Annotated in this window: 107 protein-coding genes, 1 tRNA gene and 1 pseudogene (2 of these 109 running past the window's edge); 55 read left to right on the top strand and 54 right to left on the bottom strand. The window is 73.3% G+C overall.

Annotated features, from left to right (window positions below; all coding sequences use genetic code 11):
- Nucleotides 1–342 carry the 5' portion of an NADH-quinone oxidoreductase subunit A gene (locus tag ACFY0O_RS30110; RefSeq protein WP_045946775.1) on the bottom strand. Its footprint begins 18 nt before the window's first position, so only the first 342 of its 360 coding nucleotides appear in the window; the start codon lies at nucleotides 340–342; the stop codon falls past the left edge of the window.
- 737 nt (nucleotides 343–1079) lie between these two features.
- Between ACFY0O_RS30110 and ACFY0O_RS30105 the strand changes: the two genes are divergently transcribed.
- Entirely contained in the window at nucleotides 1080–1940 is an 861-nt protein-coding gene (locus tag ACFY0O_RS30105) for a C40 family peptidase (RefSeq protein WP_388952385.1), read from the top strand.
- A 65-nt stretch (nucleotides 1941–2005) separates the two neighbouring features.
- Here the strand turns inward: ACFY0O_RS30105 and ACFY0O_RS30100 are convergent, their stop codons facing one another.
- Entirely contained in the window at nucleotides 2006–2971 is a 966-nt protein-coding gene (locus tag ACFY0O_RS30100) for a hypothetical protein (protein ID WP_388952382.1), read from the bottom strand.
- A 26-nt stretch (nucleotides 2972–2997) separates the two neighbouring features.
- Nucleotides 2998–3408 (bottom strand): hypothetical protein, encoded by a 411-nt coding sequence (locus tag ACFY0O_RS30095; protein WP_388952379.1) that lies wholly within the window; start codon nucleotides 3406–3408, stop codon nucleotides 2998–3000.
- A gap of 176 nt (nucleotides 3409–3584) precedes the next feature.
- Between ACFY0O_RS30095 and ACFY0O_RS30090 the strand changes: the two genes are divergently transcribed.
- The 5 genes from ACFY0O_RS30090 (at nucleotide 3585) to ACFY0O_RS30070 (ending at nucleotide 7912) form a co-directional block, all read left to right on the top strand.
- Entirely contained in the window at nucleotides 3585–4076 is a 492-nt protein-coding gene (locus ACFY0O_RS30090) for a hypothetical protein (RefSeq protein ID WP_388952377.1), read from the top strand.
- An 83-nt stretch (nucleotides 4077–4159) separates the two neighbouring features.
- Nucleotides 4160–5644, top strand: coding sequence for a peptidoglycan-binding protein (locus ACFY0O_RS30085; protein WP_388952374.1), 1485 nt, complete (start codon nucleotides 4160–4162; stop codon nucleotides 5642–5644).
- 2 nt (nucleotides 5645–5646) lie between these two features.
- Complete coding sequence (locus ACFY0O_RS30080; protein ID WP_388952450.1) at nucleotides 5647–6378, top strand: ABC transporter ATP-binding protein; 732 nt, start codon at nucleotides 5647–5649, stop codon at nucleotides 6376–6378.
- Complete coding sequence (locus ACFY0O_RS30075; RefSeq protein WP_388952371.1) at nucleotides 6375–7607, top strand: ABC transporter permease; 1233 nt, start codon at nucleotides 6375–6377, stop codon at nucleotides 7605–7607. The genes ACFY0O_RS30080 and ACFY0O_RS30075 overlap by 4 nt, the downstream gene beginning before the upstream one ends.
- A gap of 44 nt (nucleotides 7608–7651) precedes the next feature.
- The gene (locus ACFY0O_RS30070; protein ID WP_388952368.1) at nucleotides 7652–7912 is read left to right on the top strand and encodes a hypothetical protein; all 261 of its coding nucleotides are present in this window, start codon (nucleotides 7652–7654) and stop codon (nucleotides 7910–7912) included.
- A 60-nt stretch (nucleotides 7913–7972) separates the two neighbouring features.
- On the opposite strand, the gene ACFY0O_RS30065 is transcribed toward ACFY0O_RS30070, so the two are convergent.
- Entirely contained in the window at nucleotides 7973–9265 is a 1293-nt protein-coding gene (locus ACFY0O_RS30065; protein WP_358899192.1) for a geranylgeranyl reductase family protein, read from the bottom strand.
- A 98-nt stretch (nucleotides 9266–9363) separates the two neighbouring features.
- Between ACFY0O_RS30065 and ACFY0O_RS30060 the strand changes: the two genes are divergently transcribed.
- Nucleotides 9364–9909: a GNAT family N-acetyltransferase gene (locus ACFY0O_RS30060; RefSeq protein WP_388952365.1), complete on the top strand. Its 546-nt coding sequence runs from the start codon at nucleotides 9364–9366 to the stop codon at nucleotides 9907–9909.
- A 257-nt stretch (nucleotides 9910–10166) separates the two neighbouring features.
- On the opposite strand, the gene ACFY0O_RS30055 is transcribed toward ACFY0O_RS30060, so the two are convergent.
- From ACFY0O_RS30055 to ACFY0O_RS30045, 3 genes are all read right to left on the bottom strand, one after another.
- Nucleotides 10167–11078, bottom strand: a complete 912-nt coding sequence (locus ACFY0O_RS30055) for a glutaminase (RefSeq protein WP_388952447.1) — start codon at nucleotides 11076–11078, stop codon at nucleotides 10167–10169.
- Between the two features lie 24 nt (nucleotides 11079–11102).
- A complete protein-coding gene (locus ACFY0O_RS30050; RefSeq protein WP_388952362.1) occupies nucleotides 11103–11798 on the bottom strand; it encodes a demethylmenaquinone methyltransferase in 696 nt (231 codons plus the stop codon).
- Between the two features lie 287 nt (nucleotides 11799–12085).
- A complete protein-coding gene (locus ACFY0O_RS30045) occupies nucleotides 12086–12259 on the bottom strand; it encodes a hypothetical protein (RefSeq protein ID WP_388952451.1) in 174 nt (57 codons plus the stop codon).
- 28 nt (nucleotides 12260–12287) lie between these two features.
- Between ACFY0O_RS30045 and ACFY0O_RS30040 the strand changes: the two are divergent.
- Nucleotides 12288–12800: pseudogene (locus ACFY0O_RS30040) on the top strand (DUF3152 domain-containing protein); the annotation flags it as partial.
- Between the two features lie 5 nt (nucleotides 12801–12805).
- Here the strand turns inward: ACFY0O_RS30040 and ACFY0O_RS30035 are convergent.
- From ACFY0O_RS30035 to ACFY0O_RS30015, 5 genes are all read right to left on the bottom strand, one after another.
- Entirely contained in the window at nucleotides 12806–13450 is a 645-nt protein-coding gene (locus ACFY0O_RS30035) for a hypothetical protein (RefSeq protein WP_388952359.1), read from the bottom strand.
- Between the two features lie 16 nt (nucleotides 13451–13466).
- Nucleotides 13467–14666 (bottom strand): cyclic dehypoxanthinyl futalosine synthase, encoded by a 1200-nt coding sequence (gene mqnC / locus ACFY0O_RS30030; RefSeq protein ID WP_388952356.1) that lies wholly within the window; start codon nucleotides 14664–14666, stop codon nucleotides 13467–13469.
- A 75-nt stretch (nucleotides 14667–14741) separates the two neighbouring features.
- Nucleotides 14742–16490 (bottom strand): serine/threonine-protein kinase, encoded by a 1749-nt coding sequence (locus ACFY0O_RS30025; protein WP_388952354.1) that lies wholly within the window; start codon nucleotides 16488–16490, stop codon nucleotides 14742–14744.
- 106 nt (nucleotides 16491–16596) lie between these two features.
- Nucleotides 16597–17313 (bottom strand): hypothetical protein, encoded by a 717-nt coding sequence (locus ACFY0O_RS30020; RefSeq protein WP_388952351.1) that lies wholly within the window; start codon nucleotides 17311–17313, stop codon nucleotides 16597–16599.
- Nucleotides 17314–17473: 160 nt separating this feature from the next.
- A complete protein-coding gene (locus tag ACFY0O_RS30015; RefSeq protein WP_388952349.1) occupies nucleotides 17474–18337 on the bottom strand; it encodes a menaquinone biosynthetic enzyme MqnA/MqnD family protein in 864 nt (287 codons plus the stop codon).
- 236 nt (nucleotides 18338–18573) lie between these two features.
- On the opposite strand from ACFY0O_RS30015, the gene ACFY0O_RS30010 reads away from it, so the two are divergent.
- Together ACFY0O_RS30010 and ACFY0O_RS30005 are read left to right on the top strand one after the other, a co-directional pair.
- Nucleotides 18574–18777 (top strand): cold-shock protein, encoded by a 204-nt coding sequence (locus ACFY0O_RS30010; RefSeq protein ID WP_007265804.1) that lies wholly within the window; start codon nucleotides 18574–18576, stop codon nucleotides 18775–18777.
- A gap of 251 nt (nucleotides 18778–19028) precedes the next feature.
- Nucleotides 19029–19607, top strand: a complete 579-nt coding sequence (locus ACFY0O_RS30005; protein ID WP_388952346.1) for a hypothetical protein — start codon at nucleotides 19029–19031, stop codon at nucleotides 19605–19607.
- 88 nt (nucleotides 19608–19695) lie between these two features.
- On the opposite strand, the gene ACFY0O_RS30000 is transcribed toward ACFY0O_RS30005, so the two are convergent.
- Nucleotides 19696–21387, bottom strand: a complete 1692-nt coding sequence (locus tag ACFY0O_RS30000) for a lytic transglycosylase domain-containing protein (protein ID WP_388952343.1) — start codon at nucleotides 21385–21387, stop codon at nucleotides 19696–19698.
- A 270-nt stretch (nucleotides 21388–21657) separates the two neighbouring features.
- Between ACFY0O_RS30000 and ACFY0O_RS29995 the strand changes: the two genes are divergently transcribed.
- The 4 genes from ACFY0O_RS29995 to ACFY0O_RS29980 all read left to right on the top strand — a co-directional run bounded on the left by ACFY0O_RS29995 (nucleotide 21658) and on the right by ACFY0O_RS29980 (nucleotide 26796).
- Nucleotides 21658–22464: a thioredoxin domain-containing protein gene (locus ACFY0O_RS29995; protein ID WP_388952341.1), complete on the top strand. Its 807-nt coding sequence runs from the start codon at nucleotides 21658–21660 to the stop codon at nucleotides 22462–22464.
- Nucleotides 22465–22672: 208 nt separating this feature from the next.
- Complete coding sequence (locus tag ACFY0O_RS29990; RefSeq protein WP_388952338.1) at nucleotides 22673–23287, top strand: hypothetical protein; 615 nt, start codon at nucleotides 22673–22675, stop codon at nucleotides 23285–23287.
- A 91-nt stretch (nucleotides 23288–23378) separates the two neighbouring features.
- Nucleotides 23379–24164, top strand: a complete 786-nt coding sequence (locus ACFY0O_RS29985) for an SDR family oxidoreductase (protein ID WP_388952335.1) — start codon at nucleotides 23379–23381, stop codon at nucleotides 24162–24164.
- Nucleotides 24165–24204: 40 nt separating this feature from the next.
- The gene (locus ACFY0O_RS29980; RefSeq protein WP_388952331.1) at nucleotides 24205–26796 is read left to right on the top strand and encodes a bifunctional FO biosynthesis protein CofGH; all 2592 of its coding nucleotides are present in this window, start codon (nucleotides 24205–24207) and stop codon (nucleotides 26794–26796) included.
- Between the two features lie 24 nt (nucleotides 26797–26820).
- Here the strand turns inward: ACFY0O_RS29980 and ACFY0O_RS29975 are convergent, their stop codons facing one another.
- Nucleotides 26821–27900 (bottom strand): tyrosine-protein phosphatase, encoded by a 1080-nt coding sequence (locus ACFY0O_RS29975; RefSeq protein ID WP_388952328.1) that lies wholly within the window; start codon nucleotides 27898–27900, stop codon nucleotides 26821–26823.
- A gap of 368 nt (nucleotides 27901–28268) precedes the next feature.
- Here ACFY0O_RS29975 and ACFY0O_RS29970 point away from each other — a divergent pair, with 368 nt between their 5' ends.
- The 3 genes from ACFY0O_RS29970 to ACFY0O_RS29960 all read left to right on the top strand — a co-directional run bounded on the left by ACFY0O_RS29970 (nucleotide 28269) and on the right by ACFY0O_RS29960 (nucleotide 31076).
- Nucleotides 28269–29357: an ADP-ribosylglycohydrolase family protein gene (locus ACFY0O_RS29970; protein WP_388952444.1), complete on the top strand. Its 1089-nt coding sequence runs from the start codon at nucleotides 28269–28271 to the stop codon at nucleotides 29355–29357.
- Nucleotides 29358–29581: 224 nt separating this feature from the next.
- Nucleotides 29582–30442 (top strand): TIGR03619 family F420-dependent LLM class oxidoreductase, encoded by an 861-nt coding sequence (locus tag ACFY0O_RS29965; protein ID WP_388952325.1) that lies wholly within the window; start codon nucleotides 29582–29584, stop codon nucleotides 30440–30442.
- Nucleotides 30443–30590: 148 nt separating this feature from the next.
- A complete protein-coding gene (locus tag ACFY0O_RS29960) occupies nucleotides 30591–31076 on the top strand; it encodes a hypothetical protein (RefSeq protein ID WP_388952322.1) in 486 nt (161 codons plus the stop codon).
- A 190-nt stretch (nucleotides 31077–31266) separates the two neighbouring features.
- Here ACFY0O_RS29960 and ACFY0O_RS29955 read toward each other — a convergent pair whose 3' ends face one another.
- The gene (locus ACFY0O_RS29955; protein WP_388952320.1) at nucleotides 31267–32823 is read right to left on the bottom strand and encodes a helix-turn-helix domain-containing protein; all 1557 of its coding nucleotides are present in this window, start codon (nucleotides 32821–32823) and stop codon (nucleotides 31267–31269) included.
- A gap of 90 nt (nucleotides 32824–32913) precedes the next feature.
- Here ACFY0O_RS29955 and ACFY0O_RS29950 point away from each other — a divergent pair, with 90 nt between their 5' ends.
- Complete coding sequence (locus tag ACFY0O_RS29950; protein ID WP_388952317.1) at nucleotides 32914–33156, top strand: hypothetical protein; 243 nt, start codon at nucleotides 32914–32916, stop codon at nucleotides 33154–33156.
- On the opposite strand, the gene ACFY0O_RS29945 is transcribed toward ACFY0O_RS29950, so the two are convergent.
- Nucleotides 33131–33586 (bottom strand): ATP-binding protein, encoded by a 456-nt coding sequence (locus tag ACFY0O_RS29945; protein WP_388952315.1) that lies wholly within the window; start codon nucleotides 33584–33586, stop codon nucleotides 33131–33133. The two genes, ACFY0O_RS29950 and ACFY0O_RS29945, sit on opposite strands and share 26 nt — an antisense overlap.
- A gap of 104 nt (nucleotides 33587–33690) precedes the next feature.
- Between ACFY0O_RS29945 and ACFY0O_RS29940 the strand changes: the two genes are divergently transcribed.
- On the top strand, nucleotides 33691–34554 hold the full coding sequence (locus ACFY0O_RS29940) for a Scr1 family TA system antitoxin-like transcriptional regulator (RefSeq protein ID WP_388952443.1): 864 nt from the start codon (nucleotides 33691–33693) through the stop codon (nucleotides 34552–34554).
- Nucleotides 34551–34793, top strand: coding sequence for a DUF397 domain-containing protein (locus ACFY0O_RS29935; RefSeq protein WP_388952312.1), 243 nt, complete (start codon nucleotides 34551–34553; stop codon nucleotides 34791–34793). Before ACFY0O_RS29940 ends, ACFY0O_RS29935 begins: the two co-directional genes overlap by 4 nt.
- Here the strand turns inward: ACFY0O_RS29935 and ACFY0O_RS29930 are convergent.
- Nucleotides 34790–35128: a hypothetical protein gene (locus ACFY0O_RS29930; RefSeq protein ID WP_388952309.1), complete on the bottom strand. Its 339-nt coding sequence runs from the start codon at nucleotides 35126–35128 to the stop codon at nucleotides 34790–34792. The genes ACFY0O_RS29935 and ACFY0O_RS29930 overlap by 4 nt on opposite strands.
- A 47-nt stretch (nucleotides 35129–35175) precedes the next feature.
- On the bottom strand, nucleotides 35176–35841 hold the full coding sequence (locus ACFY0O_RS29925) for a DUF4097 family beta strand repeat-containing protein (RefSeq protein ID WP_388952306.1): 666 nt from the start codon (nucleotides 35839–35841) through the stop codon (nucleotides 35176–35178).
- Nucleotides 35842–36084: 243 nt separating this feature from the next.
- Between ACFY0O_RS29925 and ACFY0O_RS29920 the strand changes: the two genes are divergently transcribed.
- Both ACFY0O_RS29920 and ACFY0O_RS29915 read left to right on the top strand, forming a co-directional pair.
- On the top strand, nucleotides 36085–36456 hold the full coding sequence (locus tag ACFY0O_RS29920) for a VOC family protein (protein WP_388952304.1): 372 nt from the start codon (nucleotides 36085–36087) through the stop codon (nucleotides 36454–36456).
- A 297-nt stretch (nucleotides 36457–36753) separates the two neighbouring features.
- The gene (locus tag ACFY0O_RS29915; protein WP_388952300.1) at nucleotides 36754–37152 is read left to right on the top strand and encodes a VOC family protein; all 399 of its coding nucleotides are present in this window, start codon (nucleotides 36754–36756) and stop codon (nucleotides 37150–37152) included.
- A 36-nt stretch (nucleotides 37153–37188) separates the two neighbouring features.
- Here the strand turns inward: ACFY0O_RS29915 and ACFY0O_RS29910 are convergent, their stop codons facing one another.
- The 7 genes from ACFY0O_RS29910 to ACFY0O_RS29880 form a co-directional block, all read right to left on the bottom strand.
- Nucleotides 37189–37479, bottom strand: coding sequence for a hypothetical protein (locus tag ACFY0O_RS29910; RefSeq protein WP_358895194.1), 291 nt, complete (start codon nucleotides 37477–37479; stop codon nucleotides 37189–37191).
- A gap of 58 nt (nucleotides 37480–37537) precedes the next feature.
- Entirely contained in the window at nucleotides 37538–39109 is a 1572-nt protein-coding gene (locus ACFY0O_RS29905; protein ID WP_388952297.1) for an APC family permease, read from the bottom strand.
- Between the two features lie 257 nt (nucleotides 39110–39366).
- Nucleotides 39367–40851, bottom strand: a complete 1485-nt coding sequence (locus ACFY0O_RS29900) for an aldehyde dehydrogenase family protein (RefSeq protein WP_388952295.1) — start codon at nucleotides 40849–40851, stop codon at nucleotides 39367–39369.
- On the bottom strand, nucleotides 40848–42590 hold the full coding sequence (locus ACFY0O_RS29895; protein ID WP_388952293.1) for an amidohydrolase family protein: 1743 nt from the start codon (nucleotides 42588–42590) through the stop codon (nucleotides 40848–40850). The genes ACFY0O_RS29900 and ACFY0O_RS29895 overlap by 4 nt, the downstream gene beginning before the upstream one ends.
- Before the next feature lie 147 nt (nucleotides 42591–42737).
- The gene (locus tag ACFY0O_RS29890) at nucleotides 42738–43859 is read right to left on the bottom strand and encodes an LLM class flavin-dependent oxidoreductase (RefSeq protein ID WP_388952441.1); all 1122 of its coding nucleotides are present in this window, start codon (nucleotides 43857–43859) and stop codon (nucleotides 42738–42740) included.
- A gap of 109 nt (nucleotides 43860–43968) precedes the next feature.
- Nucleotides 43969–44763 carry an SDR family NAD(P)-dependent oxidoreductase gene (locus tag ACFY0O_RS29885; protein WP_388952290.1) on the bottom strand — a complete coding sequence of 265 codons (795 nt, stop codon included), beginning with the start codon at nucleotides 44761–44763 and terminating at the stop codon, nucleotides 43969–43971.
- Between the two features lie 26 nt (nucleotides 44764–44789).
- Nucleotides 44790–45737, bottom strand: coding sequence for a TIGR03619 family F420-dependent LLM class oxidoreductase (locus tag ACFY0O_RS29880; RefSeq protein WP_388952287.1), 948 nt, complete (start codon nucleotides 45735–45737; stop codon nucleotides 44790–44792).
- A gap of 169 nt (nucleotides 45738–45906) precedes the next feature.
- On the opposite strand from ACFY0O_RS29880, the gene ACFY0O_RS29875 reads away from it, so the two are divergent.
- Entirely contained in the window at nucleotides 45907–46539 is a 633-nt protein-coding gene (locus tag ACFY0O_RS29875; protein WP_388952285.1) for a hypothetical protein, read from the top strand.
- Here the strand turns inward: ACFY0O_RS29875 and ACFY0O_RS29870 are convergent.
- Nucleotides 46528–47409: a L,D-transpeptidase family protein gene (locus tag ACFY0O_RS29870; RefSeq protein ID WP_388952283.1), complete on the bottom strand. Its 882-nt coding sequence runs from the start codon at nucleotides 47407–47409 to the stop codon at nucleotides 46528–46530. The genes ACFY0O_RS29875 and ACFY0O_RS29870 overlap by 12 nt on opposite strands.
- Nucleotides 47410–47628: 219 nt before the next feature.
- Nucleotides 47629–48048, bottom strand: a complete 420-nt coding sequence (locus ACFY0O_RS29865; RefSeq protein WP_388952280.1) for a MerR family transcriptional regulator — start codon at nucleotides 48046–48048, stop codon at nucleotides 47629–47631.
- Between the two features lie 95 nt (nucleotides 48049–48143).
- On the opposite strand from ACFY0O_RS29865, the gene ACFY0O_RS29860 reads away from it, so the two are divergent.
- Entirely contained in the window at nucleotides 48144–48971 is an 828-nt protein-coding gene (locus ACFY0O_RS29860) for an oxidoreductase (protein WP_388952278.1), read from the top strand.
- Nucleotides 48972–49015: 44 nt separating this feature from the next.
- On the opposite strand, the gene ACFY0O_RS29855 is transcribed toward ACFY0O_RS29860, so the two are convergent.
- Nucleotides 49016–49085 (bottom strand) — tRNA-Gly (locus ACFY0O_RS29855).
- 261 nt (nucleotides 49086–49346) lie between these two features.
- Between ACFY0O_RS29855 and ACFY0O_RS29850 the strand changes: the two genes are divergently transcribed.
- The gene (locus tag ACFY0O_RS29850) at nucleotides 49347–49787 is read left to right on the top strand and encodes an NUDIX hydrolase (RefSeq protein WP_388952275.1); all 441 of its coding nucleotides are present in this window, start codon (nucleotides 49347–49349) and stop codon (nucleotides 49785–49787) included.
- A gap of 64 nt (nucleotides 49788–49851) precedes the next feature.
- On the opposite strand, the gene ACFY0O_RS29845 is transcribed toward ACFY0O_RS29850, so the two are convergent.
- Both ACFY0O_RS29845 and ACFY0O_RS29840 read right to left on the bottom strand, forming a co-directional pair.
- Entirely contained in the window at nucleotides 49852–51471 is a 1620-nt protein-coding gene (locus ACFY0O_RS29845; RefSeq protein ID WP_388952273.1) for an ATP-binding cassette domain-containing protein, read from the bottom strand.
- Between the two features lie 46 nt (nucleotides 51472–51517).
- Nucleotides 51518–52108 (bottom strand): DUF6434 domain-containing protein, encoded by a 591-nt coding sequence (locus ACFY0O_RS29840; RefSeq protein ID WP_388952271.1) that lies wholly within the window; start codon nucleotides 52106–52108, stop codon nucleotides 51518–51520.
- 203 nt (nucleotides 52109–52311) lie between these two features.
- Between ACFY0O_RS29840 and ACFY0O_RS29835 the strand changes: the two genes are divergently transcribed.
- On the top strand, nucleotides 52312–53217 hold the full coding sequence (locus ACFY0O_RS29835) for a hypothetical protein (protein ID WP_388952268.1): 906 nt from the start codon (nucleotides 52312–52314) through the stop codon (nucleotides 53215–53217).
- Here ACFY0O_RS29835 and ACFY0O_RS29830 read toward each other — a convergent pair.
- Nucleotides 53198–53443 (bottom strand): hypothetical protein, encoded by a 246-nt coding sequence (locus ACFY0O_RS29830; protein ID WP_388952266.1) that lies wholly within the window; start codon nucleotides 53441–53443, stop codon nucleotides 53198–53200. The genes ACFY0O_RS29835 and ACFY0O_RS29830 overlap by 20 nt on opposite strands.
- Nucleotides 53444–53587: 144 nt before the next feature.
- A complete protein-coding gene (locus ACFY0O_RS29825) occupies nucleotides 53588–54445 on the bottom strand; it encodes a trypsin-like serine peptidase (RefSeq protein WP_388952264.1) in 858 nt (285 codons plus the stop codon).
- Between the two features lie 198 nt (nucleotides 54446–54643).
- Here ACFY0O_RS29825 and ACFY0O_RS29820 point away from each other — a divergent pair, with 198 nt between their 5' ends.
- Nucleotides 54644–55786 carry an alpha/beta fold hydrolase gene (locus ACFY0O_RS29820; protein WP_388952262.1) on the top strand — a complete coding sequence of 381 codons (1143 nt, stop codon included), beginning with the start codon at nucleotides 54644–54646 and terminating at the stop codon, nucleotides 55784–55786.
- 72 nt (nucleotides 55787–55858) lie between these two features.
- Here the strand turns inward: ACFY0O_RS29820 and ACFY0O_RS29815 are convergent, their stop codons facing one another.
- Entirely contained in the window at nucleotides 55859–57079 is a 1221-nt protein-coding gene (locus ACFY0O_RS29815) for an amidohydrolase family protein (protein ID WP_388952259.1), read from the bottom strand.
- Between the two features lie 153 nt (nucleotides 57080–57232).
- Here ACFY0O_RS29815 and ACFY0O_RS29810 point away from each other — a divergent pair, with 153 nt between their 5' ends.
- The 3 genes from ACFY0O_RS29810 (at nucleotide 57233) to ACFY0O_RS29800 (ending at nucleotide 61762) form a co-directional block, all read left to right on the top strand.
- A complete protein-coding gene (locus tag ACFY0O_RS29810; RefSeq protein WP_388952258.1) occupies nucleotides 57233–60268 on the top strand; it encodes a BTAD domain-containing putative transcriptional regulator in 3036 nt (1011 codons plus the stop codon).
- 198 nt (nucleotides 60269–60466) lie between these two features.
- Complete coding sequence (locus tag ACFY0O_RS29805; protein ID WP_388952255.1) at nucleotides 60467–60673, top strand: hypothetical protein; 207 nt, start codon at nucleotides 60467–60469, stop codon at nucleotides 60671–60673.
- Between the two features lie 363 nt (nucleotides 60674–61036).
- Nucleotides 61037–61762, top strand: a complete 726-nt coding sequence (locus tag ACFY0O_RS29800; RefSeq protein WP_388952252.1) for a methyltransferase domain-containing protein — start codon at nucleotides 61037–61039, stop codon at nucleotides 61760–61762.
- Here the strand turns inward: ACFY0O_RS29800 and ACFY0O_RS29795 are convergent, their stop codons facing one another.
- Entirely contained in the window at nucleotides 61763–63721 is a 1959-nt protein-coding gene (locus tag ACFY0O_RS29795) for an exo-alpha-sialidase (protein WP_388952249.1), read from the bottom strand. It abuts the gene before it with no gap.
- A 119-nt stretch (nucleotides 63722–63840) separates the two neighbouring features.
- Here ACFY0O_RS29795 and ACFY0O_RS29790 point away from each other — a divergent pair, with 119 nt between their 5' ends.
- On the top strand, nucleotides 63841–64584 hold the full coding sequence (locus ACFY0O_RS29790; RefSeq protein WP_388952247.1) for a hypothetical protein: 744 nt from the start codon (nucleotides 63841–63843) through the stop codon (nucleotides 64582–64584).
- Between the two features lie 6 nt (nucleotides 64585–64590).
- Here the strand turns inward: ACFY0O_RS29790 and ACFY0O_RS29785 are convergent, their stop codons facing one another.
- A complete protein-coding gene (locus ACFY0O_RS29785) occupies nucleotides 64591–66438 on the bottom strand; it encodes a FadD3 family acyl-CoA ligase (RefSeq protein ID WP_388952244.1) in 1848 nt (615 codons plus the stop codon).
- A 96-nt stretch (nucleotides 66439–66534) separates the two neighbouring features.
- On the opposite strand from ACFY0O_RS29785, the gene ACFY0O_RS29780 reads away from it, so the two are divergent.
- Genes ACFY0O_RS29780 through ACFY0O_RS29770 form a run of 3 tightly spaced genes read left to right on the top strand, consistent with a single transcriptional unit; the run spans nucleotide 66535 to nucleotide 68948 of the window.
- The gene (locus ACFY0O_RS29780) at nucleotides 66535–67686 is read left to right on the top strand and encodes a lipid-transfer protein (protein WP_388952242.1); all 1152 of its coding nucleotides are present in this window, start codon (nucleotides 66535–66537) and stop codon (nucleotides 67684–67686) included.
- A gap of 30 nt (nucleotides 67687–67716) precedes the next feature.
- Entirely contained in the window at nucleotides 67717–68175 is a 459-nt protein-coding gene (locus ACFY0O_RS29775; protein ID WP_388952240.1) for a Zn-ribbon domain-containing OB-fold protein, read from the top strand.
- A complete protein-coding gene (locus ACFY0O_RS29770; protein ID WP_388952238.1) occupies nucleotides 68172–68948 on the top strand; it encodes an enoyl-CoA hydratase/isomerase family protein in 777 nt (258 codons plus the stop codon). Before ACFY0O_RS29775 ends, ACFY0O_RS29770 begins: the two co-directional genes overlap by 4 nt.
- Here the strand turns inward: ACFY0O_RS29770 and ACFY0O_RS29765 are convergent, their stop codons facing one another.
- Nucleotides 68949–69509: a hypothetical protein gene (locus ACFY0O_RS29765; RefSeq protein WP_388952237.1), complete on the bottom strand. Its 561-nt coding sequence runs from the start codon at nucleotides 69507–69509 to the stop codon at nucleotides 68949–68951.
- Nucleotides 69510–69775: 266 nt separating this feature from the next.
- Here ACFY0O_RS29765 and ACFY0O_RS29760 point away from each other — a divergent pair, with 266 nt between their 5' ends.
- On the top strand, nucleotides 69776–70222 hold the full coding sequence (locus ACFY0O_RS29760; protein ID WP_388952234.1) for an SRPBCC family protein: 447 nt from the start codon (nucleotides 69776–69778) through the stop codon (nucleotides 70220–70222).
- A 111-nt stretch (nucleotides 70223–70333) separates the two neighbouring features.
- Complete coding sequence (locus ACFY0O_RS29755; protein WP_388952232.1) at nucleotides 70334–70843, top strand: hypothetical protein; 510 nt, start codon at nucleotides 70334–70336, stop codon at nucleotides 70841–70843.
- Between the two features lie 83 nt (nucleotides 70844–70926).
- On the opposite strand, the gene ACFY0O_RS29750 is transcribed toward ACFY0O_RS29755, so the two are convergent.
- From ACFY0O_RS29750 to ACFY0O_RS29740, 3 genes are all read right to left on the bottom strand, one after another.
- Nucleotides 70927–71421 (bottom strand): peptidylprolyl isomerase, encoded by a 495-nt coding sequence (locus ACFY0O_RS29750; protein WP_388952229.1) that lies wholly within the window; start codon nucleotides 71419–71421, stop codon nucleotides 70927–70929.
- A 146-nt stretch (nucleotides 71422–71567) separates the two neighbouring features.
- A complete protein-coding gene (locus ACFY0O_RS29745; RefSeq protein ID WP_388952226.1) occupies nucleotides 71568–74063 on the bottom strand; it encodes a PQQ-binding-like beta-propeller repeat protein in 2496 nt (831 codons plus the stop codon).
- A gap of 133 nt (nucleotides 74064–74196) precedes the next feature.
- A complete protein-coding gene (locus ACFY0O_RS29740; RefSeq protein WP_388952223.1) occupies nucleotides 74197–74997 on the bottom strand; it encodes a VOC family protein in 801 nt (266 codons plus the stop codon).
- Nucleotides 74998–75272: 275 nt separating this feature from the next.
- On the opposite strand from ACFY0O_RS29740, the gene ACFY0O_RS29735 reads away from it, so the two are divergent.
- Complete coding sequence (locus ACFY0O_RS29735) at nucleotides 75273–75920, top strand: TetR family transcriptional regulator (RefSeq protein ID WP_358895160.1); 648 nt, start codon at nucleotides 75273–75275, stop codon at nucleotides 75918–75920.
- 63 nt (nucleotides 75921–75983) lie between these two features.
- Here ACFY0O_RS29735 and ACFY0O_RS29730 read toward each other — a convergent pair whose 3' ends face one another.
- Nucleotides 75984–76469 (bottom strand): nitroreductase family deazaflavin-dependent oxidoreductase, encoded by a 486-nt coding sequence (locus ACFY0O_RS29730; protein WP_388952220.1) that lies wholly within the window; start codon nucleotides 76467–76469, stop codon nucleotides 75984–75986.
- Nucleotides 76469–77704, bottom strand: a complete 1236-nt coding sequence (locus tag ACFY0O_RS29725) for an acyl-CoA dehydrogenase family protein (RefSeq protein WP_388952218.1) — start codon at nucleotides 77702–77704, stop codon at nucleotides 76469–76471. The genes ACFY0O_RS29730 and ACFY0O_RS29725 overlap by 1 nt, the downstream gene beginning before the upstream one ends.
- Before the next feature lie 226 nt (nucleotides 77705–77930).
- Between ACFY0O_RS29725 and ACFY0O_RS29720 the strand changes: the two genes are divergently transcribed.
- Nucleotides 77931–79154 carry an acetyl-CoA acetyltransferase gene (locus ACFY0O_RS29720; RefSeq protein ID WP_388952215.1) on the top strand — a complete coding sequence of 408 codons (1224 nt, stop codon included), beginning with the start codon at nucleotides 77931–77933 and terminating at the stop codon, nucleotides 79152–79154.
- Between the two features lie 527 nt (nucleotides 79155–79681).
- On the opposite strand, the gene ACFY0O_RS29715 is transcribed toward ACFY0O_RS29720, so the two are convergent.
- A complete protein-coding gene (locus ACFY0O_RS29715; RefSeq protein ID WP_388952213.1) occupies nucleotides 79682–80884 on the bottom strand; it encodes a M4 family metallopeptidase in 1203 nt (400 codons plus the stop codon).
- A 337-nt stretch (nucleotides 80885–81221) separates the two neighbouring features.
- Here ACFY0O_RS29715 and ACFY0O_RS29710 point away from each other — a divergent pair, with 337 nt between their 5' ends.
- The 5 genes from ACFY0O_RS29710 (at nucleotide 81222) to ACFY0O_RS29690 (ending at nucleotide 87179) form a co-directional block, all read left to right on the top strand.
- Entirely contained in the window at nucleotides 81222–84167 is a 2946-nt protein-coding gene (locus tag ACFY0O_RS29710; protein WP_388952210.1) for an alpha/beta fold hydrolase, read from the top strand.
- Nucleotides 84168–84298: 131 nt separating this feature from the next.
- The gene (locus tag ACFY0O_RS29705; protein ID WP_358895151.1) at nucleotides 84299–84490 is read left to right on the top strand and encodes a hypothetical protein; all 192 of its coding nucleotides are present in this window, start codon (nucleotides 84299–84301) and stop codon (nucleotides 84488–84490) included.
- 83 nt (nucleotides 84491–84573) lie between these two features.
- Nucleotides 84574–85383 (top strand): proline hydroxylase, encoded by an 810-nt coding sequence (locus ACFY0O_RS29700; protein WP_358895218.1) that lies wholly within the window; start codon nucleotides 84574–84576, stop codon nucleotides 85381–85383.
- A 78-nt stretch (nucleotides 85384–85461) separates the two neighbouring features.
- Nucleotides 85462–86301: a PhzF family phenazine biosynthesis protein gene (locus tag ACFY0O_RS29695; RefSeq protein WP_388952206.1), complete on the top strand. Its 840-nt coding sequence runs from the start codon at nucleotides 85462–85464 to the stop codon at nucleotides 86299–86301.
- Nucleotides 86302–86513: 212 nt separating this feature from the next.
- Nucleotides 86514–87179 carry a pyridoxal 5'-phosphate synthase gene (locus tag ACFY0O_RS29690; protein ID WP_388952203.1) on the top strand — a complete coding sequence of 222 codons (666 nt, stop codon included), beginning with the start codon at nucleotides 86514–86516 and terminating at the stop codon, nucleotides 87177–87179.
- 42 nt (nucleotides 87180–87221) lie between these two features.
- On the opposite strand, the gene ACFY0O_RS29685 is transcribed toward ACFY0O_RS29690, so the two are convergent.
- The 3 genes from ACFY0O_RS29685 to ACFY0O_RS29675 form a co-directional block, all read right to left on the bottom strand.
- Nucleotides 87222–87632 (bottom strand): Zn-ribbon domain-containing OB-fold protein, encoded by a 411-nt coding sequence (locus ACFY0O_RS29685; protein WP_388952200.1) that lies wholly within the window; start codon nucleotides 87630–87632, stop codon nucleotides 87222–87224.
- Complete coding sequence (locus ACFY0O_RS29680) at nucleotides 87629–88081, bottom strand: DoxX family membrane protein (RefSeq protein WP_388952197.1); 453 nt, start codon at nucleotides 88079–88081, stop codon at nucleotides 87629–87631. Before ACFY0O_RS29680 ends, ACFY0O_RS29685 begins: the two co-directional genes overlap by 4 nt.
- Before the next feature lie 68 nt (nucleotides 88082–88149).
- Complete coding sequence (locus ACFY0O_RS29675) at nucleotides 88150–88923, bottom strand: maleate cis-trans isomerase (protein WP_388952194.1); 774 nt, start codon at nucleotides 88921–88923, stop codon at nucleotides 88150–88152.
- A 171-nt stretch (nucleotides 88924–89094) separates the two neighbouring features.
- Here ACFY0O_RS29675 and ACFY0O_RS29670 point away from each other — a divergent pair, with 171 nt between their 5' ends.
- The 3 genes from ACFY0O_RS29670 (at nucleotide 89095) to ACFY0O_RS29660 (ending at nucleotide 93536) form a co-directional block, all read left to right on the top strand.
- Complete coding sequence (locus ACFY0O_RS29670) at nucleotides 89095–90252, top strand: flavin-containing monooxygenase (protein ID WP_388952192.1); 1158 nt, start codon at nucleotides 89095–89097, stop codon at nucleotides 90250–90252.
- Nucleotides 90253–90434: 182 nt separating this feature from the next.
- Nucleotides 90435–92669: an acetate--CoA ligase family protein gene (locus ACFY0O_RS29665; protein WP_388952189.1), complete on the top strand. Its 2235-nt coding sequence runs from the start codon at nucleotides 90435–90437 to the stop codon at nucleotides 92667–92669.
- A 57-nt stretch (nucleotides 92670–92726) separates the two neighbouring features.
- The gene (locus ACFY0O_RS29660; protein WP_388952186.1) at nucleotides 92727–93536 is read left to right on the top strand and encodes an enoyl-CoA hydratase/isomerase family protein; all 810 of its coding nucleotides are present in this window, start codon (nucleotides 92727–92729) and stop codon (nucleotides 93534–93536) included.
- Nucleotides 93537–93552: 16 nt separating this feature from the next.
- On the opposite strand, the gene ACFY0O_RS29655 is transcribed toward ACFY0O_RS29660, so the two are convergent.
- Nucleotides 93553–94347: a VOC family protein gene (locus ACFY0O_RS29655; RefSeq protein ID WP_388952182.1), complete on the bottom strand. Its 795-nt coding sequence runs from the start codon at nucleotides 94345–94347 to the stop codon at nucleotides 93553–93555.
- Between the two features lie 168 nt (nucleotides 94348–94515).
- On the opposite strand from ACFY0O_RS29655, the gene ACFY0O_RS29650 reads away from it, so the two are divergent.
- Both ACFY0O_RS29650 and ACFY0O_RS29645 read left to right on the top strand, forming a co-directional pair.
- On the top strand, nucleotides 94516–95133 hold the full coding sequence (locus tag ACFY0O_RS29650) for a flavin reductase family protein (protein ID WP_388952439.1): 618 nt from the start codon (nucleotides 94516–94518) through the stop codon (nucleotides 95131–95133).
- Nucleotides 95134–95197: 64 nt separating this feature from the next.
- On the top strand, nucleotides 95198–96100 hold the full coding sequence (locus ACFY0O_RS29645; protein WP_388952179.1) for a DUF3592 domain-containing protein: 903 nt from the start codon (nucleotides 95198–95200) through the stop codon (nucleotides 96098–96100).
- A gap of 25 nt (nucleotides 96101–96125) precedes the next feature.
- Here ACFY0O_RS29645 and ACFY0O_RS29640 read toward each other — a convergent pair whose 3' ends face one another.
- The 3 genes from ACFY0O_RS29640 to ACFY0O_RS29630 are packed head-to-tail and all read right to left on the bottom strand — an operon-like array spanning nucleotide 96126 to nucleotide 99335.
- Nucleotides 96126–97202, bottom strand: a complete 1077-nt coding sequence (locus ACFY0O_RS29640; protein WP_388952176.1) for a Zn-dependent alcohol dehydrogenase — start codon at nucleotides 97200–97202, stop codon at nucleotides 96126–96128.
- Nucleotides 97199–98392 carry an acyl-CoA dehydrogenase family protein gene (locus ACFY0O_RS29635; RefSeq protein ID WP_388952173.1) on the bottom strand — a complete coding sequence of 398 codons (1194 nt, stop codon included), beginning with the start codon at nucleotides 98390–98392 and terminating at the stop codon, nucleotides 97199–97201. The genes ACFY0O_RS29640 and ACFY0O_RS29635 overlap by 4 nt, the downstream gene beginning before the upstream one ends.
- Nucleotides 98393–98423: 31 nt before the next feature.
- Nucleotides 98424–99335, bottom strand: coding sequence for an SDR family oxidoreductase (locus ACFY0O_RS29630; protein WP_388952170.1), 912 nt, complete (start codon nucleotides 99333–99335; stop codon nucleotides 98424–98426).
- Between the two features lie 100 nt (nucleotides 99336–99435).
- Between ACFY0O_RS29630 and ACFY0O_RS29625 the strand changes: the two genes are divergently transcribed.
- On the top strand, nucleotides 99436–100362 hold the full coding sequence (locus tag ACFY0O_RS29625) for a cyclase family protein (RefSeq protein WP_388952167.1): 927 nt from the start codon (nucleotides 99436–99438) through the stop codon (nucleotides 100360–100362).
- A gap of 3 nt (nucleotides 100363–100365) precedes the next feature.
- Here the strand turns inward: ACFY0O_RS29625 and ACFY0O_RS29620 are convergent, their stop codons facing one another.
- Nucleotides 100366–100545, bottom strand: a complete 180-nt coding sequence (locus ACFY0O_RS29620) for a hypothetical protein (protein ID WP_388952164.1) — start codon at nucleotides 100543–100545, stop codon at nucleotides 100366–100368.
- Nucleotides 100546–100692: 147 nt separating this feature from the next.
- A complete protein-coding gene (locus ACFY0O_RS29615; protein ID WP_388952161.1) occupies nucleotides 100693–101133 on the bottom strand; it encodes an ATP-binding protein in 441 nt (146 codons plus the stop codon).
- 244 nt (nucleotides 101134–101377) lie between these two features.
- Here ACFY0O_RS29615 and ACFY0O_RS29610 point away from each other — a divergent pair, with 244 nt between their 5' ends.
- The 4 genes from ACFY0O_RS29610 (at nucleotide 101378) to ACFY0O_RS29595 (ending at nucleotide 103411) form a co-directional block, all read left to right on the top strand.
- Entirely contained in the window at nucleotides 101378–102226 is an 849-nt protein-coding gene (locus ACFY0O_RS29610) for a helix-turn-helix domain-containing protein (RefSeq protein WP_388952159.1), read from the top strand.
- A 10-nt stretch (nucleotides 102227–102236) separates the two neighbouring features.
- A complete protein-coding gene (locus ACFY0O_RS29605; protein ID WP_388952156.1) occupies nucleotides 102237–102437 on the top strand; it encodes a DUF397 domain-containing protein in 201 nt (66 codons plus the stop codon).
- Between the two features lie 271 nt (nucleotides 102438–102708).
- Complete coding sequence (locus ACFY0O_RS29600; RefSeq protein ID WP_388952153.1) at nucleotides 102709–103122, top strand: hypothetical protein; 414 nt, start codon at nucleotides 102709–102711, stop codon at nucleotides 103120–103122.
- An 88-nt stretch (nucleotides 103123–103210) separates the two neighbouring features.
- Entirely contained in the window at nucleotides 103211–103411 is a 201-nt protein-coding gene (locus ACFY0O_RS29595) for a DUF397 domain-containing protein (RefSeq protein WP_388952150.1), read from the top strand.
- A 14-nt stretch (nucleotides 103412–103425) separates the two neighbouring features.
- On the opposite strand, the gene ACFY0O_RS29590 is transcribed toward ACFY0O_RS29595, so the two are convergent.
- The 3 genes from ACFY0O_RS29590 to ACFY0O_RS29580 form a co-directional block, all read right to left on the bottom strand.
- Entirely contained in the window at nucleotides 103426–104046 is a 621-nt protein-coding gene (locus ACFY0O_RS29590; protein WP_388952148.1) for a hypothetical protein, read from the bottom strand.
- 9 nt (nucleotides 104047–104055) lie between these two features.
- Entirely contained in the window at nucleotides 104056–104952 is an 897-nt protein-coding gene (locus tag ACFY0O_RS29585; RefSeq protein WP_388952146.1) for an FkbM family methyltransferase, read from the bottom strand.
- Nucleotides 104953–105032: 80 nt separating this feature from the next.
- Nucleotides 105033–106061: an FUSC family protein gene (locus ACFY0O_RS29580; protein WP_388952144.1), complete on the bottom strand. Its 1029-nt coding sequence runs from the start codon at nucleotides 106059–106061 to the stop codon at nucleotides 105033–105035.
- Nucleotides 106062–106224: 163 nt separating this feature from the next.
- Between ACFY0O_RS29580 and ACFY0O_RS29575 the strand changes: the two genes are divergently transcribed.
- Together ACFY0O_RS29575 and ACFY0O_RS29570 are read left to right on the top strand one after the other, a co-directional pair.
- Nucleotides 106225–106878 carry a dihydrofolate reductase family protein gene (locus ACFY0O_RS29575; protein ID WP_388952142.1) on the top strand — a complete coding sequence of 218 codons (654 nt, stop codon included), beginning with the start codon at nucleotides 106225–106227 and terminating at the stop codon, nucleotides 106876–106878.
- Between the two features lie 96 nt (nucleotides 106879–106974).
- Nucleotides 106975–109173, top strand: the 5' portion of a protein-coding gene (locus ACFY0O_RS29570) for a hypothetical protein (RefSeq protein ID WP_388952139.1). 195 nt of this gene lie beyond the right edge of the window; 2199 of the gene's 2394 nt are visible here — the first part of the coding sequence; its start codon is at nucleotides 106975–106977; the stop codon falls past the right edge of the window.

Raw genomic sequence — 109173 nt, 5'->3', positions numbered from 1 at the left:
GCCGCGGCGCCAGACGTATGCGTAGGCGACGAAGACGGTGAGCACGAAGAGCAGCATCTCGACGAGCCCGAAGATCCCCAGGGAGTCGAAGGTGACGGCCCAGGGGTAGAGGAAGACGATCTCGATGTCGAAGACGATGAAGAGCATCGCCGTGAGGTAGTACTTGATGGGGAAGCGACCGCCGCCGGCGGGCATGGGGGTGGGCTCGATGCCGCACTCGTACGCTTCAAGCTTCGCCCGGTTGTACCGTTTTGGGCCGATCAGCGTGGCCATGACCACGGAGAAGATCGCAAACCCTGCGCCGATGGCGCCGAGCACGAGGATGGGTGCGTAGGCATTCACGCTCCTCGCTCCTTCCAGTCGTCCTTGACCGTTGGTCGCATGTGAGGCAGTTCACAAGCCAGACTGCTGCGCATCTTATGCCTGCCGGTCTGTGATCTGCGACACGGGTAACAACACCGAGTTTGTGATCTCCACCACCTGACGAACGATCATGAAGCCCGATGAGTGGTGATCTTCGTACGCAAGGCATCCACATGATCACCAAACGTGACAACCGACCTCGTTACCGCAGGTAGAGGCGGCCTTGCACTATCAAACAGTGAGCGCTACAGGCAAATTGGCGGCAGGGCGATCCGAGTGGTAGTGGAATCCACTTCCCCCGCCCGGGGGGTCCGGCGATACGGAAGTGGACGGCGGGCCGGCGCCGCGGCGGCGCGCAGAGGATGTGCATCCGTTCACGAGCGGCCGCGCGGCCCACGAACCGCACGACAAGTTCACGGTCGGATCACAGGCCGGCCACAGCGCCCTCACGGCGACAGGTAACTGTGACCTGCATCACATGGATCATGACCCGCAAAAAGGAGGCTTGGCCATCTGTGCGGGTGGATGGTAGGCGGTGGATCAATTCGGACTTATTACTGAAACGCCATGATCACAGCCTTGTGAAGCCGTGTCCGATACGCCCGTTACGGCGTCAATAAGAGGCGCGGCGCGCCCGGTTGCCGGGCTTTTCCCGCAACTGTGGCGCAGACCACGTTTCTTGAAGGTGACCCTGCACCCCTGATAGCGGTTGTCCCATGTCCCACACCGCTCACATACCCAGCCACCGGAAGCCCCGCCGCAGCGCCTCGAAGCTCGCGGTCCGCGCCGGAGTTGCCGGTGGCGTCCTCAGCACCCTGGCCATGGCCGGCACCGCGAGCGCGTCCCCGTCTACCGAGCCCGTGGCCGAGACGACGCTGGAGATGCCGGTCCTCAGCCTGGACCTCGGCACCGAGGTCTCCAACGCCGTCAACACGGCCGCCGAGAACACCCGCGTCGCCGCCGTCGAGGCCGCCATCACCGGCGAGCTGAACGCCCAGGAGGAGAGCGCCCGTACGGGTGCCGCCACCGAGGCGAAGCAGGCGAAGGAAGACGCCCAGAAGGCCGCCGAGCAGAAGGCGAAGCAGGAGGCCGACCGCAAGGCCGAGGCCGAGCGCGCGGGCCGCAGCTCCGGCCGCTCCTCCCTGACCAACGCCTCCGCCTCCGACGACGGCAGCGGTGCCACCGTCAAGGGCGGCTCCAGCAGCGGCCGCTCCTCCGCCACCGGCTCCGCCGCGGCCATCATCGACTTCGCCTACGCCCAGGTCGGCAAGGCGTACGTGATGGGCGCCACCGGCCCCTCCGCGTACGACTGCTCCGGCCTCGTGCAGGCCGCCTACCGCCAGGCCGGCATCTCCCTGGACCGCACCTCGCAGGACCAGTCCCTGGCCGGCACCTCGGTGTCGCTGAGCAACCTCCAGCCGGGCGACATCCTGTACTGGGGCCCCAAGGGCAGCGCGTACCACGTCGCCATCTACGTCGGCGGCGGCAAGTTCGTCGGCGCGCAGAACCCCAGCACCGGCATCGTCGAGCGCCCGCTCAGCTACGACATGCCGACCGGCGCCGTCCGCGTCCTCTGACCCACCCGGTCTCCGCGAGGCCCGGTACTCCCCCTCGGGCGGAGCACCGGGCCTCCGGCATGCCCTCAGACCAGGCTCGCGGCCATCCTGAGCCGGGCCTCGCGCTGCCTCTTGTAGAGCGCGAGGGTCTCCGCGTTCTCCTCCACGAGGCGCTCCTGGTACGCCCTCTCGACCGCCGCCCAGACACCGACGAGGTTCACCTCGCGCTTGCAGGCGACGTCGGCGGTCGCGGCGGCGACGGCCTTGGGACCGGCCGGATCGCCCCCCAGCCCCAGCTTCTCGACCACCTCGTACGGCGTGGCGACTCCGCCGTAGCCGGCCTGGTCCATGCAGGCGGACCACTTCTGCAGCACGGCGGTCACCCTGGAGTCCTTCTGCGAGCGGGTGTGCGCGTCGGAGGCGAGGCCGAAGGCGAAGAGCAGGTCGACGCTGTCCTTGGTGGGCGCGTACAGCTTGCGGTAGCCCTCACGGAGACAGCCGCCCACCGGAACCCGCTGACCGCCGACCGCGATCCCGCTGTCGGCGGCCTCGGCCTCCTCCTGGCTCCTCGGGTCCGGGCCGGAGGGGGAGTTGCCGCCCGGCCCCTTCCCGAACAGCACCGCCGCCGCGCTGTCGCCGAGTTGCGGCGGAGCCGGTTTCGCCGGAGCCGCCTCCCCGGAGGCCCGGCCGTAGCCGCGTGACGCGGCCTGCGCGGGATCCGTCACCCCGAACAGGTCCCGGTGCCGCTCCTGGCTCGTCCCGTCCCCGGCCGGCCGCGCCGGGGCCTCGTAGACGAACCCGTACCGAGCCATGCACTGGGCGGTCAGCCGGTCCTGTGCTCCATCCATCCGCCGGGTCTCGGCGTCCGAGTCCGTGTAGGCGTCCAGGGGGAGGGAGATCTCGGAGGCTGCGGGGTTGGCGGCGACGGGTCCGAGCGCCGGCTCGGGCCCGCCCTTCCCCGCCCCGGCGCCACCGCAGCCCGCCCCCAGGAGGGCGACCGCCCCGGTCAGCAGGACGGTCGCGAGGGCCTGGCGGTATCGGGCGGGGTGCATGGGCGTCCTCCGGGAGTGCGGGCGGCTTACTGGTACCAGCGGAGCGAACTGATCGAATTCCGGTAGTTCGAGCTGGCGTTCCCGATGTAGCCCGCCGGAATGGAGCCGCGGATTCCGCCGTAGTTGACGTCCGTATACACGTATCGGCCGTAGATGTCGCTGTTGTTGTAGGAAGTGGTGTTGTCGTTCACTCCCTTCCCGCGCCCGCCGCAGCCTGCCGGACCGGTGAATGTGTCGTCGGTCAGGTGGTCGTCGTCGTTGTTGCTGTCGAAGACGCATCCCCTGCTGTTGTCGTCCCAGTAGAGGCCGAACTCGAACCGCTCCAGATATCCGTCATGGACCCACGCCGAAGCGGGGGAAGTCGCCGTGATCAAAAAGGCGGCCGCGACGGCCATCGGAGCGGCCGCAAGGCGTAGCGCGCGCAGGTTCTTGTTCATTCGCACATTCCTCACCGTAGAAAGAGACAGGGGTCTGTGGATGTCAACAGCCTTACACCGAGCGGGAGTTAAGTGCAGCCGTGCCGCAATGCGCAAGGGGCCAACCGGATCGCGGACAGCGGGAACTGGCCGGAACTCCCGCTTGTTCCATCCGGAATTCATGAGAAACTCCCCCCATGCGCAAGCACATTCCCGTTCTGCTTCTCGCCATGTCTCTCGCGCTCACCGCGTGTTCGGGAGACGAGAAACCCTCGGCGAGCGACAGCCCTTCGCCGGACCGGGCAGAAATCGCCTACTACGACTGTCTCCGAGAGCAGGGGCTTCCGATCACGCACACCGACTCCGGGGCTCCCCGCGTCGACAAATCGAAGCCCCACACCGACGAGAAGGTGGCCGCCGCCCAGGCGGCGTGCGAGCGCCTTTCCCCGCCGAGACCCTCCGCCGGGAAGGCCTCCCCGGAACAGCTGGCCGCCGCCCGTGAAGAGGCCCGTTGCCTGCGGGCCGAGGGCATCTCCTGGTACCCGGATCCCGACCCGGTGACGGGCACGTACGACGACCGGGCCGTGACACCGGAGCAGGTGGTCGAGCTGCGGACCACGCACTCCGCCGCCGTCCTCAAGTGCCGACGCGACCGGGAGTCCGCGGGGAACGGCTCGCACGGCGGGTGACCGGGCCGGAGCACGTCCTCGTGGGCGGAGCCGGGAAGGGGCCGGTGCGGGAGGGCGGGGGGCTGCGGCGGGGGCGCCGCGTCGTGGGGGGCGTTGTCGTCGGGGCCGCGCTCGTGGCCGTCGGCGGGCTGCTGGCCGGCGTGCTGGTGAAGTCCCCCGCGCAGATCGCCGCCGAGACCGGGCCGCCCCCGCAGGGGCCGCTCACCGCCGAGGTCGAGCGGCGGGTGCTCGCGCAGACCGTCGTCATGCGCGGGACCGTCGTCGCCGACCAGAGCGTGGACGTGGCCCCGCAGCCCCGCGGCGCCGAGGGTGCCGGCGCGCCCGTCGTGACCAAGCTGCCGCTCAGGGCCGGGGACCCCGTCGCGGCCGGACAGCTGCTGGCGGAGGTGTCCGGGCGGCCCGTGTTGGCCCTCAAGGGCACCCTGCCGGTCTACCGCGACCTCAAGCCGGGCGCCGCCGGCGACGACGTCGCCCAGCTCCAGCAGGCTCTGCGCGAGCTCGGCCACGGCACCGGCGCCGACGCCAAGGGCGTCTTCGGCCCCGGCACCAAGGCCGCGCTCGCCGCCCGCTACCGGGCCGTGGGCTACGACCCGCTGCCCGCTCTGGCCGACCGCGGCGAGGGCCTCAAGGCCGCGCGGGAAGCCGTACGGTCCGCCGAGTGGGCCCTGGAGGACGCCTCGGGCGGCGGCGGGGGCGGGGCCGGGGCGGCCGGTGCAGGCGCCGGGAGCGGGGCCGGTGTGGCGGGCAAGGGGGGCCGGGTCGGCGTGGAGCCGCGGCCGGCCTCCCCCGCGCCGGGCGCCGCCGTACCCTCCGCGGGCGGTACCGGCGACGGCGGGCGGAGCCTCGACCGCGCCCGGCAGGCGCTGGCCGACGCCCGGGCCCGGCTCGCCGCCGCCGAGGCCGCCGACGGGCCGATGCTTCCCGCCGCCGAGGCCGTGTTCCTCGGCGCCTTCCCCGCCCGCGTCAGCGCGGTCGGCGGACGCGTCGGCGGGCCGGTCTCCGGGGCCGTGCTCACGCTGTCCGCCGGGGAGCTCGTCGTCGAGGCCTACCTCAAGGACGACCGGAGACAGCTGCTGCGCCCCGGCATGGCGGTGACCGTCTCCTCCGAGGCCGCCGGCACCGACGTCCGGGGCCGCGTGGCCTCGGTCGCCGCCGAGCGCACGGCCGGCCGGGCCGCCACCGCGAGCCAGCCCGACCAAGGAGGCCAGGGCGGCCAGGGCGGCACCCAGGGCAAGGGCGGCGGCGGGGAGCAGGGCTACCGGATGGTGGTCCGCGCCGACCAACCGCTGCCCGCCGCCTTCGCCGGCCAGGACGTACGGCTGACCATCGAGTCCGCCGCGACCGACGGCCCCGCCCTCGTGGTGCCCGTCACCGCCGTCTCCGCGAGCGCGGACGGCCGTACGGTCGTCACCGCCGTGGCCGCCGACGGCGCCCAGCGGCGCGTGGAGGTCCGGGCGGGCACCAGCGGCGACGGCTACGTGGCCGTGACCCCCGTCCAGGCGGCCGACCTCGCCCCCGGCACCCGGGTCGTCGTCGGGGCCGGGCCGAAGCCGGCGGGGGGCCGGTGAGGCTGCCCCGCCGGCGCCGTCCGGAACCCGCCCCCGCGCACCCCCGCCACCCCGACGCCCCCGTCATCGAGTTCCGCCAGGTCGCGCTCACCTACCCCGGACCGCCGCCCGTGGAGGCGCTCAGACCCTGCGACCTCACCGTCCGGCGCGGCGAGTTCGTCACCGTCGTCGGCCCCTCCGGCTCGGGGAAGTCCACCTTCCTCAACGTCGCGGGACTGCTCGACTCCCCCACCGCCGGCCACTACCTCCTCGACGGCATCGACACCGGGCGGCTGCCCGACCACGCCCGCACCGCACTGCGCGGACGCCGCATCGGGTTCGTGTTCCAGTCCTTCCACCTCCTGTCCCACCGCAGCGCCCTGGAGAACGTCGCCCTCGCCATGCTCTACGCCTCGGTACCCCGTACGGAGCGCCTCCACCGGGCGCGGGCGGCCCTGGAGCAGGTCGGCCTCGGACACCGGACCGGTGCCGTGCCCGGCCGCCTCTCCGGCGGCGAGCGCCAGCGCGTCGCCATCGCCCGCGCCCTCGTCGGACGGCCCTCCCTGCTGCTGTGCGACGAGCCGACCGGCAACCTGGACTCCGCGAACGCCGCCTCCGTACTGGCCCTGCTGGACGAGCTCCACACCGCCGGCATGACCGTCCTGGTGATCACCCACGACGCCGGGGTTGCCGCCCACGGCCACCGGACCCTCACCGTCCACGACGGCGTGCTGCGCGAGCGGGTGACCGCGTGAGATCCGGCCCCGAACCCACCCGGCTGACCGTCCGCGACGCCCTGTCCGAGGCCGTCGCCGGCATGCTGCGCCGCCCGGGGCGGGCCGTGCTCACCGCACTCGGGACCGTACTGGGCGTCGGCAGCTTCGTGGCCGTCCTCGGCCTGACCGCCACCATCTCCTCCCAGATCGACGGCCGGTTCAACGTCCTCACCGCCACCGAGGTGACCGTCGAGGACATCGCGGTCCGGCAGGACGAGTTCGCCGGACCCGGCTTCCCCGCCGACGCCGAACAGCGGCTGCGCGCGGTCGCGGGCGTCCGCAGCGCCGGGGTCCTGTGGACCGTACGGCTGGACCCGTCCACCCCCGTGAGCGCCCTGCCCCCGGCCGGCGCCGGCGGCTCCCGCACCGGAACCGGCACCACCGTCGTCGCCGCCTCCCCCGGGGCCGTGGCCGCCCTCGTCCCCACCCTCCGCGAAGGGCGCCTCTACGACGAGTTCGCCGAGCGGAGCCGCCAGCGCGTCGTCCTCATCGGCAGCGGCGTCGCCGAACGCCTCGGCATCACCACCCTGGCCACCCGGCCCGCCCTGTACATCGGTGCCGAACCCTTCACCGTCGCGGGCATCCTCGCGGACGTGGAACGCAAGCCGGAGAACCTGCTGTCCGTCCTCGTGCCCCGGGCCACCGCCCAGGAGCTGTGGGGCCCGCCCGAACCCGGCGGCGCGGCCGTGCTGATCGCCACCGAGCTCGGCGCCGCCCGCCAGGTCGCCGACCTCGCCCCGCTCGCCCTGCGCCCCGACCACCCCGAGTACCTCAAGGCCGTCCCGCCTCCCGACCCCCGGACGCTGCGCTCGGGCGTCACCTCCGACCTGAGCGCGCTGTTCCTGCTGCTCGCCGGGATCTGCCTGGTCATCGGCGCGGTCGGCATCGCCAACACCACGCTCGTGGCGGTCCTGGAACGCACCGCCGAGATCGGTCTGCGCCGCGCCCTCGGAGCGCGGGGGCGACACGTGTCCGCCCAATTCCTCACCGAATCCGCACTGCTGGGCGCGCTCGGCGGGCTGGTGGGCGCCTCGCTGGGCGAGTTGACGGTGGTCGGGGTCTGCCTGGTCCGCGACTGGACCCCGGTGATCCACCCCGGCACGGTCGCCGCGGCCCCGCTCGCCGGGCTGGGCACCGGCGTGCTCGCCGGGCTGTATCCCGCCTGGCGGGCGGCCCGGGTGGAACCGGCCGAGGCCCTGCGAAGATAGGCGGGTACCCGTGTGCCCCAGCGACCCCCGGAGGTGGCGAGCCCGTGAGCGGAACCTCGTGCGAGCAGCACGGCGACGGCAACGACACCGCCCTGCCCGCCGCGCTCGGGCTCGGCCTGCTGGCTGTCGGCGGCTGGGTGTTGACCACCGCGCGCCCCTGGCAGAAGCCCGGCAGCCCGCTGACGCTCGGCCTGGGGTGGACCGTCTCCGGCGCCCTGCTGCTCGCGGGCCTGGGCCTGCTGACCCGCTGCGTCCGCACCGTCCACGCAGCCCCGGACGGCCCGCGGGAGCCCGCGGACGGCTGAGCCGCCCGCCGGCGGACCCGGGGGCGGCTCAGGGGGTTCCACGGGGCGTACCGACCCGGCTCAGGCCTTCGGGGCCACCTTCGAGAGGCCGTTGATGATGCGGTCCATCGCGTCGCCGCCCGTCGGGTCCGTCAGGTTCGCCAGCATCTTCAGCGTGAAGCGCATCAGCACCGGGTGCGTCAGACCGCGCTGGGCGGCGATCTTCATGACCGTCGGGTTGCCGATCAGCTTCACGAAGGCGCGGCCCAGCGTGTAGTAGCCGCCGTAGGTCTCCTTGAGCACCTTCGGGTAGCTGTGCAGCGCCAGCTCGCGCTGGGCCGGGGTGGCGCGGGCGTGGGCCTGGACGATGACGTCCGCCGCGATCTGGCCGGACTCCATCGCGTAGGCGATGCCCTCGCCGTTGAACGGGTTGACGAGCCCGCCCGCGTCACCGACCAGCAGCAGGCCCTTGGTGTAGTGCGGCTGCCGGTTGAAGGCCATCGGCAGGGCCGCGCCGCGGATCGGCTGCGTCATGTTCTCGGGGGTGTATCCCCAGTCCTCCGGCATGGACGCGCACCAGGCCTTGAGGACCTCGCGCCAGTCCAGCTCCTTGAACGCGGAGGAGGAGTTGAGGATGCCGAGGCCGACGTTGGAGGTGCCGTCACCCATGCCGAAGATCCAGCCGTAGCCGGGCAGCAGCCGGTCCTGCGGGCCGCGCCGGTCCCACAGCTCCAGCCAGGACTCCAGGTAGTCGTCGTCGTGCCGGGGCGAGGTGAAGTACGTGCGCACGGCGACGCCCATCGGGCGGTCCTCGCGCCGGTGCAGGCCCATCGCCAGGGACAGGCGCGAGGAGTTGCCGTCGGCGGCGACGACGAGCGGGGCGTGGAAGGTGACCGGGGTCTTCTCCTCGCCGAGCTTCGCCTGCACACCGGTGATGTGCCCGGTGCGCGGGTCGCGGACGGGCTCGCCGACGTTGCAGCGCTCGTACAGGCGGGCGCCGGCCTTCTGCGCCTGGCGGGCCAGGGTCTCGTCGAAGTCGTCGCGCTTGCGGACGAGTCCGTAGTCCGGGTAGGAGGCGAGTTCCGGCCAGTCCAGCTGGAGCCGCTGCCCGCCGCCGATGATGCGCAGGCCCTTGTTGCGCAGCCAGCCGGCCTCTTCGGAGATGTCGATGCCCATCGCGACCAGCTGCTTGGTGGCGCGCGGGGTCAGACCGTCACCGCAGACCTTCTCGCGCGGGAACGCCGTCTTCTCCAGGAGCAGGACGTCGAGTCCGGCCTTCGCGAGGTAGTAGGCGGTCGTCGAGCCGGCGGGCCCGGCCCCGACGACGATCACGTCCGCGCGGTGTTCGGAGAGGGGCTCGGTGGGCTCGGTCACTGCGGGGTCTCCCGAAGGCTCGATAAGGGGTGCCCAACGGCACAGGACATGACGCAGTCTATGCAGCGAGAGTGATCGCGATCCGAAGGGCTGCCCCGATGACTACCTCGCCGACGACCTCGCCGACGACCCGGCCGCCGCTGCCGGCGGTCCGGCTCCGCGTACCGATCGACGAGGACGCGCACACCTGGTACCGCCTCTTCGACGACGCGGACGTGATGGAGTTCCTCGGGGGGCCCGCGGAGCTGTCCGTGTACGAGGAGATCACCGCCCGGCAGCGGATGCACGACGCCCAGCTGGGGCACTGCCTGTGGACCCTGCTCGACGAGGAGGGCGAGGTCCTCGGCTTCACGGGCGCGCAGCCATGGCCCGCGACGAAGGCGTGGGGGCCGGTGGGGCGGATCGAGATCGGGTGGCGGCTGGGGCGCGCCGCGTGGGGGAAGGGGTACGCGTACGCCGCCGCGCTGGCCACGCTGGAGCGGTTGCGGGAGGTCGGGGTGGGGCGGGTCTGCGCGGTGGTCGACGTGCGGAACGTGCGGTCGGTGGCGGTGGCGGAGCGGCTGGGCATGGCGCCGGGGGAGGAAGTCGCCGCCCCGGGTGGGCGGCGGGCCCGGCTGTACGAGCTGGACCTCGCGGGGGCGTAGGGGCCGCCTGCGGCTGCGGCTCCCGCTGCGCGGGGTCTGCTCCCCGCCCCGCCCTTCCTCCGTTCCTCCCCCAGCTACCGCTGGGAGGGGCCCCCAGGCGGGGCTGGATTCCCGCGCGGCGGCAGCGGTCCGCAGAGGGCCGCCGGCCCCGGCCAGGGGCAGCGGCCCCGCCCAGCCTCCGGCGGACGGAGTTCGCCGCAGCGGTGCGAAGCCGGGGAGGCCGGCCACGGCCGAGCCGCGCGAGCGGCGCGGGAAGATCAGAACACGCTCAGGCCCGTCAGGGTTGTGAAGCGGTCCAGGGCCGCCGCGCCCGCTACCGAGTTGCCCCGGGCGTCCAGGCCCGGGCTCCACACCGCGAGGGTGCAGCGGCCCGGGACGACCGCGATGATGCCGCCGCCGACCCCGCTCTTGCCCGGGAGCCCCACCCGGTAGGCGAACTCCCCCGCCGCGTCGTACGTCCCGCAGGTCAGCATCACCGCGTTGATCTGCTTGGCCTCGCTGCGGGTGAGGAGGCGGGACCCGTCCGCCCGGAGCCCGTGCCGGGCCAGGAAGCGGCCGGCCAGGGCCAGGTCCGCGCAGGTCATCTCGATCGAGCACTGCCAGAAGTAGTGGTCCAGCAGCGCCGGCACGGGGTTGTCGATGTTGCCGTAGGAGGCCATGAAGTGCGCCACGGCCGCGTTCCGGTCGCCGTGTTCGTGCTCGGACGCGGCCACCTCCGCGTCGAAGCCGACGTCCGGGTTCCCGCTCTCCTGCCGCAGGAACTCCAGGAGTTCGCTGCTCGCGTCACCCGTCAGGGTCTGCAGCCGGTCGGTGACGACGAGCGCGCCCGCGTTGATGAAAGGATTCCGCGGGATGCCGTTCTCGTACTCCAGCTGCACCAGGGAGTTGAACGGGTTGCCGGACGGCTCCCGGCCCACCCGCTCCCAGAGGCTGTCCCCGCCCTCCGCGAGGGCGAGGGCCAGCGCGAAGACCTTGGTGATCGACTGGGTGGAGAAGGGGACCCGCCAGTCCCCGGTGCCGAAGACGTTCCCGTCGAGGTCGGCGATCGCCATCCCGAACCGGCGGGGGTCGACCCCCGCCAGCGCCGGGATGTACTCGGCCGGGGTACCGCTGCCGATCAGCGGGGCGACGTCCGCCGCGATCCGTTCGAGGATGTGCTGGTAGTCCACTGGTGCCACACGTGCCGTCGGGTGCTACTGGACCTTGACGCCGCGGTGCAGGGCCACGATGCCGCCGCTCAGGTCGCGCCAGGCCACCTTGCCCCAGCCGGCCTTCTGCAGCAGCCCGGCCAGCGCCGGCTGGTCCGGCCACTCGCGGATGGACTCGGCGAGGTACACGTACGCGTCGGGGTTGGAGGACACCGCGCGGGCCACCGGCGGCAGGGCGCGCATCAGGTACTCGGTGTAGACCGTCCGGAACGGCGCCCACGTCGGCTGCGAGAACTCGCTGATGACGACCTGCCCGCCCGGCTTGGTCACCCGGTACATCTCGCGCAGCGCGGCGTCAGTGTCCTGGACGTTGCGCAGCCCGAAGGAGATCGTGACCGTGTCGAAGACGTCGTCCCGGAAGGGGAGGCGGGTCGCGTCGCCCGCCGTCAGCGGGAGCCACGGGTTGCGCTTCTTGCCCTCCCGCAGCATGCCGAGGGAGAAGTCGCAGGGGACGACGTACGCGCCGGTCGCGGCGTACGGCAGGGAGGAGGTCGCGGTGCCGGCGGCCAGGTCGAGCACCTTGTGGCCGGGGCGGGCGGCGACCGCCTTGGCGGCCTCCCTGCGCCACAGGCGGGCCTGCCCGAGGGAGAGGACGTCGTTGGTGAGGTCGTACTTCTCCGCGACGCCGTCGAACATGGAGGCGACTTCGTGCGGCTGCTTGTCCAGGGAAGCCCTTGTCACTGGCGGTGGCCCCTCGATGCTCGGTGTGTCTGCGGCGGACAGGTCGTACCCCGTCATCCTCTCAGGCCGCCACCGTGTCGGCCGCCCCGGCCCGCTCTGACCCGCACCCATGGAAATTCCGGCAGATCAGGACCGGAAACGGGCAGACTGGGCAGGCGATCCGACACAAAGGGACCACTCATGGCGACACGCCGATCAGTCACCGCACGAAGGGCCGAACGGCGGCGCAGACGACTGCGCCGTACGGTCCTGGGCTCGACGGCGTTAGCCGTGCTCTCCCTCGCCGCCTACTGGCTCGGGCTGGAGCGGGGCGCCGCCACCGCCGCCCGGGGCGGCCCGCCGCCGGCGGCCGGGCGGACGGCCCCGGCCGCGAGCCAGAGCCCGAGTCCGAGTCCGAGTCCGAGTCCGAGTCCGAGTCCGAGCCCGAGTCCGAGCCCGACGGCGGCCCCGGGCGCGTTCACCGCTTCCTCCAGCACCGGCCAGGCCCAGGGCCAGGGGCGTCCGCTGCGCTGGCGGGTGGAGACGGAGAACGCCAGCGGCGTCGACCCGGACTCCGCCGCCCGGAACATCGAGGCGATACTCGGCGACCGCCGCGGGTGGATACGCGACCCCTCGTACGGGTTCCGGCTGGCCGGCCGCGGCGAACCGGTGGACTTCACCGTGAAGATCGCCACGCCCGCCACCACGGACCGGCTGTGCGACGTGGTGACCCCCGAGCTCATCGGGGAGACCAACTGCCAGGCCCACCACACCATCGTGGTGAACCTCAAGCGCTGGCAGGAGGGGTCGCCGACGTTCCAGGGCTCGGCCGCCGAGTACCGGGCGCTGATCATCAACCACGAGGTGGGCCACGAACTGGGCCGCGGCCACGAGACCTGCCCCCGGCCGGGCGCCCCCGCCCCGGCGATGATGCAGCAGCTCAAGGGGCTCCAGGGGTGCACGTCGAACGCCTGGCCGCACACCGCCGGCGGAACCTACCTCGCCGGCCCCCCGGTTCCCTAGCGGGACTAGCGCCGCCGGTGCAGCAGGCGGCCGCCGATGACGGTGGCCACGCAGGTGGTCGCCCCGCGCTCCAGCAGTTCGGCCTCGTCCGCCACCGCGAACACCGCGAACCGGGCCTCCGCCCCGTCCTGGAGCACCCCGTGGAAGGCCTGCCCGGCGCTCTCCCGCCCGGTCAGCGGGTCCAGCGCCGCCTCACCCTCGTAGGGGGCGGGCGGGAGCACGGCCAGGCCCGAGCGGACCACGGCCGTGCGCACCGCCGGGACCGTGAACCGTCCGGCCACCGCCACCACCCCGCGCGCCAGCAGCTTCTGCGTGCCGCGCCGGGCGCTGTTGCCCCGGCGGGCGTCGGTCAGCTTGAGGGCTTCGAGGGCCTCCGCCCCGGTGATCGGGTCGGCGCCCAGCTCGGTGACCTCGTACGGGTCGTCGGGATAGTACGTCCCCTCCAGCAGCACGTCCGCCCCGCGCGCCAGCAGTCCCGGGGTGAGCACCCCGGGCCAGCGCCGCACCCGGGCGTGCGGCGCGGCCGCGCCGAGGTCCTCGTAGCGGCCCGTGCGGACGATCCGGTCGCCCTCCACCAGGACGGCGCCCGCCTCCAGCGGAGCGGCGCCCGGCCCGGCGACGAGGAGCTCGGCGGTGTGCAGCGTCAGCATCGGGGGTCGGTCCGCGTCAGTTCGTGGAGATGAGCTTCAGCTCGGGGTGCGCGGTGCCCCCCTCGATGGCGGTCGAGGAGATGTGCGAGACCACGCGGTCGTCGACCGGGTCGTTCGCCGGGTCCTCGTGCACCACGAGGTGCTCGTACGTGGTCGCGCGCTGCGCCGGGACGCGGCCCGCCTTGCGGATCAGGTCGATGATCTCCTGGCGGTTCGAGCGGTGCTTGGCACCGGCGGAGGAGACGACGTTCTCCTCCAGCATGATCGAACCGAGGTCGTCGGCGCCGTAGTGGAGCGAGAGCTGGCCCGCTTCCTTGCCGACGGTCAGCCAGGAACCCTGGATGTGCGCGATGTTGTCGAGGAAGAGGCGGGCGATCGCGATCATGCGCAGGTACTCGAAGACCGTCGCCTGCGTCCGGCCCTTGAGGTGGTTGTTCTCGGGCTGGTACGTGTACGGGATGAACGCGCGGAAGCCGCCGGTGCGGTCCTGCGTGTCACGGATCATCGCGATGTGCTCGATGCGCTCGGCGTTGGTCTCGCCGGTGCCCATCAGCATGGTGGAGGTGGACTCCACGCCCAGCTTGTGGGCGATCTCCATGATCTCCAGCCAGCGCTCGCCGGACTCCTTCAGCGGGGCGACGGCCTTGCGCGGCCGCTCCGGCAGGAGTTCGGCGCCGGCGCCCGCGAAGGAGTCGAGGCCGGCGGCGTGGATGCGCCGGATGGCCTCCTCGGCGGAGACGCCGGAGATGCGGGCCATGTGCTCGACCTCGGACGCGCCGAGGGAGTGGATGACCAGCTGCGGAAAGGCCTTCTTGATGGCGGAGAAGTGCTCCTCGTAGTACTCCACGCCGAAGTCCGGGTGGTGCCCGCCCTGGAACATCACCTGCGTACCGCCGAGCTCGACGGTCTCCGCGCAGCGGCGCAGGATGTCGTCGAGGCCGCGGGTCCAGCCCTTCTTCGTGTCCTTGGGGGCCGCGTAGAAGGCGCAGAACTTGCACGCCGTGACGCACACGTTCGTGTAGTTGATGTTGCGCTCGATGATGTACGTCGCGATGTGCTCGGTCCCCGCGTAGCGGCGCCGGCGCACCGCGTCGGCGGCCTGGCCGAGCGCGTGGAGGGGAGCGTGCCGGTAGAGGTCGAGCGCCTCTTCCTTGGTGATCCGGCCCCCCGCGGCAGCGCGGTCGAGGACGGACTGGAGTGCGGCCAGGTCGGTCACCGGTGGGTCACCTTTCGGCGGTGTGTCAAGGGTCCGGACCGATCCAGCCTACGCCAGGGCCCCCGACCGGCTCCGTCAGGGGCTGCGGGTGAGGTCGCCCTCGGGGTTGCCGGCCGCCCTGTCCCCCGACTTGTAGTGCAGCGAGCCGCCCTGGTTCAGGGTGAACCGTTCGTCGGCGGAGCCTCCGGCGCAGATGCCGGGGGCCGGGTTGGGGCCGCCGGCGGTGTCCAGGACCAGGGAGCGGTCGGTGGCGGAGCCGAGCTTCCAGTCCCCGCTGCAGTCGGTGCCCAGGAGCGGCAGGATCGACTTGTCCCGGGCGACGACCTCGCCGACCTTGCCGCCCTTGATGGTGATCTCGAACTGGCTGGTGGCCCCGAGGTTGGTGGTGACGGTGCCCTTCCAGGTGCCGATGAGCTCCTTGGGGACGTCGTCCCGGGTGCCCTTCGGCGGGGCCGGCGAGGACGGGGCGGAGCCGGCCGGGTCCGGGGCCTTGGAGGTGGCCGGGGGCTGGCCCACCACCTTGTCGTGGGAGTCGGACCGGCCGGGCAGCAGCCCCATGCCGTACAGGCCGCCGGACAGGGCCACCAGGGCGGCGGCCGCGCCGAGCACCAGGGTGCAGCTGAAACGGCGGCCGGAGGCCCGGACGGTCATCCGGCGCCGCTCGCCCGGCGCGGCGTTCCGCTGCCCCGGTACCCCGGGGGACCCGGCCGTCTCGGTGGGCATCCCGTACACCCCGCCGCCCATGGAGCCGCCGGCTCCCGACCCGTACGGTCCGCTGCCGGGGCCGTAGGGGCCGGCAGCGGCCGCGTAGCCGCCGGGGTTCCCGTACGAGGGGTCCGGCGTCCCGAACCCGCCCCCGAGGGAACCGCCGACGGGCCCGCCGAAGGACCCGCCGGTGAACGGCACCGGCCCGGAAGGGTAGGCGTCGGAGGGCCCGGCGGCGTCCAGGTTCAGCAGGGCCACCGCCGCACGGCTCGCCTCCTCCACCAGCGGCGCCGGAAGCCACCCGGGCGCGCCGAGCGCCCCGCCCAGCGCGGCCGCCAGGTCGTGCGGGGCGGGGCGCTCGGCGGCCGTCTTCGCCAGGCAGGCGGCGATCAGCTCGCGCAGTTGCCCGGCCGGGACGGCGTCCAGCTCGGGCTCCTCGTGCACCACCTTGTAGAGGAGGGTGGCGGAGTTGTCCCCGAAGAACGGCGGCCGCCCGGTCGCGGCGAAGGCCAGGACCGCGCCCAGCGAGAACACGTCCGAGGCGCCCGTGACCCCCTTGCCGAGGATCTGCTCGGGGGACATGTAGCCCGGCGAGCCGATGGAGACGCCCGTGGAGGTCAGCGAGGCGGTGCCGTCCGTGGCGCGGGCGATCCCGAAGTCGATCAGCCGGGGCCCGTCGAGGGTCAGCATCACGTTCGACGGCTTCACGTCGCGGTGGACGAGGCCCAGCCCGTGCACCGCCACCAGGGCCCGGGCCAGCCCCGCGCCCACGGCCCGAACGGAGGCCTCCGGCAGCGGCCCGTGCCCGGCGACCGCCCGGTCCAGCGAGGGCCCGGCCACGTACCCGGTCGCCACCCACGGCACGGCCGCGTCCGGGTCGGCGTCCAGCACGGGCGCGGTCCACTCCCCGCCCACCCGCCGGGCGGCCTCCACCTCACGGCGGAAGCGGGCGCGGAACTCCGAGTCGGAGGCGAAATGGGGGTGCACGACCTTCACGGCGACGGTCCGGCCGCCCGCGCTGCGCCCCAGGTAGACCCGTCCCATGCCGCCCGCGCCGAGCCGGCCGAGCAGCCGGTACGCGCCGATCGTCCGCGGCTCACCGTCTTCGAGCGGCTGCATCGCGTCCCCCCTGTCCCCGGGTTCCCCACGTCGCCCGGACAGCAGCACCTTAGGGGGTGTCCGGCGTGACCGGATGTCCCGGACGGCCTCGGGCGGTGGGGCGGGGTCAGCGGCGGTCCGCGCCCCACACCTCGCTCTCCCTCAGCACCACGAGGGCGAAGGCCAGCCGCTTGTCCAGCCAGCCCTCCCGCTCGACCGCGTACCAGCGGGGGCCCTGCGACGGCTGGAAGGAGAGCACGGTCTCCTCGCCGGACCGCCAGAGCACCGGCTGCGGCGGTCCGCCGCCGTCGCCCTCGGCGCCGAGGCTCAGGATGCTGTCGGCGACGCTGCCCAGGACCTTGCCGACGCCCCGCCCCACGATCCGCCCCGGTCCCCCCTCGGCCCAGGGGCGCGGGGCGGTCACCTCCGGGTGCCCGGGCTGCTCCAGCCACCAGCCGTGCCGGACCAGGCGCTGCGCCGCCGGGGTCCGGTGGACCGTGCCGGCCTGCCGGCCGGCCGCGTCCGTCACCCGGTGGTGCTCGCCGCCGGGGCCCTCGGGGAGCACCGAGCACAGCAGCCGGGTACGGCCCTCGTCCTCGTACAGCCGGAAGCCCCCCTGCCGCAGCGGGACGCCGTCCGGCCCGGCCGGCGCGATGTACAGGGCCGGGACCATCAGCTCCTCGCCGCCGCGCAGGCGCGGTACGCGCACGGCGTGCGCCCCCGTACCCCGCCTGGACGCGCGCACCGCGTCGCGCAGCACCCTGCCGACCGTGAACCGGGTGATGCCCTCCCAGGGCACCGGTTCGAAGGGTTCCGCGGTTGCCGTGTTCCTGCCGAATGCCATGGCCTTCCCCACCCCTGCTCGTATTCCGCTCCGCCGCTCTTCTTCGGCTTCTCCGGGCGAGTGCGACGGAAATGCGAAAGGCGAACGAATTACCGGCAAACGGAACATTCCCGTGCGGTGAAGCGGAAGGCCCCCGGGAAGGTCCCCGGGGTATTGGCGATCAGCGTTCCTGCCGCCCGGCCTTCAGCAACTCCACCGCCACATCGGTCGCGTAGCCGGTGTCCGCTCCCGTTCGGCGCGCGAATTCCCGCACCCCGGCGAGTTGTTCCGGGCCGAAGCGGAAGTCGAGGGTGGTGAAGTAGCGCTGGAGCAGCCCGGCGTCGAACGCCTCCCAGCGGGCCGCCTGCTCGGCGACCTTCACGACCTCCTCCAGGGAGAGGTCCCGGGAGGCCAGGAAGGCGTCGTGGACCTCCCGGACGATCTCGGGTTCACGGTCCAGGTAGTCCTTGCGGGCGGCCCAGACGGCGAAGACGAACGGCAGCCCCGTCCACTCCTTCCACATCCGCCCCAGGTCGTGCACGGCCAGCCCCAGCCGGGGCGCGTCGTGCAGCGAGGCGCGCAGCGCGGCGTCGCCGATCAGCACCGCCGCTTCGGCCTCCTGCATCATCACCCCCAGGTCAGGGGGGCAGGTGTAGTAGTCGGGCCGGACCCCGTACTGCTCGGCGAGCAGCAGCTGGGCCAGCCGCACGGAGGTCCGCGAGGTCGAGCCGAGGGCCACCCGGGCCCCGTCCAGCTGCTCCAGCGGGACCTGCGAGACGATCACGCAGGACATGACGGGGCCGTCGCAGCCGACGGCGATGTCCTGGAGGGCGACGAGCCGGTCGGCGTTGCGGAGGAACTCGACGAGGGTGATCGGGGCGATGTCCAGGTCCCCCTGGACGAGCCGCTCGCTCAGCTTCTCGGGGGTGTCCTTGGTCAGCTCCATGTCCAGCAGGGTGCCGGTGCGCGCGAGACCCCAGTAGAGGGGCAGGCAGTTCAGGAACTGGATGTGGCCGACCCTGGGCCGGCTGCGATAGACGTCCACATCGCGAGACTAGCGGCGCTTCTCCGTCAGCGATCGAGCGGGTCTCAAACGTCCGGGTGACGTGATCTTTCCCTCTGGTCTCCGCCCGAGGGTGCGTGCTAGGCTCGACGCAAGTTGCAGTTTGGTTTCCCTTGCAGTACGAGGCCTGCGGAGCTTGTAACCCGCAGGCTTTTGTAGTTTTCAGACTTCTTAGCAGGTTCTGGAGCAGGGCGACCCTTTGGCCCATAGGAGGGCTCATGGCTACCGGAACCGTGAAGTGGTTCAACGCTGAAAAGGGCTTCGGCTTCATCGCCCAGGACGGCGGCGGCCCGGATGTCTTCGTCCACTACTCCGCGATCAACGCCTCTGGCTTCCGCTCCCTCGAGGAGAACCAGCAGGTGAACTTCGACGTCACGCAGGGTCCGAAGGGCCCGCAGGCGGAGAACGTCACCCCGGCCTAGTCGCCAGGCCGACCCGATCGCGGTCGGATATCGCAGTACCCAAGGAGCCCTGCCCCCGCCGTGCGAACGGCTGGGGCGGGGCTCCTGCCTTTTCCCCGGGGCTGGCTCGGGCCGGCCCCGGCGCGTCCCGCGTCCGTTCGGGGCCGAATCCTGGTTCCCCTGAGTGACTGCCCATCACACCGTGTGTACATCCGAGGGGCGTCGGGGATGTTCGGTCGCGGACATCGGTCCCGGACTCACGGAGGAATCGGATGACGAAGCTCGCTTGGGCCGCTCGGGGTGTTTCGGCGGTGTCGGGGGCAGTGCTCCTCGGCGCGCTCCTCGCGCCGTCGGCGGCCGCCAGCGGCGGCATGGACCACGACCCGCAGCACAAGAAGAAGGCCTCCCATCCCGCCAAGGCGGCGAAGCCCGCCAAGCAGGCGGTGACTGCCGCGCCGACCCGTTCCGACGACGACCGGGACGACGACCACCGCAGGAAGTGCTCCACCTCCCGCGACCTCGCGACCGCCTCGCCGGACTACACGAACTTCCCCCCGGGCCTGATCTTCCGGGTGGCGACCGACCGGCACGGGCACGCCTTCCTCAACGACAGCCGCAACCCGGGCGTGTGGATCAACCTCGGGATCCTCGCCCACGCGCCCCGGTGCGTCACGGACACCGCCGCCTCGGTGACGGAATCCAACCCGGGCTCCCTCTACGTCACCCTGCAGGACCGGGAGGGTGAGCTGCACCAGGCGACCTGCACCACCTCCGACACTCCGTTCACCGCCTCGAACCTGGCGGCCGCCTGCGGTACCGGCTTCACGACCGTCCAGGACACCCCCGTATAGGGCCACGCTCCCGGTACACGCACGGCACGGCCGGTCGCGAGGTGCGCGACCGGCCGTGCCGTGTGTCGTCCGTCCGCACGGGCCCCGGTCAGGCCTTGGGGTCCGCCTTCGGGGCGGTGACGGTGAGGTCCAGGACCAGTTCCGCCCCGTCCGCCGTGGTCAGCCGCAGGTGGTACGTGCCCGCGGGCGCGTCCGTGGTCAGCAGCTCCGGCAGGTCGGTCTTCCCGTCGGCCCCGGTCTTGGGCAGGTCCACGGCGAACAGCTTCCGGCCCTCCGCGGCGCCCTTGAAGAACGGGCCCTTGGCCGCCGTCGGATCGACCGGGACCCAGGCCCCGGGCTTGCCCGTGACCAGCGTCGCGGTGACCTGGACCCCGGCCTGCGCCTTGCCGTCGCGGGCGGTCAGGAACTGCAGGCCCTTGACCGAGGTGCCGGCCGCGACCTCGACCGCCCCGCCGCCGTCCGCACGGGTCAGCGCCACCGGCTTCTCGGCCGGCTTCGCGGTGACCTTGCCGTCCAGCGCCACGGTGAACTGGCTCTTGGAGTCGTAGGCCGTGGCCCGGAGGGTGAAGGCGCCCGCCTTCGGACCGGCCTTGAGGCGCGGCGCGGTGGCGATGCCCTGGGCGTCGGTACGGACGACCACGCTCGACTCGCCGCCGAAGACGAAGCCCGTGCCGCCGGTGGTGTCCTGCTCGACGGCGACGACCACGGCCTGGCCGACGGCCGGCTTGCCGTCGCTGAGGACCGCCTTGAAGCGGGCGCCGTCCGCGAAGGTGCTGCCGGCCTCCGCCTCCAGCGCGGCGTCGCCGACCCGCTCCAGCTTGGCCAGCGTCGCGGGCGCCGGGGTGGGCTTGGTCGGGTCGGGCTTCGGGTCCGGCTTGGGCGTGGGCTTCGGGTCGGGCTTGGGGTCCGGCTTGGGCGTGGGCTTCGTCGCCGGCGGGTTGGGCGCCGGGACGTGCGGCGGGGTGGGGATCGTCGGCGTCGGCGGGGTCGGGAAGGTGCCGACGGGCGGGTTCGGGACCCCGGCGGTGCCGTCCTGCTGGTACTGGCGCATGTAGCCGAGCACGCTGTTCACGTACTCGCGCGAGTTGTTGTAGCTGAGGATCGCCCTGTCGAGGTCGGCCGGGTTGGAGAGGTCCTTGCCGCCCGAGCAGAGGTAGAGGCCCGCGCCCAGCGCCGCGTCGTAGATGTTGTTGGCGTCGCGCTTGCCGTCCCCGTTGCCGTCGGCCTTCCAGGTGGCCCAGGTGGAGGGGATGAACTGCAGGGGGCCGAAGGCGCGGTCGTACTCGGTGTCGCCGTCGAACTCGCCCTTGTCGGTGTCGAGGATCTTCTCGTAGCCGTTGCCGTCGAGGCGGGGGCCGCGGATCGGCCGCTCGGTGGTGCCGTCGTCCTTGAGCCCGTAGCCGGAGGCGTGGACGGACTCGATCCGGCCTATGCCCGCGACGAGCTGCCAGGGCAGCTTGCACTTGGGCAGGGCGGCGGCGACGGCCACCTCGGCGCGCTTGTAGGCGTCCAGGGCGGTCGCGGGGATGCCGGCGGCGCCCTCGGCGGCCGTGCCGCCCGCGGCGGGCGGGACGACCGGGTCGGCGAGCTGGCCCGGGAGGTCGAGGCGGGCGTCGCCGCGCTCGGCGGCCTGCGGGCTGTCCGGGGTGGGTTCGGCCTCGCCCGCGCCGGCGACCGGGGTGTTGGTCACCACGGCGGCGGTGGTCAGGCTGGCCGCGAGCGCGGCCGTGCACAAGACCTTGCGCGAGGTGTTGACTACGTGGCGGTGAAGCGGCTTCACGGTGCGGCGATCCCCCCAAGGCGGCCGGCGAAGTCAGGCGCACGGCCGGGTCGGGCCGTGATTGTTCTGTCTATCAGGTATTCGGATACGACTCGCCGTCGCCCCCGCAGATATGACACACCATTCGTCTCGGCTTCACCCCCCTGTGGCCCAGGACGTCCACCCCGGCTCCTGCGGCCCTCCGGCCCGGTGCGAACGGGACTTCCGGCCCTGTCCGGAACCTCCCAAAGGCCCATCCTGGCAGGACTCATGGGAATTTAGCCTGGTTTCATGGCGAGTGACGGCAAGAAGGACCAGCGGCGCGGGGCCCGCGAACGACTCCTGGCGGAACGGGAGGAGCGGGCGCGGCGCGCGCGGCTGCGCGGGCGGCTGCTCGTCGGCGGGGCCCTGGCCGCCGCCCTCGTGATCGCGGCCGGCGTGGGCATCTACGCGTCGCGGTCCGCCGGTTCGGGGGAGAGCGAGGCGGGCGGCAGGCCGTTCGTGCGGCCCGCGCACACGGCCGGCGAGGACGGGGCGGTCGTCCCGTACGGCAAGGAGGGCGCGAAGGACCTCGTATCGGTCTGGCTGGACCCGCGCTGCCCGTTCTGCGCGGGCGTGGAGACGGGCCTCGGGCCGGCCTTCAAGGAGCGGGCGGACGCCGGGGACTACCGCGTCGAGTACCACTTCGCCGCCTTCCTGGACGGGGCCCTGGGCGGCAAGGGCTCCAAGCGCGCGCTGAACGCGCTGGGCGCGGCCGTCAACGAGAGCCCGGAGAAGTTCATGGACTACCTGCGGGTGCTCTACGCGAACCATCCGCAGCAGGAGTCGGAGGACAGGTTCGGCTCGACGGCCACCCTGCTGGACCTCGCCGACCAGGTACCGGGGCTGCGCACCCCGGGCTTCGACAGGGCGGTCGAGGAGCTGACGTACATGCCGTGGGCGGACCGGGTCTCGCAGACCTTCCACGGCAGCGGCAAGAAGGGCACTCCGGTGGTGGAGGTCAACGGCAAGGAGGTGGACGTGCTGACGGGCAAGGGCCTGGAGACGATCACCCCGGAGGCCTTCGGGCGGCTGGTGGCGGCGAACCCGAAGCCGTGACCCGCCGGGGGAAGGTGACCGGCGGGCGGCCCGACTCCTGGTACTTTTCGGCCAGACGAGAGAACTGGCGTGCGAAGCCTCCTCCTTCCGTGAGGCATCCGGGAGGCGGGGCGGGCCGCGGTCCGGGCCGTGCACACCGCCCCGCCCGACGCCCGCCGCCGGCCGGCCGCCGCTCTCCTGCCCTCGCCGCCGATCCCGAAGGCCTGCCATGACCACCCCGCCGCACCAGCCCGCGCCGAACCCCTACTCCGGCGCCCCGGTCCCGCCGAACCCGTACGCGGGCGCCCCCGCCGCGCAGCCGAACCCGTACGCCCAGCAGCCCGCCCCCGGCTTCCCCGCCCAGCAGGGCGCCCCGGGCGCGATGCCGCCCGGCGCGATGCCCCACGACCCCGCCTACGCGCCGCCGTACGGCCACGTGCCCGCGCCGGGCTGCCGCAACTGCGGGGCGCCGCAGGCCGCGCTGTTCTCGGTCCGCGCCCACGTCGGCGTGCTGGTCCTGATGCGCTTCCACACCCTCAACGGTCCGTTCTGCCGCCCGTGCGGCCGCTCCCTGGTGCGCACGATGACCACCAAGACCCTGTGCCAGGGCTGGTGGAGCCCCCTGTCCCTGGTGCTCTTCACCCCGTTCACGCTGTTCTGGAACCTGCTCGCCGCGATCAAGTTCGGCAAGCTCCCGGACCCCACCCCGGCGCCGGGCCGCCAGCCGCTGGAGGAGGGCCCGCCGGTGCACGCCCGGCCGCTCGCCTACGTGGCGATCATCCCGCTGCTGTGGTTCACCTGGGTCGCCGTGAACATCTACCTGGACGCCAGCGGGAGCCGCTGAGCCGCCCGGGCCCCCGCACCCCTTCCCACCGCGGCCGCCGCCACCTACCCTGACGCACCGTCAGAAACGGATCGTCACACGGGAGCGCGCCATGCTGCTGCGAGGGAAGACCGTCGTCGTCTCCGGTGTGGGGGCCGGGCTCGGCCACCAGGTGGCCGCCGCCGTGGTCCGCGACGGCGGGAACGCCGTCCTCGGCGCGCGCACCGAGGCCAACCTGGCCAAGTCCGCCGCCGAGATCGACCCCGACGGCGCCCACACCGCCTACCTGCCCACCGACATCACCGACGAGCGGCAGTGCGAGGCCCTCGCCGCGCTCGCCGCCGAGCGCTTCGGCGGGATCGACGCCGTCGTGCACGTCGCCGCCTGGGACTCCTACTTCGGCGGCCTGGAGGACGCCGACTTCGGGACCTGGCAGCAGATCCTCGACGTCAACCTCCTCGGCACCCTGCGCATGACCCGCGCCTGCCTGCCGGCCCTCAAGGGCGGGGGCGGCGGCTCCGTCGTCCTCATCGGCACCCAGTCCGCCGTCGCCGCTCCGAACGAGGTCCGCCAGGCCGCCTACGCCGCCTCCAAGGGCGCGCTGACCTCCGCCATGTACTCCCTGGCCCGCGAGCTCGGCCCGCACCGGATCCGCGTCAACACCGTGCTGCCCGGCTGGATGTGGGGCCCGCCCGTCCAGGCCTTCGTCACCTTCACCGCCCACACCGAGAACGTCCCCGAGGCCGAGGTCCACGCCCGCCTCACCGACCGGATGGCCCTGCCCGACCTCGCCACCGACGGGGACGTCGCGGACGCCGCCGTGTTCCTGGCCTCCGACCGGGCACGGGCGATAACCGGCCAGTCCCTGCTGGTCAACGCCGGTGAGCTGATGCGGTGACCCCCTCCGGCCCCCGCATCGCTGCTCGTATGCTCGCCGTATGACCACTCCGAGTGACGCCCCGACCGACAACGCCATGCGCCGCGCGCTCCGGCGGGCCCGCGACGGTGTCGCGCTCGACGCGGCCGAGGCGGCCGTGCTGCTCCAGGCCCGCGGCGAGGCCCTGGAGGACCTCGCCGCCTCCGCCGCCCGGGTCCGCGACGCGGGCCTGGCGGCCGCCGGCCGCGCCGGCGTGATCACGTACTCGAAGAGCGTGTTCATCCCCCTCACCCGGCTCTGCCGCGACAAGTGCCACTACTGCACCTTCGCCACCGTCCCCGGCAAGCTGCGCCGCGCGGGCCACGGGATGTTCATGTCCCCGGACGAGGTCCTCGACATCGCCCGCCGGGGCGCCGCCCTGGGCTGCAAGGAGGCCCTGATCACCCTCGGGGACAAGCCCGAGGACCGCTGGCCCGAGGCCCGCGAGTGGCTGGAGGCGGAGGGCTACGACGACACGATCTCCTACGTCCGCGCCATCTCCGTGCGCATCCTGGAGGAGACCGGGCTGCTGCCCCACCTCAACCCCGGCGTCATGTCCTGGGCGGACTTCCAGCGCCTCAAGCCCGTCGCCCCGTCCATGGGGATGATGCTGGAGACCACCGCCACCCGGCTGTGGTCCGAGCCCGGCGGCCCGCACCACGGCTCCCCCGACAAGGAGCCCGCCGTCCGGCTGCGCGTCCTGGAGGACGCCGGGCGCTCCTCGGTCCCCTTCACCTCCGGGCTGCTCATCGGCATCGGCGAGACGTACGAGGAGCGCGCCGAGTCGCTGTTCGCGCTGCGCCGGATCTCCCGCGCCTACCACGGCATCCAGGAGCTGATCATCCAGAACTTCCGCGCCAAGCCGGACACGGCGATGCGCGGCATGCCGGACGCCGAACTGGACGACCTGGTCGCCACGATCGCCGTCGCCCGGCACATCATGGGCCCCTCGGCCTGCCTCCAGGCGCCGCCGAACCTGGTCGACGGCGAGTACGCCCGCCTGATCGGCGCCGGCATCGACGACTGGGGCGGGGTCTCCCCGCTCACCCCGGACCACGTCAACCCCGAGCGCCCCTGGCCGCAGATCGACCTGCTGGCCGAGCGGTCGGCGGCGGCCGGGTTCGAGCTGCGCGAACGGCTCTGCGTGTACCCGGAGTTCGTGCGCCGCGGCGAGCCCTGGCTGGACCCCCGCCTGCTGCCCCACGTCCGGGCGCTGGCCGACCCGGAGACGGGCCTCGCCCGGCCGGACGCCGTGGTCGAGGGGCACCCCTGGCAGGAGCCCGAGGAGGCCTTCACCTCGGCCGGGCGCACCGACCTGCACACCGCGATCGACACCGAGGGCCGCACCGGCGACCGCCGCGAGGACTTCGACGAGGTCTACGGCGACTGGGAGGCCCTGCGCGAGGCGGCCGCGCCCGGCATGGTCCCCGAGCGGATCGACACCGACGTACGGGCCGCCCTGTCGCAGGCGGCCGACGACCCGCAGCGGCTCACCGACGAGCAGGCCCTGGCCCTGCTGCACGCGGACGGCCCCGCGCTGGACGCCCTGTGCCGGATCGCGGACGACCTGCGCCGCTCGGTGGTGGGCGAGGACGTCACCTACATCGTCACGCGGAACATCAACTTCACCAACGTCTGCTACACCGGCTGCCGGTTCTGCGCCTTCGCGCAGCGCCGTACCGACGCCGACGCGTACACCCTCTCCCTGGAGCAGGTCGCCGACCGGGCCGCCCAGGCCTGGGAGGTGGGCGCGGTCGAGGTGTGCATGCAGGGCGGCATCCACCCGGACCTGCCCGGGACGGCGTACTTCGACATCGCGCGGGCGGTGAAGGAGCGGGTGCCGGGCATGCACGTGCACGCCTTCTCCCCGATGGAGGTCGTCAACGGCGCCACCCGCACCGGGATGTCCGTACGGGACTGGCTGGCGGCCGCCAAGGAGGCCGGGCTGGACTCCATCCCGGGCACGGCGGCGGAGATCCTGGACGACGAGGTCCGCTGGGTGCTGACCAAGGGCAAGCTGCCGACGGCGGACTGGACCGAGGTCGTCACCACCGCGCACGCGCTGGGCGTCCGTTCCTCGTCCACGATGATGTACGGGCACGTGGACCAGCCCCGGCACTGGCTCGGCCACTTCCGGACCCTGACCCGCATCCAGGAGACGGCCCTCGCCAACGGGGTGGAGGGGTTCACGGAGTTCGTGACGCTCCCCTTCATCCACACCAACGCCCCCGTCTACCTGGCGGGCATCGCCCGCCCCGGCCCGACCGTCCGCGACAACCGGGCGGTGACGGCCATGGCCCGGCTGCTGCTGCACCCGCACATCCCGAACATCCAGACCAGCTGGGTGAAGCTGGGCACGGAGGGCGCGGCCGAGATGCTCCGCTCCGGCGCCAACGACCTGGGCGGCACCCTGATGGAGGAGACCATCTCCCGTATGGCGGGGTCGAGTTACGGCTCGTACAAGTCGGTACGGGACCTGGTCGCGGTCGCGGAGGCGGCGGGCCGGCCCGCGCGCCCCCGGACGACCCTGTACGGGGAGGTGCCGCAGGAGCGCCAGGACGCGGCCCGGACCTCGGACGGGCACCTGCCGCAGCTGCTGCCGGTCCTGGAGTGAACGGCCGGCCGGCCGGGAGCGGGGTCAGCCGACGAGGAGGTCCCGCTTGAGGTCGCGCAGCTCGCGGGCGTCCATGCCGAGGCCGTCCTTGAGGTAGCGGTCGAAGGTGCCGTACGTGGCCTTGACTTCGTCGTAGCCCGCGTTCAGGTACTCGGCGCGGACGTCGAGCAGCGGCTTGTAGACGGCGGCCTGCGGGGCCGGCAGGTGCGAGAGGATCGCGTCGTTGGCCGCCTTGCGGTAGTCGTTGCTGGCCAGGTAGTCGGCCATCACCGTCTCCTGCGGGACGCCGAGGGCGGTCAGCAGCGTGGCGTCGGCCCAGCCGGTGCGGTCCTTGCCGGCGGTGCAGTGGAAGAGGACGGCGTGGGCGCGGTCGTCGCGGACCCCGTCAAGGACCTGCGTGTAGGCCTTCTTGCCGCCCTCGCCGCTGACCATGCTCTTCTCTGCGCCGATCATGGCCTGGACGGCCTCGTCGGGGGACTTGGGCAGGGTCTGGAACGAGCCGGACCCGGCGAAGACGTCGGCGACGACGTAGCGGGCGCCGGCCGGGACCTGGTCGGCGCCCTTGGTGCGCTCGTCCTGGGTGCGCAGGTCGAAGACCGTCTTGACGCGCAGCCGCTGGAGTTTGGCCTGGTCGGCGGCGGTCAGCTTGTCGAGGGCGTCGGAGCGGTAGACCTCGCCCATCTTGACCCAGTGGCCGTCGGTGGTGCGGTAGCCGCCGACGTCGCGGAAGTTGACCGCGCCCTCCAGCTTGATCCGGCGGTCGGCGAGGTGCAGGCCCTGGCCGTGGTCGGCCTTGAAGTCGAACCACTGGCGGTCGGCGGCGGGCAGCCCCTCGACCGTGGCCTGGCCCTGGGAGCCGCCCTTGGCGACGACCTTGCCGTTCGCCTTGATCTCGACGTGCTTGGTGCCCTTGGCGTTCCACTTCAGGGTGTACGAACCGTCGGCGGCGGCGGTGACGGTGGCCTCGGTGAAGGGGATCGAGGTGCGGTCGTGGTGACGGCCGGGCCATTCCCAGCCGGAGGCGGAGGCGGCGGGGGCCACGACCAGCGAGGCGGTGAGAGCGGAGGCGGCGACGGCGGTCGCGGCGAGGAGAGCCTTCTTCATGGCGTCGAGGCTCCGTGCCCCCGGCGAACCTCGCGTGAACAGGACATGGCTGGAACCAGCCGCCGTGAAGGCGAGTGACAAAACGTGCCACTTGATCGTCTCACCGGCTGGAACCGCTCGGGTTCCGGCCGTTCTCCGGCCACTTAGGGCCGACCTGGCGGACCCCTTACGAATCCACCCGAACCGTCCACTACAGTGCGCGCCAGACTCTGGGGGGGACGGGCATGGACACGACGACGAGCACGAGCGCGAGCGCGAGCGGGAGTACGGCGACGGGGCCGGAGGCGGGAACGGAGACGGACGCCCCGGCAGTGTCTCCGCCGGCGCCGGCCGCACCCCCGGGGGCGGGGGTCGTCCTGGCCACCGCCCTGTGGGGCCGTACCGAACAGCAGGACTTCCGCAGCCGGGTCCGCGGCACCCTCCTCGGCTCCGCCATCGGCGACGCCCTCGGCGCCCCCGTCGCCGGCCTCTCCCTGGACGGCATCCGCGAGGCCCACGGCCCGGCCGGGCTCACCGGACCCGCCCCGGCCCACGGCCGCCGCGGCGCCGTCACCGCGTCCACCCAGCTCACCCTCTTCACCGTGGACGGCCTGATACGGGCCCACGTGCGCCGGGACACCGGCGCCTGGCACCCCCCGACCGACGTCCACCGCGCCTACCAGCGCTGGGCCGCCACCCAGCACGACTGGGGGCCCGACGAACGCCGCAAGGACAACGGCTGGCTCGCCCACGAGGAGTGGCTCTACGCCCGCCGCGACCCCGACCGGGCCTGCCTGACCGGCTTCGCCGACGACACCCTCGGCACCCTGGACCACCCCAAGAACCCCACCGCCCGCGACGCCGCCGCCACCGCGCGCTCGGCCCCCTTCGGGCTCCTCGTCGGCTGGGAACCCTCCCTCGTCCTCCAGCTCGCCGTCGAGTGCGCCACCCAGAGCCACGGCCACCCCTCCGCGTACCTGTCCGCCGGGGCCCTCGCCGTCATCGTGCACGGCCTGACGCGCGGCGAGACCCTGGACGCCGCCCTCCGGCGCACCCTCGCCCTCCTCGCCACCCGCCCCGGCCACCAGCCCGTCACCGACGCCCTGCACCGGGCCCTCGCCGCCGTCACCGGGGACGCGCCCGGCCCCCGCGCCGTCGAGTCCCTCGCCCCGGGCGACGGCCGCGACGCCGAGGACACGCTCGCCGTCGCCGTCTACTGCGCCCTCGTCGCCGAGGACGTCGCGCACGGGCTGCGCCTGGCCGTCAACCACGGCGGCGACTCCACCGCCACCGGCGCCCTGTGCGGGGCCCTGCTCGGCGCCCTGCACGGCGAGACGGCCCTCCCGGCGGCCTGGCTCGCCGAACTGGAGGGGCGGGCCACGCTCCTGGAACTGGCCGACGACTTCGCCCTGGAAATGACCCAGGGCCCCACCCTCCACCCCACCCAGGCCTGGCAGACCCGCTACCCCCAGGGCTGAGGTGTGGGCAATCGTTCCGCAGGGCGATGGGGGTCCCCCCTGCTCGAGCGAAGCCGAGAGCTCGGGGGAGGGTGGGCACACCGGAACGCGCCGCCGCACACCCCGACCCCGCCCCGCCGCACCCCGCCGGGCCCGCACCCCGCCGCCACCCAGGCGGCACCGGCCCCTGCCACCGCCACGCGGAACCCCGTACCTTGACCCTCCCGACCACACGGAGGTGCCACATGCGGATCGCCACCACCATCTTCCTCACCGACCTCACCGTCACCCCCACCCGCCTCGCCACCACCCTCGAAGAGCGCGGCTTCGCCGGCCTCTACCTCCCCGAACACACCCACATCCCCGTCAGCCGCACCACCTCCGCCCCCATGGGCGGCGAACTCCCCGACCAGTACGGCCGCACCCTCGACCCCTTCGTCGCCCTCGCCCAGGCCGCGGCCGTCACCCACCGCCTCCACCTCGGCACCGGCATCACCCTCGTCGCCCAACACGACCCCATCGGCCTCGCCAAGCAGGCCGCCACCCTCGACCACCTCACCGGCGGCCGCCTCACCCTCGGCATCGGCTACGGCTGGAACGTCGAGGAGGCCGCCGACCACGGCGTCGACTGGCCCACCCGCCGCGAACGCGTCCACTCCCACATGGCCCTCATGCGCGCCCTGTGGTCCCCGGAGCCGACCGCCTACGAGAGCCCCTACGGCTCCGTCCAGGCCAGCCACGCCCACCCCAAGCCCGCCACGCCCCCGCGCGAACTCCCCGGCGGGCAGCGCCTGCTCGGACCCCGCACCCTCATCGGCGGAGCGGCCGGCCCCAAGCTGTTCGCCGCCGTCGCCGACCACGCCGACGGCTGGCTCCCCATCGGAGGCGGCGGCCTCACCGAGAGCCTGCCGGTGCTGCGCCGCGCCTGGGAGGACGCCGGACGCGACCCCAAGACCCTCCAGGTGATCCCGTACGCCGTCCGGCCCAACCCCGGCAAGCTCGCCCACTACGCCGAACTGGGCATCGAGGAGGTCGTCCTCCAGCTCCCCTCCGCCCCGGAGGACGAGGTCCTGCGCACCCTGGACGACTTCGCCCGGCACCTCTGAGGACCGCCGCGGCCGACCCGGGACGGAACCGGCCCGGTACGTCAGGGCGTGTCTGCGGGTGCGCCGGCCCGCCCCTACGGCTGGTACGTTGGCGCGTTCCGTTCCACCGCTCGTTTTCAGTCAACTCGCTTTCCTGGGGGACCTTCCCGTGCACAGCACCCTGCGCATCACCGCCTTCGCCGCAGCCGGCCTGGCCGCCGCCCTGACCCTGACCGCCTGCGGCAGCGACTCCTCGAAGGCGGACACGAAGCCCGGCAAGACCCCGGCCGCCGCACTGACCCCGACCGTCGCCCCGACCGCCGCCGCGAGCACGGGCAGCGCGGCCGGCGGCGCGGGCTCCCTGGAGGGCGGCTGGATCTCGATGCAGAACCCGGGCAAGGGCGTGGTGCTCACGGTCAAGGGCCAGAAGGCGTTCGTGGTCGAGGCCGCCACCGGCCTGACCTGTGAGGGCACCTCCACCGGCACCACCCTCGACCTGAAGTGCGCCCCGGGCGCGACCCGTTCCAAGGGCAAGGTCGACTCCGTCGACGCCACCACCCTGAAGGTCACTTGGGAGGGCGCCGGCCAGGACACCTTCCAGAAGAGCGACCCGGGCAAGCTCCCGTCGCTCCCGGCCCTGCCCACGAAGAAGTAGCGGCGGCGGCCGCCACGGCCGCGCCGCATGACGAACCGGGCCCGGAGCGCAGCAGCGTCTCCGGGCCCGGTTCGGCGTCACGCTCCCGCGTGATGGATCGGAACCTACAGCTCCGATCCCCCCGTTGACGGCGCCTCCCTGGGGGCGCCGCTGAGGGGAAAACTAGGGCCCCGCTCGACCGGCCGCCATCTCACGGCTGCACGGTCAGGGGACAGGAGCCTGTCACCGGTGCACGGTCCCCCGGCCCTGACCGGCCCGAACACCCCTGGGGCGGATCCCCGCGCTCCTCATCCCCCTCACCAGCCCCACCGCCCGGCTCCAGTTCCCCCACGGCCATGAGTGCGAGCACCACCTCGTAGAGCCCGCCCCCGCCCGCGACCAGCTGCCGCCGCAGCAGCCCCTCCGCCCCGCGCAGGTGCTCGCGGACGGTCTGCGCGTGCACGCCCCGGCGCCGGGCGGCCGGCTCGACCGCGCAGTTCTCCCCGACCCAGTCCCGCAGGGTCCGCCCGAGGTCCCGCTCGTCGGCGCGCAGCGGTGCCAGCAGGTCACGGGCCCAGGCCAGGACCGGACCTGCGGCGAGGAGGGCCGGCAGGTCCCGGGCGGCCCCGTCGCGCTCCTCCGCCCCCTGGAACCTCAGGGCGAGGTCCAGCGCCGCCCGGGCCCTCACGTCACCCAGCTCGACGCCGAGCAGCCCGGCCGCCCGGTCCATCCGCGCCCGCACGGTGTTGCGGCTGATCCCCAGCAGCCTGGCCGCGTTCACGGCGGTGAACTCCAGCCCGAGCCGCACGGTGGCCGTCAGCTGGTACCGGTCCGGCGCCGGCACGGCCTCCAGCGGCCGCAGGTACTCCGCCGCCCAGGCGGCCGCCGCCCCCGCGTCCAGCACGTCCACCGCCCGGACCCGGGCAGCGTGCCCGGCCACCCGTCCCGGCATCAGCCGCGCTGCGGCCAGGCTCCGGACGGCGTCGTCGTAGCCCGCCGCGACGCGGGAGAGCGGGTGCCGCGCGCCGACCCCCAGGAACACCCCGTCCCGCCCGGCGACGAACCCGCGCAGGGCGGCTTCCGCGCCACCGCCGACGGGCGCGACGACGATGACGTGCCCGTCGTCCGCCGGACAGCGTACGACCAGCGCCCGCCCGGTGAGCAGCTCCTCGCAGGCCCCCGCCACCTCCCGCCGCTCGCCCGCGGGGGCCTCCAGTACGCCCACCACCACGCGTTCCGCGTCCAGCAGCCCCGGCCGCAGCCCGGCCATCGTCCGCTGGGCGAGGGCCACTTCCCCGCCCATGAGCAGCTGGAGCACGGACAGCCGCACCCCCGCCCCCGCCTCGGCGAGCCGGCGCCGCTGCGCTTCCGCCTCACCGGCCGACAGGAGCAGCTCCAGGACGGTGGCCGCGTGGGCGACGAGGGCGGCGGCCGCCTCGTCGTACGGGACCGGCCGCGTGACGAGGAGCACCGGATGCGGCCGCCGGCCCCCGAGGGCCAGCACCCGCAGGTGCCGCCCGGGCTCGGCGACCACGGCGGACCGGGGGCTCCCGGCGGCGACGTCCCGCAGGAGCGGCTCGTCCGGGCTGCCGGGGCGCACCGGGGCCTCGATCCGCGCGGAGCCCCCGACGGCCCGGCCCAGCCAGTCGGCCACCCTGCGCGCCGCCGCCCGGTGCCCGCCGGCCCCGACCCGGGCGGCCCTCAGCAGCCCGGCGAGCGCCCCGGACCGCCGCTCCCCCTCAACTCCGCCCCCGACCAAGCCAGTCACCGCCATCCCGCCTTCCCTGTTCACGGCCCGGCGCGCATGCTAATCCCCGGACATGGGGCGGCCATGGAGGCGGCCGGGAGGGGGCACCGGATGCCGGGCCAGCGCAAGCGGAAGGAGCGGCGGCGCCGGGAGGCCGACGCCAGCCGCGACCGGCAGGCGTCGGGGCGGTGGGAGCGCCGGTTCTCGACGGTGGACGAGGGCGAGCTGCGGGCGTACCTGCGGGAGCTGGCGCGGTCCGGGGCGCGCGCCGAGGACATCCGGATCGACATGGCGTGCGGGCGCCTGGTGAACCCGACGGGTTACACCGTCAGCGTGCTGGTGCCGGCACCCTGACGGCGGCCAGCTCGGCCCAGACGGTCTTGCCGATGACCCGGTCCGACACCCCCCAGTCGGCCGCGAGGGCGTCCACGATGCGCAGGCCGTAGCCCGACTCCGCCTGGTCGACCTCCGACCGGACGGCGGGCCGCCGCTCCCGCCGGGGGTCGGAGACCTCCAGCCGCAGGACCCCGGCGGAGTGCGGATCGCCGCCCAGCAGGGTCATGCGGAGCTCGAAGTCCCGCCCGAGGACCCGGCCGTGGGTGGCGGCGTTGGAGGCCAGCTCCGCGACGAGCAGCCCGGCGTCGGCGGAGAGACCGGTGCCTTCGGAGATGCCCCAGTCGTGGAGGCAGACCAGCGCCAGCTGCCGGGCGAGGCGGGCGCCTCGGGGGGTGCAGCTGAAACGCTGAGTGAACACGCGTACGAGGGGGTGGGAGGGTGCGTTCATGAGACTAACGTCCCGTGTGGGCAGGGGAGTTCCCAGCGCTTCGACTGCTACTGATGAAGAGTAGTAGCTGACCCTCTGGACAGAGACAGTCACCGACCGTGAGCATGATGATTCGGGAGGTGACCGTGATGACGGCTGGCAAGGGCAGCGACGGTGACGACCGGGTGGAACCCGACCCCGACCTGAAGAACTTCGGTGAGACGGTGAAGGCGTTCCGCAAACGCGCCAGCCTGACACAGGAGCAGTTCGCACCGAAGGTCGGCTACTCGGTGCAGTACGTGGCATCCGTGGAGCAGGGGCGCCGACATCCGTCCGTGAAGTTCGTGAACAAGTCGGAGGAGGCGCTGGACTCCTTCGGGGTGCTCCACATCGCGGCGAAGCAGATGACGCGGCGGCGGGGGCTGGCGTCCTGGTTCCGGCGGTGGGCGGAGCTGGAGGCGGAGGCGATCGCGCTCGACACGTACGAGTCCCGTTCTGTTCCGGGGCTGTTGCAGACAGAGGCTTACGCACGGGCCCAGATCGAGAACGTGCCTCCCAGGCTCACGGCGGAGGAGGCGGAAGACCGGATCACCCAGCGACTGGCTCGGCAGAAGGTACTGACCCGGACCCCCTATACCGCGTTCAGCTTCATCATCGAACAGACGGTGGTCGAGCGGCAGACCGGTGGACCCGAGGTCACGCGCGCGCTGATCGACCATCTGTTGGCGTGCGCCCAGCTGCCCAATGTGGATCTCCAGCTGATGCCCACGGTGCGCCCGGAACACGCGGGCACCGACGGCCCCTTCCGCATCCTCGAATCCGCCGAACACCAATGGTGGGGCTACAGCGAAGGCCAGAAGGCGGGACAAGTCATCTCTGACCCGAAAGCCGTAAGCGACCTCCAGCAGCAGTATGCGAAGCTTCGCATCCAGGCCCTCAATCCTGCGGACAGCGCGGGCCTGTTGATGCGATTGCGAGGATCCCTGTGAACAGCTCCCAGCTCCGGTGGTTCAAGAGCAGCTACAGCAGCAGTCAGGGTGACAACTGCGTCGAGGTCGCCCTCTCCTGGCATAAGTCGAGCTACAGCAGCAGTCAGGGCGACGACTGCGTCGAGGTCGCCACCTGCACCGACACCGTCCACATCCGGGACTCGAAGCTCGCCGCGAGCCCGGAGCTGGCGGTCAGCCCCTCCACCTGGACCGCCTTCCTGGGCGGGGTGACCGCCTAGAACGGCGGGATCGGCCCCGGCGCCGCCACGCCCGGGGCCGGACGCCAGAAGCGCCCGTCAGGCAGGGCCTGACGGGCGCCGAGGAAGTAGTCGGCATCGCGCTGGAACCGGACACCCGGCACCGCGCGGCGGACGTGCGCCCAGATGCTCGGCGCCACGCGGTACTCGCCCGCCGCCATCCAGGGATCGTCACCCAGGACGAAGAGGTGCCTGATCCTCAGGAACTGGTCCCGGGACAGCGAAACGGACTCGACTATCTCCTCGTCCGCGTCACCGAAGCCGGTCAGTTCCCAGACGAGGTTGTAGCCGTCGGCGAAGGGATAGTCGCTGCTCACCGCTTCAAGCTAGGCCGCGGCCGCGTGCACCCGCACCTTCTTTTACGTCAGACGGTCCGGGCGGTGATGTCGCCGAAGGCGGTGGTGGCCTGGATGGTCAGGGGGGTGCCTCCGACGTTCCGGAGGGCGTTGTCGATGCGGCCGAAGGCGGTGCCGGCGTCCAGGGTGGCGGCGGCGTCGCGGGCGGCGCCGACGGTGATGTTGCCGTGCTGGGTGGTCAGGGTGACCACGCCGGAGGTGGCTTCGGTGATGGTGATCTCGCCCTTCTGGGTGTTGATCTCCGCCGGGCCGGCCAGGCGGCCGAGGGAGATGTCGCCGGCCTGGACGGTGACGCGGGCGGAGGCGGTCTCGTCGAGCTCGACCTGGGCCTGTGCGGCCTCCAGGACGACATCGCCCAGGCGGCCCTTGCCCCGCACCTCGGCGGCGGCGACCTTGGCCTCGACGTTCGAGCCGGCGGGCAGCTGCACGGTCACGGTCACGAAGCCGGAGTTGCCCGTGATCCGGTTCTTCGCCGGGGCGGCGACCACGCGGAGGACTCCGTCGGCGTACGCGACCTCGATCAGCTCGGCCGCCTTCACGTCGCGGCTCTTGGAGGGGTCTGCGGGGAGGACCTCGACCGTGGCGTCGGACCGGTCGGCGGCGATGAGGTGGACCCGGCCGGCGGGGATGTCCAGGACGGCGGAGACCGGGGTGGCGGTGGCGAACGTCTGCATCGTGCTCTCCTTCATCGGTGTCGCGCGCCCCGTTCGGCCCGCTGCTTTCTGACATGAGAAACGCTACGTTGCTTTCTTCGATCTGACAACGACTTCATTGCGCATGGATCACATAACCCCAGCTCAGATGCGTCAAATCGTTGCAACGGTCCAGATTTCAACGCAACGAACCGTCAGGCAACATTGCAATGGACTGCGGGTAAACGCTATGCCGTCCGGCATGAGGACGGCTAGTGTGCGTCCATGACTTCCCTCATCCGACACATCACGATCGACTGCCACGACGCCTACCCCCTGGCCGAGTTCTGGGCGGGCGTCCTCAACGGCACCGTGCACGAGGATGATTCACCGGGCGACCCGGAGGTGCTGCTGTCGACGGCGGGCGGGGCGCTCCTGTTCATCCAGGTACCCGACACCAAGTCCGTGAAGAACCGGGTGCACTTGGACGTGCAGCCGCAGGACCGCACGCGGGACGAGGAAGTGGAACGGCTCGTCGCCCTCGGCGCCCGGCTCGTCGGCGACCACCGCAAGCCCGACGGAACCGGCTGGGCGACCCTCGCCGACCCCGAGGGGAACGAGTTCTGCGTGGAACGCAGCGTCGCCGAGCGGAAGTAGCCAACGCAAAGGCCCCGACCTCCCTGAGGAGGCCGGGGCCTTGATCGAGCGCTGGGCAGGCCTTGCACCTGCATCCCCCCACAGGAAGTGGGGTGCCTTTCCTTGGACCACCAACGCCAGTCCCACCACCGGTTTCCCGGCCGCGAGCTCGAGATGAACTCTACAGCCAAGATCAGCCCCGGACCACCCCCGGCAGCCAAGAACCGGAATCCCGCCACCCGCTGACGGCCCGCGGCACCTGACAGACAGGCTCCTCCCCCGCCCCCGGCCCGGCGCCCGCCCCATAACCTCCGGGGCATGATCGATGCACACACCCACGTCCGCGTCGCCCGCCCCTCCCGCGATCTCGCGGCCGCAGAGCGGTTCTACGTCGACGGGCTCGGGCTCGACGTCCTGTGGCGGACCTCGGGGCACGTTGCCGGGGAGCACGACCTCGTCATGGTCGGCCCGGCCGGCGGCGGGTGGCACTTCGAGCTGACCCGGGACCCCGAGAACCCCGTCGAGCCCTCCCCCACCGTGGACGACCTGTTCGTCGTCTACCTCGGGCAGGAGCCCGACGCCGCCCTCGTGCGCCGCCTGGTCGCGTACGGCGGCGAGCAGGTCCCGTCCAACAACCCGTACTGGGACGAGTACGGGGTCACCCTCACCGACCCCGACGGCTACCGCCTGGTCCTCTGCTCCCGCACCTGGGGCTGACCGGGTCCCTCCCGCCGGCCCCTCGGAGCGGGTGCGCTACTTCACCGACGGGGCTTGCGGCAGGCCGCCGGCCAGGCCCGTGTCGGCGCCCGCGAGGGAGCCCTGGGTGGACTTCGTGGCGCTGCCCGCCACCGCGGTGGTGACGTCGAGCGCGGTCTTGGTGTCCTTCATCGCCTGGCCGGGGTGGCCCGCGATGTCGACGACCCGCTCGACGACGGGCTGGTTGCCGAGGGTGGGGCCGTCGGCGGCGTGGGCGGCGGGGGTGAGGGCGAGGGCGGCGCCTCCGGTGAGGGCCAGGGCGGACAGGGTGCGCTTGATGGCAGTCATGCCCGGCCCAACGACCCCGCCACGCCCCGGGTCACCGCCTGTCCCCGCATTGGTGGGGTCAGTCTTCGACCACCAGCGACGGGGTGGACCTCGTGAGGACCTCGCCGCGGAAGAAGGCGGGGCTGCGGCGCTGGGTGACCAGCATGACGACCACGCCCAGGGCCAGCAGGCCGACCCCGATGACGAAGACGCTGCCGACGCCGAGGCCCGGGATGGTGGAGCCGGAGCCGTACGAGGGGTCCCAGGCGTCGGTGAGGGTCTTGACGAAGACCGCCGCCAGGAGGAGGCCGCCCAGGACCGGGAAGACGCCCTTGAAGAACAGGTCGCGGGCGGAGCGGCGCAGGTCGCCGCGGAAGTACCAGGCGCAGGCGAAGGCCGTCAGCGAGTAGTAGAAGCAGATCATCAGGCCGAGCGCGAAGATCGTGTCGGTCAGGACGTTCTCGCTGACCAGGGTCATGACCGTGTAGAACGCGCCGGTCGCGACGCCCGCCGTGACGGTGGCGCGGCCCGGGGTCTTGAAGCGGGGGTGGACCTTGGCGTAGGAGGCGGGGAGGGCCTCGTACGTGGACATGGCCAGGACGGTGCGGGCGACCGGGATGAAGGTGGTCTGGAGCGAGGCGGCCGCGGAGGCGAGGACCGCCACGAACAGGAGGATGCCGAGCAGCGGGCCCATGACGGGGCCGGCCAGCGCGGCGAAGACGTTGCCGGAGGTCTCCGGGTTGCCCAGGCCCAGGCCCTTGTCGCCGGAGCCCACGGCCATCTGGGCGGCGACGCCGGTGGCCAGGTAGGAGCCGACGAGGACGACCATCGCGATGAGCGAGGCGCGGCCCGGGGTCTTGGCGGAGCCGATGGTCTCCTCGTTCGCGGTGAGGCAGGTGTCCCAGCCCCAGTACATGAAGATCGAGAGCGAGAGTCCGGCGGTGAAGGCGCCCATGGACTCGACCGCGAAGGGGTTCATCCACTGCCAGGAGAAGTGGACGCCGGTGTCGAAGGTTCCGGCGGAGGCCTTCTGGAAGGCCATCGCCACGAAGACCGCGAGGACGACGAGCTGGAGGCCGACGAGGGTGTACTGGACGCCCTTGGTGGCGGTCATCCCGCGGTAGCTGATGGCGGTCGCGGCGGCGATCAGCGTCAGGCAGGTGGCGATGTGGACGAACTTGTCGTGGTCCAGGGCGGCGATGTCCGGGTCGGACGTGATCTCGCCGGCCAGGAGCCAGAAGTAGGACGTGGCGACGCCGGCCAGGTTGGACAGGACGATGATCGTGGCGATCACCAGGCCCCAGCCGCACATCCAGCCGATCCGCGGGCCGAAGGCCTTGACGGTCCAGGTGAACGAGGTGCCGCAGTCCGGCATGTCCTTGTTGAGCTCGCGGTAGGCGAAGGCGACGAGCAGCATCGGCAGGAAGCCGGCCAGGAAGACGGCGGGCATCTGGAGGCCGACCTGCCCGGCGGTGGAGCCGAGGGTGGAGGTCAGGCAGTAGACGGGGGCGACGGTGGAGATGCCGATGACGGCGCTGCCCACCAGGCCGACGGAGCCCTTGCCGAGGCCCTTGCCGCGCACCTCGCCGTCGCCCTCGGCCACGCCGCTTACCGTGTCTCCGACCCGAGGCCGCTCGTCCAGCTGTGTCATGTGAAAGGACGGTAGAGGGTGCGATTTCCACATCTGGATGGGTTAAGTCCGTATGTCGGCGCAATGAATCGCCTTGGAATTTCAACCCATGGCCAGTTTACGACGCGGGATTGCAAGATCCATTCACACCCCCGCGCCCGATTCGCAGGCGGCGGACGCGGGGTTCCGGAATGCGGAAACCGCAGCCGCGCCCGGAATGTCCGTTTGGAAAATTTCCCGAGGCAATTTTCCGCCCGTCCGCCCCCGCCCCGGCCCCCCTACCCCGCCCACACGATCGACTGCACCTCGCTGTACGCGTGCAGCGCGTACGAGCCCACGTCCCGGCCCACACCCGACCGCTTGAAGCCCCCGAACGGCGCCTCCATGTTCCGGCCGATCGTGTTCACCCCGACCCCGCCCGCCCGCAGCCGGCGCGCCACCCGGAAGGCCCGCGCCGCGTCCCCGGACCACACGTAGCTGATCAGCCCGTAGTCGCTGTCGTTGGCCAGGGCCACCGCCTCGTCCTCGCCCCCGTCGAAGGGGACGACCACGACCACCGGCCCGAAGATCTCCTCCCGCACCACCCGCATGTCGGCGGTGCAGTCGACCAGCAGCGTCGGCGCCACGTAGAAGCCCTTGCCCTTGCGGTCGCCCTCCCCCACCACCGGCCGCTCCCCGCCGAACGCGATCCGCGCCCCCTCCTTGCGGCCCAGCTCCACGTACGACTCCACCCGGTCCCGGTGCGCGGCCGAGATCACCGGGCCGACCACCGTCCCCTGCACCGCGGGGTCCCCGACCTTCATGAAGGCCAGGTACCCCGTCAGCTTCTCCACCAGCTCCGCGTACACCGACCGGTGCACGATCACCCGGGTCGGGGCCGTGCAGATCTGCCCGCTGTAGAAGGAGAAGGTGGTGCCGATGCCCATGACCGCCGCGTCCAGGTCGGCGTCCCCGAAGACCACCGCCGCGCCCTTGCCGCCCAGCTCCATCAGCTGCCGCTTCATGGACCGCCCGCAGACCTCCGCGATCCGCTGCCCCACCCCGGTCGAGCCGGTGAAGGACACCATGTCCACGTACGGGGAGTCCACCGCCGCCTCGCCGACCTCCACCGCCTGCCCCGAGACCACGTTCACCACCCCCGGCGGAAGCCCGGCCTCCGCCAGGGCCTCGGCCATCTTGAACACCGACAGCGGGTCCTGCGGGGCCGGCTTGACCACCACCGTGTTCCCCATCGCCAGCGCCGGGGCCACCTTGCCGGCCGGGTTCGCCCAGGGGTTGTTGTACGAGGTGATGCAGGTGACCACCCCGACCGGCTGGCGCACCTCCAGCGCCCCGAGCACGCTCGCCGCGCCCATCGGCCCCGCCTCGGTCACCTGCGGCGGCAGCCCGCGCTCCACCGGCTCCAGCGCCCCCTTGGCGTACCGCCGGAACCGCGCCACCCCCACCCCGACCTGCATCCCGCGCGCGATCCCGGTCGGGGCGCCCGTCTCCGCCCGGGCCAGCTCCGCCCACGGCTCGAACTCCCGCTGGATCACGTCCGCGGCCCGGTCCAGGATCGCCGCCCGCTCCTCGGGCCGGGTACGGGACCACGGGCCGAAGGCCTCGGCGGCGGCCCGGGCGGCCTCCTCGACCTGCGCCCGCGAGGCCTCCGGGGCCAGGCCCACCACGGACTCGTCCGACGGGTCGACCACCTCGTAGTACCCGCCCGCGGGCTCGACCCACTCCCCGCCGACGTACAGCCTCTGCGCCTGCCCACCGCTCATCGCGTGCTCACCGTCCTCGTGTCCCGGCCCGACCGGAGCACGATCCCCGGGATCGCGCCGGTCACCTCGTCGTCGCGGATGGTCTCGACCCCGTTGACCCGTACCGACACGATCCCGATCGCCCGGGAGTCCAGTCGCGGGCTGTCCCCGGGCAGGTCGTGGACCAGGGTGGCCGGGCCGGCTTCGATGCGTTCCGGGTCGAAGAGGACCAGGTCCGCGTGCCAGCCCTCGGCGATCCGGCCGCGCTCACGCAGCCCGAACAGCCGCGCCGGGTCGTCCGTCAGCATCTTCACCGCCTGCTCCAGCGGCACCAGCCGGCGGCCGCGCAGGCAGTCGCCGAGGAACCGGGTCGTGTACGGGGCCCCGCACATCCGGTCCAGGTGCGCGCCCGCGTCGGAGCCGCCGAGCATCACGTCCTCGTGCTGCCAGGTCTCGGCGCGCAGGGCCCAGGTCGCCGGGTCGTTGTCGGTGGGCATCGGCCACAGGACGGTGCGCAGGCCGTCGTTGGCGCAGATCTCGACCAGGCACTGGAAGGGGTCCTGCCCGCGCTCGGCGGCGATGTCGTTCACGACGCGCCCGCTGAGGCCCTCGTTCTCCTTGCTGTACGTGTCACCGATGACGTACCGCCCGAAGTTGGCCAGGCGCCGGAAGACCCCGGCCTCCTTGCTGTCGGCGCGGCGCAGCATCTCGGCCCGTACGTCCGGGTCGCGGAGCTTCGCGATCCGCTCGGGCACGGGCAGACCGAGGACCTCGCCCCAGCCGGGGATGAGGTTGAGGGCGCAGAACGTGCCGAGGGACATGTTCATGGGGGTCAGGATCGGCATGGTCAGCGCCACGATCCGGCCGCCGGCCTTGCGGGCGCGCTCGCTGGGGACCAGCTGGCGCGGGACCCGTTCGGGGACGGCGGCGTCGATGGTGAGCACGTTCCAGTTGAGGGGCCGGCCGGCGGCGGCGCTCATCTCGACGAAGAGGTCGATCTCCTCGTCGGAGAACTGGTCGAGGCAGCCGGCGACGATGGCCTCCAGCTGGGTGCCCTCGTGCTCGCCGACGGCCCGGGAGAGCGCGAGCAGCTCCGCGGGGGCGGCGTGCCGGGAGGCGACGGGGGCGCCGTCGCCGTCGGAGTGGGTGGAGGACTGGGTGGTGGACAGGCCCCAGGCGCCGGCGTCCATGGCCTCGTGGAGGAGGGCGAGCATCTGCTCCAGCTGGGCGGGGGTGGGGGCGGCGTCGCCGGTGGCGGCCTCCCCCATCACGTGGCGGCGCAGGGCGCAGTGGCCGACCATGAACCCGGCGTTGACGGCGATCCGGCCTTCGAGGGCGTCGAGGTACTCCCCGAAGGTGGACCAGGACCAGTCGACCCCCTCTTCGAGGGCGGCCAGCGCCATGCCCTCGACCTTGCTCATCATGCGGCGGGTGTAGTCGGCGTCCTCGGGGCGGTCGGGGTGGAGGGGGGCCAGGGTGAACCCGCAGTTGCCGCCGGCGACGGTGGTGACGCCGTGGTTCATGGAGGGGGTGGCGTAGGGGTCCCAGAAGAGCTGGGCGTCGTAGTGGGTGTGGGGGTCGACGAACCCCGGGGTGAGGACCAGCCCGGTGGCGTCCTCGCTGGTCCGGGCCTCCTCCTCGACGGTGCCGGGTGCCGCGATGACGGCGATGCGGCCGTCGCGTATGCCGACGTCCGCGACGCGGGCGGGGGCGCCGGTGCCGTCGACGAGGGTCGCTCCGCGGATGAGGTGGTCGAGCATGGGGGTTCCCCTCCTGCTGTGCCGTTGCCCTGGCCGGGCGGGGGTGGGGTGTTGCGGTGCGGTGTCGCGCCGGGCCGCCGCGCGTAGCCGGTCTCCCCGCTCCGCGCAGCGGGGCCGGCGACCCCCGGCGGGACCCGGCGGGGGCCGCTAGGCGGACTGGCGGAAGCGTGTCGTCCGATGGACCGGATCCGTGTCGATGTGCGGAATCACGTGCTCACCGATCAGCTTGATCGTCGTCATCGTGTCCTCGTACGACACCCCGGTCGGCAGACCGAAGGACAACTGGTCCGCCCCCGCCTGCTCCCACCGCTTGCACTGCGCCCGCACCTCCGCCGGGTCACCGCAGATCAGCAGCTCCTCCGCGATCAGCAGCTCGATGATCTCCGCGTTGTACTCCGGCAGCGTCTCCGGCCACTCCGGGATCGCCTCCGGCCGCGGGAACGTGTCGTGGTAGCGGAAGACCAGCGACTGGAAGCGGTTCATGTTCGCGTTGACCGCGATCTCCACCGCCTTCTCGTGCGTCTCCGCGCAGATCGCCGTGGAGGTGACCATCACGTTGTCGTTCACGAAGGCGCCGATCGCCTTCGCCTCCTGGATCGCCGTCTTGTACTGCTCCAGGACCCACTCCATGTCCGAGACCTTCTGGACGCTGAAGCCCAGCACCCCGAGGCCCTTCTTCGCCGCCATCGCGTACGAGGAGGGGGATCCGGCGGCGTACCACATGGCCGGGTGCGCCTTGCCGTACGGCTTGGGGAAGATCTTGCGCGGCGGCAGCGACCAGTGCTTGCCCTGGAACCCCTCGTACTCCTCCTGGAGGAACATCTTGGGGAACTCCGCGATGGTCTCCTCCCAGATCTCCTTGGTGGCGTTCATGTCCGTGATGCCGGGCAGGAAGCCGAGGATCTCGTGGCTGCCGGCACCGCGCCCGGTGCCGAACTCGAAGCGGCCCTTGGAGAGGTGGTCGAGCATGGTGACCTTCTCGGCCACCTTCACCGGGTGGTTGACGGGGGCGAGCGGGTTGAAGATGCCCGAGCCGAGGTGGATCCGCTCGGTGGCGGCGGCGAGGTAGCCGAGGAAGACCTCGTTCGCCGAGAGGTGGGAGTACTCCTCCAGGAAGTGGTGCTCGGAGGCCCAGGCGTACTTGAAGCCGGACTGGTCGGCCTGGATGACGTACTGGGTCTCCTCGAGCAGCGCCTTGTGCTCTGCCTCGGGGTCGACCTTGGACCGCGCCTCAGGCACGTATCCCTGCACGAAGAGCCCGAATTCCAAGGGGTTCACCGTCCTTAGGTTTCTGACGTTGCGTCAGATTTGATGGGTCCGACTGTTCCACCGCGCAGTGGGGGCGTCAAGAGCGGGGATGGGGATAGCTGACGACTCGTCAGATCGAGACCCCCGCCGTCCAGCCCCCGTCGATGACGAACGGCTGGCCGGTGATGTACGAGGAGTCCTCCGAGGTGAGGAACAGCGCCAGCCTCGCGATCTCCTCCGGCCGCCCCACCCGCCCCAGCGGCACCACCTTCCGGTACAGGTCCGCCATCGCCTCCCGGGCCTCGTCCGTCATCCCGGCCGGGTCCAGCAGGCCCGGGTTGGCCATGGGGGTGTCCACCGCGCCCGGGCACATCGCGTTCACCCGGACGTTCCGCGCGGCCAGCTCCAGCGCCGCCACCCGCGTCAGCCCGAGCACCGCCGCCTTGGTCGCCGCGTACGCGCCCACGTACGCCATGCCCGTCAGGCCCGTGTACGAGGAGGTGTTGACGATCGTCCCGCCGCCGGCCGCCCCGATCTCGGGGGCCACCGCCTTGATCCCGAGGAACGCGCCGACCTGGTTGACCCGCACCACCTGCTCGAACTCCTCCAGCGGCGTCGCGGTCAGCTCGTTGAAGCGCAGGATGCCCGCGTTGTTGACCAGCCCGTCGACCCGGCCGAAGGCCTCCTTCGCGACGGCCATGGCGGCCGTCCAGTCCTCCTCGCGGCTCACGTCCATCCGGACGTACCGCGCCCGGTCCTCACCGTGCTCCTCGGTGATCTCCTTGGCGACGGCGGCGCCCTGCTCGTCGAGCACGTCGCCGAGCACCACCCTCGCCCCCTCGGCGGCGAACAGCCGCGCCTCCTGCTCGCCCTGCCCGCGCGCCGCCCCGGTGACGATGACGACGCGCCCGTCCAGCTTGCCCACGGGTACTCCCTCCCGGTCGTTGGTTCTCAGTCGTTGAGGAACGGGGCCACCTCGGCCCCGAAAGCGGTGATCTGGTCGACGAGTTCGGCCCGGTCGCGATTGCGGAAGCGGACCTGGATCTGGTCCACGCCCAGCGCCCGGTACTCCCGCAGGGACTCCGCCAGCGCCTCCGCCTTGCCTGCGAGGGTGCGCCTGCCGGTGTCCCAGCCGGGCTCCCCGACGTAGAGGGGCTCGGTGATCGCCCCCACCTCGAAGGGCCCCGCCACCCCGGCCGCCTCCCTCAGCTCGCGGATCCGGGCGACCTGCGCCGGGATCCGCTCGCGCGGGTCGCCCTGCGGGAGCCAGCCGTCACCGCGCACCGCGGCCCGCCGGACGGCGGCCGGGGAGGACCCGCCCACCCAGACGGGGATCCGCTCCTGGACGGGACGGGGCAACTGGCCGAGGTCGCGGAAGGAGAACCGTTCCCCCTCGAACTCGGGGAACTCCTCCGGGCCGAGGGCGGCCCGCAGCGCGTCCAGGGTCTCGTCCAAGACCGCCCCCCGCCCCTCGAAGTCCGCCCCCAGCGCCTCGAACTCCTCCCGCACGTGCCCGGCCCCGACCCCGAGGACCAGGCGGCCGCCGGAGAGGTGGTCGAGGGTCGCGTACTGCTTGGCGGTGGCCAGCGGGTGGCGCAGGCCGACGATCGCGACGTGGCTCAGCAGCCGGACGCGCTCGGTGATACCGGCCAGGAAGGCGAGGGTGGCCACCGGGTCGTACCAGACGGTGCCCATGGGCCCCGCGAGCCGCCGCGGGACGGCCACGTGGTCGCACGTGGCCAGGTACCCGAACCCCGCCCGGTCCGCGGCCCGCGCCACCTCGGCGAGATCGACCGCACCGGCGGAGGCCTCCCAGGGTTCGGCGTAGATGGTGCTCTGCGACTGGACCGGGAGCTGCATCCCGTACGCCAGCCGACCTTCCGGAAACACACGTGCCATGGCTGTCCGCCCGTCCGCCTCGTGATGGTGGTCGCGGCCTGCCGAATCGGCACACCCCCGCCGCCGGGCCATCGTCGTAGCTGACGGACCGTCAGGCAAGGGGTCGGGCGGGACCGGTGGGGGCGGTCCGGTCATTGGCCCCCGGCGGCCGAGCGCCTAGGGTGCGGCCGTGGAGTCGATACTGACCCTTGTCAGCGGGCTGGCCTGGACCCTCGTGTACGTCGAGGCGATCCGGGTGGGGTTCCGCGACCGGACGTACGCCATGCCCGTCGCCGCCCTCGCGCTGAACCTCGCCTGGGAGGCCACCTACGCCGCCAACGACATCCGCGGCGGGCTGTCCCCGCAGGGCGTGGTCAACGTGGTGTGGTGCGCCGCCGACCTGGTGATCGTCCACACCTACCTGCGCTACGGGCGCGCCGAGCTGCCCGCCTTCGTGACCCGGCCGCTGTTCGCGGCGTGGAGCGTGCTCGTCTTCGCGACCGGCTTCGCCGTGCAGCTGCTGTTCCTCTCGCACTTCGGCGCGCACGACGCCTCGCGCTACGCCGCGTTCCTGCAGAACCTGCTGATGTCCGGGCTGTTCGTGGGCCTCTACGCCGCCCGGCGCGGCCCGCGCGGGCAGTCGCTGCTGATCGCCGTCGCCAAGTGGCTGGGCACCCTCGCGCCGACGGTGCTGTTCGGGGTGATGGAGGGCTCCGGGTTCGTCCTGGGGCTGGGCGTCCTGTGCTCCGTCTTCGACCTCGTGTACATCGGGCTGCTGGTGTGGGGGAAGCGGAGCGGCCCGGTGGCGCGGCTAGAAGCCTGACGGGCCCATGACGACGACCGGGTGGGCGGCCGGGTCCAGGGTCTGGAGGAGCTGCTTCATCGCCGCCTTGGGCAGGCCGACGCAGCCCTGGGAGGGGCCGTCGTGGTCCACGTGGAGCCAGATGTTGCCGCCCCGGCCCTCGCCGTCCGGCATCACCGGGTCGAGGGGGGACACGCCCTGGCGGCGGTTGTAGTCGATCGCCACGACGTAGTCGAAGGAGCCGTCGAGGGACTCGCCGTTCACCCCGCGCCCCGAGGCGACGAAGCCGGAGTCCCGGTCGTACGGGAGCTTCGTGCCCGGCGGGGCCGGCAGCAGGCCGCCGGCGTCGCTGAGGGAGAACACGCCCTGCGGGGAGGTCAGGTCCCCGTACTCGCGGCTGGTGGACCAGCCCTTGGCGCCGTTGCGGGCCGGCCACTGCGCGGCCCGTACCCAGTCCGCACCGGGGGCGGGGCGGGTGTACAGGGCGGCGGTGGACTCCGAGGAGTCCTTGGCCTTGCCGGTGACGAGGACCAGCTGGCGCGCCTCGGCCGGGATACGGGCCCGGGTGCTCTCGCTGAGGGCGGCGGCCGGGAGCCCCTGGAGGGCGTCGGGACGGCGGCCACCGCGAGCGGCGTGCGCGGGGGCCGCGGCGTGGGACTTGGGCCGGGCGTCGGAACCGACCGGCGGCACGGGCGCGCCGGGCCGCTCGTAGAGGGCGTGCACCCATCCGGCCCCGAAGAGCAGCAGCCCGGCGGTGGCGACCAGCACCAGCGCCCGCGGCGGCCGCCCGGCCGCCCCACGCCGCCGCCGGCCGCGTTCCGGCGTACGGGCACGGGCACGGGGGCTGGAGGCGGGACCGGCTCCGGTTCCGGCTCGACGGTGCTTGCTCATCCCCCCGACGGTACATCAGCTGATCACCTTTGCCGGTGACCCGGGTTCCGGTTCCACTCCGGTGGCTTCGGCCGGGGGTGGGCGGGGTGCCCGGGGGCGGAGGGCGCGGCAGATCGCTACGCGCTTCTCTCGATTCGGCGTCCGGCCGCTGCCTGGGGCTGATACCTGCACCAGATGACGACGGGACGGGCATCCGGGGGTGGGGGGCGCGGCGGATCACTACGCGCTGTTCGGGTTTTGGTGGTGGGACGGGTTCCAGAGGTGGTCGGCCTCGCCGCGGGCGAGGTGCTCCTCGTAGACCCGCACCTTGTACCGCACCACGTCCAAGGCCTCCTGCAGCTCGCGGATCTGCTCCTGGACGTGTCGCTCGTGCCGGCGCAGCAGTTCCAGGCGGTCGCGTTCGTTGCCCGCGCCCTGACGGGCCAGCTCTACGTACTCCCGGATGGTGGCCAGGGGCATGCCGGAGGAGCGGAGCCTGGTGCAGACCGCCAGCCACTCCAGGTCTTCCTCGTGGTAGATCCGGCGGCCGTTGGACAGCCGGCGCACCGGGTTGGCGAACAGGCCTTCCCGCTCGTAGAAGCGCAGCGCGTGGACGCTCAGCCCACTGCGCTCCGCCACCTCGCCGATGCTCAGGTCCATGAGTGACTCCGGTCACGTACGTGTTGATCTAGACCGGACTCTAGCTCCTACCGTCGACTCGTCGGCCAGTCGGACGATCGGAATTGGGGGAGAACATGAGCGTGTGGTTCGTCACCGGTGCCTCGCGTGGGCTCGGAGCGGAGATCACCCGTGAGGCGCTGGAGCGGGGACACCGCGTGATCGCGACGGCGCGGGACGCGTCGGCGGTGCTCAAGGCGTACCCGGAGAAGCCGGGAGGGCTGCTGGCGGTGGACGCGGACGTCACCCGGCCGGAGCAGCTGGCGCGCGCGGTGGAGGCCGGGCTGGCGGAGTTCGGGCGCATCGACGTCGTGGTCAACAACGCCGGCTACGGGCTCGTGGGCGCGGTCGAGGAGACCTCCGACGAGGCGGTGCGGGCCCTGTTCGACGTCAACGTGTTCGGCGTGCTCAACACGCTGCGGGCGACCCTGCCGGCCCTGCGGTCCCAGCGTTCCGGACACGTCCTGAACATCGGCTCCGTCGGCGGCTTCGCGACCGCCCCCGCGGTGGGCTTGTACGGCGCGTCGAAATTCGCCCTCGAAGGCATCTCGGAGGCGCTGCACGGCGAACTCGCACCCCTCGGCATCCACGTCACCATCATCGAGCCGGGCGGCTTCCGCACCGACTTCCTCAACAGCTCGAGCATCCGCTTCGAGCCCGCCACCCTCCCCGACTACGCAGCCGGCGCGGGTCCGGTGCGCGAGGCGCTGGCCGCGAACGACGGCCTCCAGCCGGGCGATCCGGTGAAGGCCGCCAAGGCAGTCGTCGACATCACGGAGGCCGCCGAACCGCCGCTGCGCCTGCAGCTGGGCACGGACGCGGTCGAACGCGTCGAGGCGAAGCTGGCCCTGGTGCGGCGCGAACTCGACACGTGGCGCCACATGTCGGTCTCCACCGCCATCTGACGCGAAAGGCCCCGACCTCCCTGAGGAGGCCGGGGCCTTGATCGAGCGCTGGGCAGGCCTTGCACCTGCATCCCCCCACAGGAAGTGGGGTGCCTTTCCTTGGACCACCAACGCCAGTCCCACCACCGGTTTCCCGGCCGCGAGCTCGAGATGAACTCTACAGCCAAGATCAGCCCCAGACCACCCCCGCCCCCCAAGAACCGGAACCCCGACACCTCCCGTCCCCGCATGCCCGTCCTGTCGTCCTCTGGTGCGGCCATCAGCCCGTGACGGCCGGTAGACGCCGAGACCGGAGGAGCGCGTAGCGATCTGACGCGCCCCCAGCCCGGTGCCGACCCCTCCCGCCCGGGGCGTCCCCCGCCGTACCCTGCGGTGATGAGAACTCCGCGTCAGGCAGCGCGCCTTGTCGTCCTCTCCCCCAGCGGGGCGGTTTTCCTGTTCCGGGAGAACAATGTCGAAGTCGGCGTCCACTGGCTGCCCCCGGGCGGCGGGATGGATCCCGGTGAGACCCCCGAGGAGTGCGTGCGGCGGGAGCTGCGCGAGGAGACCGGGTGGACCGACCTGGAGCCGCAGCGGTTGCTGTGCACCTGGGAGCACGACTTCACCCACGAGGGCATCCCCGTCCGGCAGCACGAGCACATCTACGTCACCACCGGCCCGCACCGGGAGCCCGTCCTCGAGGACCCCGGCATCCACTGGCAGTGGCTCTCGCCGGAGCGGCTGGCCACCCTCGGCGAGCCCCTCTGGCCCCCGCGCCTGCCGGACCTCCTCCGCGCCGCCCGGGCCGAACCCGTCCACCTCGGCCTGGTCACCTGAGGACCGAGCCCAGGACGAGGGCCCCCGCCCCCGACCCCCGGGCCCAGAACGAGAGCCCCCCCCCTCACCGCACCCGCTCGACCCTCCGCTCGTCCCACACCGGCTCGGCGGTCTCGCGAACGACGCCGTCCGAGCCGAACACCAGGTAGCGGTCGAAGGAGCGGGCGAACCAGCGGTCGTGCGTGACCGCCAGCACCGTGCCCTCGTACGCCTCCAGGCCCTCCTGCAGGGCCTCCGCCGACTCCAGGTCGAGGTTGTCCGTCGGCTCGTCGAGGAAGAGCGCGGTGGTGCCCGCCAGCTCCAGCAGCAGGATCTGGAAGCGGGCCTGCTGGCCGCCCGACAGCTTGTCGAAGGGCTGGTCCCCCTGGCGCTCCAGCTCGTAGCGCCGCAGCGCCGACATCGCCCCGCCCCGGTCCTTGGCGTGCTCGGTCCACAGGACGTCGACCAGGGTGCGTCCCACCAGCTCGGGATGGGCGTGCGTCTGGGCGAAGTGCCCCGGCACCACCCGTGCGCCCAGCTTCCACGCACCCGTGTGCCGGACGTCCTCGCCCGCGAGCAGCCGCAGGAAGTGCGACTTGCCCGAGCCGTTCGACCCGAGGACCGCGACGCGCTCCCCGTAGAAGACCTCCAGGGAGAACGGCTTCATCAGCCCGGTGAGTTCCAGCTCCTCGCAGACCACGGCCCGCACCCCGGTGCGGCCGCCCTGCAGGCGCATCCGGATCTCCTGCTTGCGCGGCGGCTCCGGCGGCGGGCCGGCCTCCTCGAACCTGCGCAGTCGGGTCTTGGCCGCCTGGTAGCGGGAGGCCATCTCGTCGCTGCGCGCGGCGTACTGCTGGAGGTCCTGGACGAGCCGTTTCAGCTGCGCGCGCTTCTCGTCCCAGCGGCGGCGCAGTTCGTCGAAGCGCGCGAACCGCTCCTCCCGTGCCGCGTGGAAGGTCCCGAAGCCCCCGCCGTGGACCCATACGTCGGAGCCGGCCGGGCCGGGTTCCACCGCCACGATGCGCTGCGCGGCGCGCGCCAGCAGTTCCCGGTCGTGGGAGATGAACAGGACCGTCTTGCGGGTCTCCCGCAGCCGCTCCTCCAGCCAGCGCTTGCCGGGTACGTCGAGGTAGTTGTCCGGCTCGTCCAGCAGGAGCACCTCGTCCGGTCCGCGCAGCAGCGCCTCCAGCACGAGCCGTTTCTGCTCGCCGCCGGACAGGGTCCGCACCTCCCGGAACCGGGCCCGCTCGTAGGGGGTGCCGAGGGCGGCCGTCGTGCACATGTCCCAGACGGTCTCGGCCTCGTACCCGCGGACCTCGGCCCAGTCGCTGAGCGCCTGGGCGTAGGCCAGCTGCGCGGCCTCGTCGTCGACCGTCATGATCAGGTGCTCGGCCGCGTCCACGGCGGCCGCGGCCTGCCGGATCCGCGGCGGGGACACGGAGACGAGCAGGTCGCGGACGGTGCGTTCGTCCCGTACGGAGCCGACGAACTGGTGCATGACCCCGATGCCGCCGCTGGAGGTGACGCTCCCGCCGTGGGGCTGCAGCTCGCCCGACAGCAGCCGCAGCAGCGTCGTCTTGCCCGCGCCGTTGGCGCCGACCAGGGCGGCCACGGACCCCTCGCCCACTCTGAACGAGGCGTCGCCGAGCAGCACCCTCCCGTCGGGCAGGTAGTACTCCAGGTGCGAGGCTTCGAGATGTCCCATGGACAGCCATACTCGGCCGCGCCGCCGTGGCGGCTCAACGCATTTTTCAGGACGTACCGCCGGTTCCGGCGGGGTGCCGGGGTGCCGAGCGGTGGGTGCGCCAGGCCTCCAGGGCCTCCTCCCTCGTGCCCGCCGGATGGTCGGCGTGCCAGGCGCGCAGGAAGCGGTTGAACTCGAACTGGGCGCCGATCTCCTGGGGTTCGGCCGCCACGTCACGGGTGGTGTGCCAGTGGGCGACGGCTTCGGCGAGGGTGCGGCCGGGGTTCTCCGCGACGTAGGCCCGCATGTGTGCGTCGAAGTGGAATGCCGGGCCGATCTCCCGCCGGAAGAACTCCCGCAGCACCTGGCTGCACCGCTGGCCGTCGGGGATCACCGTGGCGCCGTCCACCGGGGCGGAGAGCTGCCGGACGGCCGCGGCCCGGCGGGGGGCGGCGGCGGGGAGCGGTTCCCCGTCGAGCGCGGCCCGCAGCCGCTCCGTGAGCGCCTCCTTGCCGCCTCCGCGGGGCACGTCGAGCCGGCGGGCGAGCGCGGTCAGCTCGGCCAGGGTCCAGTACCAGCGGGTGAGTTCGGCCCCGGTGAGATCGGTGGTCAGGGGCGGGCGCTCCCCCGGCACGGCCGGGCCGTAATTCGAAAGCATGTTCCCATCCTAGGGCGCCGGGCCTGGATGCGACGGGTCCCGATGCGGCGCAGAATGGATGAGGGCGTCGCGTCGCACGCGGGCGGGAATCGCCGGTGGACGCCCGGTCCGGAGCTCGGTCCGTCCGCACGGCCCACACCCCACACCGCACCCGACGCACGACGCACGACGCGCTCGCCCACGCGCGACGAAATGGGGCAGTGATGAGGAAATCCCTGGTGGCCACGCTGGCGGCCGCGGTGGTCGCGGTCCTGTCGGCGGGTCCCGCCACCCCCGCCTCCGCTTCCGTGTCCTGCTTCGGCAGCGGCGGGAACGCCTCGATCCTCTTCTACCGAGTCGACAGCGGCTCCGCCGTCACCGGCACCCTCTCCGGTGGCGATTGGGAGTCCAACGGGGAGTTCCACCTGCCGCGCGGCTACACGCACGCCGCGGCGAGCCACGATTCGCTGCTGCTGTACAACAAGATCACCGGTGCTGCGGAGGTCGGCACCTTCTCGTACGGCGAGTACGCCCGCACCCGGACTTACGCCGACTTCCCGAAGGGCTGGACCCAGGTCGAGGCCTCGGGCGACTCGGTGATCTTCTACAACGCCCCGACCGGCCGCGCCGTCACCGGCACCTTGCGCGACGGCAAGTACCAACAGGTGCACACGTACGACAACTTCAACAAGGGCTGGGTGGCGATGGCCGTCTCGTGCGACACCCTCCTCGCGGAGGCCCGGCCGGGGTCGGCCACCTTCTCGTGGGACGGGAGCGAGTACGGAAAGCTGGAGGGCGGCGCCTACTCACACACGAGCAGCCTCTTCCTGGGGGAGGAGAAGCATCTGGGCCAGCTGACCGCCACCAGGGACTCGGTACTGTCCTGGGCGAAGGCGGAAGGGAAACTCGCCCTCCGCGCGGGCGAGGCGGCCAACGGCTGGATCTCCCAGTTCGGCGGTGTCGGCACCGTCCCCCTCTGGGAGAAGGTGGGCCGGACCGCGGACAGCCTGATCTTCTACAACTCCGACGGCACCGCCTCGACCGCGACGCTGGTCGACGGCGACTACAAGAACGTCGGCCCCCTGGACGGCATCTCTCCCGGCTGGACCCTCATCGAGGGCGGGGTGTAGCCAGGGCGTAGCCGCCCGCCGCCAGGGCGGAGTCGGCCTGCCGGGTCGAGTCGCCCCAGTTGACGTTCTCGGGCCCCCTTCCGGCGAGGGCGGCCGGGGACGCCGCCGCCGGAGACGCCACCACAGCCGGATGCGCCTCCGCCGCCGGGGCCGGGAGGTAGGCCGTGGCGGTGAGGGCGGCGGCGAGGGCGAGCGGGACGGCGAGGCGCAGGAACGTGCGGCGCATGGCGGCGGTCTCCTCCGGGAGCGGCGGTCGGGTCGCCCCCGATCCTGGCCGGAAGCGGCCCGCCGGACATCGTGCGCGGGAGGGAGCCGCCCTCCCCCGCACGGGGGAGGACGCCGCCCCGGACGGAGCCGGGCGGCCCGGCCGTCAGGGCTTCACCGGTGCGGTGGCCTTCGCGTAGAGCTGGGCGGCGTAGTCGCCGAGGACGGTGCTGGTGGAGACGTCGTCCGTGTCGCCGCCCGTCAGGATGCCGATGATCTTGCCGTCGCGGCCGAGCCAGGCGCTGCCGCTGGTCCCGCCGGGGAAGTCGGCGCAGTCGAAGCGCTGTTCGCGCTCGCTGGTGCGTACGGCGACCGCCGTGCAGGTGCGGGGGACCTTGCGGTCGGCGGGGTAGCCCGTCACCGTGACCTCCTCGCCGGCGCGGCCGCTGGTGTCGAGGGGGGCGCCGCCGGTGATGTCCTCGATGTTGCGGCCCTTGTCGTCGGGGGCGAGGCGGGCGAAGGCGAGGTCGTAGTCGTCGTCCGTGTCGTCGGCCCAGCGCTTGTCCTCGAAGACCTGCTCTATCTTCCAGACCCCGTACGGGGCGACGCCGTTCGCGTATCCGGGTGCGAAGACGGCTCCCCCGTCGCGGGACTGCTGCCCTTCCAGGAGGCAGTGCCCGGCGGTCACGAGCATGTTCTTGCCGGGGCTGCGGACCACCGTCGCGGTGCAGAAGTGGTCGCCTTCGAGGCTGCCGGTGAACAGGGCGCCGGTGAAGGCGGTGGTCTTGGCCTGGTTGGCCTGGCCGGGCGCGGCGGGGGTCTGCCGGTCCTTGGCGAGCTGCGGCTTCGACGCCTGCGGGCGCGAGGAGGTGCTCGGCGGGCCGGAGGGCGCGGCGGCCGACTTGGCGTGCACGGGGGCGGCCGCCTCGGGGGGCGGGACGAGTTCGGCGACCGCCGCCGAGGCGCCCAGTGCCGCCACGGCGCAGAGCACCGCCGTCACCACGGACCGCTTGTCCACCGCCATGATCCCTCCCGCTTTGCCCTGGCGAAGCATGCCCCGGCGACGGGCCGGGGTGCAAGGTGCGGAGCTCGCGCGCCGCTGGGATGGCGGGATCCCGGCGCCGCCGGACGGCCGGAACGCACGCCCCCAACCCCCTTTACAAACCGCTCCGTTGCCGTAGTCTCCTCCTCGTCAGCAAAACAGTATCTGGGGGAAACAGTAATGTTCGGGATCATCGCCGCCACCGCCGTGACCACCGCCGCCGCGCTCGCCGTCCCCGTCGCCGGCCTCTTCGCCCACCGCGCCGTGCGCCGGTCCGCGAACGCCCGCCTGATGCGCATCGACACCCCGAACGGCATCGACGAGCAGGGCTTCGTCCGCATCGGCGGGATCGACCAGTGGATCTCGGTGCGCGGCGAGGACCGGGCCAACCCGGTGCTGCTGGAGCTGCACGGCGGCCCGGGCGCGGCGAACTCCCCGTACGGGGCCCGCACCCGGGCCTGGGAGGAGCACTTCACCCTGGTCCGCTGGGACATGCGCGGCGCCGGGCTGACCTTCGCCCACGGCGGCCCCTCCGGCCAGGGCGGCGAGCCGTCCTTCGAGCGGCTGTACGCGGACGCGCTGGAGGTCGTCCACCACGTCCGAGCGCGCCTCGGCGTCGACCGCGTGGTGCTGCTGCCGAGCTCCTTCGGCACGGTGTTCGGGCTCCGGCTGGCGCGCAGCCACCCCGAGCTGTTCTCGGCGTACGTCGGCACCGACCAGAACGTCCTGGAGGCCGGGCGGGACACCTCCGCCTACGACGCCACGCTGGAACGGCTGCGGGCGGCCGGTAAGGCCAAGGACGTGGCGAGGCTGGAGGCGATGGGCTCGGACTGGCGCCGCTGGACCCCGGCGCAGCGGACGGCGTACGACAAGCTGTGCGCCGGCAGCGACCGGCTGACGCTGGACACGGTCAAGAAGGTGGTCCTGGGCTCGATGTGGCTGTCCCCGCTGTACTCCCCCGCCCGGATCGTCGCGTACTTCAAGGGGCAGGGCTTCTCCGAGCCCGTCACCGCGGGGACGCACGGCTTCGACGACCGGGCGGAGGGCACCCGGTTCGAGGTGCCGTTCTTCGTCTTCCAGGGCGCCCTGGACGTGATCACCCCGGCGGCCCGCGCCAAGGCGTTCTTCGACGCGGTGGAGGCGCCGGTGAAGGCCTTCGCGCTGATCGAGGGCGCGAGCCACTTCGCGGCGCTGCGCCGTCCGGACCGCTTCCTGGAGCTGCTGCTGACGCACGTCCGGCCCGTGGTGACGGGCGGGACGTGCGGGACGGGCGAAACGGGCGGGACGGGCGGGACGGGTCGGACGGGCGCCACCGCCGTCTGATCGCCGTCCGGTCCGCCGGGGCGGGGGGCGGGGGGCGGGGGCCGCATGCGGGCTCCCGCCCCCCGCGGGGTCTCAGGCTCCCGCCCAGAGCCCCTCCGGGGTGAGCCCGAGCAGGTCGATGGCGTTGCCGCGCACGATGCGGTCGACGACCTCGGGGTCGAGGTGACCCATCTGGGCCTGGCCGACCTCGCGCGACTTGGGCCAGGTGGAGTCCGAGTGCGGGTAGTCGGTCTCGTAGAGGACGTTGCCGACGCCGATGGAGTCGAGGTTCTTCAGGCCGAAGGCGTCGTCGAAGAAGCAGCCGAAGACGTGCTCGGCGAAGAGCTCGGACGGCGGGCGGTGGACCTTGTCGGCGACCCCGCCCCAACCGCGGTTCTCCTCCCAGACGACGTTCGCGCGCTCCAGGATGTACGGAATCCAGCCGATCTGGCCCTCCGCGTACATGATCTTGAGGCGGGGGAAGCGCTCGAACTTGCCGCTCATCAGCCAGTCGACCATCGAGAAGCAGCAGTTGGCAAAGGTGATGGTGGAGCCGACGGCCGGCGGGGCGTCGGCGGAGGTGGACGGCATGCGCGAGGAGGAGCCGATGTGCATGGCGATGACCGTGCCGGTCTCGTCGCAGGCCTGGAGGAAGGGGTCCCACGCGTCGGTGTGGATGGACGGGAGCCCCAGGTGCGGGGGTATCTCGGAGAAGGCGACGGCGCGCACGCCCCGCGCGGCGTTGCGGCGCACCTCCTCGGCGGCGAGCCGGGCGTCCCACAGCGGGACGAGGGTCAGGGGGATGAGTCGGCCCCCGGCCTCGGGCCCGCACCACTCCTCCACCATCCAGTCGTTGTACGCGCGGACGCCGAGGAGGCCGAGTTCGCGGTCCTTGGCCTCGGTGAAGGTCTGGCCGCAGAAGCGCGGGAAGGTCGGGAAGCAGAGGGCGGACTGGACGTGGTTGACGTCCATGTCGGCGAGGCGCTCGGGAACCGAGAAGGAGCCCGGGCGCATCTGCTCGTAGGTGATGACTTCCAGTTTGATCTCGTCACGGTCGTACCCGACGGCGGTGTCGAGGCGGGTGAGCGGCCGGTGCAGGTCCTCGTACACCCACCAGTCCCCGACGGGTCCGTCGTCGCCCTTCGCGCCCATGACGGGGGCGAACTTCCCGCCGAGGAAGGTCATTTCCTTCAGGGGGGCGCGGACGATCCGTGGGCCGGTGTCGCGATACCTGGACGGGAGCCGGTCCCGCCAGACGTGAGGGGGTTCAACCGTGTGGTCGTCCACCGAGATGATCTTGGGGAAGGTCTCCATGGACCTTAAGGTAGCGCTGATCTGACGAACCGTCAGCTCCTTGGGCGCCAGTCGTTCACCGGCCAGGAGCGGATGGCTCCGCCGCGGACTGACGCGTACGTTCAACACAGGGCAGACTTGCCCTTGAACCGACGGAAGGCAGGGGGAGGACAGATGGACGGCGGACCGGCCATCCCGCACCAGCCGCGCGTCTCCGACGGTCCCGGCACGCCCGGAGCGGCCGCGCCGACCGGAGCAGCTGCACCGGCCCGAACGGCCACGTCGGCCGGAACGGCCACCTCGGCCGGAGCCGTCGGCGACAACCGCTTCGCCGTGCTCGGACCCATCCGGGCCTGGCGCGGCGGCCAGGCCCTGCCCTCCGGCAGCCCCCAGCAGCGGGCCCTCCTCGCCGCCCTGCTCCTGCGCGACGGCCGCACCGCCACCGCGCCCGAGCTGATCGACGCCATCTGGGGCGAGGACCCCCCGCAGCAGGCCCTCGCCACCATCCGCACCTACGCCTCCCGGCTCCGCAAGGTCCTCGACCCCGGCCTCCTCGTCAGCGACGCCGGCGGCTACGCCATCCGGCTGCGCCACCAGGAGTCCCTCGACCTCGCCATCGCCCGCGGCCTCGCCTCCGACGCCGAGCGGGCCCGCACCGCCGGGGACCGCGCCCTCGCCCGGACCCTGCTGGCCCGCGCCCTGGACCTGTGGGACGGCGAACCCCTCGCCGGGGTCCCCGGACCGCACGCCGAGACGGAGCGGACCCGGCTCACCGAATGGCGCTTCCAGCTGCTGGAGACCCGCCTCGACCTGGACCTGGAGGTCGGCCAGCACGCCGAGGCCGTGTCCGAGCTCACCGCCCTCACCGCCGCCCACCCGCTGCGCGAGCGGCTGCGCGAGCTGCTGATGCTCGCCCTCTACCGCAGCGGCCGCCAGGCCGAGGCCCTCGCCGTGTACGCCGACACCCGCCGACTCCTCGCCGACGAGCTCGGCGTCGACCCGCGGCCCGAGCTCTCCGTCCTCCAGCAGCGCATCCTCAACGCGGACGCCGAACTGGCCCGCACCGAGGACCCCGCCCCGGCCGCCACCCCAGCGCCCGTACGCCCCGCACAACTGCCCGCCACCGTCCCGGACTTCACCGGCCGCACCCCGTTCGTCAGCGAGCTCGGCGAGATCCTCGCGGGCTCCGACGGCCAGGTCATGGCCGTCTCCGCGCTGGCCGGCATCGGGGGCGTCGGCAAGACCACCCTCGCCGTGCACGTCGCGCACGCCGCCCGCCCCCACTTCCCCGACGGCCAGCTCTACGTGGACCTCCAGGGCACCGAACCCCGCCCCGCCCTCCCCGAAGCCGTCCTCGGCTCCTTCCTGCGGGCCCTGGGCACCCCCGACAGCGCCATCCCCGACTCCGCCGCCGACCGGGCCGCCCTCTACCGCTCCACCCTCGACGGCCGCCGCGTCCTGGTCCTCCTCGACAACGCCCGCGACGCCGCCCAGGTCCGCCCGCTACTGCCGGGCACCGCGGGCTGCGCCGCCCTCGTCACCAGCCGGGTCCGGATGTCGGGCCTCGCCGGCGCCCATCTCGTCGACCTCGACGTGATGAGCCCCGAGGAGGCCCTGCAGCTGTTCACCCGCATCGTCGGCAGCGAACGCGTCGGTGCCGAACGCCAGGCCGCCCTCGACGTCGTCGGCGCCTGCGGGTTCCTGCCGCTGGCCATCCGCATCGCCGCCTCCCGGCTCGCCGCCCGCCGCACCTGGACCGTCTCCGTCCTCGCCGCCAAACTCGCCGACGAACGCCGCCGCCTCGACGAACTCCAGTCCGGCGACCTCGCCGTCAAGGCCACCTTCGAGCTCGGCTACGGCCAGCTGGAACCCGCCCAGCAGCGCGCCTTCCGCCTGCTCGGCCTCGCCGACGGCCCCGACATCTCCCTGCCCGCCGCGGCCGCCGCCCTCGACCTGGCCGAGCACGACACCGAGGACCTCCTCGAAGCCTTAGTCGACTGCTCCCTCCTGGAATCGGCCGCCCCCGGCCGCTACCGCTTCCACGACCTCGTCCGCCTCTACGCGCGTGCCTGCGCCGAACGCGACGAACGGCCCGAAGGCGGACGCGAGGCCGCCCTCGACCGGCTCCTCGACTTCTACCTCGCCACCGCCTCCCGCGTGTACGCCCTGGAGCGGCCCGGCGACCGGCTGCCCGCCCACCTCTCCGAGACCCGCCACCCCGGACTCGTCCTCGGCGAACCCCGCGCCGCCCTGGACTGGCTCTTCGCCGAGGCCGACCCGCTGCTGGCCTGCGTACGCCAGTCCGCCGGCCGGCCCGGGGCCCTGCGCCGGGCCGTGGACCTGCTGTGGGCCGCCAAGGACCTCTCCGAGTCCGGCGCCAACTCCAAGCAGTACGAGCTGGCCGCGCTGACCCTGTGCGAGGCGGCGCGCGCCGCGCGGGACCCGCGCAGCGAGGGCCGGGCCCGGACCACCCTCACCATGGTCCACCTCTTCGTGGGCCGGTTCGCCGAGGCCGACGAACAGGCCCGCCAGGCCATGGAGCTGGCCCGCCTGGCCGGCGACCCGCTGCCCAGCTGCTGGGCGCCCAACGACCGCGGGATCATCGCCCTCTACCAGAAGCGGCACGAGGACGGCGAACGCTTCCTGCTGGAGGCCATCGAGAACTTCCGGGCCGACGGCAACTTCATCGGCGAGGCCAGCGCCCTGTGCAACCTCTCCCGGATCCACGTGGTCCTGGGCCGGATGTCCAGCGCCATCGACCTCGCCCAGCAGGGCATCGCCATATACGACCGGATGGGCCTGACCCTGCGCCTGGCCAACGGCCGCTACGCGCTGGGCATCGCGCTCACCCAGGCCGGACGGCTCGCGGAGGCGCTGGACCAGCTCGGCGAGGCCCTGTCCCTCTTCCACGACAACCGCCAGCCGCTGTGGGAGGGCGTGACCCACTTCCGGCTCGCCGAGGCCCACCTGGCCGCCCAGCGGCCCGCGCTGGCCGCCAAGCACGCCGAGCAGGCCATCGCGCTGCGCGGCATCGGCGGGGAGTGGCGCCGGGCGACGGTGCTGACGGTCCTGGGCAAGGCGCTGCGCCGGCTCGGCCAGCCCGACCGGGCGCGTGCCTGCTGGCGGGACGCGGAGGCGGTGTTCCTGCAACTGGGTTCGGCGGAACTGGCCGAAGTGCAGGCCCTGCTGGCGTCGGAACTGGCCGCCTGAGGCCCTGACCTGGAGCCCTGCTCGATGGACGACCGCGTTCATCGTTCGTTTATCGCCGCGCGGCAGGATGAGTGCATCGGCCCGGGGCGTCGGGGGGCACCCGGGACGGCTGGAGGACGACCCGTTCGGCGGTCCACGGGGGAATCGCCGAACGGGCCCGACAACCAACGGGCACCACAAGAGATCAGGAGAGAGTCGATGGCGACGAACGAGAACATCCTGCCGCTCGACGGCGACATCAGACCGCTCGACAACCACGCCTCGGGCGCCGACATCAACCCGTCGGCCGAACCGCCGGCCGAACCGCCGGTCGTGGCCAAGCCCGGCGAGAAGCCGCTGGACAACCACGCCTCGGACCTCGACATCGTGTCGATGGACAACCACGCGTCCGGCCCCCGCCCGTAACGGGCAGGGGTACACGGCAGGACGGACGTACGGGGGAAACGTACGGGGGACCTTGAGCGGTCGTACGGGGGACGTACGGGGGAACCGCCCGAGGACGTACGGGGGAAAGTACGGGGGAAGCACGGGGGAAGCACGACGGTGGACGCAGCCGGGGGGATGCGCCGCCGGCACGGAGCACGGCGTACGGGGGAACGGGCGGGCTCGCCCACGGGGGATTCGGGGAATCCGGGCGAGCCCGCACGGGGGGACGTACGGGCAGCACCCGGGGGAACGCACGGGGGAGCGGCGGTCGCGGTGGCCGGAGGGGGACCACCGCGGCCGCCGCGTATCCGCGTGTCCGGCCGCCGCCACTACCCTGAACCCGTGTTCACCTCCCAGGGCCCGAGCCTGCGCGAACTGGCCGTCCAGGCCCTCTCCTCCGTCGAGCGGGGCTACGACCTGCTGGCCCCCAAGTTCGACCGCACGCCGTTCCGCACCCCGGACCGGATGCTCGACGCCGTCGAGGAGGCCCTCGCCCAGCGGGAGGGCGGCTTCGGCTCCGGCCTGGACCTGTGCTGCGGCACCGGCGCCGGCCTGGGGATGCTGCGCCGCCTGTGCCGGGACCGGGTCACCGGGGTCGACCTCAGCGCCGGGATGCTGGCGGAGGCCGCCCGGGCCCACCCCGAGGGCGTGGACCTCGTACGGGCCGACGCGCTCGCCCTGCCCGAGCGGCTCTGGAACGCGTACGACTTGGCCGTCAGCTTCGGCGCCTTCGGCCACTTCCTCCCCGCCGAGCGCCCCGCCCTCTTCGGCGGGGTCTACCGCACCCTGCGCCCCGGCGGCGTGTTCGCCTTCCCGGTCGGCGCCCCGATCCCGGTGACCTCGCCCCTGTGGTGGGCGGTGGCCGGCTTCGACTCGGCGATGCGGATCCGCAACGCGGTGTGGCGGCCGCCCTTCGTCATGTACTACCGCACCTTCCCGTTCGGCCCGGTCCGCGACGACCTGAGGGCGGCGGGCTTCACCGTGGAGACCGTACCGCTGCCCCCCTTCGGCCACCGCGAGGACGGCACCCCGCACTGGCGCCTGCTGCTGGCCCGCAAGCCGGAGTGATCACCAGATCCGGTCGAATGGCAGGTGGACGCGTTCCTGGTCGGTGACGTCGTTGCCGTCGCGCAGGCGGGCCATGTCGTTGCGGGACAGGGCGCGGCCGTAGATCCGTACGTCGTCCAGGGCGCCGGCGTAGAAGGCCTTGTAGTCGGGCTGGGTGCCGAGGTGGAGGGTGAAGGGGCCGGTGGGGCGGAGGTCGCCCGCGGGGCCGGTGGGGGTGGGGGCGGTGGCGGGCGGGGCGCCGTCCACGGAGAGTTCGAGGCGGCCGGCGCTGCGCTGGAGGACGACGTGGTGCCAGGTGTCGTCGTCGGTGCGGGAGCGGGAGGTGACGGCGACGGGGCCGGTTCCGGAGTTGACGGTGCCTTCGAGGCGGCCGGTGGCGGGGTCGGCCTCGATGCGGATCTGGGGGGCGGCGGGGCCCTGGCCGTAGGCCCAGAAGAGGGGCTGGCGGGTGCCGCTCTCCTTGTCCTGGCCGCGGGTCTTGTACTTGACCCAGGTGGCGACGGCGAAGTCGTCGGCGCCGACGCGCAGTTCGTCGGGGCAGTCGATCAGGCGCAGGAAGTCGTCCTTGCCGTCGAAGCGCATGGCCTTGCCGCCGCCGGGCCGGTTGCCCAGGCGCGGGGCGCCGTGGACGACGGCGTGGTTGCGGTAGGGGGTGGTGTCGCTGGTGCGGCGGGGGGTGAGGTCCTCGGCGGCGGCGCGCAGTTCGTGGGGGCCGAAGGCGGTGAACTTGATGTAGCCGTGCGGGGTGCCGTTGGCGGTCTCGTAGAGCAGGCCGACGCGGCCGCCGGGCAGGGCCGCCATGTCGGAGTAGCCGGCGCGCTCGCGCAGGACGACGGCGCCGTCCTCGGACCAGGTGCGGCCCTCGTCCCGGGAGGTGCGCACGGCGAGGGTCCAGCGGTCGGAGGACTCGGCGCCGGGGCGGCTGGGGGCCGACAGGAGCAGGGGGCCGCCGGGGAGCTGGAGCACGGATCCGGCGGCGGGCGGGGCGGGGAGGTCGGCGACGGGGACGAAGCCGGGTGCGGGGACCTGGGGCGCGGAGACGTCGTCGACGACTGCGGACATGCGGTGGTCGGCGGTGCCGCAGGTGGCGGTGGAGCGGGCGTTGACGTAGATCCGGCCGTCGGGGAGCTGGGTGAGGGCGGGTTCGTTGGGGGCGGGGCGGCCTTCGGGGGCGCCCCAGCGGGCGCCGGGCCGCCAGCTGAGGCCGCCGTCGTCGCTGTAGAGGAGCTGGGCGCCGGATTCGCCGGATGTGGTGCGGTAGTCGGCGCTGACGACGAGGCGGCCTGGCCGGTCGGGGCGGGTGGGGGTGAGCTGGACGCCGTGGCCGGGGCCGACGGAGACCCAGGACCAGTCGGCGCCCTTGAGCTGGGGCTGCGGCTGGGGGTCGGTGGTCCAGTCGGCGCCGTCGTCGGTGCTGTGGGCCATGCGCAGTTCGCGGGGGCCGCGGACGCGGTTGCCGTCGGGGTCGGCGGTCCAGGTGCTGTAGGCGTAGAGGAGGGAGACGCGGCCGGAGGCGGAGTCGACGACGGGGGCGGGGTTGCCGTAGGCGCCGGGGTCCCCGGCGCCGCGGATGATCTGGAGGGGGCCCCAGGTGCGGCCCTCGTCGGTGGAGCGCTTGAGGACGAGGTCGATGTCGCCGACGTCACCGCAGCCGGCGGTGCGGGCTTCGGCGATGGCCAGGAGGGTGCCGTTCCTGGTGGTGGTGAGGGTGGGGGTGCGGTAGCAGTCGTAGCCCTCGGTGAACGCGTTGAAGGGGGCGGAGACGGCGGCGGTCAGCCCGGGCTTGTGCGCGGGTTCGGGCCCGTCCGCGTCCGCCGTGCCCTCGGGTGCGTCGGGCCGCAGGACGAAGGCCAGCACGAGGGCCACGGAGAGGGTCAGCGCGAAGGCGAGGCCCGCCCGGGCCCCGACCCGGGCGCGGCTGTCCTGGCGGATTCGTTCGAATGTTTGACGCACGCTCACCGGTGCAGGCTAACGCGGTCGTGGCCGGCGGGGATCAGGGGTGCGTCGGGGTCGCCTCGGGGTGGGGGTGGGGGCGATGCCGGATCCTGCGCGGGGGCGGGGCGGACAGGATCGGGGCCATGACCAACGAAGCGCCCGGGCAGGGGAATTCGAGTAGTGCAGGCATCATCCGGCGGGCCGGGGCGGGGCGGGCCGGCGGCCGGCCGTGGGGGCGGCGGCGGAGCGCGGTCGTGCGGGGGGCCTTCGTCGCGGGGCCGCTGTGCGTGCTGGTGTACGGGGTGATCCGGCTGGCCGACCCGGACCACGGCCCGGGTCCCGCCTGGACCGTCGGCCACGTCTTCCTGGCCGCCGGGCTCGTGCTGTTCGGCGCGGTGTTCCTCGGGATGCGGCGGCTGGCGGTTCCGGCCGGGCGGGCGGCGCGGCTGGGGGCCGGGGTGGCGACGGGGCTCGGGGTGGCGGGTGCGGCCGCGGCCGTGGCACAGGCGGGCATCGACCTGGCGGTCGGGTTCCGGTCCGCCGACCGGGCGGGCATGGACATGCTGTTCGAGCAGGTCCAGAGTCGGCCGGGGGTGGAGCCGGTGGTGTACTCGGTGGGGCCGATGCTGTTCTACGTGGGCCTGCTGTGGCTCGTGACGCAGCTCGCCGTGCAGCGCCGGACCGGGGTGTGGCGTCCGGTGGCGGTGCTGCTGGGCACGGCGGTGATGGCCGTGAGCCTGGACCTGATGCCGCTGGGCGCCCTCCTGTTCGCCGCCGCCCTGGCCCCGCTGGGCCGGGACGTGGCGGCCCGCGAGTGCGCCGCCCGCGCCGACCTGGCGTACGGGGGCGGTGCCCCGTACGGCGGCGGCCTGCGGGCGGTCGCGTGAGCGGGGTCAGCGCCGGGCGCGGAGTTCCGTCTTGAGGACCTTGCCGCTCGCGTTGCGCGGGAGGTCGGGGACGAACTCCACCTCGCGCGGGACCTTGTAGTTGGCCATCTCGCGGCGCGACCAGGCGATCAGGTCGTCGGCGGTGAGGGTGGAGCCGGGGCGGCGGACGGCGTAGGCCTTGCCGACCTCGCCGAGCCGGGAGTCGGGGACGCCGACGACGGCCACGTCGGCGATGTCCGGGTGCAGGCCGAGGAGTTGCTCGATCTCGGCGGGGTAGGCGTTGAAGCCGCCGACGATGAACATGTCCTTGATCCGGTCGGTGATGCGCAGGTTGCCGCCCGCGTCGAGGACGCCGACGTCGCCGGTGCGCAGCCAGCCCTCGGGGGTGAGGGTGCGGGCGGTGCCCTCGGGGTCCTCGAAGTAGCCGCGCATCACGTGGTGGCCGCGGACCCAGACCTCGCCGGGGGTGCCGGGGACCTGGGCGGTGCCGTCGGGGGCGGTGATGCGCAGCTCGGTGCCGGGGATGGGGCGGCCGGAGGTGGCGGCGACGACCTCGGCGGGGTCGTCGCGGCGGCACATGGTGACGATGCCGCTCGCCTCGGAGAGCCCGTAGGCGGTGAGGACGGTGGCGATGCGGAGTTCGGCGCGGAGCCGTTCGACGAGCTGGAGGGGGACGACGGCGGCCCCGGTGACGACCAGGCGCAGGGCGGAGAGGTCGTGGTGGTCGCGCTGGGGGTGGTCGAGGAGGGACTGGTGCAGGGTGGGCGGGCCGGGGAGGACGGAGATCCGCTCGGCGGCGATGTTGGCGAGGGCGGTGTCCACGTTGAAGACGGGCTGGGGGACCATCGTGGCCCCGCGCATCAGGCAGGCGATGATCCCGGCCTTGTAGCCGAAGGTGTGGAAGAAGGGGTTCACGATGAGGTAGCGGTCGCCCTCGCGCAGTCCGGCGAGCTCGCTCCAGACGGCGTAGCAGCGCAGGGTCTGGGCGTGGGTGATGACGGCGCCCTTGGGGCTGCCGGTGGTGCCGGAGGTGAAGATGATGTCGGAGGGGGCGTCGGGGGCTATCGCGTCGGCGCGGGCGTGGACGGCGGCGGCCGGAACGTGGTCGCCTCCGGCGAGGAACTCCTTCCAGGTGCGGAACTCGGCGGGGGCGTCGTCGGCGAGGACGACGACCTGTTCGAGGTGGGGCAGCCCGGGCAGCGGGCCGGTGCCGGTGCCTTCGGCGGCGGCGCGGCGCAGGGAGGCCACGTAGGAGGTGCCGAGGAAGGTGCCGGTGACGAAGAGGAGGCGGGCGCGGCTGCGGTCGAGGACGTAGGCGGCCTCGGCGCCCTTGAAGCGGGTGTTGAGGGGGACGAGGACCGCGCCGGCGGTGACGGCGCCGAGGGCGGAGACGATCCAGTCGACGGTGTTGGGGGCCCAGACGGCGACCCGGTCGCCGGGTTCGACGCCGGCGGCGACGCAGGCGGCGGCGGCCCGTTCGACGCGCTCGCCGAGCTGGGCGTAGTCGAGGCGGGTGCGCCCGTCGACGACGGCCTCCCGACGCGCATGCCGCAGCGCGGCGTCCCGCACGAGCCCGGCGACGGTACCCCACCGCAGGTCCCCCCGGGGGTCCTCCGCCTCCGGGGCCGGGCCCCCGGGCTCCGAGCCCACCGGACCCACCGGGACCGCCGGGGCCCCCGGAGCCGCCGGCTTCCCCGGGACCGCCGGGGCGGGGAGCCCGCCGCCCGAAGCCCCCAGGACCGGCGGATCCACCGGGACCGCCGGGGTGGGGAGCCCGGCGGGTGGGGCTGCCGGGGGCCCCGGGGTTTCGGAGTCGGTCGCGCCCGTGTTCTCGTAGCCGCCGCGCATCCGCATCGACCGCCCTCCCCTGGCACCCAGTAGCTGACTAACCGTCAGATTAGCTGTAGCCTTCGCCGCTGTCAGCAGTACCGACGCACCCCGGAGGTGGCGATGGCGGCAACGCTCAAGGACGCTACGGCAATCGTCGGCATCGGCCAGACCCCCTTTGCCAAGCGACTACCCGAGTCGGAGAAGGAGCTGGCCTGCCGGGCGATCCTGGCGGCGCTCGCCGACGCGGGCATAGCCCCCGCGGAGGTCGACGCCTTCGCCTCCTACACGATGGAGGAGACCGACGAGGTCGAGGTCGCCAAGGCCATCGGCGCCGGCGACGTCACCTTCTTCTCCAAGGTCGGCTACGGCGGCGGCGGCTCCTGCGCCACCGTCGGCCACCTCGCCGCCGCCATAGCCACCGGCCAGGCCACCGTCGGCGTCGCCTGGCGCTCCCGCAAGCGCGGCTCCGGCCCGCGCCCCTGGAGGAACACCGCCGTCCAGCTGCCCACCCCCGGCCAGTGGACCCGCCCCTTCGGGCTGCTGCGGCCCGCCGACGAGATCGGCATGCTGGCCCGCCGCTACATGCACGAGTACGGCGCCACCCGCGACCACCTCTTCAACGTCGCGATGGCCTGTCGCAACCGGGCCAACGAGAACCCCGCCGCGATGATGTACGAACGCCCGCTGACCCGCGAGATGTACATGACCTCCCGCATGATCAGCGACCCCCTCTGCCTCTTCGACAACTGCCTGGAGACCGACGGGGCCCTGGCCTGCGTGATCGTCTCCGCCGAACGGGCCCGCGACTGCCGCCAGAAGCCCGTCTACGTGCACTCCGCCGCCCAGGGCCTGCCCGCCCAGCACCACGGGATGGTCAACTACTGGAACGACGACCCGCTGTCCGGCCCCGCCTGGACCGCCGCCCGGCACCTGTGGAAGCAGGCCGACTTCGGCCCCGCCGACGTGGACGTCGCCCAGATCTACGACGCCTTCACCCCCCTGATCCCGCTCTCCCTGGAGGGCTACGGCTTCTGCGGGCGCGGCGAGGGCGCCGCCTTCACCGAGGGCGGGGCGCTGGAGATCGGCGGCCGGCTCCCGATCAACACCGGGGGCGGCGGGCTCAGCGAGGCCTACGTGCACGGCTTCAACCTGATCAACGAGGGCGTCAAACAGCTCCGCGGCACCTCCACCGCCCAGGTCCCGGACGCCGCGACCTGCCTGGTGACGGCCGGCGAGGGCGTCCCCACGTCCGCGATCCTGCTCCGCGCCTGACCTCCCGCCCCCCTGCCTAGGAGCCGCACGATGACCACCGCCCCCGGCACCGACGAACTCCAGCTCCTGCTCCCCGTCCCCGACGAGGACGGCGCCCCCTTCTGGGAGTACGCCGCCCGCGGCGAGCTCCGCGTCCAGTCCTGCGCCGCCTGCGGCAGGCTCCGCTTCCCGCCCCGTCCCTGCTGCCCGCACTGCGGCTCCTTCGACTCCGAGTGGCGCCTGATGAGCGGGCGGGGCCGGATCTGGTCCTACGTCCTGCCGCACCCCCCGCTGCTGCCGGCGTACGCGGCGCAGGCCCCGTACAACGTGATCCTGGTGGAGCTGGCGGACGCCCCGCACATCCGGCTGGCGGGGAACCTGGTCACCGCCGCGGACGCCCCGCTCGACTCGGTGGACCCGTCCCGGCTGCGGATCGGGGCGCAGGTGCAGGTGGTGTTCACCGAGACGGGCGGGATGGCCGTGCCGCGCTGGATCGCGGTGAGGTCATGACGCTGCGGGTCGAACGGGACAAGGCGGCCGGGGTCGCGGTCGTCACCCTGGACCGCGCGCACCGGCACAACGCGATCGACCTCGACACGGCGGCCGAACTGGCGCGGCTGTGGCGGGAGCTGCGCTTCGACGAAGAGGTGCGGGCGGTGGTGGTGACGGGGGCGGGCACGGCCGCGTTCTGCACCGGGATCGACCGCTCGGCGCAGGTGCCGCAGCCGGCCTCTCCGTACTCGGTCGACGACCCCCTGATCGCCATCGGGCCGAAGGCGAACGACCTGTGGAAGCCGGTGGTGGCCGCCGTCAACGGCATGGCCTGCGGCGGGGCCTTCTATCTGCTGGGCGAGGCGGAGTTCATCGTGTCGGCCACCACCGCCACCTACTTCGACCCGCACACCTCCTACGGGATGGTCAGCGCCTACGAGGCCGTCTACATGGCGCAGCGGATGCCCTTCGGCGAGGTCGCCCGGATGTCGCTGATGGGCACGGCGGAACGGCTCTCCGCGCGCCGGGCGTACGAGATCGGCCTGGTGTCGGAGCTGGCCGAGCCCGGGGAACTGCTCGCGACGGCGCTGCGGTCGGCGCGGACCCTGGCCTCGTTCCCGACGGAGGGCGTCCAGGGCACCGTGCGGGCGCTGTGGTCGGCGAAGCAGGCCGCGCTGCAGCAGTCGCTCGCCCAGGCCCCGGCCCTGATCGCCCTGGGGAACATCCCGCCGGAGCGCCAGGCGGAGCTGTTCGCGGGACGCCGGGCGGGGCAGGAGTTCCGGCTGCGCTGATCAGGGCGAGGGGGACGGGGTGGCGGTCGGGGTCGGGGTCGGGGTCGCGGTGGCGGACACCGTGGTGACGTCCGTGATCCGGCAGTCCTTGACGTCACCCGCCCGCTCCGTGGCCCGCAGCGGGACGGTCTCCCTGCGGGTCTCGCGCGGTCCCAGGGTGACCAGGACGGTGGACGTCTCGACGAGGCCCGCGCCGACGCCCTCGCGGCGCAGGCCCACCGAGAAGGTGGCGGTGCGGTCGAGCCGCGAGGTGACCTCGACGGTGCTGGAGGGGCGGGCCGCGCCGGCGTCCACGCAGGACACGACGTAGGCGGTGGCGGGCCCGGTGCTCGCGGTGGGCGAGGCGGTCGTGTCCGGGCCGCTGTCGGTGCGGATCCCGCCGCTCCCGCCCGTCTTCTTCGTCTTGCTCTTGCTCTCGCTGTTGCTCTTGGCCTTGGAGCTGGAGCAGCCGCCCCCGCCGCCGTCGCCCTTGCCGTGGCCCGTGGAGAACCCGGTGAGCGAGAGCACCACCGCCACGAGCACCGCGCCGAATCTGATCCCGCGTACCTGTCCGGACAGCATCGTTCGAGTCCCTCCCCCTGAGACAAAACGCCGTCACGCTACCAGGCGCCCGCGGTTTTACCCGGACGGCGCACGCCCGACGTGTCGGCATTCACCACCGCACACCCGGAAGGCCCCCCTCCGTTCTCTGCGCCACCAGCGAAGACCTCCCCTCCCCCGGCCCCGCCCCGCCCGATCCGTGGTTGCATCCCCCCACCGAACCCGGCGGCAGCCGCACACCCCCGCGTCCCTTCGGTGAGCACCATCACCACGAGGAACACGGCCACATGCGACGCCACATCACCACCGAGATCATCATCGACGCGACCCCGGAAGAGGTCTGGGCGGTCCTGACCGACCTGCCCCGCTACTGCGTCTGGAACCCCTTCATCCGGCAGGCCGGCGGCGAGGTCGCGCCCGGCGAACGGCTGCGGCTGACCAGGTACGCGGACTCCGGGAAGCCCACCACCTTCCACCCGACCGTCCGGATCTGCGTGCCCGCGGCCGAGCTCCGCTGGGTGGGCCGCTTCCTGGTCCGGGGCCTCTTCGACGGCGAGCACTTCTTCCGGCTCTCCGAGGGCCCCGGCCGCACCACCCGGCTGGAGCACGGCGAACGGTTCCGGGGGCTGCTGGTCCCCTTCTTCGGCAGGCTGCTGGAGGGTACGGCCCGCAACTTCACCACGATGAACGAGGCCCTGCGCAGCCGCGTCGAAGCCGCGCGCGCCACCTCCTGAGGCGCCGGCCCCCGGCCCCCGGCCCCCGCCTCCGTACGCCACGGCCGGCGTGCGGCGCCCGGGGGCCCGGGCTAGCGTCGGGCTCATGACCGCTACCCCGGAGGGCCGGGCATGATCCGCAACGCAATCGGCTCGCTCATGGGTCTGGTCGCCGCCGTCGCCGCCGTCTGGAGCCCGTTCCGGGCCTGGTACGACGGCCGGCCCGGCCGCGACTACCGCATCGAGGAGCTGTTCTCCGGCTCCGGCGTCACCAGCGACGTGCCCCACCTGCTGGGCTCGCTGCTGCTGCCGATGCTCTTCGCCGCGCTGGTCACCCTGGTCGCCGTCGTACGGCGCTCGCGGCTGCTCATGGCACTGGCGGGCGTGGTGGTGCTGGGCGTGGCGGTGCTGTGGATGGTCCGCCAGGGCCAGGCGGCCGGGGGCCTGTCGTTCGGCGCCGACGGCCAGGGCCTCGGCCCCGGCCTCGCCTCCGCCTTCGGCGCGGGCGCGCTGCTGCTCCTGGCGGCAGCCGTCATGCGGGGCCGGCGCCGCCGGCCGCGCGGCCGCGACGTGGACCTCGAACCCCTGCCCCGTCCGACCGCCCCGGAGCCCGAGCCGTGGGAGCCGGGCGACCGGCCGTAGCACCGTACGGACCGGAACGGACCGGAAACGGCGGCGGCCCCGCTCCCCGGAAAGGGGGCGGGGCCGACCGGCGTACGGCTGGATCAGGCCTCGACGACGCCGGAAGCGGCGATCTTGATCTCGGCGCGGGTGGCGCCGGAGGGGGAGCCGAGCTTCTCGATGGCGTCGACCACGTCCGTGCCCTCGACGACCTTGCCGAAGACGACGTGCTTGCCGTCGAGCCACGGGGTCAGGACGGTGGTGATGAAGAACTGCGAGCCGTTGGTGTTGCGGCCGGCGTTCGCCATCGACAGCAGGTACTTGCTGTCGTGCTTCAGCTCGAAGTTCTCGTCGGCGAACTTCTCGCCGTAGATGCTCTTGCCACCGGTGCCGTTGTGGTTGGTGAAGTCACCGCCCTGCAGCATGAACTGCGGGATGACGCGGTGGAAGCCGGAGCCCTCGTAGCCGAAGCCGTTCTGGCCGGTGGCGAGCTCGCGGAAGTTCCGGGCGGTGTTCGGGACGACCTTGTCGAACAGCTCGAAGACGATGCGGCCGGCGGGGGCGCCGTCGATGGTGATGTCGAAGAATACGTTGCTCATGGGTCCCATCCTGTCACTCCCGGTGCGGAACGCGACCCGGCGGGGCCCTGGAGCCCTCCGACACACCGCCCATGTGGGGTGTTCCGGGCATGTTCGAGGCCCGTTCGGAGGGGGTCGGGGCGCTGCGCGCCCCGGCCCCCTTCCGGTCAGCCGCCCGTGCGGGTGCCCGTGCCCTTGGCGGCGTCCAGGGCGTAGACGCAGCGGTCCTTGCTGCACGCGTACACCACGCCGGCCTCCGCCACCGGTGCGCCGGTGATCTCGCCGCCCGTGGCCAGCTTCCAGCGCAGCTGCCCGCCCGCCGCGTCCAGGGTGTACAGGCAGTGGTCGGCCGAGCCGAAGTGGACCCGGCCGTCCGCGACCACCGGCGGGCCGGTGATCTCCCCGCCCGCCGCGAACCGCCACTTCGGGGTGCCGGTGACCGCGTCGAGCGTGTACAGGGCGCTGCCCGCGCCCAGGTGCACGTTGCCGCCCGCCACCAGCACCGGGTCCGCCGCCGGGCGCGGCTCGGTGGCGATGCGCCAGCGGTCCTTGCCGGTGGCGGCGTCCAGGGCGTAGACGGTGCCCAGGTAGTCGGCGAGGTAGACCCCGCCGCCCGTGACCGCCGGGCCGGGGGCGAAGGCCGGCGGGGCCAGGAAGACGGCCGGGGCCTCGAAGTGCCAGCGGACCCGGCCCGAGGCCCGGTCGACGGACAGCACCCGGGTGCCGGCGGCCACGTAGACGTTGCCGTCGGGGGCCGGGGTGACGCGGACCGGGACGTTGCCGCAGGAGGCCGCGTCGCCGACGGGGTAGGACCAGGCCTCCAGGCCGGAGCGCGCGTCGAGGGCGCGCAGCCGGGCGTCCTGCCAGACGTAGACCGTGCCGTCGTGCAGGACGGGGGCCGCCTCCGGGGTCTCGAAGTCGGTCTGGGCGCCGCTCAGCTCCCACAGCTTCTGCCCGTTGGAGGCCTCCCAGCCCTGGACCCCGCCGCCGCGCGTGGCGGTGATGACGGTGCCGCGCTCGGCGCGCAGGGCGTACACCCAGGCGTCGGCGTTCAGCCGCCACCGCTCGGAGCCGTCCTTGGCGTCGAGGGCGAACAGGGAGGGCCCGTCGGAGGCGTGGATGCGGCCGTCGGCGACCGCCATGGACCAGGCGACGTCCCGGGTCTTGAACTGGCGCCGGCCGCTGCCGACGTCCAGGGCGTGCACCTCGAAGGAGGTGACGTACAGCAGGTCGCCCGCGACGGTGGGGGTGCCCCAGACCTCGTTCGACATGCGGAAGCGCCACGGCCGCCAGCGCCCGCTGTCCGGGGACGGCCCGGGGGCCGGTACGGACGGGGGCGCCACCGGGGCCGCGGCCTGGGCCGGGACCCCGGCCGGCGGGCGCACCCAGCCGGTCGCCGAGTCCGCGGCGGCGAGCCCGGCCGGGGCGGAGGTCGTCGCGCGCGGGCCGGGCCCGATGGGCACCGGGGAGCCGCCGAGCTGCACGGGCGCGCCGGGCAGCGCCGGGACCGGCGCCATGGGCGGGCGGTCCGGGCGCGGCGGCAGGGTCTGGCCGGTGCGCGGGTCGGTGAACGGGTCGGCGGCGCCGCGCGCGGGCCTGCGGTGCGTGGCGGGCCCGGAGACGGGCGGCGCGGAGGCGGGCCCGGGAGCGGGGGCGAGCGCGGGAGCGTGCCCGGAGGCGGGGGCGGACGCGGGGCCGCCGTGCGGGGCGCGGGAGGGGCCGCCCGGGGACGGGACGCCGGGGGCGGGGACGCCGGGGGCGGGCGTACGGTGTCCCGCGCGCCGGGCCTCGATCATCGCGACGGCCCGCGCCGGCAGCCAGGCCGAGGCGGTGCCGCTGTCGTCGCCGCCGTCGAAGAGGTGCGGGGCGAGCTGCGCCTGGAGGTCGGCGGGGGTGGGGCGCTGGGTGGCGTCCATCTGCATGCAGGAGTCGATCAGCGGCCGCAGCTCGTCCGGGAGCCCGTCGAGGTTGGGGCCCTCGCGCAGCAGCATGAACACCGTCTCGACCGGGTTGGCCCCGTGGTACGGCGGGTGCCCGGTCGCGGCGAAGACGAGGGTGGAGCCGAGCGAGAACACGTCGCTGGCGCCCTTGACGCTGCGCGAGTCCTTCGCCTGCTCCGGCGACATGTAGGCGGGGGTGCCGACGGCCACGTTCGTCATCGTGAGGCGCGTGTTGGACACGCCGCTCGCGATGCCGAAGTCGATCACGCGCGGCCCGTCCTCGACGACCAGCACGTTGGACGGCTTCAGGTCGCGGTGGACCAGGCCCGCCCCGTGGATGGACTGCAGCGCCTCGGCGATCCCGGCCGCGAGCCACCGCACGGCCTGCACGGGCATCGGCCCGCACTCGTTGACGATCTCCTCCAGCGAGGGCGCCGGCACGTACGCGGTCGCCAGCCACGGCACGGCGGCCCGCGGGTCGGCGTCGACCACGGCCGCGGTGTAGAAACCGGACACCGCGCGCGCCGCCTCGACCTCGCGCGTGAACCGCACGCGGAACAGTTGGTCCTCGGCGAGCTCGGTGCGCACCGTCTTGATCGCGACCCGCCGACCGGATGCCGACCGTGCGAGATAGACCAGCCCCATGCCGCCGGCGCCGAGCCGTCCCAGCACCTCGAAGGGGCCGATCCGTCTCGGGTCGTGCTGCGTCAGCTGCTCCACCACTCGCCTCCACACCTCCCCGTACGAGCCCTCTGCCCGGGCCCGCTCGTCCGACTCCGGGCCCGTGGCCGGGAGTCGCGCACACCCGATTCTGTCAGGCCCGTGACCGGTCCCGCCCCGGCTCCCGCCTTCGGTTTCACACTCCGGTCGTCGTGCGCGACTCGGAGAGCAGTCCGAACACGGCCCCCTGGTTGTCGGCGACGACGGCGATCCGGCCGTACGGCGTGTCGAACGGGTCCGCCGTGACGCGCCCGCCGAGGCGCTGGACGGTCGCGACGCTCGCGTCGCAGTCGGGGACGGCGAAGTAGGCGAGGAAGTGCGCGGGCATGATCTCCGGGAAGGCCTCGGTGATCAGCGTGCGGCCCAGGACGGCGGTGTCCGAGCCGGGGGCGCTGCCGGGCGGCGACCAGACGCGGTAGGCGATGCCGCTCTCGGGGTCGTCCTGGTCCTCGGGAACGTAGCCGAAGACCTTGGCGTAGAAGACGTCGACCGCGTCGCGGGCGCGGGTGTAGACCTCGCCCCAGCAGTACGTGTACGGCTCGTCCTGGGCCTCGAAGCCGTGGTGGGTGCCGGGCTGCCAGAGCCCGAAGACGGCGCCGCCCGGGTCGGCGGCCAGGGCGGCGGTGCCGTAGGGGCCGACGGGCTGCGGGTCCATCACCATCTGGCCGCCGGCGGCGCGGATGCGGGCCGCGCAGGCGTAGGCGTCGGAGGTGTGGAGGTAGATGCCCCAGACGGTGGGCATGCGGCCGTCGGGCTTGGGGGCGAGGGCGGCGACGTTGCGGCCGCGGCTGTAGGCCTGGGTGTAGCCGCCGTACTCGGGTCCCGCGCTGCCGCCGAAGGTCCACCCGAAGAGTTCGCCGTAGAAGCGCTTGCCCGCCTCGACGTCGGGCAGCGAGGCGTCGACCCAGCAGGGGGAGCCTTCCGCGAATGCGACCATGGGGAGGTTCCTTCCGGTTGCGCTGGGTCTGTCCCTGATGGACATGGTCCGCCCGAAAGGTTGTCCACACCCTGTTGATAAGACTATTCGGGGGATACGCGACGGTACGGAGGGGGCGGGCCGGTCTCGCAGGGGCCGCTCACCGGCGCCGCAATTCGGCCGAAATCCGTTGGTCCGGGATGTCCCGCAGCCGCTTCTGGGCTGGTCGGCGGGGTGGTAACCCCATTTGCAGGCGGCCGAATAGCGCGCCGGAGCCCCCTCGGTAAGCTGACGGCATGACAGGACAAGTACGCACCGTCGACGGGCGTGTCGCCGGCCGGCGCGGCCAGGCGACGCGGCAGAAGCTGCTCGACTGCCTCAGCGAGATGCTCAGCTCCTCGCCGTACCGCGACGTCAAGGTGATCGACGTCGCGCGCAAGGCCGGTACCAGCCCCGCCACCTTCTACCAGTACTTCCCGGACGTCGAGGGTGCCGTCCTGGAGATCGCCGAGCACATGGCCACGGAGGGCGCCCAGTTGACGGCGCTCGTCGAGGGCCGCAACTGGGTCGGCAAGGCGGGCTGGGCGGCCGCCGAGGAACTGGTCGAGGGATTCCTGGACTTCTGGCGCCGCAACGACGCGATCCTGCGCGTGGTCGACCTCGGCGCGGCCGAGGGCGACAAGCGGTTCTACAAGATCCGCATGAAGATCCTGAACTCCGTCACCAACTCCCTTACGGAGTCGATGAAGGAGCTCCAGGCCAAGGGCAAGGTCGACAAGGAGCTCAGCCCGGCGGCGATGGCCGGCTCACTCGTGGCGATGCTGGCCGCGGTCGCCTCGCACCAGAAGGGCTTCCAGACCTGGGGCGTCAAGCAGGCTGAACTCAAGCCGAACTTGGCGCTGCTCGTGCACCTGGGCATCACCGGCAAGAAGCCGACCAGGTGACGGCGGACCCCGCGCGGGGGTCCGCCGTCGGCGCAGGCTCCCGCGCTCGCAGTACGCCTGCGGTCAGCGCCGCTCCAGGCGGAACAGTCTGATCTCGCGCTCGATGCGCGCCTGGTACGTCGCGTAGGGCGGCCAGAACTTCAACACCGCCCGCCACGCCTCCGCCCGTTCGGCCCCCTCCAGCAGGCGGGCCCGTACCGCGATGTCCCGCCCCTGCCAGTTCACGTCCGCGTCCGGGTTCTTGAGCAGGTTCCCGGTCCAGGCCGGGTGGCCGGGGCGGCCGAAGTTGGACCCGATCAGCAGCCAGCTCGCGCCTCCGTCCTCCGGCATGCACGCGAGCGGGGTGGTACGCGGCTCACCGCTCCTGGCCCCCTTGGCGGTGAGGACCACCCCGGGCAGCATCCGGGCGCTGAGCAGCACCTTTCCGCCGGTCAGGCGGTGCACCGCCTTGTCCATGGCGGGGATGAAGTGCGGTGCGATCCGGGCGAAGAGGAGGGTCGAGGACACCCTCTGCATGATCTTGACGGGGAGGGTCGCGCCGGAAGCCATCAGACGGCCGCCTTCTGTGGGTGCTGTGGGTCCCGTGGGGTCGGGGAGGGGTCGGGTGCGGGGAAGAGGCCGGCCTGCTGCGCGGCGTGGCCGCGGAGCCGGTGGACCGGGCCGAAGAGCAGCTCGTCCGCGGCCGCCCGCTTGAAGTAGAGGTGGGCGTCGTGCTCCCAGGTGAAGCCGATGCCCCCGTGGAGCTGGATGGCCTCCCCCGCCGTGATCCGCAGCGCCTCCAGGGCCTGGGCCAGGGCGAGGGCGCCCTGGCCGGGGTCCCAGGCGGCGTAGTAGGCGGCCGAGCGGGCGGCCTGGACCTGGACGTAGAGGTCGGCGAGGCGGTGCTTGACCGCCTGGAAGGAGCCGACGGGCCGGCCGAACTGCTCGCGCCCGCCCACGTACTCCACGGTGCGGGCCAGCGCCTGGGCCGCCGCGCCGACGGCCTCGGCGGCGAGGACGGAGGCGGCGAGGAGGCCGGTGGCGGCCAGGGCGGGGAGCGGGTCGGGCCCGTGGCCGTGGCCGTCCGCTCCCGCTCGGCCGAGCAACTCGGCTTCCACGTGGCGTAGTTCTACGCGGCCTTGCGGGCGGGTCTCGTCGAGGGTGGCCTGCCGGGACCGGACGAGGCCGGGCGCGTCCCCGCGGACCAGGAACAGCAGGGTCCGGGCCCGGGCGAAGCCGCCGGTGTGCGCGGCGACGAGGAGCAGGCCGGCGCTGTGCCCGTCGAGGACCTGGGCGACCTCCCCGTAGAGCCGCCAGCCGTCACCGTCCGCGCGCGCCTGCACCCCGCCCGCGCGGCCCCCGCCCGCCCAGTCGCCGGGGGCGTTGTCGCCGGTCAGGGCGAGGGCCGTGGCCAGGGCGGGGCCGGGCACGGCGAGGGCGGCGGTGAGCTCCCCGGCCGCGAGTGCGGGCAGCAGGGCGGCGCGCTGGGCGTCGGTGCCGAGGGCCCCGATCAGCGGGGCGGCGAGGGCGGCGGTGGCCAGCAGGGGCGAGGGGAGCAGCACGCGCCCGGTCTCCTCGCAGGCCAATGCCAGGTCGGCGGGGGTGCAGCCGACGCCGCCGTACTCCTCGGCGACGGCGATGCCGGGCAGGCCGAGCTGCCGGGAGAGCCGCTGCCACAGCTCAGGGTCGTGTCCGGCGTCGGTCCGGACGGCGGCCTTGACCTCGTCCGGGCCGCAGCGTTTGCCCAGGATCTCGCGCAGGGTGCGGCGCATCTCGTCCTGCTCCGCGGTGAAGGCGGCATCCATCGTCGGGCTCCTCCCCGTTTCTGACGGGCCGTCATGTTAGAGCGGCGGGGGCGAGATGCACAGGGGAGGGGCGGCCGGGCTTTGGGGGCTGGGGGGCGGGGTGTGGGTGGGGTGGGGTGGGGTGGGGTGGATGGATGGGTGGGTGGGTGGATGGGCGAGCGGGTGGGCGCGGTGGACGGGGCGGGCGGGGTTACATCTGACGTAGCGTCAGATGTACCGTCCTCCCATGCCTGGACCCACGCCCGGACCCCTGTCCGCACCGCCCGTGCCCCCGTCCCTTCCCGCCCCCCGCCGCCGGGTCGCGGTGGTCGGCGTCGCCCTCTCGGACTGCGGCCGGGTGGACGGCCCGACCCCGTACGCCCTGCACGCGCAGGCCGCCCGGCGGGCCCTGGCCGACTCCGGCCTGGACCGCTCCGTCATCGACGGCTTCGCCTCGGCCGGCCTCGGCGTGCTGGCGCCGGTGGAGGTGGCCGAGTACCTCGGCCTGCGGCCCACCTGGGTCGACTCGACGTCCGTCGGCGGATCGACGTGGGAGGTGATGGCCGCCCACGCCGCCGACGCCATCGCCGCCGGCCACGCCAACGCCGTCCTGCTGGGCTACGGCTCGACGGCCCGCGCCGACATCAAGGCCCGGCGGCGCACCTCGAACCTGTCGTTCGGAGCGCGCGGGCCGCTCCAGTTCGAGGTGCCGTACGGGCACACGCTGGTCGCCAAGTACGCCATGGCCGCGCGCCGCCACATGCACGAGTACGGCACGACGCTGGAGCAGCTCGCCTCGGTGGCCGTCCAGGCCCGGGCGAACGCCGCCGCCAACCCGGACGCGATGTTCCGCGACCCGATCACGGTCGAGGACGTCCTGGCCTCGGACCCCATCGCCGACCCCTTCACCAAGCTGCACTGCTGCATCCGCTCCGACGGCGGCTGCGCGGTGCTCCTGGCGGCGGAGGAGTACGTCCCGGACAGCGCGAAGACCCCGGTCTGGGTCCTGGGCACGGGCACGGCCGTCTCCCACACCACGATGTCGGAGTGGGAGGACTTCACGGTCTCCCCCGCCGCCGTCTCGGGCCGACAGGCCTTCGCCCGCGCGGGGCTCACCCCGGCGGACGTGGACTTCGCCGAGATCTACGACGCCTTCACGTACATGACCCTGGTGACGCTGGAGGACCTCGGCTTCTGCGCCAAGGGGGAGGGCGGCGCCTTCGTGGAGAAGGGCCGCCTGCTGCGGGACGGGGAACTCCCGGTCAACACCGACGGCGGCGGCCTCTCGGCCTGCCACCCGGGCATGCGCGGCCTGTTCCTCCTGGTGGAGGCCGTCCGCCAGCTCCGCGGCGAGGCGGGCCCCGACCGCCAGGTCACCAAGCGCGACGGCAGCCTCCCGGACACAGCCCTGGCATCGGGCACGGGGGGCTGGTTCTGCTCCTCGGGCACGCTACTGCTGGGCCGGGGGTGAGGGGGGCGGGGCGGCCCGCCATCTCCCCCTCGAGGGGCAGGGGCCGGGCGGTGTTTGCCCACCCGCCTCCCCGAGTGCGGGCCGGTGGGCGGGTCCGCCCCTGAAGCGGGGCCAAAGGACGGCACGGTCCTACCTTGACCATCCGGCTCCCTCAGCGATGAGCCGGGGACGCCGGGGGCCGGCAGACCGCGCATCCAGGCCGCCGCAAGCCACAAGCGGCGCCCCCTCCGCTCCAGATCGCTACGCGCTTCTCTCTCCTCGGCGTCCGGCGGCCGTCCGGGGCTGGTCATAGGGTCATCCGCTGGGTACGCCGTGCCCGAGGGCGGCCCGCCCGCCCTGTGGCCGGGGCTGGCGCGCAGGTCGCGGACCTCACCATTCCTCGCCTGGCACGGCGGATCGCCGCCGGCGTAGAGGCTCGGACGAGCGGCCTGACCGCATACCTCGAACACGGAGAGCACGTTCGCTGAGCGGGCGTGGCTCGGGTCGGCGGTGGGGGCCGCCGGCCCGGGTGTCGGGTGGCTTCGGCGTCACCTGTTGGTCTTGATCGTGGCCAGGTCCTTGGCCAGGGCCGCTACCTTGGCGTTCAGTTCGCCGAGCTGGCGGGACAGGGCGGCGATGCCGTCCTCGCGGCCCACGCGGCCGTTGCCGTTGACGGGGAAGGTGCGGGCCTTCGGGACGCCGCTGATCTGGATCTCCACCCCCGCCCATGCCGCCAGCACGGCCGCCTGCTCGGGGCTGCCGGCGCCGAAGAGGTCCCCGGCCTTCTGGTAGGTGGTGTCGGCGAAGTCCTGGAAGCCGGTGTCGGCGCTCGACGCCCTGAGGGCGTCGTACCAGATGTGTCCGGCGCCCTCCCACGCGAATCCGCCGATGCCGACCGCCGTCAGGTAGAACGCCTTGTTCGGGATGCCGGAGTTGAGGTGGACCCCGCCGGAGTCCCCTCTCGGGGTGTCGGGCAGGTGGATGAACCTGCTCATGCGGTCGGGCTGGGGGTCCTTGCCGAACTGGGGGTTGTCGTACGCGTGCCCCGGCTCCTTCAGCGACCGCAGCGCGTCACCGGCGATGCCCGGGGTCCATACCTCGGCGCCGATCTTCCAGTCCGCTTCCTCCGCCTTCTGCTTGAGCGACCACTGCTTGACCAGTGAACCGAAGACGTCGGACATCGATTCGTTCAGGGCCCCGGACTGGTTGTGGTACTCCAGGCCGGCGGTGTTCTCGGTGACGCCGTGCGTCAGCTCGTGGCCGATCACGTCGAGGGATCCGGCGAGGTTGCTGAACTCCGTTCCGTCCCCGTCGCCGAAGATCATCTGCTGGCCGTCCCAGAACGCGTTGTTGAACTGCACGTCGAAATGGACGTAACCGTCCAGACGCATTCCCTGGTCGTCGATCGAATCGCGCTGGAATACCTGCCGGTAGAAATCGCGGGTCAGGCCCAGGCCCTCGAAGGCCTTGTCGACCGCCGTGTCCGCGGACTCCGGTCCGTCTTCCGTCCTGACCAGGTTGGCGCGGCTCAGGGTCACTCCCTCGTCGCAGTCGAAGATGGTGCGCCGGCCGTCGCCGGGGGTGGCGGTCGCGCCCGCGATGGAGGCGCGGACCATGCGTTCACCCCGCAGGCGGGCGGTGGTCAGCATGGTGTCCAGGGCGGCCTGGCGCACGTCGCGGTCCGGACTTTCCAGGAGCTTGTCGAGAATGTACGGAGGGATGATGCAGTTGATCGGTCGGGTCCTGCTCATGGGGCACCTCCTGAGCGAGAGGACCAACGGTTAAAAATTCATCATTTGATGATTCATCATTTGGTGTGAGGGTGGTTCTTGGTGGCAGCGGGGGTTTTGCGCTGATATCACCAGTCTCGCGCCGCCGCTACCCGGCGGCAACCGTCCGTACGGCCGTCACAGGGGCCGGGGGCGGGGGCGCTCGCCCGGGGGTGCGCGGCGCCGCGGGGAGGGGGGTCCGGGCGTGTCACGTCATGGCTCCGCGCGTCGCTCCTCATGCATCATTGAGCCGGCTGGTTCTTCATCTGCGACCGAATTCCATCTGCTTCAACACCCTTCCTGGCTGCGGAGGTTCGCGATGGCGGTACGGACACGCGTCCATCTCGTGCTGGTGCACGGCCTGTTCTCCTCCGCGAAGGTGTGGAAGGCGTTCGAACGGCTCCTGGCCGACGACCCCGAGCTCGGCGACTGGCTCAGCGTCCACCCGTTCCAGTACGACTCCCCCCTCGTCCGGCTGCGCCCCGACCGGCGTGTCGCCGAGACCGACGACATCGCCGACCAGTTCGGCACCTTCCTGGAGACCGAACTCGCCGACGCCGAACGGATCGTGATCGTCACCCACAGCCAGGGCGGCCTCGTCGTGCAGCGCTTCCTCGCCCGGAAGCTGTGGAACGGCGAGGGCGGCGACCTGCGCCGCATCCGGCACTTCACGATGTTCGCCTGCCCCAACACCGGTTCCGGCTTCTTCCTCACCGTCCGCAAATGGCTCAAGGTGCTCTGGCACAACCCGCAGGAGCAGCAGCTGCGCCCCTTCGACCGGGCGGTGACCGAGGCCCAGCGCACCGTGCTGAGCGCCGTGGTGCACGCCCGCGCGTACAGCGACCAGGAGTGCCCGATCCCGGTGCGCGCCTACGGCGGTTCGGCCGACGACGTGGTGCCGCCGGTCGTCGCCCGCGGCGTGTTCCCCAAGGGCGGGGTGGTCACCGCCGACCACTTCTCCATCGTCCAGCCCGCCGACCGCACCTGCGCCTCCTACATGGCCGTACGCGGCGCCCTGCTGGAGGCGGCCCGCGAGGACGCGGCCGGCAGCGCACCGGAGCCGGAGGTGCTCACCCCCCGCTCCCCCGGCGACACCGACGGGCGGCCCGTCCTGCCGGCGCCCGCCGCCGGGGAGCCGGACCTGGCACCGTTCCCCCCTCCGCCCTACCCGCAGCGGGAGGACGGCCAGGTGAAGGGGGAGGAGCGGCTCGCGCTGGTCGCGCACCTGCTGTCGGAGCAGGCCCGCCGGCAGGTCCACGTCCTGACCGGGCTCGGCGGCTCCGGCAAGAGCCGCCTCGCGCTGGAGGCGGCGGACCGGGCGCAGCGCGACGGGCGCCGGGTGTGGTGGGTGTCGATGCCGGAGCTGAGCCTGCGGATGCGGATGATCGCCCGCGACCTGGGAGCCCCGTCGATCATGGTCGAGCGGGCCTGGCTGCTGGGCACGGCCATGGACCTGGTGTGGACGCTGCTGAACGACTGCCCCGACCCGTGGCTGCTGGTCTTCGACAACGCGGACCCCGAGCGCCTCGGCCCCCGGGGCGGCCAGGTCTCCGGCGGGACGGGCTGGCTGCGCCGGCCGCAGAACGCCCGCGGCACGGTGCTGGTCACCAGCCGGATCCGCCGGCAGCAGACCTGGGGCGACGGCATCCGGGTCCACCAGGTGCCGCTGCTGAACGAGAAGGACGGCGCGTCGATGCTGCTGGAGCGGACCGGCGGCCACGGCGGGACGAACGAGGACGCGCGCCGGCTCTCGCACGACCTGGGCGGCCTGCCGCTGGCGCTGCGCCACGCCGCCGACGTGATCAAGGCCGTGAACGAGAGCCGGATCTCCCTCGACAGCGACATCCGCGACTTCGAGACCTTCCGCAGGACGGTCGCCGCCCGGATCGACACCACCGCGGGCCAGGACGGGCCGCACCTGAGCGAGCTGCTGGGCCGGGAGATCGTGGAGAAGTCCTGCGGGATCGCCCTGGACCTGCTGGGCCGGCGGGAGCAGGGGCAGCCCGCGGCCCTGCTGAAGGTGTTCGCCTGCCTGAGCATCGCCCCGATCCCCTACCGCTGTCTGCTCGCCGGGCAGGACCTCACCCGCTCCCCCCTCTTCCCCGGCGAGACCCCGGCGCGCACCAGCGCCGCCCTCGCCGGTCTGGAGGAGTTCGGACTGGTGGACGCCTACGAGCGGGAGGGCTTCGCGGAACGCGACCTGGCGCACGTGCTGACCATGCACCCGGTGGTGCACGGGGTGCTGCGTGAGGACGGGGAGGTGCGGGAGCGGTCCGCGGACTACTACGGGCTGGCGGTACGGATGGTGCTGTCGGCCACCCACCTGCGCAATCCCGACCATCCGGCGAACTGGCCGCTGTGGGCCTCGCTCGCCCCGCACGCGATGGAGGTGGCCCGGGCCTGCCTGCTCGGCGACCTGAAGCTGGCGGACCGCACGGTGCTGGCCGAGGCGCTGGAGCTGGCCCGGCTGACCGCCCGCTACCTGATCGCGACGGGGCTGCCGGGTCCCGCGTACGACCTGGTGCTGCCGATGGTGGAGCGGTGCGCCTCCTTCGGGTTCGACGTCGACGACCGGGAGATCCTGGGGCTGCGCCACGAGCAGGGCCGCATCCACCTGGACCGGGAGCAGCTGGCGCAGGCGGAGCGGGTGCTGGAGCAGGTGGTACGGGCGCGGACCCTGATCCTGGGCGAGAACGACGCCGACACGCTGGCCAGCCGGCACAAGCTGGCCCGGGCGATCAACGAGCAGTCCGGGCGGGAGGGGGAGGCGGAGGTGATGCTGCGCTCGATCGTGGAGGCGGAGAACGAGGTGCGCGGCCGGGAGCACTACGACACGTTGGTGATGCGCAACACCCTGGCCCGTACGATGCTGGCGCTCGGTTCGCACGCGGAGGCGGAGGCGGAGGCCCGGCAGATCCTGGACATCAGCCGCCGCAACCACTGGCCGCCGTCGACGCCGGAGATCCTGCGGGCGCGGGAGACGCTGACGCACGCGCTGCTGCGCCAGGACCGGGCGCACGAGGCGGAGCAGGTGATCCGGGCGGCGCTGCGGGACGCCTCGCAGCCGCCGGACTCGAACCTGGTGATGCGGTTCCGGTTCACGTTCGTGCTGGTGCTGCTGGGGATCCGGGGGCGTACGCCCGAAGCGGTGAACCAGTTGAAGGCGCTGGTGCGGGACCTGGACCGGGTCGTGGCCTCGGAGCATCCGCTGTCGGTGCAGGCCAGGGCGCTGCTGGACAAGACGTTGCGCGAGATGCCCACCTGAGGCACGCCGAAACCCCGGCATTCCGCGTCGGTTTGGGCGGAACCCCGGCGGCCGGGGCGGGCTTGCGCGTAGCCTGACGGTGCCTCACTCTGTGTGACGCGTCCCACACCGAAATGCGCGGAGGTCCGCCGATGACTGCTGTCCCGGCCGATACGAACGACGACCAGTCCCTCAGATGGGGGGCGCCGGGGAGCGCTCTGGAGGAGCTCCAGGCGGAGGTCGGCCGCCGGATCGCGATGGAGGCCCTGGAGGCCGGACGGCAGGCGCTCGAACTGGACGCCAAGTCCGCCTTCCGTACGACCAGTGGGACGCATCCCGTGTAAGTGCTGTTGTTCTCTGCTGTCTTTCCGAGCGCCCGGGGGGCCGTCGAATGACGTCAGAACGAGCAGAACGAACCACGCAGGGCGTGTTGGCCGCGCCGGAGCCGGCGCACGATCCGTTCTTCCGCGCCGTCACCGCGCCCGCCTTCACCCATGAACTGCTCGCCGCCCTCGCGGCCGGCCGCTGCGCGGCGGTGCGCGTGCCGGGCTTCCTCTCCGAGGAGCGGTGCGCGGAGGTGCTCGGCGCGCTGGAGGCGCGGCCGTTCGACTCCTACCAGCAGGCCCGTATCGATCCGCCGGTGATGCGGTTCGGGGTGGGGGTCAGCGACCACATGGCGGACGGCGGGGTCGCCGACGGGTACTGGAAGGCGCTGGAGGGCCACCGCGAGGCCTGGTCGGGGCTGGGCCTGTCCTTCGACCCGTTCCGTACGAGCCGGGAGGCGCTCGCCGCGGCCTGGCCGGGCGGCGTGGCGGTGGGCCGGCGGGGCGGTCTGGAGATGGGCGACGGTGTGGCCCGGGAGCCGAACCAGGGCTTCCAGGTGCACTTCGACGACGCGCTGCGCGAGTACGCCGGGGACCTGCTGGACGTGCCGCTGATGGGGCAGTTCGCGTTCAACCTGTACCTGAGCGTGCCGCCCGAGGGCGGTGAGACCGTCATCTGGCGCCACCGCTGGCAGCCGGAGGACGAGGAGCACCGGCTGTCGGCGTACTACGGCTACGACGAGGCGGTGGTGCGGGGCGCGGAGTCCCTGGAGCTCGCCCCGCGGACCGGGGAGGCGCTGCTGCTGGACCCGCGGTTCTTCCACGCGGTCCGGCCGAGCCGGGGGGCGCGGCGGATCGCACTGGGGTTCGCGGTGGGGATCGGCACGAACGGACAGCTGCTGACCTGGGCCTGAGGGCCCGACCTGACACATCAACACCGTTTCGGACCAGGGGTTTTGACGCCCGCGTGAGCGCCCCACTACGTTCGGTGCATGGATCTCTTGCGCTACGTGGCCTTCAGCACCGACCCGCTCGGCGGGAACCCGGCGGGTGTGGTGCTGGACGCCACCGGCATGGACGAGGCGACGATGGCCGCCACCGCGGCGGAAGTCGGCTATTCGGAGACGGCGTTCGCGGTGCCCCGGCAGAACGGGGAGCTCGACATCCGGTACTTCAGCCCGCAGAACGAGGTGCCGTTCTGCGGGCACGCCACGATCGCCACCGCCGTCGCCCACGCCGAGCGGTACGGGGTGGGCGAGCTGCTGCTGCACACCGGGGCGGGCCCGGTGCCGGTGACCACCTCGGCGGGGCCGGACGGGGCGGTGGTGGCCACCCTGGTGAGCGTGGCGCCGCGCACGGCGGAGATCACGGAGGCCGACCTGGCGGAGCTGCTGGCCGCGCTGCGCTGGTCGGCGGCCGACCTGGACCCGGCGCTGCCGCCGCGGGCGGCGTACGCGGGGGCCTGGCATCCGGTGATCGCGGCCGCGAGCCGGGAGCGGCTGTCGGACCTGGACTACGACATGACGGCGCTCGGCGCGCTGATGGCCCGCCGGGACTGGACGACGATCACCCTGGTCCTGCGCGAGTCGCCGACGGTCTTCCACACCCGCAACCCCTTCCCGCCGGGCGGCGTGGTCGAGGACCCGGCGACGGGCGCGGCCAGCGCGGCGCTGGGCGGGTACCTGCGGAGCCTGGGCCTGGTGGAGGTGCCGGCGGTGCTCACCGTCCACCAGGGCGTGGACATGGGCCGGCCGAGCCTGATCACGGTGGGCGTGCCCGCGGATCCGGCGGCGGGCATCGAGGTGACGGGCACGGCGGTCCCGATCGCCTGACCCGCCCGCTCGGGGCGGCGACCGGTCCAGCGCGGCGAGGAGCACCGGATGGTCCGGCTCGGCCGCGAGGGCGGCCCCGGCCCCGGTCCCGGCCGCGCTCCGGAGCCTGGGCCTGGGCCCGGACCCGGACCCGGACCTGGGCCTGGGCCCGGACCCGGACCTGGGCCTGGGCCTGGACCTGGGCCTGGAACGGCCGGCGCTAGCCTTTCGGCATGACCGGCGACGTCGAGTTCCACGAGGTCCTGCACTCCCTGCGCGTCTGGGACACCGCCCTGCCCTCCTTCGACCCGGCTTCGGCGCCCGCCGACCCGGTGGAGCTGTTCCGGGAGTGGTTCGTGCACGCCGCCCGGGCCGGGCAGGCGGAGCCCCACACGATGGGCCTGGCCACGGCGGACGCCGACGGCCGGCCCGATGTGCGGATCGTGATGCTGCACGAGGCGGACGCGCGCGGCTGGCACTTCGCCTCGCACGCCACCAGCGCCAAGGGCCGCCAGCTGGCCGGGCGGCCGGAGGCGGCGCTGGTCTTCTACTGGCCGGCGGTGGGGCGGCAGGTCCGCGTCCGGGGCCGGGTGAGCGCGTGCGGGGAGCGGGAGAGCCGGGCGGACCTGGCGGTCCGCTCGCGCGGTGCGCTGGCGGCGGCGCTGACGGGCCGGCAGAGCGAGGTGCTGGGCTCGGCGGAGGAGCTGGCGCGGGCCTCGGCGGCGGCCTGGGAGCGGGCGGGCGCGGAGCCCGACGCGCCGGCGCCGACGTGGACCCGTTACGTACTGGAGCCGTCCGAGGCGGAGTTCTTCCAGGGCGACGCGGCCCGCCGCCACGTCCGCCTGCGCTACCGCCGCACCGCCCCGGACACCTGGACCCGCGAGCTGCTCTGGCCGTAGACCGCACGCGGGGGCCGGGTGGGGGGTCAGTCCCGGCCCCCCTCAGGGGCGGAACACCGCGATCCACACCCCGTCGGCGGCCTCCCGGAAGGCGACCCGCAGCGGCATCCCGACGCGCAGCTCCCCCGCCGGGCAGTCGACCACCTCCGTCATCATCCGCGGCCCCTCCTCCAGGTCCACGACGGCGGCCGTGTACGGGACGCGCTCGCCGAAGGGCGGCAGGTCGTTGCGGTGGATCACCGACCAGGTGTAGAGGGTCGCCCGGCCGCTCGCCTCCTCCCAGGCCACCCGGTCCTCACCGGCCCAGCAGGAGGGGCAGAACTCGCGCGGGTAGTGGTGGGCGCGCCCGCAGTCGGCGCACCGCCGCAGCAGCAGCCGGCCCTCCGCGGCGGCGTCCCAGTAGGGGCGGGTGAACTCGTCGGCCTCGGGGAGGTCGTACCGTGCGGCGCTCACAGGAACAGTCCGATCGCGGCGTCGAGGGACCAGGTCTGCCAGGACACGGCGAAGAGCGCGACGCCCGAGATCAGCGCCATCATCGCGTTCTGCCCCTGCTCGGCCCAGTCGTGGATCATCAGCACCAGGTAGAGCAGGTTCAGCAGCAGTCCGCCCGCCAGGGCGACCGGGGTCAGGAAGCCGAGGACCAGGCCCAGGCCCAGGGCGAGTTCCGCGTAGACGACGAAGTACGCCATCAGCCGCGGCCGGGGCTGGACGACCGAGGCGAAGCCGCTCTTGACGAACGACCAGCGGTGCTTGCCGGCGACGTCGGCGGCCCAGGCGATGCCGGTGCCGCGCTCGAACCAGCCCTTCTTGTCCTTGTGCCGCCAGCTCTCCAGCCACCACAGGCCGAGGCCTATGCGCAGCACGGCGAGCCATTCGGCCCCGCTGAGCCAGATGGTCTGCATGGACCGCCACCCTCCACTAGATCTGACGGTACGTCAGTTCAGCGGATCGGCGTCGATCCCGCAAGGCCTCAGACGACCTCCGCGAACAGCCGCCCGTACCCCTCGACGCCGTCCGCCCCCACTCCCGCCGCCCGCAGCGCGGACCACAGCAGGACCTGGTTCGCGGTCAGCACCGGGCGCCCCAGGGTGGCCTCCAGGGCGTCGATCACGCCGACCGCGCGCAGCCCGTTCCCCCCGATCACGACCGCCTCGGCCGCATCCCCCACCTCGCCCGCCACCCAGTCGTGCAGCGCCCGCGGGGTGACCTGCGCCTGCCCGCCCGGCAGCCCGCAGGGCGCCGCGTACGGGACCTCGAAGCCGGCCTCCTCGTAGTAGCCGCGGCCCAGCTCGTTCAGCGTCTCGTCGAACCAGGGCGGGTCCACCAGCGCGATCCGCCCCACCCCCAGGGCGCGCAGCGCCTCGACGGCGGCCGCGCAGGTGGCCACCACCGGCAGGCCGTGGGCGCGCTCGCGCAGCCGGGCCAGCAGGTACCCCTCCCCGCGCGCCCCGATCACGTACGAGGAGCTGGTGAAGGCGTACGCGAGCACGGAGACCGGCGCGTCCGCCAGCAACTCGGCCGCCTCGTCCACCCGCGGGGGCTCCGCGAAGGCCCGTACGGGCGCCAGCGGGATCGTCTCCCCCATCGCACCGCCGCGCCCCATCGCACCGAACGGCACCCGCGCGAAGTGCAGCCCGACCCCGGCCGGGGCCATCGCGCGCAGCTCCGACTCGGGGCCGACGTCGGCGTGGGGGGTGAGGACACCGAGCCGGACGTGTACGTCCCACCCGTCGGGCTGCCACATCGCGCACTCCTCTCCATACCGGAACGCCCCACTTTGTCAGGGTCCGCCCGGCTCTGCGGCCGAGCCGCGCCGGGCCCGCCGCGCCCACCGCCCGCCCCCGTGACCGATCCGCAATCGATTCCCTCCTCGACCGAGACCCATCAACCCTGTGTGTCGATACGCTCACTCCTCATGCCCGCGCCCGCACCCGACCTGACCAGCACCCAGCCGCGCCCCGTGTACGTGATCGGCGCGGGCCCCGGCGGCCTCGCCGTCGCCGCCGCGCTGCGCGCCCGCGGGGTGCGGGCGGTGGTCGTCGAGCGGTCGGACACGGTCGCCACCTCCTGGCGGGGCCACTACGAACGGCTGCGGCTGCACACCACCCGCCGGCTGTCGGCCCTGCCGGGCCTGAAGATCCCGCGCCGCTTCGGGCGCTGGGTGGCCCGGGCCGACGTGGTCCGCTACCTGGAGAAGTACGCCGAGCACCACGAGCTGGAACTGGTCACCGGTGTCGCGGTCAGCCGTATCGAGCGCGCCGGCGACGGCGAGGGCTGGACCCTGCACGCCTCCGGCGGCCGGCTCCTCGCGGCCCGGGCGGTGGTCGTGGCCACCGGCTTCAACCACACCCCGCACCTGCCGGACTGGCCCGGCGCGGCCGCCTGGACCGGACGGCTGCTGCACGCCTCCGGCTACCGCGAGCCCTCCCCGTACGCGGGGCGGGACGTGCTGGTCGTCGGGGTCGGCAACACCGGCGCCGAGATAGCCGTCGACCTCGTCGAGGGCGGGGCGGCCCGGGTGCGGCTCGCGGTGCGCACCGCCCCGCACCTCGTGCGCCGCTCCACCCTGGGCTGGCCGGCGCAGCGCACCGGGATCCTCGTCCGGCGGCTGCCGGTGCGGCTCGTGGACCGGCTCGGGGCGCTGGTGGCGAAGGCCTCGATACCCGACCTGTCGGCGCACGGGCTCCCGCGCCCCGCGCCGGACCTGTACAGCAGGGCCCGGCAGGGGGCGATCCCGGTCCAGGACGTGGGCCTGATCGACGCGGTGCGCGCCGGCCGGGTGGAGCCGGTGGCCGCCGTGGCCTCCTTCGACGGGGACCGCGTGCTCCTCGCCGACGGCACGGAGATCACCCCGGACACGGTGATCGCCGCGACCGGCTACCGCCGGGGGCTGGAGCCCCTGGTGGGCCACCTGGACGTGCTGGACGACCGGGGCCGCCCCCGCACCCACGGCCCCCGCACCGCCCCGCACGCCCCGGGCCTGTACTTCACCGGCTACACGAACCCCCTCAGCGGCATGTTCCGCGAGCTGGCCCGGGACGCCCGCCGCATCGCCAAGGCCATCGCCCGCTAGGCCGCGCCTCGGCCGGTTCCGGTCTGGACGGCGCCCGAACACCTCTGCCACCGTTCGGGCACACCACCTCCACCACCTTTCCTGCGCATCCCTGTTCCTGACGTCGCGTCAGTTCAGTAATCTGACAACACGTCAGCTACCGACGACTCCATCGAGGTTCATCGAGCAGGGCGGGCGAAGCGATGCTTGGATCTACTCACGGCACCCTCACCACCGACTTCCGCGCACGGGTCGAGGCCTGCGGGGAGACCCCCAGGACGGCCGTCCACTCCACGACGGCACCGGCCGCCGGGGACACGGCCGAACCGGACGTCAGCGGCCGGCCCCTGCACTCCGACGTCCCCGACCTGGACCGGTTCTTCCGGCCGGAGTCGGTGGCCGTCATCGGCGCCTCCGACACCGAGGGCCGGCCCAACACCGGCATCACCCGGCAGCTGATCGCCTGGGCCGATCGCGTCGGTGCCCGCGTCCACCCCGTGCATCCCACCCGGACGGCCGTCTTCGGGCTGCCCTGCCACGCCTCCGTCGCCGAGCTGCCCGAACAGGTCGACCTCGCCGTCCTCCTCGTCGCCGACCCCCTCCCCGTCATCGAGGAACTCGCCGACACCAAGGTCAAGTTCGCGGTCGCCTTCGCCTCCGGCTTCGCCGAGACCGGCGAGAGCGGCGCCGCCGCCCAGGCCCGTCTGACCGCCGCCGTCCGGCGCTCGGGACTGCGCCTGCTGGGCCCGAACACCAACCTCAACGCCTTCGAGAGGTTCCGCGAGGACCTCGACGGCCCGGCCATCGCCCTGATCACCCAGTCCGGCCACCAGGGCCGCCCCGTCTACACCCTCCAGGAGCTGGGCATCCGCCTCTCCCACTGGGCCCCGACGGGCAACGAGGCCGACCTGGAGACCGCCGACTTCATCTCCTACTTCGCCGAGCGGCCCGAGGTCGGGGCCATCGCCTGCTACGTCGAGGGCCTCAAGGACGGCCGCTCCTTCCTCCTCGCCGCCGACCGGGCCGCCCGCAACGGGGTCCCCGTCGTCGCCGTCAAGGTCGGCCGCACCGAGACCGGCGCCCGCATGGCCGCCTCCCACACCGGCAAGCTGACCGGCGCCGACACCGTCGTGGACGCGGCCATGCGCCAGTTCGGAGTCATCCGCGTCGACGGCCTCGACGAGCTCCAGGACACCGCCGCCCTCCTCGCCCGGGCCCGGCCGCCGCAGGCCGAAGGGGTCGTCGTCTACTCCATATCCGGCGGCACCGGCGCCCACTTCTCCGACCTGGCCACGGAGGCGGGCCTGACCCTCCCGACCCTGTCGGAGGCCAAGCAGGCCGAGCTCCACCAGTGGATCCCGCCCTACCTCAACGTCGCCAACCCGGTCGACAACGGCGGCCACCCGGTGGGCGACTGGCGCGGCCGCAAGATCATCGACGCCCTCCTGGCCGACCCCTCCGTCGGCGTCCTGATCTGCCCGATCACCGGCCCCTTCCCGCCGATGAGCGACAAGCTGGCCCAGGACCTGGTCGACGCGGCCGAAGCCACCGACAAGCTGGTCTGCGTGATCTGGGGGTCCCCCGTCGGCACCGAGGAGGCCTACCGCACGACCCTCCTCGGCTCCTCCCGCGTGGCCACGTTCCGCACCTTCGGCAACTGCATCACCGCCGTCCGCGCCTACCTCGGCCACCACCGCTTCACGGCCTCCTACCGCTCCCCCTTCGACGAGGCCCCCCGCACCCCCTCCCCCTCCTACCGCAAGGCCCAGGCCCTGATGCGGCCCGGCCAGCAGCTCAGCGAACACGCCGCCAAGCAGCTGCTACGCGCCTACGGGATCCGCGTCCCGCGCGAGCAGCTGGTCACCAGCGCGGCGGCCGCCGTCCGCGCGGCCGGGCTGGTCGGCTACCCGGTGGTGATGAAGGCCTCGGGCCCCCAGCTGGCCCACAAGACGGAACTCGGCCTGGTCAAGGTCGGCCTCACCTCGGCGAGCCAGATCCGCGACGCGTACCGCGAGCTGACGGACATCGCCCGCTACGAGAACGTCCCGCTGGACGGGATCCTGGTCTGCCAGATGGTCGAACGCGGCGTCGAGATGGTCGTCGGCGTCACCCAGGACCCCCTCTTCGGCCCCACCGTCACCGTCGGCCTGGGCGGCGTCCTGGTGGAGGTCCTCCACGACGCGGCGGTCCGCGTGCCCCCCTTCGGGGAGGACCAGGCCCGCACGATGCTCCGCGAACTGCGCGGCGCGGCACTGCTGGACGGCGTACGGGGGGCTCCGCCGGCGGACGTGGACGCGCTGGTGGAGGTCGTCCTCCGCGTCCAGCGGATGGCGCTCGAACTGGGCGACGAGCTGTCGGAGCTGGACATCAACCCGCTGATGGTCCTCCCCCGCGGCCAGGGGGCGGTGGCGCTGGACGCGCTGGCCATCTGCCACTGACCTGCGGTGCCGCTGCGCGGGGCCGGTCCCCACCCCACCCACCCCGAACGGAGTTCCATGCCCCCCGAGACCCCCTCGGACGAGATCCGGCACCGCGTGGAGAACGCCGTCTCCTGGATCACCCTCAACCGCCCCGACGCCATGAACGCCCTCACCTGGGACCAGCGCGAGCGCATCATCGCCCTGCTCGCCGACGCCTCCGCCGACCCCGCCACCCGGGCGGTCGTCCTCACCGCCACCGGCAAGGGCTTCTGCGCCGGCGCCGACCTCCGCGGCGGCCCCGCCGCCACCGCCACCGACCGCGTCGCCGGCGACGTGGCCCGCATGATCCGGCTCGGCGCCCAGCGCCTGATCACCGCGGTCCTGGACTGCGAGAAACCCGTCATCGCCGCCGTCAACGGCACCGCCGCCGGCATCGGCGCCCACCTCGCCCTCGCCTGCGACCTCGTCATCGCCGCCGAACCGGCCGGCTTCATCGAGGTGTTCGTCCGCCGCGGCCTCGTCCCCGACGGCGCCGGCGCCTACCTGCTCCCCCGCCTCCTCGGCCCCCGGAAGGCCAAGGAGCTGATGTTCTTCGGCGACGCCGTCCCCGCCGCGGAGGCCGTCCGCCTGGGCCTCGTCAACAAGGTCGTGCCCGCCGACGAGTTGGAGGCGGCCGCCCGGGAGTGGGCCGAGCGCCTCGCGCAGGGTCCCACCCGCGCCCTCGCGCTCACGAAGCAGCTGGTCAACGCTTCCCTGGACGGCGACCGCGCGACGGCGCTCGCCGCCGAAGCCACCGCCCAGGAGCTCAACATGACCACCGCCGACGCCAACGAGGGCGTGGCCAGCTTCGTGGAACGCCGCACCCCGAAATACCTCGGCCGCTAGGACGGGCCCAGGGGACCTACATCCGCGGATCCGGCCTCAGCACCGCGAACACCGCCCCGGCCGGGTCCGCCGCCCAGGCGATCCGCCCCACGTCCGGTACGTTCGCCGCCGGCATCAGCACCGCGCCCCCGGCCCCCTCCACGGCCGCCACCGTCGCGTCCGCGTCCGCCACGTGGAAGTACGGCACCCAGCGCGGCAGGATGTTCGACGCCCCGCCCGCCCCCTCCCCCTGCGGCGCGACCCCGCCGAACGAGGTGTCCTGCTGGTCGCCCTCGGCCAGGCTCAGCACCCGGTACGTCATCCCCGGCGCCTCCATCTCCGCCGACCGCCACCCGAACACCCGCCCGTAGAAGCCGAGCGCCGCCTCCGGGTCCGGCACGTGCAGCTCCACCCAGACCAGGCTGTTCTCGGCGGAGGCCACCTCCAGCCCGCCCGTCTTCCCGGGCTGCCAGGAGGCGAACCTCGCGCCCTGCGGGTCGGTGAACTGGGCCAGCCAGCCCTCCCCCATCACGTCCATCGGGGCCACCCGCACCTGCCCGCCCGCGCGCATCACGGCGTCGGCGGTGGCCCGGACGTCGGAGCTCTGGAAGTACACGGTCCACGCCGAGTCGGCGCCCTCCTCCGTCAGGGGGCCGAGCGCGGCCACGGTCCGGCCGCCCTGCCGGAAGAACCCGTACCCGCCCGCCTCGGGCCCGGCGGAGACGAAGTCCCAGCCGAAGACGGCCCGGTAGAAGGCGGCGGCCTCGCCCGTGTCGGGGCTGCCGAGGTCGAGCCAGTTGGGCGATCCGGTCCGGAAGTCGGTGCCGAGCATCAGGTCCTCCACAGGTAGGCGCCACGCAGTCGCTCGCCACCATGCCCACCCCCCACCCGCGGCACGGCGCACCGGCCGCCACGGCCGCCCGGATTCACCCGTTCGGCGCCGCCCCTTCTCATCTGACGAACCGTCAGGTTCAATCGAGGGGTGATGGGACACGCAGGGATGGCGGCCACCGTCGTCCGATACCTCAGGTCAGCCGGCTCCCCCACCTCCGCGCCCCGGGAGCCCGACTCCGCGCACGTCGACGCCCTCCCGCGCCCCGACCTGCGGGCCGTCGGCGAGGACGAGCGCGCGCCCGTCAGCCCCGCCGAGTTCCGGGCCGTACTGGGCAACTTCGCGAGCGGGGTCACGATCATCACCGCCCCGCCCGCCGAAGGCGAGGAGGGCCCGGCCGGCTTCGCCTGCCAGTCCTTCGCCTCGCTCTCCCTCGACCCGCCCCTGGTCACCTTCATGGTGGCCCGCACGTCGACCACCTGGCCGCGCATCGCCCGCGCCGGGGTGTTCTGCGTCAACATCCTCGGCGCCGAACAGGGCGCGCTCTGCCGCGCGTTCGCCGTCAGCGGCGCCGACAAGTTCGCCGGGGTCGCCCACCGGCCCGCCCCGGCCACCGGCTCCCCGCAGCTCGACGACGTGCCCGCCTGGATCGACTGCCGGATCCACGCCGTCCACACCGGCGGGGACCACCTCATCGTCGTCGGCCGCGTCGAGGCCATGGGCGCGGAGGGGGAGGGCGACCCCCTCCTCTTCCACAAGGGCCGCTTCGGCCGCCTGGCCGACTGACCCCGGCCCGCCCCAACCCGCCCCGGCCCGGATATCCTGCCCGTCTCGGACGGGCGGGGGGGCCATGAAGAGGACGTACGCACCACGACGCACCCGGTGGACGACCACCACCGGATGGCTGATGCTGGCGAGCGCCCTGGGGGCGGTCCTCTGCAGCCTGGCCGGGGTGAGCCCGTACCCGCCCCTGACGGTCGAGCTCGCCCTCGCCGCCGCCTCCGCCGTCTTCGCCGCATGCTGGGCCGCGGCCTCCTACCTGGCCGGCCGCGGCCCGTCGAAGGTCGTGCTCACGAAGGCCCCCGCGGCACGCCGCCCGGACCGCGTGCTGCGCAACCTGCTCGCCTTCGGCGTCCCCTTCGCCACCGCGGCCGCCCTCGTCGTCGCCGTGACCGGCTCCAGCGAGGAGGGCAAGCGCACCGAGCGCCTGGAGCGGGCCGGGTACGACCGCCACCGGGCCGAGATCGTCCGGCTGACCGGCGTGCCGGACCACACCCCGCCGAGCGACGACGACGAGGGCTCCTACGAGACGGACGCGGTCCTGCGCGTCCCCTACGACGACGGGCCCCGCGAGGTCCCCGTCAAGGACGTCCCCACGAAGGACGCCCCCGCGCCGGGCACGGCCGTGGACGTCTGGTTCGCCCCCGCCCATCCCGAGGTCGGCGTCGGCACCCGACTGTCCTCCAGACCCATGACGCCAGTGATCACGATCGGCCTCTTCGTCCTGCTCGGGCCCTGGCCGCTCATGGCGGGCGCCTACATCAGGTCGGAGCTGTCCCCGGAGGCCGTGCGGCGGCTGCGCCGCTTCGAGCCCGCCACCCACCTGCCGGCGCTCGCCGTCCTGCTCCTCGGCGTCCTCGCCCTGCTGCCGGTGGCCCTGGAGATCGAGGTCGCGGGTCTCAGCCGCCTGTGGACCGTCCTCGCCATCCCGGCCCCGGCCCTGGCCCTGACGTGGGTGGCCCGGCGCGCGTGAAGCACGCCGAGCCACCGAGTCCCCCTCAGAAGGTCAGCACCCCCCGCGCCACCCGCCCGTGGTGCGCGTCGTCCGCCGCCTTCGCGAAGTCCTCCACCGGGTAGACCTCCGTCACCAGCTCGTCCAGCAGCAGCTCCCCCCGCCGGTACAGCTCGGCGTAGAGCGCGATGTCACGCTGCGGGCGCGAGGACCCGTACCGGCAGCCCATGATCGTCTTGTCCAGGTACATCGAGGAGACCAGGAAGGACGCCTCCTCCTTGAACCCCGGCACCCCGAGCAGCACCGCCTGCCCGTGCCGGTCGAGGAGGTCGATCGCCTGCCGGATCAGCTGCACGCCGCCCACGCACTCGAAGGCGTGGTCGGCGCCGGTCGGCAGGACCTCGCGGACGGCCGCCGAGGTGTCGGCGAGGGACCCGGCGGCCGACGCGTCCACGAAGTGCGTCGCCCCGAACCGCCGGGCCACCGCCTCCTTCGCCGGGTTCGCGTCCACGGCGACGATCACCGAAGCCCCCGCGATCCGCGCGCCCTGGATGACGTTCAGCCCGATCCCGCCGGTCCCGATGACCACGACGGTCTCCCCGAGCCCCACCTTCGCCCGGTTCAGCACCGCCCCCACCCCGGTGAGCACCCCGCAGCCGATCAGCGCGGCCGAGGTCAGCGGGATGTCCTCGGCGATCTTCACCGCCTGCACGGCCTTCACCAGGGTCCGTTCCGCGAAGGCCGAGTTCGACGCGAACTGGAACAGCGGCTGCCCGCCGCGCGAGAAGGGCCGGTCCGGCATCCCGATCGCCCGGCGGCACATCGTCGGCCGGCCCCGGTCGCAGTCCGCGCAGGCCCCGCAGTTGGCCAGGGTGGACAGGGACACGTGGTCACCCGGCGCCACGTGCGTCACACCCGGCCCCACCGCCTCGACGACCCCGGCCCCCTCGTGCCCGAGCACCACCGGCGGCGGGAAGGGGATCGTCCCGTCGATCACCGACAGGTCGCTGTGGCAGAGCCCGGCCGCTGCGATCGCGACCAGCACCTCCCCCGGCCCCGGATCCCGTATCTCCAGGTCCCCGACCACCTGGGCCTGCTTGCCGTCGAACACGACGCCCCTCATCTGGGCTCCTTAGGCAGGCCGAGCACCCGCTCGGCGATGATGTTCCGCTGGATCTCGTCCGAGCCGCCGTAGATCGTGTCGGCCCGGGTGAACAGGAACAGGCGCTGCTCCTCGTCGAGCCCGAGTTCGTACGGGGCCCCGGGCGCCCAGAGCCCCGGCCCGGCCGTGGCCCGCGCGCCCCGGACGGCCACCGCCAGCTCCCCGAGCCGCCGGTGCCAGCCGCCCCACAGCAGCTTGGCCACGCTGGGCGCCCCGGCGTCCCCGGCCTCCCCGAGGGTCCGCAGGGCGTTCCACCGCATGGTGCGCAGCTCGGCCCACTGCCGTACGAGGCGCTCGCGCAGCACCGGGTCGGGCGCGCCCGAAGCGGCGTACGCCCGGACCACGCGCTCCAGTTCCGCCGCGAAGCCGATCTGCTGGACGAGGGTGGAGACGCCCCGCTCCAGGGCGAGCAGGCCCATGGCCACCGTCCAGCCGTTGCCCTCGCCGCCGACGACCTCCTCGGCGACGGCCCCGTCGAAGAAGACCTCGTTGAACTCGGCCGTCCCCGACATCTGCCGGATCGGCCGGACCTCCACACGTCCCGGCTGGTCCATCCGTACGAGGAGGAAGGACAGGCCGTGGTGGCGGCGCGAGCCGGCCCCGGTGCGGGCGAGGACGAAGCACCAGTCGGCCTCGCGGGCCAGGGAGGTCCAGATCTTCTGCCCGGTGACGCGCAGCCGCCCGTCGGCCGGGTCCCGTACGGCGGCGGTGCGCACCCCGGCGAGGTCGGAGCCGGCGCCGGGTTCGCTGTAGCCCTGGCACCACAGCTCCTCGCCGCGGGCGATCGCGGGTAGGAAGCGGTCCTTCTGCTCGCGGCTGCCGTAGGCGATCAGGGTGGGGGCGAGGAGGTTCTCGCCGATGTGGCCGACCCGGGCGGGGGCGCGCGCCGCCGCGTACTCCTCGGCCCAGACCACCTGTCCGGTGAGGGTCAGCCGCCGGTTGCCGTAGCCCTCCTCCTCCCAGCCGGTGCCGATCCAGCCGCCGCGGCCCAGCTCGCGTTCCCAGGCGCGGCGGGTCTCGACGCCCTCGTGCTCGCTGCCGGGGCCGCCGAGGCCGACGGCGTCGGCGTACGGGCCGACGAGGTGCCCGGTGAGCCACGCGCGGGCGCGGGTACGGAGTTCCTCGTCCTCGGCGCCGAAGCTGAAGTCCACGCCGCTCCCCCCTCTCTCTCGCACCGCCCCCTCAGGCGTTCGGGCGGTCCTTGGCGGCGGCGGCCTTGGCCATGGCCTCCAGCTGGGCCAGCATCGGCATCGGGTCGGTGCCGACGGTGCCGGGGAGGAAGTCGGCGATCTTCTCGGGGGTCCAGGCCCCTTCGGCGTACCCGGCGCGCAGTTCGCGGGGCTGGGCCCAGACGGCGATCTTCGGTCCGGCGATCGTGTAGACCTGCCCGGTGATGCCCTCGGCCTTGGCGCGGTCGCTGAGCAGGTAGGTCACGAGCGCGGCGACGTCCTCGGGCTCGCCGATCTCCTTGAGCTCCATGGGCACGTTGGCGGACATCCGGGTGCGGGCGACGGGGGCGACGGCGTTGGCGGTGACCCCGTATTTGTTGAGCCCGAGGGCGGCGCTGCGGACGAGGGAGATGATCCCGCCCTTGGCTGCGCTGTAGTTGGCCTGGGCGACGGAACCGGTGTGGTTGCCGCTGGTGAAGCCGATGAGTGTGCCGGAGCCCTGGCGGCGCATGACGGCCGCGGCGGCCCGGAAGACGGTGAAGGTCCCCTTCAGGTGCGTGGCGACGACGGGGTCCCATTCCTCCTCGGACATGTTGAAGAGCATCCGCTCGCGCAGGATGCCCGCGACGCACACCACCCCGTCGAGGCGCCCGTACTCGGCGAGGGCGGTGTCGACGATGCGCTGGCCGCCGGCCATGGTGGAGATGTCGTCGGCGACGGCGACGGCCTCGCCGCCGGCCGCGAGGATCTCCTTGACCACGTCCTCGGCCACCTCGCTGGTGGGCGCGTTCCCTTCGATCCCGACGCCGTAGTCGTTGACGACGACCTTGGCGCCCTCGGCGGCGGCGGCGAGTGCCACGGCCCGGCCGATGCCCCGGCCGGCGCCGGTGACGGCCACGACCTTGCCTGCCAAGAAGTTCCCCACGTCCGGCCCCTTCCCGCTTTTTCTGACGGTCCGTTAGATTCTATGACCAGTCAGATCCCTTCCCACAAGCCCCTGTTCGTTCAAGGAGTGGATGGCGGCCATGACCCTGCCCCCCGAGTTCCACGAGATCGCCAAGCGCGTCAACAACTGGGGACGCTGGGGAGCCGACGACGAGATCGGCACCCTGAACCTGATCACCGAGGCGGTCGTCCGGGCCGCGGCCGCCGAGGTCCGCACGGGGCACCGGGTCCCGCTGGCCCTCCCCCTGCGGGAGGACGGCGTCCAGGCGGGCCTGATCCCGGGCCGGATCAACCCCCTCCACACCATGGTCCAGATCAACCAGGAGCTGTTCGGCCCGGGCACGGTGGCGTGCAGCGACGACGCCGTGACGATGGGACTCCAGGCGGGCACCCACTGGGACGCCCTCACGCACGTCTCCCACTCGGGCCGGATCTACAACGGCCGCCCGGCGTCCACGATCACCGCGCACGGCCGGGCCCAGTTCAGCGGCATCGACAAGGCCACCCCGATCGTCTCGCGCGGGGTGCTGCTGGACGTGGCCCGCGCCAAGGGCCTGGACCGGCTCCCGGGCGACCACGCCGTCACCCCGGAGGACCTGGCGGAGGCGGAGGAGTTCGCCGGGGTCACGGTCCGCGCGGGGGACGTCGTCCTCGTCCGCACCGGCCAGATCCAGGTCTACCTGGCGGGCGACAAGCACGGCTACGGCTTCCCGTCACCGGGGCTGTCGGTCCGCACCCCGGAGTGGTTCCACGCCCGCGACGTGGCGGCGGTCGCGAACGACACCCTCACCTTCGAGATCTTCCCGCCGGAGATCGAGAACCTCTGGCTCCCGGTCCACGCGCTCGACCTCGTCGAGATGGGCATGCACCAGGGCCAGAACTGGAACCTCGAAACCTTGTCCACAGCCTGTGCGGAAGAGGCCCGCTACACCTTCCTCCTCTCCGCCATGCCGGAACCCTTCACGGGCGGCACGGGGACACCGGTCGCCCCGGTGGCGGTGCTGTAGCCGTCAGCCCCCGCCGCAGTACCAGGTGGGCTGGTCGTCGTCGACCCAGGCGACGGGCTCACCGTTTCCGGGCTCGTCGACGAAGAACGCGATGGCCGGCATCAGCAGCAGGGGCACCACGGCGAGGCCGGCGATCCCCCAGTCGGTGAGGGCCTCCTGGACGCCCTGCAGGTCCGAATCCATCACGATCCAACCCAGCACCCCCCATATCCCGATACCCACCAACGAACCGACCGACAGCCACCGATCCACCCTGCTCAAATCCCCCACCCCCGTCGCCCACCTGCTCGACGATGTGCCCCCGCCCGGGCGACGGAACACATGCCTCCGTCAACCTCCCCCGGGGACGAGACTGAACCACACCACCTTCACGGAGTCCCCCTGCGCCACCGCCGCCCAGTCATCGGCACAGGCGGCCACCAGCGCCAACCCCCGCCCACAGGTGGCATACGCCCCGAGCCCGCCGCCACCGCCCTGCGGCCACCGCTCGGGGGCGCAGTCGGAGACATAGACGGTCACCCGGTCCCGGGCGAGTGTGACCTCAACGGCGATCTCGGCCGTCTCGGTGTGCCGGTAGGCGTTGGTCACCACCTCGGACGCACAGAGCCGCGCCCGCTCCTCCAGCCCGGCATACCCGGCACTCCGCAACACGGACACCACCCAGTCGCGGGCGATGCGCGGGGTGTCGGCCCGACTCGGCGCGACCATCCGGTAGTTCAGCCCCGCCCCGGGGACGGGTTCATCGACGTGCCGTAAAGCGCTCGTGTTCATCGTGGCCTCTCCCAACGCGGTACGAGTTCGCGCGTGAGCCTGGAAAACCCGTGTCCCTGGCCGACCCGGCACCCCAACAGGCATGTGAGCGGCTGCACTTCGGGCGTTGGCCCAGCTTCCCGACCACCGGAACGTAGGGCACAACGTTGGGACGGCGCAACAGTGGTACGCCCGTAACATCCGATCAAGTGGACCCGAACCCGAAGGAGGCGGCACACTCGTAGCCGGATGAGACGGAGGGGCCATGCCGCCAAGGAGCTATCCCACCGCGCGCCAGCGGAGGTTGGGCGCTGAGCTGCGCAAGCTGCGCGAGAAGGCCGGGATGAACGGCGCGACCGCAGCGGCGTATTTGGGCGGCGAACGCGCCCAGATCAGCCACATCGAATCCGGGCGGTACGGAGTCAGCGACGAACGCGTCCGGCGGCTCGCCACGCACTATTCGGCCACGGACAAGCACCTCGTCGACGCGCTCGCGAGCATGGCAGAAGAGCGCGGCAGGGGCTGGTGGGACGAATACCGAGGCATCCTGTCACCCGGATTCCTCGACGTGGCGGAGCTGGAGTTCCACGCCACCTACATCCGAGTCATCCAGATGCTGCACGTCCCCGGGCAGCTTCAGACCGAGTCCTACGCCCGCAGCCTGATCCGAAGCGGGATGTCCCACCTCCCCGCGAGCGAAGTGAACACGCGCGTCGAGCACCGGATGAAGCGCCGCGCCATCTTCGACCGACCCCGCCCCACTCCCTTCGAGGCGTACATCCATGAGGCCGCGCTGCGCATGCGCTACTGCGATGCCGATGTGATGCGGGAGCAACTCGCCTTCCTGGAGGAGGTGTCCCACTGGCCGTCGATCACCGTCCGCATCGTTCCGTTCGACCGGAAGATCACGGGATCCGTGCACTCGATGCTCTACGCCGGGGGCATCATCCCGGCACTCGACACCGTCCAGATCGACAGCGCTTTCGACAGCGGATTCCTGGACGCAGAGGCTCAACTCGTCAAGTACCGAGGGTTGCTCGAATCCATCGAGTCGATCTCACTCGGGCCGGCGGATTCGAGAGAACACATTCACCGCATCGCTCAGGAAGTGTGAGTCAAGGCGCATGACCGACGGAATCAAGTGGCAGAAGTCCTCGTTCTCAGGACCGGACGACAATCAGAGCTGCGTTGAGCTGGCGCCTGTCGCAGGCGCGATCAAGATGCGAGAGAGCGACGACCCGGACGTGATCGTGACGACGACGGTGGAGAAGCTGCGCGCCTTCATCCTCGGCGTCAAGGCCGGCGAGTTCGATCACCTGATCTGACGAACCTCCGACGCGAGTGCCCCCCATCTCCGCAGATGGAGGGCACTTGGCATATGCCGGTACAACTTTGGGACGGCACACCATTGCGACGGAAGACGCGTAGCGCTACCGTCGCTGTACGTCACCGGAGCAGCGACCCGCCAGGCCGCGCCAGTGCCGTAACTCGCGCCAACTATGCGCCAGTTGGCGCGAGCCCCTCTCGCCTTCCTCCCGCAGCGCGGTTCCACGCCCCCGGAGGGAGCGACTCTCCGCGACGGCAGGAGACCGGTACGTGCTCGCGCGACACCAACCCCCGCATTCCACCGCGAAAGCCGCGCTGGACCACACGGTGGCGATCCGGACCGGCTACTGGTTCGAGGCCCTCTGCTACCCGGACGCCTACGACGCACCGCCCGAACTCCTCGACCGGGCCATGCTGGACACCCCCGAGGAGGCCATCCGCCTGATCCGGCTCCAGATCCGCACCGCCCACCCTTTCGCCCTCTCCCCCACCGAGGTGGGCCGGGCCCTCGCCTGGGCCGACGGCGGCGGCCGCATCCAAGCCCTCGCCGCCCTCCACCGCGGCGAAACCGCCGGCTTCAGCATCGTCCTCCGCGACGGCCTCCGCCCCGAATGGCGCGTCCGCCCGGTCGACTACCTCTCCCTCACCCGAACCCACCCCACGGCCTGCGCCGACTCCACGTGACCGGCAAGGCTCTCGTAAACCAGGCGCACTCGGTCCACCCCTACCGGCAGGCCCTCACCGTCAGCACGGGACCACAGGAGACAGCGGAATGGACACGCCCATCACCTGGCGCAAGTCATCCAAGTCGACAGACGCCGAATGCAACTGCGTGGAGGTCGCCGCACACCACGGCGAGATCCTGATCCGGGAAAGCGACGACCCCTCCCAGATCGTCACCACCACCCCCGCCAAACTGGCCGCCTTCATCGAGGCGGTCAAGGCAGGCGAGTTCGACCACCTCGTTCCCTGACCCGGACAGCAGGACTAGATCGGCAGGCCGATCACCCCCCACCCCCGGCGGTCCGCCTCCCGGACCACCTCGGCCCAGCCCCCCAGCAGCTCGGCGAACTCCTCGAACCCGGCGTCCCACCGCCCCGGCTCCCGCCCCGCCAGCTCCCCGTACGGCACCCGCAGCCCCTCCAGCCCCGGGGCGGCCTCGCACCACCTCCGCCGCAGCCGCGCCACCGTCTCCGGGCCGCGCACGATCAACGGCCCAGGCCGCCACAGCCCCTCCAGCGACGGCAACACCCCGGGGTCGACCTGCTCGGCGTCGACGTCGGCCCGCGGGCCCCACCAGATCAGCCCCTCCAGGAACTCGTCCAGCGCCGCCCGCACCTCACCCCCCACCGCGCCCCGGACCTTCTCCCAGCCGTCCGCCGCCCGGAAGTGCGGCTTGTACGAGCCGAGCGTGCCCCGGAACTCGTACCGCCCCAGCCAGGACCGGTCCGGCGCCCCGGGCCACACCCACCCCTCGACCACGTCACCGTCCCCGTCGGGGTCGTCGTCCGCGTACGCCGACTCCTGGAGCACCCTCAGCCGGTCCTCCGCCGCCACGTCCATCACGTGCGACCAGTCGACGACCAGGACCGTTATGTCCACACCCATGCCGCGATGCTAGCCACGGGCCGGCGCCGCCAGGTACGCGTTCGCCGCGTCCGGCTCCGCCGCGCCGCGCGCCGACAGCTGCCGCAGGCAGTGGTAGGCCAGGTCGGTGGAGTCGTAGACGTGGTGGGCCAGCAGCGCCAACTGCACCAGCTGGCCGTCGGTCATCTCCTCCGGGCGCCCGAAGTCCCGCACGTACACGACGTCCGCCTCCAGCAGCTGGTGGCGGGCCAGCCGGAAGTCGCCGCCGAAGACCACCGGCGCGATCGGCCACCGCTTGACGGCGGCGAAGGCGTGCGGAACGAAGCCCTGGCCGCGCAGTTCCCGGTCCACGTCACCGAAGACCGGCTGGTCCTCGTACAACGGGACGAAGGACACCTCCGTGTGCACGGCCACGGCCTCCGCCAGCTTGCGCCTCCCGCCCTCGAAGACCATCAGCTCCGCACCCTGGATGTCGATCTTCAGCAGGTCGAACGGCTCGACCTCCTCGACCTCGTCCAGCCGCCGCGTCGCCACCGGCACCTCCGCCACCACCCGCCCCCACTCCTCGAACCCGTTGAACAGCCCGAGCCGCCGCGGATCGGGGCGGAAGAGGCTGGTCATCCCGGAGGCCGCGGCGACGAAGAGGGTGTGCGCGGCGCCGTCGCCGAGGGCGTCCGGCAGGTACGTCTCGTACGGGCCCTTGCGGGCCAGCAGCTCCGCCAGTGCCTCCGGCTGGGGCTCGAACCCCGTCACCCGGCACAGGCCGGCCTCCAGCATCGCCCGGTAGGGCGGATCCCCGTCGATCGGGTTCGCGCCGACGTCGAGGACATGGGTCGGCCGGGCGGGGCGGACCAGGTCGCGCAGGGGTGACGCGGCGCGGGCCGGGGTGGTGGCGGCAGCGGCGGCGGTGGCGGCGGTGGCGGTCATGGCGCTCTCGCTCTCCGGGCGGACGGACGGACGCTGGCCCCCCAGCGCAGCATCCTGGCGCACCCGGCGCCGATCCCGGCTCAGACGCCCCGCCCGGGAGCGAGGTCGAGGTCCTCGAACACCCGCTGGAACGGCCGCCGCAGCGCCACGGCCGCCGGGCGCGAATCCGCCCGGGTCCAGCCGGCCAGCTCCTCCCGGGCCGCCGCCACGGAAGGCCGGGGGTCGGTGCCGGCGAGGACGTCCTCGACGGCCCGCGCGGTGAGCGAGGCGAGGCCGGGCAGCCGTTGCGCGGCGCGCCGGACGTCCTCGGCGAGGTCCTCCCGCCCGGTGAAGGCGGCCACCTCCCGGGCCAGGGTGACCAGGTGCGCCGTGAGCCCGTCCACCACGGCCACGCCCCGTGCCCGCACCCCCACGGCTTCCCGGTACCGGCGCCGCAACGGGTTGAACCGCATGGCCCGTTCCGCCTCCCGGGCCCGCGCGGCGCCGGCGTGGACCGCCGCCACGTGGTCCTGCACCAGCAGCAGGTTGTCCCGCGCGGCATCCGGCCCCGCCCCCAGCGCCGCCGCCGTCCCGGTCAGGGCCCGCGTCACCCGCAGCCGGCAGTCCTCACCGACGCCGACCAGCACGCGATGGGGGTCGGGCGGCCACAGCAGCGGCGCGAGCACGACCGTCACCACACCGCCCACCACCGTCTCCCACACCCGGTGGAAGGCGTACGCGTCCGGCGAGTCGTTGGCGAACACCAGCAGGGACGACGCCGCCACCTGGATGTTCAGCCCGCCCCCGGCCCGCAGCAGCATCCCCACGCCCAGCCCCAGGGCCACCACCAGGGCCAGCGCGGCGGTCGACAGCCGCAGCACGTTCACCACGCCGATCCCGATGAGCACCCCGGCCACCACCCCGAGGGCCCGCTGCACCGACGCGCCCAGCGCCGTACCCGGATCACCGCGCAGCGCCACCAGCGGCACCACGGCCGCGTACACCGGCGGCTGATCGGCCCCCAGCCACAGCGCGGCCTGCCACGCGACCGCCACGCTCACCACGATCCGCGCCGCCCCCGGCCACTCGGCCCGCACCACCCCACCCAGCCCGGAGAACCACTCGTGCACGCGCCCACCCTGCGCCGCCCGCCCCGCCTCCCACCCCCATTACGCCGTACGCGGCATGTCCGCGCGTCGATCCCGGCCCGCACCGATGAGTTCCGCCCTCCCCGGCAGTCTCAACCGAAGCACCACCCGCGCACGCCCGCCACCGACCACCAGGAAGGCCCCCATGCCCACCCAACTCCTCCGGGCCGTCAACATCAACATCACCCGCGACGGCATCGGCGCCGGCGAGAACCAGCGGCTGGAGCGCCCCTTCGGCGACGGCCTCGACCCCTCCGTCCTGTTCTCCTGGGCCGGTGCCACGGCGAGCTGGCCGAACCGCACCGACCCGGGCGGCAGCCGCGGCCTGGACGACTACTTCACCCGCGACTGGAACCGCAACATCGGCGCCGAGATCATGGGCCGCAACAAGTTCACGCCCTACCGCGGCCCCTGGGAGGACCACGCCGACTGGCAGGGCTGGTGGGGGGACGAACCCCCTTTCCGCACCCCGGTGTTCGTCATGACCCACCACCCGCGCCCCTCCCTCACCCTCTCCGACACCACGTTCCACTTCGTCGACGCCGACCCGGCCGCGGTCCTGGCCCGGGCGCGCGAGGCGGCGCAGGGCAAGGACGTGCGCCTCGGCGGCGGGGTAACCACGATCCGCGAGTTCCTCGAAGCCGACCTGGTCGACACCCTCCACGTGGCGGTGTCACCGGTGGAGGCCGGCTCCGGCATCCGCCTGTGGAACTCCCCGGAGGACCTCCTCGACCGCTTCCACATGGACGTGGTCCCCAGCCCGAGCGGCGTGACCCACCACCTCTTCTGGCGCCGCTAGTCACCCGGGACACGCCGAATCGAACGCGCGTACAGGGACCCCCGTCGGCCGGCGGTTAGGCTGGCGCAGGCAGATCCATACCTGGGGGCGGGGGCCATGGCCGACCACGTACCGATCAATCCGTGCACGATTCCGTTGTTCACGGGTGACCTGGACGCGTTGGAGAAGAACAAGACGGCGATCGACACGGCGGCGGGGACGTTCCGTGACGCGGGGTCCAACGTGGACTCCGAGTTCCAGGGCCTGTCCGCGTTCTACTCCGCCCCCGAGGCGGAGAAGCTGTTCGCGACGACCAAACCGGTCAAGACCGACAGCGACTTCTTCGCCGACCAGCTGGAATCCGCGGCCAAGGCCCTGGGCGAGTACATCACCGAGGCCCGCCCGATCGTGGCGCGGCTGAAGGAACTCCAGGCGAAGGCCACCACCTTCTCCAGCAAGATCAGCGGCGATGCGCACTGGAAGGACGACGGGGACAAGATCGATGAGAACAACGATCTGATCCACGACGTCAACGCCGCCGTCTCCGCGTTCTGGGCCGCCGAACGCACCTGTGCGAACAAGATCCGTGCCCTGTACTGCGCCGCCCCCCTGGTCGCCGACGACGGCAGCCACGGCGCGAACATGTACGGCTACAAGGGCGAGGACCTCAACAAGGCCCAGGACCTGCCCTGGGGCTCCCAGCTCGAAGAAACCCACCGCGCCTGGGAGATCGGCTACTGGGTCAAGTCGTTCGTGTGGGACGGTCTGATCGTCGACGGGATCTGGGGCACCATCCGGGGCCTGGGCACCCTGATCGGCGTCGACGGCTGGGACAAGGCCGGCCAGGCCTGGACCGGCCTGGCCAAACTCGCCACCGGCCTGACACTCGCCTCCATCCCCGGCGTCGGCACCGCGTTCTGGCTGCTCCCCGACAAAGACCTCCCCTCCTGGATCCGCGACTCGCGCACCGCGGTGAAGGAGACCGGCAAGGCCCTGGTCGCCTGGGACGAGTGGGGCAAGAACCCCGCCCGCGCCGCCGGCGCGGTCACCTTCAACGTGCTGACCACCGTCTTCACCGGCGGCGCCGGCACCGCCGCGAAGGCCGGCACAGTCGCCAAGGTCATCAGCGTCGCCGGGAAAGCCGGCCGCCTCATCGACCCCATGACCTACATCGGCAAAGCCGGATCCCTCGCCAAGGTCAAGATCGGCGACCTCTTCGCGAACCTCGGCAAGGCCGACGGAGCCTTCCCGAAGATCACCGACGTGGTGTGGAAGGACCTGCCCAAGGCCGACATGCCCGGCATCAAGTTCCCCCACCCCGAAGACACCGTCCGCCTCCCCGACGACGCCCTGGGCCGCCCCCAGTTCTACGACAAGACCACCCACCAACTCCTCGACCACCAAGGCCTCCCCAAGCAGGACCTCACCACCGTCCCCAAGGGCCCCGACCACCCCCTCGCCGAACTCCCCAAGAAGCAGGAAGTCACCGTCGGCGGCCCCTCCCACACCGTCGAGGCCACCACCCACACCCCCGGCACCAGCACCCACACCCCCGGCGGCGCGGCCGACCACACCCCCGGCGGCACCGCGGACCACACCCCCCACAACAGCCACACCGAACCCGGCGGCCACAACCCCACCGGCGGCCACGGCGGCACCGACACCACCCCCACGGGCGGCGGCCACGGCGACGGCCCCTCCACCGGCGGCGACCACGGCGGCACCGGCCACGGCGGGGACCACGGCGGCGGCCATGGCGACGCTCCGACCATCCCGCACCAAAGCGGCGGACTTCCCGACAACCCGGGCCACTGGGACGGGCCGTGGCACGACGAGCACAGGACCGCGTCGACGCCGACTGAGGCGATCTCGCCGGAGACCCGCCTCCCGGACGCGGACGGCACGCTCCCGGCCGGCCACGGCGAGAAGCTGCTGGACCTGTTCGACCTGGACGGCCCTCGCGTCACGGTGGTGGACGACATGATCACCCACGTCGACGGCAAGCCGGTCGATCAGTACCTCGACTCCCTCGCGGAGTCCAGGGCGCAGATATACCGGGACGCCAAGGACGCCAAGCAATTCGTCAAGGGCGACGTGGGCGCTTGCGTCGGTGCCGTCATGGACACCAGGACCGGAATCGTCATCGAAGGCATCAACGGCCGGCCGAACAATGTGATTCCGATGGAAAGGGTCCATCCGACTCTTCGCGCCATTTACGAGGAGATGGCTCCGAACAAGCCGCACCCGGATCAACCACTGGGTCACGCTGAGGTGAAGGCCACCAACGAGCTGCTGTGGGCCCGTACGCGACTCGGG

Source organism: Streptomyces sp. NPDC001594 (assembly GCF_042893675.1).
Taxonomy (GTDB): domain Bacteria; phylum Actinomycetota; class Actinomycetes; order Streptomycetales; family Streptomycetaceae; genus Streptomyces.
Note: the sequence above shows the minus strand (reverse complement) of the source record. Positions and strands in the feature narration are given on the sequence as shown.

Coding starts and splice junctions, on each gene's coding strand:
- ACFY0O_RS29870 (WP_388952283.1), bottom strand. CDS start 47,409: ATGAGCAAGCACCGTCGAGCCGGAACCGGAGCCGGTCCCGCCTCCAGC.
- ACFY0O_RS29845 (WP_388952273.1), bottom strand. CDS start 51,471: ATGGGACATCTCGAAGCCTCGCACCTGGAGTACTACCTGCCCGACGGG.
- ACFY0O_RS29895 (WP_388952293.1), bottom strand. CDS start 42,590: ATGCTCGACCACCTCATCCGCGGAGCGACCCTCGTCGACGGCACCGGC.
- ACFY0O_RS29965 (WP_388952325.1), top strand. CDS start 29,582: ATGCGGATCGCCACCACCATCTTCCTCACCGACCTCACCGTCACCCCC.
- ACFY0O_RS29820 (WP_388952262.1), top strand. CDS start 54,644: ATGTTCGGGATCATCGCCGCCACCGCCGTGACCACCGCCGCCGCGCTC.
- ACFY0O_RS30100 (WP_388952382.1), bottom strand. CDS start 2,971: ATGCACCCCGCCCGATACCGCCAGGCCCTCGCGACCGTCCTGCTGACC.
- ACFY0O_RS29625 (WP_388952167.1), top strand. CDS start 99,436: ATGACCCTGCCCCCCGAGTTCCACGAGATCGCCAAGCGCGTCAACAAC.
- ACFY0O_RS29810 (WP_388952258.1), top strand. CDS start 57,233: ATGGACGGCGGACCGGCCATCCCGCACCAGCCGCGCGTCTCCGACGGT.
- ACFY0O_RS30060 (WP_388952365.1), top strand. CDS start 9,364: ATGACTACCTCGCCGACGACCTCGCCGACGACCCGGCCGCCGCTGCCG.
- ACFY0O_RS29880 (WP_388952287.1), bottom strand. CDS start 45,737: ATGGCACGTGTGTTTCCGGAAGGTCGGCTGGCGTACGGGATGCAGCTC.
- ACFY0O_RS29605 (WP_388952156.1), top strand. CDS start 102,237: ATGACCGACGGAATCAAGTGGCAGAAGTCCTCGTTCTCAGGACCGGAC.
- ACFY0O_RS29645 (WP_388952179.1), top strand. CDS start 95,198: ATGAAGAGGACGTACGCACCACGACGCACCCGGTGGACGACCACCACC.
- ACFY0O_RS29650 (WP_388952439.1), top strand. CDS start 94,516: ATGGCGGCCACCGTCGTCCGATACCTCAGGTCAGCCGGCTCCCCCACC.
- ACFY0O_RS29615 (WP_388952161.1), bottom strand. CDS start 101,133: ATGAACACGAGCGCTTTACGGCACGTCGATGAACCCGTCCCCGGGGCG.
- ACFY0O_RS29665 (WP_388952189.1), top strand. CDS start 90,435: ATGCTTGGATCTACTCACGGCACCCTCACCACCGACTTCCGCGCACGG.
- ACFY0O_RS30095 (WP_388952379.1), bottom strand. CDS start 3,408: ATGAACAAGAACCTGCGCGCGCTACGCCTTGCGGCCGCTCCGATGGCC.
- ACFY0O_RS29925 (WP_388952306.1), bottom strand. CDS start 35,841: ATGCAGACGTTCGCCACCGCCACCCCGGTCTCCGCCGTCCTGGACATC.
- ACFY0O_RS29920 (WP_388952304.1), top strand. CDS start 36,085: ATGACTTCCCTCATCCGACACATCACGATCGACTGCCACGACGCCTAC.
- ACFY0O_RS29980 (WP_388952331.1), top strand. CDS start 24,205: ATGACCACTCCGAGTGACGCCCCGACCGACAACGCCATGCGCCGCGCG.
- ACFY0O_RS29830 (WP_388952266.1), bottom strand. CDS start 53,443: ATGCGCCGCACGTTCCTGCGCCTCGCCGTCCCGCTCGCCCTCGCCGCC.
- ACFY0O_RS29790 (WP_388952247.1), top strand. CDS start 63,841: ATGACCAACGAAGCGCCCGGGCAGGGGAATTCGAGTAGTGCAGGCATC.
- ACFY0O_RS29735 (WP_358895160.1), top strand. CDS start 75,273: ATGACAGGACAAGTACGCACCGTCGACGGGCGTGTCGCCGGCCGGCGC.
- ACFY0O_RS29780 (WP_388952242.1), top strand. CDS start 66,535: ATGGCGGCAACGCTCAAGGACGCTACGGCAATCGTCGGCATCGGCCAG.
- ACFY0O_RS29825 (WP_388952264.1), bottom strand. CDS start 54,445: ATGGCGGTGGACAAGCGGTCCGTGGTGACGGCGGTGCTCTGCGCCGTG.
- ACFY0O_RS29690 (WP_388952203.1), top strand. CDS start 86,514: ATGACCGGCGACGTCGAGTTCCACGAGGTCCTGCACTCCCTGCGCGTC.
- ACFY0O_RS29585 (WP_388952146.1), bottom strand. CDS start 104,952: ATGACCGCCACCGCCGCCACCGCCGCCGCTGCCGCCACCACCCCGGCC.
- ACFY0O_RS29995 (WP_388952341.1), top strand. CDS start 21,658: ATGGCGAGTGACGGCAAGAAGGACCAGCGGCGCGGGGCCCGCGAACGA.
- ACFY0O_RS29950 (WP_388952317.1), top strand. CDS start 32,914: ATGCCGGGCCAGCGCAAGCGGAAGGAGCGGCGGCGCCGGGAGGCCGAC.
- ACFY0O_RS30020 (WP_388952351.1), bottom strand. CDS start 17,313: ATGGCATTCGGCAGGAACACGGCAACCGCGGAACCCTTCGAACCGGTG.
- ACFY0O_RS29765 (WP_388952237.1), bottom strand. CDS start 69,509: ATGCTGTCCGGACAGGTACGCGGGATCAGATTCGGCGCGGTGCTCGTG.
- ACFY0O_RS29985 (WP_388952335.1), top strand. CDS start 23,379: ATGCTGCTGCGAGGGAAGACCGTCGTCGTCTCCGGTGTGGGGGCCGGG.
- ACFY0O_RS29975 (WP_388952328.1), bottom strand. CDS start 27,900: ATGAAGAAGGCTCTCCTCGCCGCGACCGCCGTCGCCGCCTCCGCTCTC.
- ACFY0O_RS29760 (WP_388952234.1), top strand. CDS start 69,776: ATGCGACGCCACATCACCACCGAGATCATCATCGACGCGACCCCGGAA.
- ACFY0O_RS29695 (WP_388952206.1), top strand. CDS start 85,462: ATGGATCTCTTGCGCTACGTGGCCTTCAGCACCGACCCGCTCGGCGGG.
- ACFY0O_RS29725 (WP_388952218.1), bottom strand. CDS start 77,704: ATGGATGCCGCCTTCACCGCGGAGCAGGACGAGATGCGCCGCACCCTG.
- ACFY0O_RS29840 (WP_388952271.1), bottom strand. CDS start 52,108: ATGCTTTCGAATTACGGCCCGGCCGTGCCGGGGGAGCGCCCGCCCCTG.
- ACFY0O_RS29755 (WP_388952232.1), top strand. CDS start 70,334: ATGATCCGCAACGCAATCGGCTCGCTCATGGGTCTGGTCGCCGCCGTC.
- ACFY0O_RS29710 (WP_388952210.1), top strand. CDS start 81,222: ATGGCGGTACGGACACGCGTCCATCTCGTGCTGGTGCACGGCCTGTTC.
- ACFY0O_RS29740 (WP_388952223.1), bottom strand. CDS start 74,997: ATGGTCGCATTCGCGGAAGGCTCCCCCTGCTGGGTCGACGCCTCGCTG.
- ACFY0O_RS29910 (WP_358895194.1), bottom strand. CDS start 37,479: ATGACTGCCATCAAGCGCACCCTGTCCGCCCTGGCCCTCACCGGAGGC.
- ACFY0O_RS30090 (WP_388952377.1), top strand. CDS start 3,585: ATGCGCAAGCACATTCCCGTTCTGCTTCTCGCCATGTCTCTCGCGCTC.
- ACFY0O_RS29590 (WP_388952148.1), bottom strand. CDS start 104,046: ATGGGTGTGGACATAACGGTCCTGGTCGTCGACTGGTCGCACGTGATG.
- ACFY0O_RS29775 (WP_388952240.1), top strand. CDS start 67,717: ATGACCACCGCCCCCGGCACCGACGAACTCCAGCTCCTGCTCCCCGTC.
- ACFY0O_RS29865 (WP_388952280.1), bottom strand. CDS start 48,048: ATGGACCTGAGCATCGGCGAGGTGGCGGAGCGCAGTGGGCTGAGCGTC.
- ACFY0O_RS29670 (WP_388952192.1), top strand. CDS start 89,095: ATGCCCGCGCCCGCACCCGACCTGACCAGCACCCAGCCGCGCCCCGTG.
- ACFY0O_RS30105 (WP_388952385.1), top strand. CDS start 1,080: ATGTCCCACACCGCTCACATACCCAGCCACCGGAAGCCCCGCCGCAGC.
- ACFY0O_RS29770 (WP_388952238.1), top strand. CDS start 68,172: ATGACGCTGCGGGTCGAACGGGACAAGGCGGCCGGGGTCGCGGTCGTC.
- ACFY0O_RS29640 (WP_388952176.1), bottom strand. CDS start 97,202: ATGAGGGGCGTCGTGTTCGACGGCAAGCAGGCCCAGGTGGTCGGGGAC.
- ACFY0O_RS30005 (WP_388952346.1), top strand. CDS start 19,029: ATGACGAAGCTCGCTTGGGCCGCTCGGGGTGTTTCGGCGGTGTCGGGG.
- ACFY0O_RS30010 (WP_007265804.1), top strand. CDS start 18,574: ATGGCTACCGGAACCGTGAAGTGGTTCAACGCTGAAAAGGGCTTCGGC.
- ACFY0O_RS29815 (WP_388952259.1), bottom strand. CDS start 57,079: ATGGAGACCTTCCCCAAGATCATCTCGGTGGACGACCACACGGTTGAA.
- ACFY0O_RS29805 (WP_388952255.1), top strand. CDS start 60,467: ATGGCGACGAACGAGAACATCCTGCCGCTCGACGGCGACATCAGACCG.
- ACFY0O_RS29905 (WP_388952297.1), bottom strand. CDS start 39,109: ATGACACAGCTGGACGAGCGGCCTCGGGTCGGAGACACGGTAAGCGGC.
- ACFY0O_RS29595 (WP_388952150.1), top strand. CDS start 103,211: ATGGACACGCCCATCACCTGGCGCAAGTCATCCAAGTCGACAGACGCC.
- ACFY0O_RS29990 (WP_388952338.1), top strand. CDS start 22,673: ATGACCACCCCGCCGCACCAGCCCGCGCCGAACCCCTACTCCGGCGCC.
- ACFY0O_RS29945 (WP_388952315.1), bottom strand. CDS start 33,586: ATGAACGCACCCTCCCACCCCCTCGTACGCGTGTTCACTCAGCGTTTC.
- ACFY0O_RS29850 (WP_388952275.1), top strand. CDS start 49,347: ATGAGAACTCCGCGTCAGGCAGCGCGCCTTGTCGTCCTCTCCCCCAGC.
- ACFY0O_RS29730 (WP_388952220.1), bottom strand. CDS start 76,469: ATGGCTTCCGGCGCGACCCTCCCCGTCAAGATCATGCAGAGGGTGTCC.
- ACFY0O_RS29785 (WP_388952244.1), bottom strand. CDS start 66,438: ATGCGGATGCGCGGCGGCTACGAGAACACGGGCGCGACCGACTCCGAA.
- ACFY0O_RS29660 (WP_388952186.1), top strand. CDS start 92,727: ATGCCCCCCGAGACCCCCTCGGACGAGATCCGGCACCGCGTGGAGAAC.
- ACFY0O_RS29620 (WP_388952164.1), bottom strand. CDS start 100,545: ATGGATTCGGACCTGCAGGGCGTCCAGGAGGCCCTCACCGACTGGGGG.
- ACFY0O_RS29860 (WP_388952278.1), top strand. CDS start 48,144: ATGAGCGTGTGGTTCGTCACCGGTGCCTCGCGTGGGCTCGGAGCGGAG.
- ACFY0O_RS29610 (WP_388952159.1), top strand. CDS start 101,378: ATGCCGCCAAGGAGCTATCCCACCGCGCGCCAGCGGAGGTTGGGCGCT.
- ACFY0O_RS30025 (WP_388952354.1), bottom strand. CDS start 16,490: ATGCAGCCGCTCGAAGACGGTGAGCCGCGGACGATCGGCGCGTACCGG.
- ACFY0O_RS29705 (WP_358895151.1), top strand. CDS start 84,299: ATGACTGCTGTCCCGGCCGATACGAACGACGACCAGTCCCTCAGATGG.
- ACFY0O_RS29900 (WP_388952295.1), bottom strand. CDS start 40,851: ATGAGCGGTGGGCAGGCGCAGAGGCTGTACGTCGGCGGGGAGTGGGTC.
- ACFY0O_RS29915 (WP_388952300.1), top strand. CDS start 36,754: ATGATCGATGCACACACCCACGTCCGCGTCGCCCGCCCCTCCCGCGAT.
- ACFY0O_RS29940 (WP_388952443.1), top strand. CDS start 33,691: ATGATGATTCGGGAGGTGACCGTGATGACGGCTGGCAAGGGCAGCGAC.
- ACFY0O_RS29655 (WP_388952182.1), bottom strand. CDS start 94,347: ATGCTCGGCACCGACTTCCGGACCGGATCGCCCAACTGGCTCGACCTC.
- ACFY0O_RS30035 (WP_388952359.1), bottom strand. CDS start 13,450: ATGCTGACGCTGCACACCGCCGAGCTCCTCGTCGCCGGGCCGGGCGCC.
- ACFY0O_RS29720 (WP_388952215.1), top strand. CDS start 77,931: ATGCCTGGACCCACGCCCGGACCCCTGTCCGCACCGCCCGTGCCCCCG.
- ACFY0O_RS29715 (WP_388952213.1), bottom strand. CDS start 80,884: ATGAGCAGGACCCGACCGATCAACTGCATCATCCCTCCGTACATTCTC.
- ACFY0O_RS29835 (WP_388952268.1), top strand. CDS start 52,312: ATGAGGAAATCCCTGGTGGCCACGCTGGCGGCCGCGGTGGTCGCGGTC.
- ACFY0O_RS29575 (WP_388952142.1), top strand. CDS start 106,225: ATGCCCACCCAACTCCTCCGGGCCGTCAACATCAACATCACCCGCGAC.
- ACFY0O_RS29680 (WP_388952197.1), bottom strand. CDS start 88,081: ATGCAGACCATCTGGCTCAGCGGGGCCGAATGGCTCGCCGTGCTGCGC.
- ACFY0O_RS29750 (WP_388952229.1), bottom strand. CDS start 71,421: ATGAGCAACGTATTCTTCGACATCACCATCGACGGCGCCCCCGCCGGC.
- ACFY0O_RS29675 (WP_388952194.1), bottom strand. CDS start 88,923: ATGTGGCAGCCCGACGGGTGGGACGTACACGTCCGGCTCGGTGTCCTC.